Origin of the sequence: Streptomyces sp. R33, from assembly GCF_041200175.1 — a bacterium.
GTDB classification, from domain to species: domain Bacteria; phylum Actinomycetota; class Actinomycetes; order Streptomycetales; family Streptomycetaceae; genus Streptomyces; species Streptomyces katrae_B.
This window is the reverse complement of sequence record NZ_CP165727.1, coordinates 6,244,709-6,356,271: the sequence shown is the minus strand read 5'-3', so window position 1 is coordinate 6,356,271 and position 111,563 is coordinate 6,244,709. Positions and strand designations below refer to the sequence as shown.

107 protein-coding genes and 2 tRNA genes (2 of these 109 running past the window's edge) are annotated in these 111,563 nt (G+C 72.5%); 46 read left to right on the top strand and 63 right to left on the bottom strand.

Going from position 1 to position 111,563, the window contains the following annotated elements; genetic code table 11:
* Positions 1–1,027, top strand: partial view of an MFS transporter gene (locus AB5J51_RS29255; protein ID WP_136225959.1) — the 3' portion only. Its footprint begins 278 nt before the window's first position; the window shows 1,027 of its 1,305 coding nt (coding positions 279–1,305); the start codon falls outside the window, past its left edge; the stop codon is at positions 1,025–1,027.
* Here AB5J51_RS29255 and AB5J51_RS29250 read toward each other — a convergent pair.
* On the bottom strand, positions 1,017–1,379 hold the full coding sequence (locus AB5J51_RS29250) for a cupin domain-containing protein (RefSeq protein WP_369779038.1): 363 nt from the start codon (positions 1,377–1,379) through the stop codon (positions 1,017–1,019). The two genes, AB5J51_RS29255 and AB5J51_RS29250, sit on opposite strands and share 11 nt — an antisense overlap.
* 98 nt (positions 1,380–1,477) lie before the next feature.
* Positions 1,478–2,263 carry a class I SAM-dependent methyltransferase gene (locus AB5J51_RS29245; RefSeq protein ID WP_369779037.1) on the bottom strand — a complete coding sequence of 262 codons (786 nt, stop codon included), beginning with the start codon at positions 2,261–2,263 and terminating at the stop codon, positions 1,478–1,480.
* A gap of 80 nt (positions 2,264–2,343) precedes the next feature.
* Here AB5J51_RS29245 and AB5J51_RS29240 point away from each other — a divergent pair, with 80 nt between their 5' ends.
* Together AB5J51_RS29240 and AB5J51_RS29235 are read left to right on the top strand one after the other, a co-directional pair.
* Positions 2,344–3,270, top strand: a complete 927-nt coding sequence (locus AB5J51_RS29240) for a pseudouridine-5'-phosphate glycosidase (RefSeq protein WP_369779036.1) — start codon at positions 2,344–2,346, stop codon at positions 3,268–3,270.
* The gene (locus tag AB5J51_RS29235; RefSeq protein WP_369779035.1) at positions 3,267–4,166 is read left to right on the top strand and encodes a carbohydrate kinase family protein; all 900 of its coding nucleotides are present in this window, start codon (positions 3,267–3,269) and stop codon (positions 4,164–4,166) included. Before AB5J51_RS29240 ends, AB5J51_RS29235 begins: the two co-directional genes overlap by 4 nt.
* A 27-nt stretch (positions 4,167–4,193) precedes the next feature.
* Here the strand turns inward: AB5J51_RS29235 and AB5J51_RS29230 are convergent, their stop codons facing one another.
* Complete coding sequence (locus AB5J51_RS29230; protein WP_369779034.1) at positions 4,194–4,847, bottom strand: hypothetical protein; 654 nt, start codon at positions 4,845–4,847, stop codon at positions 4,194–4,196.
* A gap of 166 nt (positions 4,848–5,013) precedes the next feature.
* On the bottom strand, positions 5,014–5,667 hold the full coding sequence (locus AB5J51_RS29225; RefSeq protein WP_053785765.1) for a uridine kinase: 654 nt from the start codon (positions 5,665–5,667) through the stop codon (positions 5,014–5,016).
* Between the two features lie 91 nt (positions 5,668–5,758).
* On the opposite strand from AB5J51_RS29225, the gene AB5J51_RS29220 reads away from it, so the two are divergent.
* On the top strand, positions 5,759–7,204 hold the full coding sequence (locus AB5J51_RS29220; RefSeq protein ID WP_369779033.1) for a WGR domain-containing protein: 1,446 nt from the start codon (positions 5,759–5,761) through the stop codon (positions 7,202–7,204).
* Between the two features lie 58 nt (positions 7,205–7,262).
* Here AB5J51_RS29220 and AB5J51_RS29215 read toward each other — a convergent pair whose 3' ends face one another.
* Complete coding sequence (locus tag AB5J51_RS29215; protein ID WP_136225952.1) at positions 7,263–7,634, bottom strand: cupin domain-containing protein; 372 nt, start codon at positions 7,632–7,634, stop codon at positions 7,263–7,265.
* 152 nt (positions 7,635–7,786) lie between these two features.
* On the opposite strand from AB5J51_RS29215, the gene AB5J51_RS29210 reads away from it, so the two are divergent.
* The gene (locus AB5J51_RS29210) at positions 7,787–8,482 is read left to right on the top strand and encodes a DUF2293 domain-containing protein (protein ID WP_133898351.1); all 696 of its coding nucleotides are present in this window, start codon (positions 7,787–7,789) and stop codon (positions 8,480–8,482) included.
* A 10-nt stretch (positions 8,483–8,492) separates the two neighbouring features.
* On the opposite strand, the gene AB5J51_RS29205 is transcribed toward AB5J51_RS29210, so the two are convergent.
* The gene (locus AB5J51_RS29205; protein ID WP_369779032.1) at positions 8,493–9,155 is read right to left on the bottom strand and encodes a chaplin; all 663 of its coding nucleotides are present in this window, start codon (positions 9,153–9,155) and stop codon (positions 8,493–8,495) included.
* A gap of 163 nt (positions 9,156–9,318) precedes the next feature.
* Between AB5J51_RS29205 and AB5J51_RS29200 the strand changes: the two genes are divergently transcribed.
* Positions 9,319–9,867 carry a hypothetical protein gene (locus tag AB5J51_RS29200; protein ID WP_053785761.1) on the top strand — a complete coding sequence of 183 codons (549 nt, stop codon included), beginning with the start codon at positions 9,319–9,321 and terminating at the stop codon, positions 9,865–9,867.
* On the opposite strand, the gene AB5J51_RS29195 is transcribed toward AB5J51_RS29200, so the two are convergent.
* Together AB5J51_RS29195 and AB5J51_RS29190 are read right to left on the bottom strand one after the other, a co-directional pair.
* Positions 9,848–11,053 (bottom strand): SWIM zinc finger family protein, encoded by a 1,206-nt coding sequence (locus AB5J51_RS29195; RefSeq protein ID WP_369779031.1) that lies wholly within the window; start codon positions 11,051–11,053, stop codon positions 9,848–9,850. The genes AB5J51_RS29200 and AB5J51_RS29195 overlap by 20 nt on opposite strands.
* A 19-nt stretch (positions 11,054–11,072) precedes the next feature.
* Positions 11,073–13,946 carry a DEAD/DEAH box helicase gene (locus tag AB5J51_RS29190; RefSeq protein WP_369779030.1) on the bottom strand — a complete coding sequence of 958 codons (2,874 nt, stop codon included), beginning with the start codon at positions 13,944–13,946 and terminating at the stop codon, positions 11,073–11,075.
* A 232-nt stretch (positions 13,947–14,178) separates the two neighbouring features.
* Between AB5J51_RS29190 and AB5J51_RS29185 the strand changes: the two genes are divergently transcribed.
* Positions 14,179–14,736 carry a hypothetical protein gene (locus AB5J51_RS29185; protein WP_369779029.1) on the top strand — a complete coding sequence of 186 codons (558 nt, stop codon included), beginning with the start codon at positions 14,179–14,181 and terminating at the stop codon, positions 14,734–14,736.
* Between the two features lie 39 nt (positions 14,737–14,775).
* Positions 14,776–15,036, top strand: coding sequence for a DUF6343 family protein (locus AB5J51_RS29180; protein ID WP_369779028.1), 261 nt, complete (start codon positions 14,776–14,778; stop codon positions 15,034–15,036).
* Between the two features lie 7 nt (positions 15,037–15,043).
* Here the strand turns inward: AB5J51_RS29180 and AB5J51_RS29175 are convergent, their stop codons facing one another.
* From AB5J51_RS29175 to rpsA, 4 genes are all read right to left on the bottom strand, one after another.
* Positions 15,044–15,451, bottom strand: a complete 408-nt coding sequence (locus AB5J51_RS29175; RefSeq protein ID WP_234381995.1) for a tetratricopeptide repeat protein — start codon at positions 15,449–15,451, stop codon at positions 15,044–15,046.
* A 66-nt stretch (positions 15,452–15,517) separates the two neighbouring features.
* Positions 15,518–16,138, bottom strand: a complete 621-nt coding sequence (gene coaE / locus AB5J51_RS29170; RefSeq protein ID WP_053785757.1) for a dephospho-CoA kinase — start codon at positions 16,136–16,138, stop codon at positions 15,518–15,520.
* Between the two features lie 70 nt (positions 16,139–16,208).
* On the bottom strand, positions 16,209–17,147 hold the full coding sequence (locus tag AB5J51_RS29165; RefSeq protein ID WP_030292149.1) for a PAC2 family protein: 939 nt from the start codon (positions 17,145–17,147) through the stop codon (positions 16,209–16,211).
* 216 nt (positions 17,148–17,363) lie between these two features.
* The gene (gene rpsA / locus AB5J51_RS29160; RefSeq protein WP_030292147.1) at positions 17,364–18,872 is read right to left on the bottom strand and encodes a 30S ribosomal protein S1; all 1,509 of its coding nucleotides are present in this window, start codon (positions 18,870–18,872) and stop codon (positions 17,364–17,366) included.
* A 358-nt stretch (positions 18,873–19,230) separates the two neighbouring features.
* Here rpsA and AB5J51_RS29155 point away from each other — a divergent pair, with 358 nt between their 5' ends.
* Both AB5J51_RS29155 and hrpB read left to right on the top strand, forming a co-directional pair.
* Positions 19,231–20,079, top strand: a complete 849-nt coding sequence (locus AB5J51_RS29155) for a class I SAM-dependent methyltransferase (RefSeq protein ID WP_053785756.1) — start codon at positions 19,231–19,233, stop codon at positions 20,077–20,079.
* A 1-nt stretch (position 20,080) separates the two neighbouring features.
* Positions 20,081–22,663, top strand: coding sequence for an ATP-dependent helicase HrpB (gene hrpB, locus AB5J51_RS29150; RefSeq protein WP_369779027.1), 2,583 nt, complete (start codon positions 20,081–20,083; stop codon positions 22,661–22,663).
* On the opposite strand, the gene AB5J51_RS29145 is transcribed toward hrpB, so the two are convergent.
* From AB5J51_RS29145 to AB5J51_RS29135, 3 genes are all read right to left on the bottom strand, one after another.
* The gene (locus AB5J51_RS29145) at positions 22,647–23,654 is read right to left on the bottom strand and encodes a DUF3068 domain-containing protein (RefSeq protein ID WP_369779026.1); all 1,008 of its coding nucleotides are present in this window, start codon (positions 23,652–23,654) and stop codon (positions 22,647–22,649) included. The two genes, hrpB and AB5J51_RS29145, sit on opposite strands and share 17 nt — an antisense overlap.
* Before the next feature lie 14 nt (positions 23,655–23,668).
* The gene (locus AB5J51_RS29140; RefSeq protein ID WP_107093454.1) at positions 23,669–23,809 is read right to left on the bottom strand and encodes an SPW_0924 family protein; all 141 of its coding nucleotides are present in this window, start codon (positions 23,807–23,809) and stop codon (positions 23,669–23,671) included.
* A gap of 90 nt (positions 23,810–23,899) precedes the next feature.
* The gene (locus tag AB5J51_RS29135) at positions 23,900–25,069 is read right to left on the bottom strand and encodes a lytic transglycosylase domain-containing protein (protein WP_369779025.1); all 1,170 of its coding nucleotides are present in this window, start codon (positions 25,067–25,069) and stop codon (positions 23,900–23,902) included.
* 145 nt (positions 25,070–25,214) lie between these two features.
* On the opposite strand from AB5J51_RS29135, the gene AB5J51_RS29130 reads away from it, so the two are divergent.
* On the top strand, positions 25,215–26,072 hold the full coding sequence (locus AB5J51_RS29130; protein WP_369779024.1) for a DUF4184 family protein: 858 nt from the start codon (positions 25,215–25,217) through the stop codon (positions 26,070–26,072).
* Between the two features lie 33 nt (positions 26,073–26,105).
* Here AB5J51_RS29130 and polA read toward each other — a convergent pair whose 3' ends face one another.
* The gene (polA, locus tag AB5J51_RS29125; protein WP_053785751.1) at positions 26,106–28,826 is read right to left on the bottom strand and encodes a DNA polymerase I; all 2,721 of its coding nucleotides are present in this window, start codon (positions 28,824–28,826) and stop codon (positions 26,106–26,108) included.
* A gap of 133 nt (positions 28,827–28,959) precedes the next feature.
* On the opposite strand from polA, the gene AB5J51_RS29120 reads away from it, so the two are divergent.
* The 8 genes from AB5J51_RS29120 (at position 28,960) to AB5J51_RS29085 (ending at position 38,664) form a co-directional block, all read left to right on the top strand.
* On the top strand, positions 28,960–31,230 hold the full coding sequence (locus tag AB5J51_RS29120; RefSeq protein WP_369779023.1) for an FdhF/YdeP family oxidoreductase: 2,271 nt from the start codon (positions 28,960–28,962) through the stop codon (positions 31,228–31,230).
* A gap of 54 nt (positions 31,231–31,284) precedes the next feature.
* Entirely contained in the window at positions 31,285–31,755 is a 471-nt protein-coding gene (locus AB5J51_RS29115; protein ID WP_053785749.1) for a PaaI family thioesterase, read from the top strand.
* A gap of 324 nt (positions 31,756–32,079) precedes the next feature.
* Entirely contained in the window at positions 32,080–32,322 is a 243-nt protein-coding gene (locus AB5J51_RS29110) for a hypothetical protein (protein ID WP_234381993.1), read from the top strand.
* Positions 32,323–32,863: 541 nt separating this feature from the next.
* Positions 32,864–34,102 (top strand): branched-chain amino acid ABC transporter substrate-binding protein, encoded by a 1,239-nt coding sequence (locus AB5J51_RS29105; RefSeq protein ID WP_053785748.1) that lies wholly within the window; start codon positions 32,864–32,866, stop codon positions 34,100–34,102.
* Between the two features lie 110 nt (positions 34,103–34,212).
* Positions 34,213–35,145, top strand: coding sequence for a branched-chain amino acid ABC transporter permease (locus AB5J51_RS29100; RefSeq protein ID WP_030292127.1), 933 nt, complete (start codon positions 34,213–34,215; stop codon positions 35,143–35,145).
* Positions 35,146–35,150: 5 nt separating this feature from the next.
* Positions 35,151–36,875, top strand: coding sequence for a branched-chain amino acid ABC transporter permease (locus tag AB5J51_RS29095; protein WP_136225937.1), 1,725 nt, complete (start codon positions 35,151–35,153; stop codon positions 36,873–36,875).
* A gap of 5 nt (positions 36,876–36,880) precedes the next feature.
* A complete protein-coding gene (locus AB5J51_RS29090) occupies positions 36,881–37,951 on the top strand; it encodes an ABC transporter ATP-binding protein (RefSeq protein ID WP_369779022.1) in 1,071 nt (356 codons plus the stop codon).
* Positions 37,948–38,664 (top strand): ABC transporter ATP-binding protein, encoded by a 717-nt coding sequence (locus AB5J51_RS29085; protein ID WP_053785745.1) that lies wholly within the window; start codon positions 37,948–37,950, stop codon positions 38,662–38,664. The genes AB5J51_RS29090 and AB5J51_RS29085 overlap by 4 nt, the downstream gene beginning before the upstream one ends.
* Before the next feature lie 67 nt (positions 38,665–38,731).
* Here AB5J51_RS29085 and AB5J51_RS29080 read toward each other — a convergent pair whose 3' ends face one another.
* Positions 38,732–39,406, bottom strand: a complete 675-nt coding sequence (locus AB5J51_RS29080) for an ANTAR domain-containing response regulator (protein ID WP_051832085.1) — start codon at positions 39,404–39,406, stop codon at positions 38,732–38,734.
* A 75-nt stretch (positions 39,407–39,481) separates the two neighbouring features.
* Between AB5J51_RS29080 and AB5J51_RS29075 the strand changes: the two genes are divergently transcribed.
* A tRNA-Leu gene (locus tag AB5J51_RS29075) sits at positions 39,482–39,556 on the top strand.
* A gap of 109 nt (positions 39,557–39,665) precedes the next feature.
* The gene (locus AB5J51_RS29070) at positions 39,666–40,325 is read left to right on the top strand and encodes a helix-turn-helix domain-containing protein (protein WP_369780333.1); all 660 of its coding nucleotides are present in this window, start codon (positions 39,666–39,668) and stop codon (positions 40,323–40,325) included.
* 158 nt (positions 40,326–40,483) lie between these two features.
* Here the strand turns inward: AB5J51_RS29070 and pyk are convergent, their stop codons facing one another.
* The 3 genes from pyk to AB5J51_RS29055 form a co-directional block, all read right to left on the bottom strand.
* Positions 40,484–41,911 (bottom strand): pyruvate kinase, encoded by a 1,428-nt coding sequence (gene pyk, locus AB5J51_RS29065; protein WP_136225935.1) that lies wholly within the window; start codon positions 41,909–41,911, stop codon positions 40,484–40,486.
* A gap of 151 nt (positions 41,912–42,062) precedes the next feature.
* Positions 42,063–42,578, bottom strand: coding sequence for a GNAT family N-acetyltransferase (locus AB5J51_RS29060; RefSeq protein ID WP_369779021.1), 516 nt, complete (start codon positions 42,576–42,578; stop codon positions 42,063–42,065).
* On the bottom strand, positions 42,575–43,276 hold the full coding sequence (locus AB5J51_RS29055) for an SIMPL domain-containing protein (protein ID WP_053785741.1): 702 nt from the start codon (positions 43,274–43,276) through the stop codon (positions 42,575–42,577). Before AB5J51_RS29055 ends, AB5J51_RS29060 begins: the two co-directional genes overlap by 4 nt.
* Positions 43,277–43,424: 148 nt before the next feature.
* Between AB5J51_RS29055 and AB5J51_RS29050 the strand changes: the two genes are divergently transcribed.
* Positions 43,425–45,245 carry a bifunctional UDP-sugar hydrolase/5'-nucleotidase gene (locus tag AB5J51_RS29050; protein ID WP_369779020.1) on the top strand — a complete coding sequence of 607 codons (1,821 nt, stop codon included), beginning with the start codon at positions 43,425–43,427 and terminating at the stop codon, positions 45,243–45,245.
* A gap of 75 nt (positions 45,246–45,320) precedes the next feature.
* Here the strand turns inward: AB5J51_RS29050 and AB5J51_RS29045 are convergent, their stop codons facing one another.
* The 7 genes from AB5J51_RS29045 to AB5J51_RS29015 all read right to left on the bottom strand — a co-directional run bounded on the left by AB5J51_RS29045 (position 45,321) and on the right by AB5J51_RS29015 (position 53,922).
* Complete coding sequence (locus tag AB5J51_RS29045; RefSeq protein ID WP_136225932.1) at positions 45,321–46,481, bottom strand: ALF repeat-containing protein; 1,161 nt, start codon at positions 46,479–46,481, stop codon at positions 45,321–45,323.
* Positions 46,482–46,610: 129 nt separating this feature from the next.
* Complete coding sequence (locus AB5J51_RS29040) at positions 46,611–48,020, bottom strand: lysine N(6)-hydroxylase/L-ornithine N(5)-oxygenase family protein (protein WP_053785738.1); 1,410 nt, start codon at positions 48,018–48,020, stop codon at positions 46,611–46,613.
* Positions 48,017–49,417, bottom strand: a complete 1,401-nt coding sequence (locus AB5J51_RS29035; RefSeq protein WP_369779019.1) for an aspartate aminotransferase family protein — start codon at positions 49,415–49,417, stop codon at positions 48,017–48,019. Before AB5J51_RS29035 ends, AB5J51_RS29040 begins: the two co-directional genes overlap by 4 nt.
* A 322-nt stretch (positions 49,418–49,739) precedes the next feature.
* Positions 49,740–52,241 (bottom strand): aminopeptidase N, encoded by a 2,502-nt coding sequence (gene pepN, locus AB5J51_RS29030; RefSeq protein WP_369779018.1) that lies wholly within the window; start codon positions 52,239–52,241, stop codon positions 49,740–49,742.
* 46 nt (positions 52,242–52,287) lie between these two features.
* Positions 52,288–52,626 (bottom strand): chorismate mutase, encoded by a 339-nt coding sequence (locus AB5J51_RS29025; protein ID WP_030292092.1) that lies wholly within the window; start codon positions 52,624–52,626, stop codon positions 52,288–52,290.
* An 80-nt stretch (positions 52,627–52,706) separates the two neighbouring features.
* Positions 52,707–52,919 (bottom strand): hypothetical protein, encoded by a 213-nt coding sequence (locus AB5J51_RS29020; RefSeq protein ID WP_369779017.1) that lies wholly within the window; start codon positions 52,917–52,919, stop codon positions 52,707–52,709.
* Between the two features lie 220 nt (positions 52,920–53,139).
* Positions 53,140–53,922, bottom strand: a complete 783-nt coding sequence (locus AB5J51_RS29015; protein ID WP_199828049.1) for a serine protease — start codon at positions 53,920–53,922, stop codon at positions 53,140–53,142.
* Positions 53,923–54,056: 134 nt separating this feature from the next.
* On the opposite strand from AB5J51_RS29015, the gene AB5J51_RS29010 reads away from it, so the two are divergent.
* The gene (locus tag AB5J51_RS29010; protein WP_136224623.1) at positions 54,057–54,950 is read left to right on the top strand and encodes a hypothetical protein; all 894 of its coding nucleotides are present in this window, start codon (positions 54,057–54,059) and stop codon (positions 54,948–54,950) included.
* A gap of 200 nt (positions 54,951–55,150) precedes the next feature.
* On the opposite strand, the gene AB5J51_RS29005 is transcribed toward AB5J51_RS29010, so the two are convergent.
* Positions 55,151–56,650 (bottom strand): MFS transporter, encoded by a 1,500-nt coding sequence (locus tag AB5J51_RS29005; RefSeq protein ID WP_369779016.1) that lies wholly within the window; start codon positions 56,648–56,650, stop codon positions 55,151–55,153.
* A gap of 108 nt (positions 56,651–56,758) precedes the next feature.
* Here AB5J51_RS29005 and AB5J51_RS29000 point away from each other — a divergent pair, with 108 nt between their 5' ends.
* Complete coding sequence (locus AB5J51_RS29000) at positions 56,759–57,232, top strand: MarR family winged helix-turn-helix transcriptional regulator (RefSeq protein ID WP_053786879.1); 474 nt, start codon at positions 56,759–56,761, stop codon at positions 57,230–57,232.
* A gap of 13 nt (positions 57,233–57,245) precedes the next feature.
* On the opposite strand, the gene AB5J51_RS28995 is transcribed toward AB5J51_RS29000, so the two are convergent.
* The gene (locus tag AB5J51_RS28995; protein ID WP_053786880.1) at positions 57,246–58,154 is read right to left on the bottom strand and encodes an SDR family oxidoreductase; all 909 of its coding nucleotides are present in this window, start codon (positions 58,152–58,154) and stop codon (positions 57,246–57,248) included.
* 1 nt (position 58,155) lies between these two features.
* Positions 58,156–58,920 carry an SDR family oxidoreductase gene (locus tag AB5J51_RS28990; RefSeq protein WP_053786881.1) on the bottom strand — a complete coding sequence of 255 codons (765 nt, stop codon included), beginning with the start codon at positions 58,918–58,920 and terminating at the stop codon, positions 58,156–58,158.
* A gap of 56 nt (positions 58,921–58,976) precedes the next feature.
* Here AB5J51_RS28990 and AB5J51_RS28985 point away from each other — a divergent pair, with 56 nt between their 5' ends.
* From AB5J51_RS28985 to AB5J51_RS28965, 5 genes are read left to right on the top strand one after another with little or no spacing between them, the layout of a single operon-like run.
* A complete protein-coding gene (locus tag AB5J51_RS28985) occupies positions 58,977–59,750 on the top strand; it encodes an enoyl-CoA hydratase family protein (RefSeq protein WP_369779015.1) in 774 nt (257 codons plus the stop codon).
* Positions 59,747–60,598 (top strand): CoA transferase subunit A, encoded by an 852-nt coding sequence (locus AB5J51_RS28980; protein WP_136224619.1) that lies wholly within the window; start codon positions 59,747–59,749, stop codon positions 60,596–60,598. Before AB5J51_RS28985 ends, AB5J51_RS28980 begins: the two co-directional genes overlap by 4 nt.
* Positions 60,595–61,341 carry a CoA-transferase subunit beta gene (locus AB5J51_RS28975; protein ID WP_136224618.1) on the top strand — a complete coding sequence of 249 codons (747 nt, stop codon included), beginning with the start codon at positions 60,595–60,597 and terminating at the stop codon, positions 61,339–61,341. The genes AB5J51_RS28980 and AB5J51_RS28975 overlap by 4 nt, the downstream gene beginning before the upstream one ends.
* 22 nt (positions 61,342–61,363) lie before the next feature.
* Positions 61,364–62,494 carry an NAD(P)H-dependent flavin oxidoreductase gene (locus AB5J51_RS28970; RefSeq protein WP_369780332.1) on the top strand — a complete coding sequence of 377 codons (1,131 nt, stop codon included), beginning with the start codon at positions 61,364–61,366 and terminating at the stop codon, positions 62,492–62,494.
* A gap of 31 nt (positions 62,495–62,525) precedes the next feature.
* Complete coding sequence (locus AB5J51_RS28965; protein WP_369779014.1) at positions 62,526–63,458, top strand: tyrosine-protein phosphatase; 933 nt, start codon at positions 62,526–62,528, stop codon at positions 63,456–63,458.
* Between the two features lie 88 nt (positions 63,459–63,546).
* Here AB5J51_RS28965 and AB5J51_RS28960 read toward each other — a convergent pair whose 3' ends face one another.
* The 5 genes from AB5J51_RS28960 to AB5J51_RS28940 form a co-directional block, all read right to left on the bottom strand.
* Positions 63,547–65,226 carry a DEAD/DEAH box helicase gene (locus AB5J51_RS28960; protein ID WP_053786886.1) on the bottom strand — a complete coding sequence of 560 codons (1,680 nt, stop codon included), beginning with the start codon at positions 65,224–65,226 and terminating at the stop codon, positions 63,547–63,549.
* Between the two features lie 101 nt (positions 65,227–65,327).
* A complete protein-coding gene (locus AB5J51_RS28955; protein WP_030292052.1) occupies positions 65,328–65,534 on the bottom strand; it encodes a cold-shock protein in 207 nt (68 codons plus the stop codon).
* A 225-nt stretch (positions 65,535–65,759) separates the two neighbouring features.
* A complete protein-coding gene (locus AB5J51_RS28950; RefSeq protein WP_369779013.1) occupies positions 65,760–66,917 on the bottom strand; it encodes an acetyl-CoA C-acetyltransferase in 1,158 nt (385 codons plus the stop codon).
* Between the two features lie 19 nt (positions 66,918–66,936).
* Positions 66,937–67,584, bottom strand: a complete 648-nt coding sequence (locus AB5J51_RS28945) for a TetR/AcrR family transcriptional regulator (protein WP_136224616.1) — start codon at positions 67,582–67,584, stop codon at positions 66,937–66,939.
* A gap of 80 nt (positions 67,585–67,664) precedes the next feature.
* Positions 67,665–68,462 carry an SDR family oxidoreductase gene (locus tag AB5J51_RS28940; protein ID WP_053786889.1) on the bottom strand — a complete coding sequence of 266 codons (798 nt, stop codon included), beginning with the start codon at positions 68,460–68,462 and terminating at the stop codon, positions 67,665–67,667.
* 86 nt (positions 68,463–68,548) lie between these two features.
* Here AB5J51_RS28940 and AB5J51_RS28935 point away from each other — a divergent pair, with 86 nt between their 5' ends.
* Both AB5J51_RS28935 and AB5J51_RS28930 read left to right on the top strand, forming a co-directional pair.
* Positions 68,549–69,694 carry an acyl-CoA dehydrogenase family protein gene (locus tag AB5J51_RS28935; RefSeq protein WP_053786890.1) on the top strand — a complete coding sequence of 382 codons (1,146 nt, stop codon included), beginning with the start codon at positions 68,549–68,551 and terminating at the stop codon, positions 69,692–69,694.
* Positions 69,694–70,701: an acyl-CoA dehydrogenase family protein gene (locus AB5J51_RS28930; protein WP_369779012.1), complete on the top strand. Its 1,008-nt coding sequence runs from the start codon at positions 69,694–69,696 to the stop codon at positions 70,699–70,701. Before AB5J51_RS28935 ends, AB5J51_RS28930 begins: the two co-directional genes overlap by 1 nt.
* 34 nt (positions 70,702–70,735) lie before the next feature.
* Here the strand turns inward: AB5J51_RS28930 and AB5J51_RS28925 are convergent, their stop codons facing one another.
* The 3 genes from AB5J51_RS28925 to AB5J51_RS28915 all read right to left on the bottom strand — a co-directional run bounded on the left by AB5J51_RS28925 (position 70,736) and on the right by AB5J51_RS28915 (position 72,268).
* Positions 70,736–71,473: a class I SAM-dependent methyltransferase gene (locus tag AB5J51_RS28925; protein WP_369779011.1), complete on the bottom strand. Its 738-nt coding sequence runs from the start codon at positions 71,471–71,473 to the stop codon at positions 70,736–70,738.
* 74 nt (positions 71,474–71,547) lie between these two features.
* On the bottom strand, positions 71,548–71,898 hold the full coding sequence (locus tag AB5J51_RS28920; protein ID WP_053786893.1) for a hypothetical protein: 351 nt from the start codon (positions 71,896–71,898) through the stop codon (positions 71,548–71,550).
* Between the two features lie 49 nt (positions 71,899–71,947).
* A complete protein-coding gene (locus AB5J51_RS28915; protein ID WP_369779010.1) occupies positions 71,948–72,268 on the bottom strand; it encodes a hypothetical protein in 321 nt (106 codons plus the stop codon).
* 81 nt (positions 72,269–72,349) lie between these two features.
* On the opposite strand from AB5J51_RS28915, the gene AB5J51_RS28910 reads away from it, so the two are divergent.
* Positions 72,350–72,424 (top strand) — tRNA-Ala (locus AB5J51_RS28910).
* 3 nt (positions 72,425–72,427) lie between these two features.
* Here the strand turns inward: AB5J51_RS28910 and AB5J51_RS28905 are convergent.
* Together AB5J51_RS28905 and AB5J51_RS28900 are read right to left on the bottom strand one after the other, a co-directional pair.
* Positions 72,428–73,366 carry an alpha/beta hydrolase gene (locus AB5J51_RS28905; RefSeq protein WP_369779009.1) on the bottom strand — a complete coding sequence of 313 codons (939 nt, stop codon included), beginning with the start codon at positions 73,364–73,366 and terminating at the stop codon, positions 72,428–72,430.
* Complete coding sequence (locus AB5J51_RS28900) at positions 73,363–74,088, bottom strand: SDR family NAD(P)-dependent oxidoreductase (protein ID WP_369779008.1); 726 nt, start codon at positions 74,086–74,088, stop codon at positions 73,363–73,365. The genes AB5J51_RS28905 and AB5J51_RS28900 overlap by 4 nt, the downstream gene beginning before the upstream one ends.
* Before the next feature lie 88 nt (positions 74,089–74,176).
* Between AB5J51_RS28900 and AB5J51_RS28895 the strand changes: the two genes are divergently transcribed.
* The 3 genes from AB5J51_RS28895 (at position 74,177) to AB5J51_RS28885 (ending at position 76,134) form a co-directional block, all read left to right on the top strand.
* Entirely contained in the window at positions 74,177–74,788 is a 612-nt protein-coding gene (locus AB5J51_RS28895; RefSeq protein ID WP_369780331.1) for a PadR family transcriptional regulator, read from the top strand.
* A gap of 71 nt (positions 74,789–74,859) precedes the next feature.
* Positions 74,860–75,588 (top strand): VWA domain-containing protein, encoded by a 729-nt coding sequence (locus tag AB5J51_RS28890; RefSeq protein WP_369779007.1) that lies wholly within the window; start codon positions 74,860–74,862, stop codon positions 75,586–75,588.
* Positions 75,589–75,624: 36 nt separating this feature from the next.
* The gene (locus AB5J51_RS28885; protein WP_053786898.1) at positions 75,625–76,134 is read left to right on the top strand and encodes a pyridoxamine 5'-phosphate oxidase family protein; all 510 of its coding nucleotides are present in this window, start codon (positions 75,625–75,627) and stop codon (positions 76,132–76,134) included.
* Here the strand turns inward: AB5J51_RS28885 and AB5J51_RS28880 are convergent.
* From AB5J51_RS28880 to AB5J51_RS28865, 4 genes are all read right to left on the bottom strand, one after another.
* Positions 76,127–77,419 (bottom strand): DUF1906 domain-containing protein, encoded by a 1,293-nt coding sequence (locus tag AB5J51_RS28880; protein WP_369779006.1) that lies wholly within the window; start codon positions 77,417–77,419, stop codon positions 76,127–76,129. The genes AB5J51_RS28885 and AB5J51_RS28880 overlap by 8 nt on opposite strands.
* A gap of 416 nt (positions 77,420–77,835) precedes the next feature.
* Entirely contained in the window at positions 77,836–79,296 is a 1,461-nt protein-coding gene (locus AB5J51_RS28875) for a glutamate synthase subunit beta (protein WP_053786900.1), read from the bottom strand.
* A complete protein-coding gene (gltB, locus tag AB5J51_RS28870) occupies positions 79,289–83,830 on the bottom strand; it encodes a glutamate synthase large subunit (protein WP_199828052.1) in 4,542 nt (1,513 codons plus the stop codon). The genes AB5J51_RS28875 and gltB overlap by 8 nt, the downstream gene beginning before the upstream one ends.
* Before the next feature lie 357 nt (positions 83,831–84,187).
* Positions 84,188–84,919, bottom strand: coding sequence for a VIT1/CCC1 transporter family protein (locus tag AB5J51_RS28865; RefSeq protein WP_053786902.1), 732 nt, complete (start codon positions 84,917–84,919; stop codon positions 84,188–84,190).
* A gap of 270 nt (positions 84,920–85,189) precedes the next feature.
* Between AB5J51_RS28865 and AB5J51_RS28860 the strand changes: the two genes are divergently transcribed.
* From AB5J51_RS28860 to AB5J51_RS28830, 7 genes are all read left to right on the top strand, one after another.
* Positions 85,190–86,185 carry an ADP-ribosylglycohydrolase family protein gene (locus AB5J51_RS28860; RefSeq protein ID WP_369779005.1) on the top strand — a complete coding sequence of 332 codons (996 nt, stop codon included), beginning with the start codon at positions 85,190–85,192 and terminating at the stop codon, positions 86,183–86,185.
* Entirely contained in the window at positions 86,182–87,453 is a 1,272-nt protein-coding gene (locus tag AB5J51_RS28855) for an ADP-ribosylglycohydrolase family protein (protein ID WP_369779004.1), read from the top strand. The genes AB5J51_RS28860 and AB5J51_RS28855 overlap by 4 nt, the downstream gene beginning before the upstream one ends.
* Positions 87,454–87,460: 7 nt before the next feature.
* A complete protein-coding gene (locus AB5J51_RS28850) occupies positions 87,461–88,606 on the top strand; it encodes an ADP-ribosylglycohydrolase family protein (RefSeq protein ID WP_369779003.1) in 1,146 nt (381 codons plus the stop codon).
* Positions 88,603–90,168 carry an ADP-ribosylglycohydrolase family protein gene (locus AB5J51_RS28845; protein WP_136224604.1) on the top strand — a complete coding sequence of 522 codons (1,566 nt, stop codon included), beginning with the start codon at positions 88,603–88,605 and terminating at the stop codon, positions 90,166–90,168. Before AB5J51_RS28850 ends, AB5J51_RS28845 begins: the two co-directional genes overlap by 4 nt.
* Positions 90,165–91,160, top strand: coding sequence for a ribokinase (gene rbsK, locus AB5J51_RS28840; RefSeq protein ID WP_133898307.1), 996 nt, complete (start codon positions 90,165–90,167; stop codon positions 91,158–91,160). Before AB5J51_RS28845 ends, rbsK begins: the two co-directional genes overlap by 4 nt.
* A 107-nt stretch (positions 91,161–91,267) precedes the next feature.
* A complete protein-coding gene (locus AB5J51_RS28835; RefSeq protein WP_240805341.1) occupies positions 91,268–92,443 on the top strand; it encodes a CaiB/BaiF CoA-transferase family protein in 1,176 nt (391 codons plus the stop codon).
* Positions 92,440–93,261, top strand: a complete 822-nt coding sequence (locus AB5J51_RS28830) for a CoA ester lyase (protein ID WP_053786904.1) — start codon at positions 92,440–92,442, stop codon at positions 93,259–93,261. The genes AB5J51_RS28835 and AB5J51_RS28830 overlap by 4 nt, the downstream gene beginning before the upstream one ends.
* A gap of 72 nt (positions 93,262–93,333) precedes the next feature.
* Here AB5J51_RS28830 and lgt read toward each other — a convergent pair whose 3' ends face one another.
* The 11 genes from lgt to hisI all read right to left on the bottom strand — a co-directional run bounded on the left by lgt (position 93,334) and on the right by hisI (position 102,403).
* The gene (lgt, locus tag AB5J51_RS28825) at positions 93,334–94,326 is read right to left on the bottom strand and encodes a prolipoprotein diacylglyceryl transferase (protein ID WP_369779002.1); all 993 of its coding nucleotides are present in this window, start codon (positions 94,324–94,326) and stop codon (positions 93,334–93,336) included.
* A gap of 77 nt (positions 94,327–94,403) precedes the next feature.
* Complete coding sequence (locus AB5J51_RS28820; RefSeq protein WP_078987365.1) at positions 94,404–95,369, bottom strand: thioredoxin domain-containing protein; 966 nt, start codon at positions 95,367–95,369, stop codon at positions 94,404–94,406.
* A gap of 106 nt (positions 95,370–95,475) precedes the next feature.
* The gene (trpA, locus tag AB5J51_RS28815) at positions 95,476–96,288 is read right to left on the bottom strand and encodes a tryptophan synthase subunit alpha (protein WP_030291994.1); all 813 of its coding nucleotides are present in this window, start codon (positions 96,286–96,288) and stop codon (positions 95,476–95,478) included.
* Positions 96,285–97,538: a tryptophan synthase subunit beta gene (gene trpB, locus AB5J51_RS28810; protein WP_053786907.1), complete on the bottom strand. Its 1,254-nt coding sequence runs from the start codon at positions 97,536–97,538 to the stop codon at positions 96,285–96,287. Before trpB ends, trpA begins: the two co-directional genes overlap by 4 nt.
* A gap of 221 nt (positions 97,539–97,759) precedes the next feature.
* Entirely contained in the window at positions 97,760–97,969 is a 210-nt protein-coding gene (trpM, locus tag AB5J51_RS28805; RefSeq protein WP_030291990.1) for a tryptophan biosynthesis modulator TrpM, read from the bottom strand.
* A gap of 8 nt (positions 97,970–97,977) precedes the next feature.
* Positions 97,978–98,787 carry an indole-3-glycerol phosphate synthase TrpC gene (gene trpC, locus AB5J51_RS28800; protein ID WP_030291988.1) on the bottom strand — a complete coding sequence of 270 codons (810 nt, stop codon included), beginning with the start codon at positions 98,785–98,787 and terminating at the stop codon, positions 97,978–97,980.
* A gap of 183 nt (positions 98,788–98,970) precedes the next feature.
* Complete coding sequence (locus tag AB5J51_RS28795) at positions 98,971–99,453, bottom strand: DUF2752 domain-containing protein (protein WP_078987360.1); 483 nt, start codon at positions 99,451–99,453, stop codon at positions 98,971–98,973.
* A 70-nt stretch (positions 99,454–99,523) separates the two neighbouring features.
* Entirely contained in the window at positions 99,524–99,775 is a 252-nt protein-coding gene (locus AB5J51_RS28790) for an HGxxPAAW family protein (protein WP_053786909.1), read from the bottom strand.
* A gap of 84 nt (positions 99,776–99,859) precedes the next feature.
* A complete protein-coding gene (locus tag AB5J51_RS28785; protein WP_053786910.1) occupies positions 99,860–100,516 on the bottom strand; it encodes a TIGR02234 family membrane protein in 657 nt (218 codons plus the stop codon).
* A 14-nt stretch (positions 100,517–100,530) separates the two neighbouring features.
* Complete coding sequence (locus AB5J51_RS28780) at positions 100,531–102,021, bottom strand: anthranilate synthase component I (protein WP_053786911.1); 1,491 nt, start codon at positions 102,019–102,021, stop codon at positions 100,531–100,533.
* Positions 102,022–102,040: 19 nt separating this feature from the next.
* A complete protein-coding gene (gene hisI / locus AB5J51_RS28775; RefSeq protein ID WP_053786912.1) occupies positions 102,041–102,403 on the bottom strand; it encodes a phosphoribosyl-AMP cyclohydrolase in 363 nt (120 codons plus the stop codon).
* Between the two features lie 84 nt (positions 102,404–102,487).
* On the opposite strand from hisI, the gene AB5J51_RS28770 reads away from it, so the two are divergent.
* Positions 102,488–103,120: a TIGR03085 family metal-binding protein gene (locus AB5J51_RS28770; protein WP_053786946.1), complete on the top strand. Its 633-nt coding sequence runs from the start codon at positions 102,488–102,490 to the stop codon at positions 103,118–103,120.
* A gap of 65 nt (positions 103,121–103,185) precedes the next feature.
* On the opposite strand, the gene hisF is transcribed toward AB5J51_RS28770, so the two are convergent.
* From hisF to hisD, 8 genes are read right to left on the bottom strand one after another with little or no spacing between them, the layout of a single operon-like run.
* Positions 103,186–103,941 (bottom strand): imidazole glycerol phosphate synthase subunit HisF, encoded by a 756-nt coding sequence (hisF, locus tag AB5J51_RS28765; RefSeq protein WP_369779001.1) that lies wholly within the window; start codon positions 103,939–103,941, stop codon positions 103,186–103,188.
* Positions 103,941–104,342 (bottom strand): RidA family protein, encoded by a 402-nt coding sequence (locus AB5J51_RS28760; RefSeq protein ID WP_369779000.1) that lies wholly within the window; start codon positions 104,340–104,342, stop codon positions 103,941–103,943. The genes hisF and AB5J51_RS28760 overlap by 1 nt, the downstream gene beginning before the upstream one ends.
* The gene (gene priA / locus AB5J51_RS28755; RefSeq protein ID WP_369778999.1) at positions 104,339–105,073 is read right to left on the bottom strand and encodes a bifunctional 1-(5-phosphoribosyl)-5-((5-phosphoribosylamino)methylideneamino)imidazole-4-carboxamide isomerase/phosphoribosylanthranilate isomerase PriA; all 735 of its coding nucleotides are present in this window, start codon (positions 105,071–105,073) and stop codon (positions 104,339–104,341) included. Before priA ends, AB5J51_RS28760 begins: the two co-directional genes overlap by 4 nt.
* Complete coding sequence (gene hisH / locus AB5J51_RS28750; RefSeq protein ID WP_369778998.1) at positions 105,073–105,723, bottom strand: imidazole glycerol phosphate synthase subunit HisH; 651 nt, start codon at positions 105,721–105,723, stop codon at positions 105,073–105,075. Before hisH ends, priA begins: the two co-directional genes overlap by 1 nt.
* A complete protein-coding gene (locus AB5J51_RS28745; RefSeq protein WP_053786916.1) occupies positions 105,720–105,887 on the bottom strand; it encodes a hypothetical protein in 168 nt (55 codons plus the stop codon). Before AB5J51_RS28745 ends, hisH begins: the two co-directional genes overlap by 4 nt.
* 2 nt (positions 105,888–105,889) lie before the next feature.
* A complete protein-coding gene (gene hisB / locus AB5J51_RS28740; RefSeq protein WP_030155936.1) occupies positions 105,890–106,483 on the bottom strand; it encodes an imidazoleglycerol-phosphate dehydratase HisB in 594 nt (197 codons plus the stop codon).
* Positions 106,480–107,589, bottom strand: coding sequence for a histidinol-phosphate transaminase (locus AB5J51_RS28735; protein ID WP_369778997.1), 1,110 nt, complete (start codon positions 107,587–107,589; stop codon positions 106,480–106,482). The genes hisB and AB5J51_RS28735 overlap by 4 nt, the downstream gene beginning before the upstream one ends.
* Complete coding sequence (gene hisD, locus AB5J51_RS28730) at positions 107,586–108,908, bottom strand: histidinol dehydrogenase (RefSeq protein WP_053786918.1); 1,323 nt, start codon at positions 108,906–108,908, stop codon at positions 107,586–107,588. The genes AB5J51_RS28735 and hisD overlap by 4 nt, the downstream gene beginning before the upstream one ends.
* Before the next feature lie 125 nt (positions 108,909–109,033).
* Between hisD and AB5J51_RS28725 the strand changes: the two genes are divergently transcribed.
* From AB5J51_RS28725 to ybaK, 3 genes are all read left to right on the top strand, one after another.
* The gene (locus AB5J51_RS28725) at positions 109,034–110,632 is read left to right on the top strand and encodes an oxidoreductase (RefSeq protein WP_133898301.1); all 1,599 of its coding nucleotides are present in this window, start codon (positions 109,034–109,036) and stop codon (positions 110,630–110,632) included.
* Between the two features lie 61 nt (positions 110,633–110,693).
* Positions 110,694–111,434 carry an LON peptidase substrate-binding domain-containing protein gene (locus AB5J51_RS28720; RefSeq protein ID WP_030291956.1) on the top strand — a complete coding sequence of 247 codons (741 nt, stop codon included), beginning with the start codon at positions 110,694–110,696 and terminating at the stop codon, positions 111,432–111,434.
* Between the two features lie 28 nt (positions 111,435–111,462).
* A protein-coding gene (gene ybaK, locus AB5J51_RS28715; protein ID WP_053786920.1) for a Cys-tRNA(Pro) deacylase crosses the window boundary here: on the top strand, positions 111,463–111,563 show its 5' portion. 391 nt of this gene lie beyond the right edge of the window; only the first 101 of its 492 coding nucleotides appear in the window; it begins with the start codon at positions 111,463–111,465; its stop codon lies beyond the right edge, outside the window.

Genomic DNA, 111,563 nt, shown 5'->3' with positions numbered 1-111,563 from the left:
GGTCCTCGGGTACGGGATCGGCGCCGCCGGTGCGGCCCTGGTGGTCCTCGCCACCGCGATCAAGAGCTTCCCGCTGCTCATGCTCGGCATGGCCGCCTTCGGAGCGGCCTCCTCCGCCAACCTCCAGGCCCGGTTCGCGGCCGCCGACCTCGCCGCCCCGGACCGGCGGGCCCGGGCCGTCGCCGTCGTCGTCTGGGCGTCGACCCTCGGCGCGGTGCTCGGCCCCAACCTCTCCGCCCCGGCCAGCCGCAGCTTCGCCGGGACCTCCATACCCGAGACGGCGGGCCCCTTCGTCTGGGCCGGCGCCGTCTTCGTCCTCACCGGCGCCCTGATCGCCGTACTCCTGCGGCCGGACCCGCTGCTGACGGCCCGGGCGCTGGCCGGCCCCGAGGAGCAGACCCGCGCGGGCCGCTCGCTGCGCGCCGGGCTCGCGGCCGTCAAGGCCTCCCCGCGGGCGCGGCTTGCCCTGGTCACCGTCGCGGTGTCCCACACCACCATGGTCTCGATCATGGTGATGACCCCGGTCGACCTGGGCCACCACGGCGCCGGGCTGGAGCTCGTCGGCCTGGTGATCAGCGGCCACATCGCCGGCATGTTCGCCTTCTCGCCGGTCATGGGCTGGCTCGCCGACCGGGTCGGCCGGCTGTCGGTGATCGGCCTGGCGGCCGGGCTGCTGTCACTGGCCGCCCTGCTCGCCGGCACCGCCGGACCCCACCACGCGCAGAGCGCCGCCGGCCTGTTCCTGCTCGGCCTCGGCTGGTCCGCCGGCATGGTCTCCGGCTCGGCGCTGCTCACCGACTCGGTGCCGCAGGCCGCGCGGGCCGCCGTACAGGGTCTGAGCGACCTCACCATGAACACCTGCGCGGGCGTGGGCGGCGCGGCCGCCGGCCTGGTCATGTCCCATGCGGGCTACGGCTGGCTGAACGTGATCGGCGCGGGCCTGCTGCTGCCGATGGCGGCGCTCGCCCTGTTCACCGGGCGCCGCCATCCCGCTGCCGCCGCTGCCGCGCCTGCGGCTAGTAGCTGATGTGGTATGCCTTGCGCAGCGTCTCGTGGACGGTCCAGGTGGTCTTGTCGCCCTCCCGGAGCACGCAGGCGGAGCCGGGGCCCACCTCAAGGGTCTCCCCGCCCTCGACCTCGATGGTGGCGCGGCCGCTGACCACGACGAACAGCTCGTTGGCCTCGGTGTCGGTCACCACGCCCTCGGTGATCTGCCAGATGCCGCGCAGCTGCTTGCCGTCGGGGGACTCCCACAGCACCTTGCCCGTCACGACGGGCTCGCCGGAGAGGATCTGGCCGGGATCGAGGTCCTCGGCCTCCAGCTCGGCATCCGGTACGGATACGGCGAACGAGGCGGGGCCGTGCTCACTGGTGCTCATGCCGAGTCACCCTAATCCGGCCGTCCGGCGCTCCGCGGTGACCAGAGCGTCCAGGTTCCGCACGCCGGACAGGTCAACCTGTCCAGCCGCTCTGCGCCTCAGCCGGGCCGACGGGCGCTGAGCACCGGCTGGTGGAATCCGGTGGCCTGCGCCGGGTGCCACACCGTTTCGGCGAACCCGGTCCGGCGCGCGTGGGCCGCCGTCTCCTCTTCGGGCAACGCCCAGTACGTGGCCCTGGCCGTCCGGGTGGTCCACGTCTCGCGGCCGGGCGTACCGGACGGCAGCAGCTGGAACAGCTCCAGGTCGTACCGCTCTCCGTCCTCGTGCCACTGCCAGAGCTGGAAGCTGACGGTCCGTCCGTCCGGGCCCGTCCGCACGTGCGGGCCGTCGCTCTGCGGCCGGTCGCGCCGCAGTTCGCCGTACGGGCGGGTCGAGAGCAGCAGCAGGCCGCCCGGGCGCAGCACCCGCAGGGTTTCGGCCAGGGCGGTGCACACGTCGCCGGCCGTCAGGAGGTGCGGCAGGGCGTTGTCCGCGCACACGACCGCGTCGAAGGAGCCGTCCCGGAAGGGCAGGGCCCGCATGTCCGCGGCCGCGGTGGACAGGGCGAGCCCGCGCGCCGCCGCCTCGCGGCCGGCGCGGGCGGCCGAGGGCGGGCTCAGGTCGGTCCCGGTGACCCGGTGGCCCAGCGCCGCCAGGCCGAGGGCCTGGGTGCCGATTCCGCAGGCGTTGTCGAGGACGCGGTGCGGGCCGGGGCCCAGGCAGGCGGTGAGCAGGGCGTCCAGCGCCCGGCCCTGGCGGGCGATGCCCGCGTCCCAGTCCGCGTACAGGAGGTCGTACCGGTCGGCGAGTTCGTCGTAGAAGGCACGGGTGTCCCGGGGGTCCATGGGGGAACGCTACTCGGACAGGTTCGGAAGGCGGGCCGGGAGCGCGTTTGGGGGCGCACGTCCCGTGCCATGGATGGGACATGCACACATCACCCGAGGTCCCCGTCCTGTCCGAAGAGGTCCGCGAGGCACTCGACCGGGGCCGTCCCGTCGTGGCTCTGGAGTCGACGATCATCGCGCACGGCCTGCCCCGCCCGCGCAATCTGGCCGTGGGCACCGAACTGGAGGCGCTGGTGCGCGCCGAGGGGGCGGTTCCGGCCACGATCGCGGTCGTCGACGGGGTGGCGTACGCGGGCCTGGACAAGGCGCAGCTGGAGCGGATCGCCGGCGGCGAGGGCGTGCGCAAGCTCGGCCAGCGGGATCTGGCTCCCGCGCTCGCGGCCGGCGCGACCGGCGCGACGACGGTGTCCGCGACGGCGTTCCTGGCCGCGCGGGCCGGGTTGCGGGTCTTCGCCACGGGCGGGCTGGGCGGCGTGCACCGCGAGTACGCGCAGACCCAGGACGAGTCGGCGGATCTGCAGTTGCTGGCGCGGACGCGGATCACGGTCGTGTGCGCGGGGGTGAAGTCGATCCTGGACGTGCCGGCCACGCTGCAGAGGCTGGAGACGCTGGGGGTCGGGGTACTGGGGTACGGGACGGAACGTTTCCCCGGCTTCTACCTGGCCAGTTCCGGCGAGCCGGTGGACTGGACCGTCCACCGGCCGCAGGAGGTGGCCGCGGTGATGGCCGCTCAGGACGCCCTCGGCGGACCGGAATCGGCACTGCTGGTGGCGAATCCGGTGGCGGAGGCGGATCAGTTGGATCCGGACCTGCACGACCGGGTGCTGGCCGAGGCCCTCGAGGAGTGCCACGAGCGGGGGATCACGGGGCAGGCGGTGACCCCGTTCCTGCTGGGGTTCCTGGTACGGGCCACGGGCGGGGCCTCGCTGGAGGCCAACCTGGCGGCGGTACGGGGCAACGTGGCGCTCGGAGCCAGGATCGCGGGGGCCTGGGCGGCGCGCGCGTGACCGCGCCCGGGGCGCTGCTGGTCGTCGGGGACGTGGTGACGGACGTCGTGGCCGTGCATCCGGAGCCGCTGACCCCGGCCACGGACACGGCCGCGCGGATCCGGACCCTGCCGGGCGGCGCCGGAGCCAATGCGGCCTGCTGGGCGGCCCACGCGGGGGTGGCGGAGGTACGCCTGCTGGCGCGGGTCGGCACGGAATCCGCCCGGTGGCACGAGCAGTCGCTGCGGGACTGCGGGGTGCGGCCGCGGCTGGTGATCGATGCGGCCGAGCCGACCGGGACGGTGGTGGCGCTGGTCGGCAAGGACGCGGAGCGGACCTTCCTCACCGACAGCGGCGCCGCGCTGCGGCTGTGCCCCGAGGACTGGGCGCCGGCCCTGCTGGACGGGGCGGCCCATCTGCACCTGTCCGGCTACCTCTTCTTCGCCGACAGCAGCCGGGAACTGGCCCTCGTCGCGCTGCGGGCGGCCCGGGCCCGCGGAGTGCCGGTGAGCGTGGACCCGGCCTCGGCGGGTTTCCTGGTCGCGCTGGGTCCGCAGCGCTTCCTCGATGCCGTGGCGGGCGTCGGCGTACTGCTGCCCAACGAGGACGAGGCACGGCTGCTGGCCGGGCTGCCCGCGGCGGCGGGAGCGGCCCGGGCGGCGGCGGAGCTGAGCCGGCGGGTGCCGCTGGTGGTGGTCACCCGCGGCGCGGCGGGGGCGCTGGTGGCGGAGGCGGGCCGGGTGACCGCGGAGGTGTCGGCGGAGTCGGCGCAGGCCGTGGACTCGACGGGGGCCGGAGACGCGTTCACCGGCGGGTTCCTGGCGGCCCGGCTCGCGGGCGCGGCCCCGGTGGACGCGGCCCGGGCGGGCTGCCGGGCGGCCGCGCAGGCGGTGACCCGGCTGGGCGGGCGCCCGTAGGGAGTGCCGGGCGCCGCGTACGGGGAGCTACGAGAGGTACTCCTCCTGGCCGAGGGTGTCGATCACGCCCGCCTTGTTCACGTTGTAGTGGAACACCAGACCCTTGTTCGGGTGGGTCTCCAGCCACGAGGTGAGCTCGTGCGTGGTGATCGGCTTGTTCGCGGAGCCGGAGAGGATCGGGGCGTGGGCGCCGATCTTGGCGTCCTCGGCGATCGGGATGTAGGTCTCCTCGCCGACCGTCACGAAGGGCGTGACACCGCCCGCGACGGGGCAGCCCCAGTGGCCGTGCTTGACGATCAGGCTGTACTGGCCGCCCTCGGGGGTGTAGCGGTAGACGGCGATCTCGTCCGGCGAGACCGCCTCCTTGGAGGCGCAGGCAGGTCCGGGTGCGGGCGGCTTCGGCTTGGCCGGAGCGGTGGCGGTCGGGTCCGGCTTCTTCGAGGACGCCGCAGAGGCGGACGGAGTCGCTCCGCCCGCCGGGGTGGCGGAGGTGGCAGGTGCGGCCGACGGACTCACCGGGCTCGCACTGGGGCTCGCACCGCCGGCTCCCGCTCCCGCGTCACTGCCGTCGTCGCCGTTGCAGGCCGTGAGGGCCAGGGCCCCGCACAGCACCAGCGCGGCGCAGGCGGCGTTCCGGCGCAGCCGTCTCGGACCCTGAACCGCCGTACCGCGTCCGTCCATTGCCGTCTCCCTCTGCCAAGGCGCCACCAGGTGGCCGCCGTCGAAGCGTGGCGTCAACGTAGCGCCGGGTTCCGGCCGCGGCGACGGCCGGATCCCGTTCGTCGCAGAGCCGCGATGCCGCTGTTGCGGATCCCTGACGTCCGTGACGGTACGGGCGCCGCAGAGGTCAGCCGGTGGGGCCCGTGAGGCCGGTCCAGGCGGGGTGGCGGGGGTCGTCGGCCCGGACCACGGCGTCGGCCTGCGCCGCGGGGTCGGTCTCCGCCTCGTAGCGGGCGAAGGCGGGCAGGGTCCAGCGCGCGGACTCCTCGGTGCGGCGGGCCAGCGCCCCCGGCGAGAGCCGGATGTGCACGCTGAGGTCGAAGGGGAACCAGTGGCCCAGCAGCAGCGGGCCGTGGACGATCACGACGCCGCCCGGCGGGAGTTCGGTGTACGGGCTGCGGGTCGCCCGGTCGGTCACCGGGTCCCAGAGGTCGGGCAGCACCCGCCCGGTGCCGCCCGGGTCGGTCGGGCCGAACACCTCGCGCCAGAGGGCGGCGGTGTCGTACCAGCCGCCGAGGTAGGAGTCCACGTCCTCGCGGCCGAACTCGAAGCGGAGCGAGGCCGGGCGCAGGAAGCCCTCCGCCGGGACCACCAGGACCGGGCGGCTGCGCAGGCGCAGCTCGTCGGCGAGGTGGCCGGCGAGCACGCCGGTGCCGGCGGCGGGTGCGCCGTCGATGCCCACCCGCTGCCACGTCGCCTGCTCCGGGGACGTCCTGTGTTCGTCGAGGTGACCGGCGAGCCGCTCGGCCATCCGCTGCCATGTGATCGCTTCCAGCTGCACGGGCCCATTGTCAGTGGTGGGCCGTAGCGTTTTTCACGAGGGATCACCGGCGGGAAAGAGCCGTTGGCCCGGCCTTGGGGAGGGGTCTGACATGGCTCGCGAGACGACGTATCTGGAGCTGTCGCAGGATGGCGGCGGGGCGCACAAGTTCTACGAGGTGACCGTGGACGGCACGGCCGTCTCGGTGCGGTACGGGCGCATCGGCGCGGCCGGCCAGCTGCAGAGCTCGTCGTTCCCGAACGTCGAGAAGGCCCGGGCGGCGGCCGCCAAGAAGATCGGGGAGAAGGTCCGCAAGGGGTACGCGCCGGCGGTGGCCGGACAGCGCGCGGCCCGGGCGGTGACGCGCCGCCAGGTCACCTCCGCTCCGTCGACGGCGCGGGCCGTGGCTCCGGTGCTGTGGCGGTTCCGTACGGGTTCCTCGGCGTTCGGGATCCATGTGGACGAGGACCGCTGCTGGGTGGGCAACCAGGCGGGGGACGTGTACACGCTGAGCCACGGGGGCGAGGTGCTGGCCCGGTACTCGCTGCCGGACGGGGTGAAGTGCCTGGTGGCGGACGAGTTCTGGATATACGCGGGCTGTGACGACGGCACGGTGTACGACCTGTCGTCGAAGGTGCCGTTCGGGGCCTACGACATCGCGGCGGACGTGGACATCTTCTGGCTCGACATCCACGAGGGCGTGCTGAGCGTGTCCGACCGCAGCGGCGGGCTGACGGTCATCGACCACGAGGACGAGTTCCAGTGGTCGCGGCGGTCGTCGGGCTCGAACGCGTGGATGGTCCGGGCGGACGAGCGGGCGGTCTACCACGGGCACAGCCAGGGCGTCACCGCGTACGCGGCCGACGGCGGGGCCCAGTTGTGGCACACGCCGACCGACGGCTCGGTGCTCTTCGGCTGGCAGGAGGACCACACGGTCTACGCGGGCACGGGCCGCCACACCGTGCAGCGGCTGGCGAAGGCGACGGGCGCCGTGGAGGCCTCCTACCGGTGCGACGCCGCCGTGTACGCGTGCGCGACCTCGCCGGACGGCCGGCACGTGTTCGCCGCCGACTACGCCTCCTCGGTGTACTGCTTCGATGCCGACGGGCAGCGGCTGTGGAAGCTGGGTACCGGCGGCGGTTCGGCCCTGTCGATGCAGTACTTGGACGAGCGGCTGTACCTGGTGACCACGGACGGGTCCCTGATCTGCATGGACGCGAGCGAGGCGGCGATCCTCGCGGCCCAGCGGGGTTCGGTGCCGACGGCGGTGGACGTGAAGTCGGCGGCTGCGCTGCCGGTGTTCACCCCGGCGGCTTCCCCCGCGGCGGTGGCTACCGTCTCGGTGGCGGCGGCGCCGGCGGACGGTGTGGTGGTGGAGTGCGTCCGCCAGGGCGGCCGGATGCGGGTGCAGGTGGTGTCGGGCGGCTTCGAGCCCTCGTGGAACGTGCAGTTCCCGCGCGGGATACGGGAGCCCGGGGCCCGGTACGTGGTGGACGGGCTGCACGCGGCCTCGGGAGGCTTCTACCGCGTGCGCGGGGAGATACGCCGCCTGGTCTGAGCGGGGCGGCGGCTCCGGACGGAGCAGCGCCGGGCGGGGCGGCTCGCGGGAGGCCGGTTCACGCGAAGTCCCCTGAGCAGGAGCAGGGTGTTGCGCCGCGCGGGGCGGCAGCGGGTATGGAGAAGGCTTCGTCCTCGGCCAGCGTGGAGGTCACGTACAGCACGACGGGCACCGCGGCGAGGTTGCGGCCGAGGTGGAGGTGCTCGATGCCGGGCGGCTCGACGAAGCTGGACCCCGGCCGGTGCACGACGACCGAGTTGTCGTGCAGGATCCGGGTCAGCGTCCCGGACTTGACCAGCGCGATCAGCGGGACCCGGTGGAAGTGCCAGCCGGTGCAGCCGCCGGGTTCTATGACGACCTCCCGGCCCGCGAGGTGCCCCGCGCCGGCCGTGTCCCGCGCAAGCCGCGCCGTCGCCTGCCGTCCAGCCATGTAACCGCCTCTCCCCCATGGGCCTCACGGCCCTACCGCAGCCCCAACGCCCCACGGTAGAGGGACATCCGGACATCCGGGAAAGTTGGCGAAACCCGAACCACCATTTTCGGCAAGGTGATAAGCAGACCGGACGGCGGTATCACATCGTCATGAGCCTCGTGGTGTTCGAGTCGCTGAAGCAGATCAACTGTGCAGAGTGCCGCCAGGGGCCGCTCCGGCATCTCGTCCGCGAGGCCGGTGTGCCCCGCTGCCTGGACTGCGCCGACCTCGGGCACCTCGTCTACCTGCCGCGCGGGGATGCCGCACTCACCCGGCGGGCCCGTGAGGCCAGTTCGCTCTCCGCCGTCGTCGTTCGCTTCAACAAGCGGCGCCGCCGCTACGAGCGCCAGGGGCTCCTGGTCGAGGACCCGGCCCTGGCCCGCGCAGAGCGCGCCTGCCTCGCGGACGCCGAGGCGCGGGCCCGCCGCCGGGAGCGCGACCGGCTGCGCCGCGCGGTCGAGGACACCCGGTTCACGGCTGCGTTCGCCGCCGAGATCGTGCGGCTGTTCCCGGGGTGCCCGGCCGATCGGGCGGTGGCGATAGCCACTCATGCCTCGCTGCGCGGCAGCGGCCGGGTGGGCCGTACGGCGGCCGGCCGGGCCCTCGACGTACAGGCGGTGTCGGTGGCGGTCCGGGCGGCGGTGCGGCACACCGACACCGAGTACGACGCCCTGCTGATGGCGGGTGTCCCGCGGTTCGCGGCCCGGGCCCGGCTGGCGGCGCGGATCGACGCGATCCTGGACGGCTGGCGCACACCCCCGCCCCCCGCACCACCCCCTCCGCACGCTTCGGGCCCCGAGCCGTAGGTCCTGCGGCCTACTGGAGGCGGAAGCGGCGGTAGAGCAGGACCCCGCCCAGCAGCAGCGCCCCGCCGCCGGGCAGCAGGTAGCCGGCGGCGTCGGCCCCGGTGTGGGCGAGCGCCGGGCCGTGCTGCGGCGGCGCGGGCGGGGTGACGGGCCGCTCGACGACGGGCGGCTGCTGCTGCTCCTGCTGCGGGGGCTTACCGCCGCTGGGCTCCTCGCCGTTGACGGAGGTGTTGCCGGTGGAACTGTTGCCGACTCCGACGACGCTGACCGCGTTCCCGCTGATGTTGACCGGGACGTCGACCGGGAGCTGAATCCCGTTGCCGGACAGCAGCCCCGGCGAATCCTTTCCGCTCCCTTCGGCACGGGCTCCCCCGCCCGAGCCGGTGCCGTTCCCCGCCCGGGTCCCGGGTTTCGCGGGATGCGAGGACACGGACCCCGGATGCGCGACGCCACCGCCCCCCGCCTCGTTGGCACAGCGGTTGCCCGCGGCCGGGTTGAGCAAGCCGACCACGCTCACGGTGTTGCCGCACACGTTCACCGGGGTGTGCACCGGCAGTTGCACCAGATTCCCGGACAGCAGCCCCGGCGAGCGCTCGGCCTTCCCGCCCGCGTCCGCATCGGCGTAGGCGAACCCGCTGGCACCCGCGACCGCCAGTCCGCCTCCCGCAACCACCGCCGCGATCAAGCCATTCCGACGACTGTGACGCATCAGTTTCCCTGCCTTCCGGAGGAGTTCACGGGTGCTGCACCCGCACCGGAAACAACGCGGTAAACCCATTCGGGTTATAGAGCCGGTAGGCATTTCACTCCATCGTGTACTGGGTAATGCCTACTTCATGACCGAACGCCCGCTGCTGCTCCTCGACGTGGACGGCCCCCTCAACCCCTTCCGGTCCCGCCTCGCCGGACTGCGCGGATACACCAGTCACCGGATGCGTCCGACCGGCTGGATGTCCCACCGGCACCCTGAGTCGCGCAGCGCCCGGCGCGGGCTGCGGGTCCGCCTGCACCCGTCGCACGGCCTCCGTCTGCTGGCGCTGCCCTACGAACTCACCTGGGCCACCGCCTGGATGCACGAGGCCAACACGATGATCGCCCCGCACATCGGACTACCCGGCGACCTTCCCGTCATCGAGTGGCCGGAACTTTTCGCCGACGATCCGGACGGTCTGTTCTGGAAGACCCGCCCGCTCCTCGACTGGGCCGCGGGCCGCCCCTTCGCCTGGGTCGACGACATGATCACCCCCCGGGACCGCGCCTGGATCGCGGCCCACCACCCGGCTCCGGCGCTCCTCCTCACCATCCACGCCCGCCACGGCCTGCGCGAGCGCGACTTCACCACGTTGACGCGCTGGGCGGCGGAGGTCAGCGGCGCAGGGCGGTGAGCGGGTCGGCCGAGGGGGTGCCCGTGGGCCACCAGTCCTCGGTGTCCGGGCGGGACTCGTAGGCGTACCAGAGGCCGTCGCGGCCCAGGCGGAGCTGGCGGGTGTGCGCGGTGAGGCGGTTGCGGTCGGGGCGGAAGGCGCCCCGGGAGGCGGCCAGGAGGGCCGGGCGGGCCCGGTCGAAGGGACCGGCCGGGGGGTCCCAGGGCTCCTCGAGGGCGACGAGTGCGGGCAGGCCGCCCTGGCGCCAGGCCGCGGCGGCCCGGGCCAGGTCGGTGGTGGTGCGGCCGGTGGCGCGGGCCAGGTCCCGGTAGAGGGTGCGGGCCGCGCCGGTGAGGCCGGCCGTGTGGTGCGCGGAGGCCAGGCGGACGGCGTCCTGCCAGAGGGTGAGGCCGGCGATCGGGTCCTCGGCGGTGGTGAGCAGCGCGAGGGCGCGCGCGGCGGCGTCCGTGGCGAGCTGGTCCAGGGCCAGCGGGTCGGGGGCGGCCGGGTCGGCCGGGTAGGCGGGCGGGAGGCCCACGGCGGCGGGCGCCGCCGGCGGGGCCGGCAGCGGCGGCAGGCTGGTGCGGGCCAGCGCGGCGCGGGCCGGGACACCGGGGAAGTCCGGTGCGGCGTCGGGCTGTTCGCGGGCGGCGTGGGCGGCATTGCGGCGGGTCAGCTCGTCGAGGAGCTCCCGCTCGCCCCGGCCGCGCAGGAGCAGCAGGACGAACGGGTCCTCGTCGAGGAGGCGCGCCGCCCGGTAGCAGAGGGCCGCGGCGTGCTTGCACGGCGGACGGGCGGTGTCCGGGCAGGAGCAGCGCGGGACGAGCTCGCCCGCACCGGGCAGGACCGTCCCCGCCAGGGACTGCGGAACCTCCCGCTCCAGCAGGCCGGCGAGGGCCGCGGGGTCCGCAGCGACCGCCTCCAGGAGCTCGCTCCACTCGGCGTCCGGGAAGGGGCTCAGGGCCAGTTCCGTGCGGTACGGGCGGGCCCGGCTGCCCCGTACGTACGCCACGATCCGGCCCGGGGTGACCGTGACCGCGTCGACATGGCCCTCGGCGGCGTACGCGCGGCCCCGGGCCAGGCGGGCCGGGTCACGGGACACCTGCTCGAGCGCCGACACCCAGGCCCGGCCCCACCAGCTGGCGGCCTCCACACCGGCGGGCACGGTCTCGAAGGTGCGGCGGCGGTCGTCCCTCGCGATGATCATGCAGACCTCCACGCCGTGATCATGCGGGCCTCCGCAGGGAGACGAGGTCGGCCAGCTCGCGGTCGGTCAGCTCGGTCAGCGCCGACTCTCCCGAGCCGAGCACGGCATCGGCCAGGGCCCGCTTCGCCTCCAGCATCTCGGCGATCCGGTCCTCCACGGTGCCCTCCGCGATGATCCGGTGGACCTGGACGGGCTGCGTCTGGCCGATCCGGTAGGCGCGGTCGGTGGCCTGCTCCTCCACCGCCGGGTTCCACCAGCGGTCGAAGTGGATGACATGGCCGGCCCGTGTCAGGTTCAGCCCCGTGCCCGCCGCCTTCAAGGAGAGCAGGAAGACCGGGACTTCACCGGACTGGAAGCGGTCCACGAGCTCCTCGCGGCGCGGGACCGGGGTCCCTCCGTGCAGGAGCTGGTGGGAGATCCCCCGGGCGGCCAGGTGCCGCTCGATGATCCGGGCCATCGTCACGTACTGGGTGAAGACCAGCACCGAGCCGTCCTCCGCGAGGATCGTGTCCAGCAGCTCGTCGAGCAGGGCCAGCTTGCCCGAGCGGTGCGGGATCCGGGGCTGCTCCTCCTTCAGGTACTGCGCGGGGTGGTTGCAGATCTGCTTGAGCGAGGCCAGCAGCTTCATGATCATGCCGCGCCGCTCGATGCCCTCGCTCGCCTCGATCACGGCCATCGCCTCGTCCACCGCGGCCTGGTAGAGCGAGGCCTGCTCACGCGTGAGGGAGACCGGATGGTCCGTTTCCGTTTTCGGCGGCAGCTCGGGGGCGATCCCCGGGTCGGACTTCTTGCGCCGCAGCAGGAACGGGCGTACGAGCGCGGCCAGCCGGGCCACCGCCGCCTCGTTGCCCCCGTCCTCCTCCTGCTGGTGCTCCACCGGGCGGGCGTGCCGGGCCCGGAACGCCGTCAGCGGGCCCAGCAGCCCCGGCGTGGTCCAGTCGAGCAGCGCCCACAGCTCGGACAGGTTGTTCTCCACCGGGGTGCCGGTCAGCGCCACCCGGGCCGGTGCCGGAATCGTGCGCAGCGCCTTCGCCGTCGCCGAATGCGGGTTCTTCACGTGCTGCGCCTCGTCGGCGACGACCATGCCCCAGGGCTGCTCGGCCAGCCGGGCCGCGCTCGCCCGCATCGTCCCGTACGTGGTCAGCACGAATCCCCCGGCCAGCCCGTCGAGGCTGCGGCTGCCGCCGTGGAAGCGGCGCACCGCGACCCCGGGCGCGAACCTCTCGATCTCCCGCTGCCAGTTGCCCAGCAGCGACGCGGGGCAGACGACGAGCGTCGGCTCGGGGCGGTCCCGGTGCAGGTGCAGCGCGATCAGGGTGACGGTCTTGCCCAGTCCCATGTCGTCGGCGAGGCAGCCGCCGAGGCCGAGCGAGGTCATCAGGTCCAGCCAGGCCAGACCGCGGGCCTGGTAGTCGCGCAGGGTGGCCTTCAGCCCGACGGGCTGCGGCAGCGGGGCCAGCTCGCCGGTCAGCCGCTCCCGCAGGGCGGCCAGCGCGCCCACCGGGACCGCCGCCACCGGCTCCCCGTCCACCTCGGCCGTCCCCGTCAGTACGGTGGCCAGCGCATCCACCGGGTCCAGCAGCCCCAGCTCCCGCTTGCGCGCCTTGCGCACCAGCTCGGGATCGACCCGCACCCACTGGTCGCGCAGCCGGACCACGGGCCGGTGGGCCTGCGCCAGCACGTCCATCTCCCCCGGGGTGAGCCGGTCGCCGCCCAGCGCGAGCTCCCAGGAGAAGGCGAACAGCTGCCCGGCGTCGAAGAACGCCGTGCCGTCGGTGGCGGAGCCGGGCGCGGTGGACCGTACGACCGCGGTCGCGGACAGCGTACGGGCCAGCTCCCGCGGCCAGTGGACCAGGACCCCGGCGGCCGCGAGCCGGTTCGCGGCCCGGCCCAGCAGGTCTTCGAGCTCCGGATCGGAGAGGGCGAGGACATCGGGCACCGGCTGGTCCAGCAGCCGCAGCAGGGGCGGCCAGACCCGGGCGGCCCGGCGCAGCGCCAGTACGGCGTCGATCCGGGCGCGCGGCCCGAAGCCGGCGGCGGCCGCACCGGCCCACAGCAGCCCTGCGTCGGTGACGAGGGTGGGGTCGGCGAGGCTGTGCACCTGGACGACGGCGGCGCCCGCGCGGCGGATGCCGTCCGAGCCCGCCTCATCGGCCTCGTCCGCCTCCTGCGCGCCGTCGAAGAGGCGGAAGGAGGACAGGTCGAGCCGCAGCGAGATCCCCACCCCGGCGTCGGCGCCCGCCGCGACCTGCGCGGCCCACTCCTGTATCCCGGGCACCCGCTGCGGCTCCTGCGCGGCGAACGGCCGCCCGGCGGCCAGCGGCGCCGCCGGGGTGCGGGGCAGGCTGTCGGCGACGGCATCGAGGAACGCCCGGACCAGGGCCTCCGGATCGGGCAGCTGGAGGGGGCGGCGGCCGGGCAGCGGGGTGGCGTACCCCTCGTACGGGAGCGCGGCGGCCACCGCGCGCAGGTGACTCACGTCCTCGGCGTCGAGCGGGCCGGCCCGCCAGGCGTCGACCCCGCCGGGGGTGACGCCGGGGAGCAGCCGGCCGCGGGCGACGAGCGCGAGGGCGTGGAGGGCGGCAGTGCCCCAGGCGCGGGTGGCGGGGTGGCCGGCGGGGCTGCGGGGGGCGCGGGCGAGCAGGGGCAGCGCTTCGGTGACGGAGAAGGTGAGGGAGGGGACGGTACGGCTACGGACCCCTTGGCCGTGCGGGCGTACGACCGTGAGCGGGGCCGGTGTCCCGGCGCCGTCCGGGAGCGCGTCCCCGTCGGGCGCCCAGAAGGCGACGCGGGCCTCGCGGGGCACGGGGGCGGGGAGGAAGACGGCGGGGTGGCGCAGGAGGGGGGCGTGCGGATGCGGCTGGTGCCGTTGTGGCTGCGGCTGCCGTGTCATGGTGTCGCCTCCCCTCGCCCTCGGTGCCATCAGGTCAGACGGATCCCGTCTGCCGTCGAGTCTAGGTGCGGGCACTGACAATGCCGCTGAGCTGGGCGGATGCCGACTCCGGGGCCGCCGCGCGGGACCTCTCCCCGCCCCGGGGCCGGCTGGGGCGGACGGACTGAAAGGAGGGCGTTTCGGGGAAGGGATGACACACGGCCCTTACACATGAAATTGGGGAGAAACGACCATGCTCCAAGGCCTCGCCGCTGCCATCGCACTCGTGCTCACCGCTCCCGGATTCCTCGGCGCCGCCGATCTGCCGCCGCATGCCAACTCGCCCTGGCATGCCGGGAAGGTCACCAAGGGGCTGCCCGAGGCCGCACCCTTCTGCCTGGAAGGGGTGCTTCCGGCCAACGGCAGCTGGCACCGGCGCTTCGGCACCGACCTCGACACCGGTGCCGTGCAGATCTCCGTACGCACCTCCTCCGACTCCGCTGCCGCCCGGCTGACCCGCAGCCTGGAACGCCGGGTCGCCGCCTGCGCCGGAGACTGGCTGCGGGAGCACCCGGACGGGGAGGCGTCCTCGAAGGACTACGGCACGCTCCCCGTCGAGGAGGGCGCCCACGTCTACGGGGTGCACACCTCGGTCCCGGAGTCCGAGCCGGGCGTGCACCTCTTCGGGATCGGACGCGACGGCTCCACCGTGACCGTCGTCCAGTGGGGTCAAATGGGCGACCTGAGCGACGCCCCCGTCCCCGCCTTCAAGAAGACGACCACGACAGCCGTGAACCGCCTCGACCCCTGACCGCCCCACTGGTGGGACCATGGACCTGAGGCGATGGTCATGCGTTCCGGAAACGAGCCGGTGACCGCCCGCAGTCCGCTGCGGCTGCGGTTCTGGCTGAGCCTGTGGGGGCTGGTCTGGGCCGTCGCCGGGACGGCCGCGTTCGCGCTGGTCGGCCGTCCCGGGTGGGCGGCCGCCTGCGGCGTGCTCGCGGTGCTCGCCACCGTGGACCTGGCCGTGGTCCTCCACCACATCCGCCAGGGCCCGCACTACCAGCCGGGCCCGGACATCCCCCCGTACGAGCCTCCCCACAGCCGGTGATACGGAGCTACTCCTCGAAGCGGGCCGCCGCCAGGTAGTCCGGCCGGGGGTCCAGGGCGGCCGCCAGGCGGAAGTGCTTGCGGGCCTGTTCGGGTCGGCCGGAGCGCTCGTGCGTGCGGGCCAGCGCGAAGTGCGCGAAGGCGTTGTCCGGCTCCCGTTCCAGCACGAGCTCGAACTCCAGCGTCGCCGGACGCAGTTGGGCGGCGGCGAAGAAGGCGCGGGCGCGCAGCAGCCGGGCCGCCGTGTTCTCCGGGTGGGCGGCTATGACCGAGTCGAGCAGCTTCACGGCGCCGCGCGGATCCCGCGCGGCCAGCAGGTGCTCGGCGGCCCGGTAGTCGATGACGTGCGTCTCGGGAGACGAGCCGGACGGCGGAGGCGGCTGCGACGGCACGGGCTGGGGCGTGGTGTCGGACACGGTCTGTTCCTTCCCTCTGCAGGCGCGTTCAACGCCCCGCGCCCCGCCCGCTATTCCATGTGCACGTCAGGCACCAGCCGTATCGGCCGTCGCGGCCGCGCGCTCCTTGAGCTCCGTCCACACCTTGCGCACCTGCGGCTCCAGCGCCTCCAGCGGCCCGTCGTTGTCGATCACGAGCGTGGCCAGCGCCAGCCGCTGCTCCCGCGTGGCCTGCGCGGCCATCCGGGCCCGCGCTTCCTCCTCGGCCATCCCGCGCAGCGTGGTCAGCCGGGCCAGCTGCGTTGCGGGAGCGGCGTCCACCACGACCACGAGGTCGTACAGCGGCGCCAGGCCGTTCTCCGCGAGCAGCGGTACGTCGTGCACCACGATCGCGTCGGTTCCCGCGGCGGCTTCCAGCTCGGCCGACCGGGCTCCGACCAGCGGGTGCACGATCGCGTTGAGGGTCTGCAGCTTCGCCGGGTCGGCGAACACGATCGACCCCAGCTTCGGCCGGTCCAGCGCCCCCTCGGCGGTCAGCACGGACTCCCCGAAGGCCGCCACGACGGCCGCCAGCCCGGGCGTACCGGGCTCCACGACCTCCCGCGCGATGCGGTCGGCGTCCACGACGACCGCCCCGTACCCCGCCAGCAGCCGCGAGACCTCGCTCTTGCCGGCACCGATTCCGCCTGTCAGGCCCACCTTCAACATGCCCAGCAGACTAGACCCCGCACCCCGGCCCTCGTACAGCCCCCCGCCCCGGCCGACCGTGACGAGGAGCTCAGCCCTCGCCCTCGCGCTCGGCCAGGAACCGCTCGAACTCGCGGCCGATCTCGTCCGCCGACGGGATCTCCTGCGGCTCGGCGATCATGTTGCCCCGCGTCTCGGCGCCGGCCGCCGCGTCGTACTGGTGCTCCAGCCCCTGGACCAGGGCGACCAGCTCCTCGTCGCCCTCGCGGATCTGCCGGTCGATCTCCGTCTGCGTGCGGTGCGCCTCGGTGCGCAGCGCGTGCGCCACCGCCGGCAGGACCAGCCCGGTCGCCGCCGTGATGGCCTCCAGCACCGTCAGCGCGGCGTCCGGGTACGGGGAGCGCGCGATGTAGTGCGGTACGTGCGCGGCGACGCCCAGCACGTCGTGCCCGGCCTGGCCGAGCCGGAACTCCACCAGGGACTCCGCACTGCCCGGCACCTGCGCCTCGTCGAACGGGCTGCGGTGCCCCGGCATGAGGTCGGTCCGGTTGCCGTGCGGGGTGATCCCGACGGGCCGGGTGTGCGGGACGCCCATCGGGATGCCGTGGAAGTTGACCGAGAGCCGGACACCGAGGCGTTCGACGATCTGCCGGACGGCAACGGCGAAGCGCTCCCACTCCACGTCCGGCTCGGGGCCGGAGAGCAGCAGGAACGGCGCGCCGGTGGCGTCCTGGACGAGGCGCACCTCGAGCCGGGGCTCCTCGAACTCGGTCCAGTGGTCGCGCTGGAAGGTCAGCAGCGGGCGCCGGGCGCGGTAGTCGACCAGGCGGTCCGCGTCGAACCGGGCCACCACCTGGTGGGGCAGGGTGTCGAGCAGCCGCTCGACGATCTGTTCCCCGGCCTCGCCCGCGTCGATGTACCCCTCGAAGTGGTACAGCATGACCAGCCCGGCCGAGTCCTGGGCGAGTGCCAGGTCCGCCACTGCCAGGCCCTTGGCATCCCATTCGTACAAACCCTGTGGATCAAGCACCGCCACCACTCCTCCTCGCCGTCTTCTCAGCGAAGAACGTCCAAGACGGCTGCTCCATTCCCCAGTTGGCCCTTTCGCAGGAACCGGAACTTCACGGGGCCGAGAACTTCAGGGGACGGGGAACGTCAGGGGACCGGGAACGTGACAAGGCCCGCCCCCCTGAGGGGACGGGCCTTGCTTTCAGCTCAGCTCACACCGGGGTGTGGTGCGCTGCGATCAGCTCTGGCCGCCGGCCAGCTTCTCGCGGAGCGCGGCCAGGGCCTCGTCGGAGGCCAGGGCGCCCGAGGTCTCGTCCGACTCCGAGGAGTACGAACCACCCGAGATGCCCGCACCGGCGTTGCCACCGGCGGCCGGGGCGGCAGCGCCCTCGGCAGCGGCGGCCTCGTCGGCCTCGCGGCTCTTGATGACCTGGGCCTGGTGCTGCTCGAAGCGGACCTGCGCCTCGGCGTACTGGCGCTCCCACGTCTCGCGCTGGGTCTCGTAGCCCTCGAGCCAGTCGTTGGTCTCGGGGTCGAAGCCCTCGGGGTAGATGTAGTTGCCCTGGTCGTCGTAGGACGCGGCCATGCCGTACAGGGTCGGGTCGAACTCGACCGACGCCGGGTCGGCACCGAAGGACTCGTTGGCCTGCTTCAGCGACAGCGAGATCCGGCGACGCTCGAGGTCGATGTCGATGACCTTGACGAAGATCTCGTCGTTGACCTGGACGACCTGCTCCGGGATCTCCACGTGGCGCTCGGCCAGCTCGGAGATGTGGACCAGACCCTCGATGCCCTCGTCCACGCGGACGAACGCACCGAACGGAACCAGCTTGGTGACCTTACCCGGGACGACCTGACCGATCTGGTGGGTCCGGGCGAACTGCTGCCACGGGTCCTCCTGCGTCGCCTTCAGCGACAGGGAGACACGCTCGCGGTCCATGTCGACGTCGAGGACCTCGACGGTGACTTCCTGGCCGACCTCGACAACCTCGGACGGGTGGTCGATGTGCTTCCAGGACAGCTCGGAGACGTGGACGAGACCGTCGACGCCACCCAGGTCCACGAAGGCACCGAAGTTGACGATCGAGGAAACGACGCCGGAGCGGACCTGACCCTTCTGCAGGGTGGTGAGGAACGTCTGGCGGACCTCGGACTGGGTCTGCTCCAGCCAGGCACGGCGGGACAGGACCACGTTGTTGCGGTTCTTGTCCAGCTCGATGATCTTCGCCTCGAGCTCCTTGCCCACGTAGGGCTGGAGGTCGCGGACGCGGCGCATCTCGACGAGGGAGGCCGGCAGGAAGCCACGGAGGCCGATGTCGAGGATGAGACCACCCTTGACGACCTCGATGACGGTACCGGTGACGATGCCGTCTTCTTCCTTGATCTTCTCGATCGTGCCCCAGGCACGCTCGTACTGAGCGCGCTTCTTGGACAGGATCAGACGGCCTTCCTTGTCCTCCTTCTGGAGAACCAGGGCCTCGATCTCGTCGCCGACCTTGACGACCTCGTTCGGGTCGACGTCGTGCTTGATCGAGAGCTCACGGCTCGGGATCACGCCTTCGGTCTTGTAACCGATGTCGAGCAGGACCTCGTCCCGGTCGACCTTCACGATGACGCCGTCGACGATGTCGCCGTCGTTGAAGTACTTGATCGTCTCGTCGATCGCGGCGAGGAAGGCTTCCTCGTTACCGATGTCGTTGACCGCTACCTGCGGGGTGGTAGAGGTGGTCTCGGTGCTGCTCGTCATGTGGGAAAGGGCTCCGGTTACGGACAGAAAGTCGTAGGTACTGCTACGCCGGGAGCCCTTATCGGCATCTGCCGAAGAAGCCGGACAGCCAAGGAAGCCCATGCTCCGCCGTGAAGCGGACCGGGCCTCGAGAACCGAGGGGTCATCAACAGATGCAAGCGCAGCCTGCTAGGTCTGAGGAGCACAGGCTCGCAGCGCAACTTGTAGCATACGGGGGCAGCCGGACAGGGTCAATGCGCGAAGGCGCACACCCCGGGCGGATCGCCGCATAACCGGCACAATTCGTGGGCGGGCGGGCGCCGATGGCGCTTCCCCACCTCGTTTCGAACTCTTTCCGCAGACTACGACGACAGGCCCCATGAACCAAGAGGACTACGCCCCCGAAGAAGCGTACGAAGCCGACGGCGGCGCCGGCGACGACGCCGAGGCCACCCGGCGTGACGCCGACGATGCGGAGAGCAGCCGGGCGAGCCGGAACTGGTGGGACCGCAACGCCGACGAGTACCAGAACGAGCACGGAGCGTTCCTCGGCGACGACCGCTTCGTCTGGGGGCCGGAGGGACTGGACGAGGCGGAGGCCGCGCTGCTCGGCCCGGCGGAGTCCCTCAAGGACAAGGACGTCCTGGAGATCGGCGCCGGCGCCGCCCAGTGCTCGCGCTGGCTGGCCGCCCGGGGCGCCCGCCCGGTGGCCCTGGACCTCTCCCACCGCCAGCTCCAGCACGCGCTGCGCATCGGCGACGACATCCCCCTCGTCGAGGCCGACGCCGGCCGGCTGCCCTTCCGCGACGGCTCCTTCGACCTGGCCTGCTCCGCGTACGGGGCCGTCCCCTTCGTCGCCGACCCCGTCAACGTCATGCGCGAGGTGCACCGCGTCCTGCGCCCGGGCGGCCGCTGGGTCTTCTCCGTCACCCACCCGATCCGCTGGGCCTTCCCCGACGAGCCCGGCCCGGAGGGGCTCTCCGTCGCCGCCTCCTACTTCGACCGGACCCCGTACGTCGAGCAGGACGAGCAGGGCCGCGCCGTATACGTGGAGCACCACCGCACCCTCGGCGACCGGGTCCGCGACGTGGTGGCCGGCGGGTTCCGCCTGGTCGACCTGGTCGAGCCGGAGTGGCCCTCCTGGAACACCCAGGAGTGGGGAGGCTGGTCCCCGCTGCGCGGCAACCTGATCCCCGGCACCGCGATCTTCGTCTGCGAGCGTTACTGACGTGATCCGTACCGCCGACCTCGACGCCCTTCCCGTACGGGAGGCCGTGCCCGCGCTGGTCTCCGCGCTGGACGCCCGCGGCACGGCGGTGCTCTGCGCCCCGCCGGGCACCGGCAAGACCACGCTGGTGCCGCTGGTCCTGGCCGGGCTGGTCGGCGGCGGACCGCGGCGCCGGGTCGTCGTCGCCGAGCCCCGGCGCATCGCCGCCCGGGCGGCGGCGCGGCGGATGGCCTGGCTGCTGGGCGAGGCGGTCGGCGGACCGGTGGGCTTCACGGTGCGCGGCGAGCGGGTCGCGGGGCCGGGGACGGTGGTCGAGGTCGTGACCACCGGGGTGCTGCTGCAGCGGCTGCAGCGCGACCAGGAACTGTCCGGGGTGGACGTGGTGATCCTGGACGAGTGCCACGAGCGGCACCTCGACGCCGACACGGTCGCCGCGTTCCTCCTGGACGTACGGGAGACCCTGCGCCCGGAGCTGCGGCTGGTGGCGGCTTCGGCGACGACCGACGCGGCCGGCTGGGCGCGGGTGCTCGGCGGCGCGCCGGTGGTGGAGGCCGCGGGGGTCTCGTACCCGGTGGAGACGGTCTGGGCCCCGCCGCCACGGCCGGTGCGGCCCCCGCACGGGATGCGCGTGGACCCGGCGCAGCTGGCGCACGTGGCCTCGGTGGTGCGGCGGGCGCTCGCGGAACGCAGCGGGGACGTGCTGTGCTTCCTGCCCGGCGTCGGCGAGATCGCCCGGGTCGCGGGGCAGCTGGGCGGGGTGGACGCGGAGGTCCTCCAGATACACGGCCGCGCCCCGGCGGCGGTCCAGGACGCGGCGCTCTCCGTCGCGCAGCACCGCAGGGTGATCCTTTCCACCGCCGTGGCGGAGTCGAGCCTGACCGTGCCGGGGGTACGGGTGGTCGTCGACTCCGGGCTGGCCCGCGAGCCCCGGGTGGACCATGCGCGCGGCCTGGGCGCGCTGGCGACCGTACGGGCGTCCCGCGCGGCCGGACGCCAGCGGGCGGGCCGGGCGGGGCGCGAGGCGCCGGGGGCGGTGTACCGCTGCTGGGCGGAGGCGGAGGACGCCCGCCTGCCGGCGTTCCCGTCCCCCGAGATCCGGATCGCGGACCTGGCGCAGTTCGCGCTGCAGGCCGCGTGCTGGGGCGACCCGGACGCGACGGGCCTGGCGCTCCTGGACCCGCCGCCGGCCGGGGCGATGGCCGCGGCGCGGGAGGTGCTGGTGGCGGTGGGCGCGGTGTCCCCGGCGCACCGGGTCACCCCGCGCGGGCAGCGGATGGCCCTGCTGGGCCTGCACCCGCGCCTGGCCCGGGCCCTGCTGGACGGCTCCGCCGCGCTGGGGGCCCGCCGGGCGGCGGAGCTGGTCGCCCTGCTGAGCGAGGAGCCGCCGCGGGAGTACGGGGACGACCTGGCCGCCGCCTGGCGCCGGGCCCGCGCGGGCGGCGACGCGTACGCGGGCCGCTGGCGCACGGAGGCCGCGCGCCTGCGCCGTGCAGTACCGGAGCCTGCGGGGCCTTCCCCCACCCCGCCCGTTCCCGCAGCACCGCTCGGCGGCTCCGCTGCGGGCGGGACGGGGGGAGACTCCTTCTCCGACGATGCCGCCGCCGGGCTCGTCGCAGCGCTTGCCTTCCCCGAGCGGGTCGCCAAGGCCCGGAGCGCGGGGGCCTTTCTCATGGCCGGCGGCACCGCCGCCGAGCTCGGGGACGGGTCGCCGCTGCGCAGCGCGGGCTGGGTGGCCGTCGCCGTCGCCGACCGGGGGCCGCATTCCGCGTCCGCCCGGGTCCGGCTGGCCGCCGTCATCGACGAGGACACCGCCCGCGCAGCGGCCCGGCACCTGCTGGCCTCCGGCGAGGAGGTCCGCTGGGAGGACGGCGACCTCGTCGCCCGCACCGCGGAACGGCTCGGGGCCATCGAGCTCGCCGTGCGCCCGCTCAAGAACCCCGACCCGGACCTCGTCAGGGCCGCCCTCCTCGACGGACTGCGCAGCGAGGGCCTCGGCCTCCTGCGCTGGTCCGCGGATGCGCACGCCCTCCGGGCCCGGCTCGGCTTCCTGCACCGCACCCTCGGCGGCGGCTGGCCCGACGTCCGGGACGACGCCCTGCTGGAGCGCGCCGACGACTGGCTCGAGCCCGAGCTGTCGCGGGCCCGGCGCCGGGCCGATCTCGGGCGGATCGACGCCGGGCAGGCGCTGAACCGGCTGCTGCCCTGGGCCACCGGCGAGGCCGCCCGCCTCGACGAGCTGGCCCCGGAGCGGATCGAGGTGCCCAGCGGCTCCCGCATCCGGGTGGACTACTCCGCCGAGGAAGGGCAGGGGCACGGGCAGCCGGTCCTGGCCGTGAAGCTCCAGGAGATGTTCGGGCTGGCCGAGACCCCGAAGGTGGCCGGGGTACCCGTCCTCGTGCATCTGCTGTCCCCGGCCGGGCGGCCCGCCGCCGTGACCGCCGACCTGGCCTCGTTCTGGCAGGGCGGCTACCGCGCCGTACGCGCCGAGCTCCGCGGCCGCTACCCCAAGCACCCCTGGCCGGAGGACCCGGCCACCGCCGAGCCGACCCGGCACACCAACGCCCGGCTCAGACGACAGCAGTGAGCCTCGTCGTGAGCCCCTCCCCCTCCCCTCCGTCCGTCTCGCCGCGGCGGCCGCGGGCCTCCAGCCACAGCGCCAGCCCGAACAGTACGAGGGCGCCGGCCCCGAGGCCGATCGGGGCGTACGTGTGCAGCGCGAGGACCTTCGTACGGTTGGACTTGACCAGGTCGACGGTGTAGGCGGCGTAGTCCTCGCGCATCTTCACGTGCCCGGCGAAGACGGTGAGCCTGCCCTCGGGCGCGCCGGCCGCGATCCCGCCGCGCATCTCCTGCTCGATGATCTGCTCGGCGTTGACGGGCGCCCCGGTGACCGGGTCGACCCAGAACATGGCCTTGACCTTGTACCAGAGGCTGGTGCCGGTGCTCTGCTCGAACGTCGCCGGGTCGATGCCCTCGATCGGCATCTTCTTGGGCAGGGAGACCTTCGTCCACGGCACGGTCTGCTCGTAGTAGTAGACGTCCACCCCCCGGTACGTGCGCGGGCCGACGTAGTGGATGGGCGAGGCGGTACGGGTCTGCGCGTCGAAGTAGAGGTAGTCGCGCGGCTCGGTGAAGAACGGCCACTTGAACTCGATGCCCTCGCGCTTGACCGGGTCTCCGTCCACCGCCTCGCCGGTGGCGTGCACCGGGTCCTGGGTGTGGGCGTCGAAGATGTAGCGCTCGGGGATCTGGGAGACCATCTTCCCGTCCGGGCCCATGATGCAGGACAGCGTGTCCCAGACGACGACGTCCTTGCCGGCGCTCGCCTCGATCTCCTTTGACGCCTCGACGTTGCCCTTGAGGGTCTGGACGATGGTGACCTTGTCGACCTTCTTCGGCTGCATGCCGGCGGTGTAGTCGAGGAGGGTCGCGTCCTTCGCCTCCAGGACCATCTCCTGGTACTGGTTCGGCGGGATCTTGGCGAGCCGGGGGTACGCGTACCAGCGCAGCAGCGGTGCGAGGGCTGCGCAGAACACCGCCAGGGCAAGCAGGACGAGGCTCGCTCTGCGTCGCATGGCCGGGCCTCCTCTTACTTTCCGGGCGCGGCGGGCGCGGTGGTGAGCAGCGGCTTGGGCGAGGTCTTGCCTTCCGGCACCCCGAACGCCGTGATGGCGAACACGAGGGCCAGCGCGGCGGCCAGCCCGATGGCGGCGGCGACGAATGCGCGCATGCCGGGGCCTCCGGAATCTGATTGGGCGTCAGGGCGGAGGCACCGTAGCAATGCGGGGGCGAGATGAGAACCGTTCGGCCAAGACACCCCCTAGGGGGTCCGGGACGGGCTTCCGCTCGGGCTCGGCGTGGAGGTCGGGCTCGGCTTGGTGCTCGGCGTGGGGCTGGGCCTCGGCGACGGGGGCACGGTCGCCGTCGGACTGGGTGCCGGGGTGGGGGTCGGCTTGGGCGTCGGCTTCGGAGTGGGCGTCGGCGTGGGCGTGGGTGTGGGCGTGGGGGACGGTGTCGGCGTGGGGGACGGTGTCGGCCTCGGGCTCGGCGTCGGGGTGGGCGTCGGCTTCGGGGTGGGCGTCGGCTTCGGGGCGGGGGGCTTGGCGCCCGCCCCGTCCGGGACCTCGTGCGTTCCCTTCAGGTAGTACGTGAACCACGACTTCACCGTGCGGAGGTACTCCGCGGACTGGTTGTACGAGAGCACCGCGCGGTCCAGGTCCGCGGGGAGCCGGAGGTCCCGGGTGCCTGCGCAGAGGTAGCGGGCGGCCGCGAGCGACGCGTCGTACACGTTGTTCGGATTGCGGCGGCCGTCGCCGTCCGCGTCCTGGCCCCACGCCGCCCACGTCGACGGGATGAACTGCATCGGGCCGACCGCCCGGTCGTACCTGGCGTCCCCGTCGTACGCCCCGCCGTCCGTGTCCCGGATGTTCGCGAAGCCGTTGCCGTCGAGTACCGGGCCCAGGATCGGCCGCAGCGTGGTGCCGGCGGCGTCCACTCGCCCGCCGCCCGCCTGCCCGGACTCGACCTTGCCGATCGCCGCGAGCAGCTGCCAGCGCAGTCCGCATCCGGGGTCGGTCTCGCCCACCCTCTTCTCCGCCAGCCGGTACGCCGCCAGGACGGTCGCCGGTATCCCCTGGGAGCCCTCGCCGGCGCCCATGGCCACGGGCTCGTTGTGCGCCGCGGTTTCGGCGGCCGTCATACCCGGCTGCGCGGCAGGGGGATCCTGCGGGAGGAGGGCTGCCGGAGGCTGGGGGGCGGGCAGGGGCGGAAGTTCGGTGAAGTAGGCGGAGTCCCCGCCGGAGTCGGACGGCTGCGACGGCTGCGCGCCGTCGTCGGCGGCCGCGGATATCCGCTGCCCCGGCGGCCCTTGGGAGGCGGTCACCGCGGCGGCCACGAGCGCGCAGACCAGGGCCGCGGCCCCGCCCTTGCGCAGGTCGCGCAGCGTCCCTGCGAACCGAGTCGTCCTGCGAGCCGTCTTACGAGCCGACATGAGCCGGGTCCCCTCCCCCTCGACGTCGGCGTGACCCTATGTCAGCTCACTTCACACTGCACGGATCGTCGTCCCGATTTCACGGGTTCCCCACGTGCTCCGAACCAGTTCGGGACGCATTGGCCCGAAGTAAGGAAGAGGTGCCATGCCGTTCACCCTCAGCCATGCGGCCGCCGTCCTGCCGGCCGTCCGGCGGACGGGCCGCGCCCGTGGGCCGCTGATCGCGTCGGCGCTCGTCCTCGGGTCGTTCGCGCCCGACACCTTCTACTTCGCCGACGCCGTGGTCCCGGGCGTCTGGCCGTACGGCGCGTTCGCGCACTCGCTGCCCGGGGTGTTCACCGCGGACGCCGTGCTGACCGCCGCGCTCGTGGCGTGCTGGCTGCTGCTGCGCGAACCGCTGATCGCGCTCCTGCCGCGCCACCGTCAGGGCCGGGTGCACGCCTTCGTACGGGGTGAGGACTGGCGGGGCCGCCGGCCGGCTCCGCTCGCGCTGTGGTTCTGGCTCTCGGCGGTCGCCGGTTCGCTCACGCACGTGGTGTGGGACAGCTTCACGCACCCGCACCGATGGGGGACGGACGCGCTGCCCGCGCTCGGCGAGCGGTTCGTCCTCGGGTTCCCCCTCTATCTGTACGTGCAGTACGGGACTTCGGCGCTCGCGGCCGGAGCCTTGGTCCGGTTCACGGTGACCGCCCTGCGCCGGCTGCCCGGCTGTGCCGCCCCCGCGTCCGTGCCGGTGCTCGGGCGCGCGCAGATGCTGGGCGCGCTCGCCCTGGTCGCGCTGTGCGTGGGGGCCGGGGTGACGATGCGCGTGCTGCGGTTCTTCACGTTCTTCGACCGGATCCGCACCCCGCTCGACATCATCCCGACCGTCTGCTTCGGCGCGGGCGGCGGCCTCGCCGTGGGCCTGCTGCTGTACGGGGTCCTCGTACGGCTCCTGCAGCGGCGCGAGCAGTCCCGTACCCGTACGGACGAGGACGCGCGGACGCCCGTCCCCACCGCGTAGCGGCTTACGGGGACGGGCGTCCGGCGTACCTGCTCAGTGCGCGGCGGACTCCCAGTCGGCGCCGACGCCCACGGACACGTCCAGCGGGGCGCGGAGCTCGACGGCGGCGGCCATCTCGCGGCGCACCAGTTCCTCGACCTTCTTCCGCTCGCCGGGGGCGATCTCCAGCACGATTTCGTCGTGGACCTGGAGCAGCATCCGCGACTTCAGGCCCGCGTCGGTGATGGCCCGGTCCACGCGCAGCATGGCGACCTTGACGATGTCGGCGGCGGTGCCCTGGATCGGGGCGTTCAGCGCCATCCGCTCGGCGGCCTCACGGCGCATGCGGTTGTCGCTGTTGAGGTCGGGCAGGTACCGGCGGCGTCCGAAGACCGTCGCCGTGTACCCGGTGGCACGGGCCTCCTCGACCACGCGGCCCAGGTAGTCCCGGACCCCGCCGAACCGCTCGAAGAAGGTCTCCATCAGGCCGCGCGCCTCGGCGGGCTCGATGTTCAGCTGCTGCGACAGGCCGAAGGCGGACAGCCCGTACGCGAGCCCGTACGACATCGCCTTGATCTTGCGGCGCATCTCGGCGTCGACCTCGGAGCGCTCCACGCCGAACACCTGGGAGGCGACGGTGGTGTGCAGGTCCTCGCCGGACAGGAACGCCTCGATCAGGCCCTCGTCCTCGGAGAGGTGGGCCATGACGCGCAGCTCGATCTGGCTGTAGTCGGCGGTCATGAGGGATTCGAAGCCCTCGCCGACGACGAACCCGCGGCGGATGGCGCGGCCCTCGTCGGTGCGCACCGGCACGTTCTGCAGGTTGGGGTCCGTGGAGGACAGGCGTCCGGTCGCGGCGACGGTCTGGCTGAAGCTGGTGTGCACCCGGCCGTCGGCGGCGATCGTCTTGACGAGGCCCTCGACCGTGACGCGCAGCTTGGCCTGCTCCCGGTGGCGGAGCATGATCACCGGCAGTTCGTGGTCGGTCTGCTTGGCCAGCCAGGCCAGCGCGTCCGCGTCCGTGGTGTAGCCGGTCTTGGTCTTCTTCGTCTTCGGCAGGTCCAGCTCGCCGAAGAACACCTCCTGGAGCTGCTTGGGCGAGCCGAGGTTGAACTCGTGCCCGACCGCAGCGTGCGCCTCCTTCACCGCCTGCTGCACGGCTCCGGCGAACTGCTGCTCCATGGCCTCCAGATGGTCGCGGTCGGCGGCGATGCCGGAGCGCTCCATCCGGGCCAGCAGCTCCGAGGTCGGCAGCTCCATGTCGTGGAGCAGCTCGGCCGCGCCGACCTCGGCGAGCTTGCCGGTGAACGCGTCGCCGAGGTCGAGGACGGCGCGGGCCTGCGCCATCAGCGCCTCCGCCTCGGCCGTCTCGTCGGCGCCGAACGCCAGCTGGCCGTCGGCCGCGGCGGGCTGGAGCTCGCGGTGCAGGTATTCGTTGGACAGCACGTCCAGCGCGAAGGAGCGGCGGCCCGGCTTGACCAGGTACGCGGCGAGCGCGGTGTCCATGGTGACGCCGGCCAGGCTCCAGCCGTGCTCGGGGAAGACCCGCATCAGGCCCTTGGCGTTGTGCACCACCTTGGGCTTCGAGGCGTCGGCGGCCCAGGCCGCGAAAGCCTGCTCGTCGGCCTCGTCGAGCGCGGACGGCTCGAACCAGGCGGCGGCGCCGCCGGCCGCGGCCAGCGCGATCTCGCTGACGTTGCCCTGGCCCAGAGCCCAGCTGTCCACGGTGGAGATGCCCAGCGGCCCGCCCGCGTGGCTCGCCAGCCACGGCGCCAGCTCGCCCGCGCCCAGCACGCTCGCATCCAGCTCCACGCCGGCGGCCGGAGCCGGGGCCTCCTCCTCGGCCGCGCCCGGGTCCACCGCCAGCAGCCGCTCGCGCAGCGAGGCGTTGCGGATCTCCAGCACGTCCAGCACGCCGGTGACGGCGGAGCGGTCGTACGGGAGGCGCGCCAGGTCGGCCGCGGCCTTGGGCAGCTCGACGTCCTTGACCATCTCGGTCAGGACCCGGTTCAGCTTCACGGCCTCCAGGTGGTCCCGGAAGTTCTGCCCGGCCTTGCCCTTGACCTCCTCGGCGCGCTCGACGAGCTCCGCGAACGACCCGAACTGGGTGATCCACTTCGCGGCGGTCTTCTCGCCGACGCCCGGGATGCCGGGCAGGTTGTCGGACGGGTCGCCGCGCAGCGCCGCGAAGTCCGGGTACTGCTGCGGGGTGAGCCCGTACTTCTCCTCTACCTTCTCCGGGGTGAACCGGGTCAGCTCGGAGACGCCCTTGGTCGGGTACAGCACGGTGGTGTGCTCGGAGACGAGCTGGAAGGAGTCCCGGTCGCCGGTGACGATCAGCACCTCGAAGCCGAGGGCCTCCGCCTGCGTCGCCAGCGTGGCGATCACGTCGTCGGCCTCGAAGCCGTCGATGGCGAACCGCGGCACGTTCATCGCGTCCAGGAGCTCGCCGATCAGCTCGACCTGCCCCTTGAACTCGTCGGGGGTCTTGGAGCGGTTCGCCTTGTACTCGGGGAACTCCGTCGAGCGCCACGTCTTGCGCGAGACGTCGAAGGCCACCGCGAAATGCGTGGGGGCCTCGTCGCGCAGCGTGTTCGCCAGCATCGACGCGAAGCCGTAGATGGCGTTCGTCGGCTGCCCGGTCGCCGTCGTGAAGTTCTCCGCGGGCAGCGCGAAGAACGCCCGGTACGCCAGGGAGTGCCCGTCCATGAGCATCAGGCGGGGGCGGTCCGCTGCGGTCGGCTGGTCGGTCTTCTTCGATGCGTTCTCTGCCACGCACCCGATCCTAGGCGGCCCCGCTGACAATTCCGGCGTCGGCGATGTCCGCCGGGCGTGACAGGATCGGACGTCTACGCGAATACGCGCAGCGGCCGACGCTGCGATGCTCGACTGCTCAAAGGGGAGCGACATGGCCACCAAGCCGCCCGCAGGGGATCCCGCACAGGACGCGCCGCAGGTCGCGCCCCCCAAGCAGGCCGCGGCCGGCCTGCCCGCCATCGGGCACACCCTGCGGATCGCGCAGCAGCAGATGGGCCTCGCCCGTACCGCGCGCACCCTGCTCAAGGTCAACCAGAAGAACGGCTTCGACTGCCCGGGCTGCGCCTGGCCCGAGGGAGACGAGCGGCACACCGCCGAGTTCTGCGAGAACGGGGCGAAGGCCGTCGCCGAGGAGGCGACGCTGCGCCGGGTCACCCCGGACTTCTTCGCGGAGCACCCCGTGGCCGACCTCGCCGGGCGCTCCGGGTACTGGCTGGGCCAGCAGGGCCGCATCACCGAGCCGATGTACCTCCCCGAAGGCGCGGACCGGTACGAGGCCGTGCCCTGGGAACGGGCCTTCGAGATCATCGCCGAGGAGCTGACGGCCCTCGACTCCCCCGACGAGGCCCTCTTCTACACCTCGGGCCGCACCAGCAACGAGGCCGCGTTCCTCTTCCAGCTGTTCGCCCGCGAGTTCGGCACCAACAACCTGCCCGACTGCTCCAACATGTGCCACGAGTCCTCGGGCTCCGCACTGAACGAGACCATCGGCATCGGCAAGGGCAGCGTCTCCCTCGAGGACCTCCACCAGGCCGACCTGATCATCGTCGCCGGGCAGAACCCGGGCACCAACCACCCGCGCATGCTCTCCGCCCTGGAGAAGGCCAAGACCTCCGGCGCGAAGATCATCTCGGTGAACCCGCTGCCCGAGGCCGGCATGGAGCGGTTCAAGAACCCGCAGACCCCGGTCGGCATGCTCAGGGGAACCGCACTCAACGACCTCTTCCTGCAGATCCGCATCGGCGGCGACCAGGCCCTCTTCCGCCTCCTCAACAAGCTCGTCATCGAGATGGACGGCGCCACCGACGAGGCGTTCATCCACGAGCACACCCACGGCTACGAGGAGCTCGTGGCCGCCGCCGGGGAAGCCGACTGGGCCGAGACCCTCACCGCCACCGGCCTGACCCGCCCCGAGATCGAGCAGGCGCTGGCCATGATCCTGGCCTCGAAGCGCACCATCGTCTGCTGGGCCATGGGCCTCACCCAGCACAAGCACGCCGTCGCCACCATCCGCGAGGTCGTCAACCTCCTCCTGCTGCGCGGCAACATCGGCCGCCCCGGCGCGGGCGTCTGCCCCGTCCGCGGCCACTCCAACGTGCAGGGCGACCGCACCATGGGGATCTTCGAACGCCCCGCACCCGCGTTCCTCGACGCCCTCGACAAGGAGTTCGGCATCACCTCGCCGCGCGGCCACGGCTACGACGTGGTCCGCTCCATCCAGGCCCTGCGCGACGGCAAGGCCAAGGTCCTCTTCGCCATGGGCGGCAATTTCGTCGGCGCCACCCCCGACACCGACGTCACCGAGGCCGCGATCCGCCGCGCCTCCCTGACCGTCCACGTCTCCACCAAGCTCAACCGCTCCCACGCGGTCACCGGCCGGCGCGCGCTGATCCTGCCCACCCTCGGCCGTACCGACAAGGACGTGCAGGCCAGTGGCAAGCAGTTCGTCACCGTCGAGGACTCGATGGGCATGGTCCACGCCTCCCGCGGCAACCTCACCCCCGCCTCTGCGCACCTGCTCTCCGAGCCCGCGATCGTCGCCCGCATGGCCCGCGCGGTCCTCGGCGCCGCCTCCGCCACCCCGTGGGAGGAGTTCGAGCGGGACTACGCGGCCATCCGCGACCGGATCTCCCGGGTGATCCCCGGCTTCGAGGACTTCAACGCCCGCGCGGCCCGGCCCGAGGGCTTCCGGCTCCCGCACGCCCCGCGGGACGAGCGCCGCTTCCCCACCAAGACGGGCAAGGCCAACTTCACCGCCGCTCCCGTCGAGTACCCGAAGATCCCCGAGGGCCGGCTGCTCCTGCAGACCCTGCGCAGCCACGACCAGTACAACACCACCATCTACGGCCTCGACGACCGCTACCGCGGGATCACCGGCGGGCGCCGCGTCGTCCTGGTCAACCCCGAGGACGCGGCGGAGCTCGGGCTCGCCGACGGCACGTACACGGACCTGGTCAGCGAATGGAAGGACGGCGTCGAGCGGCGTGCGCCCGGCTTCCGCGTCGTGCACTACCCCACCGCCCGGGGCTGCGCGGCCGCGTACTACCCGGAGACCAACGTGCTGGTCCCGCTCGACTCCACCGCCGACACCAGCAACACCCCTGCGAGCAAGTCCGTCGTCGTGCGCTTCGAACCAGCCTGATAGAACGACCTCAGGACAAGATGGTTAACGATCGTTGACGAACGGAGCCCGCCCATGGGTGAGCAGCACGCTGTGAAGTTCCCGCAGGAGGTCCTCGACGAGTACTCGGCCCTGGGCATCGACCTGCCCGCGCTGTTCTCGGCCGGCCACCTCGGCGAGCGGATGGACATCCGCATCCTGGAGGCCTCGGCCGAGCGGGTCGTCGCCACCATGCCCGTCGAGGGCAACACCCAGCCGTACGGACTGCTGCACGGCGGCGCCTCGGCCGTGCTGGCCGAGACCCTCGGCTCGGTCGGCGCCATGATGCACGGCGGCATCACCAAGATCGCCGTCGGTGTCGACCTGAACTGCACCCACCACCGCGGCGTACGGTCGGGCCTGGTCACCGGCGTCGCCACCCCCGTGCACCGCGGCCGCTCCACCACCACGTACGAGATCGTGATCAGCGACGAGCAGGACCGCCGGGTGTGCACCGCCCGCCTGACCTGCCTGCTGCGCGACGCGGACCCCGCCGCCGGGGCCTGAGCCGCCCACCACGAGCCCCGCAGGCCCGGATCCCGCCCCTCCCTGGGGCCGGATCCGGGCCTGCGGCGCATGCGGGCGGCGCGGCAACCGCCCGGAATCCGCCAGTCCGGGCAGATTGCGGCGACCCCTGTTGTGTCACCTATGGTGACGGCCTACCTTCCCTTCATGGGGACTCCGCCGCCCACCACACACCGTCGCGCGGTTGCCGCCCTCCTCGCGGCGCTCGCCCTGTCCGGATGCTCCACTTCCGCCCCTTCCGCGCCACCCCAGACCCCAACTCCCGCCCCGGGCCCCTCCTCCCCGGCCCAGGTCTGCACAAGTCTGGTGTCCTACTGGGCCAAGGAGACCCTCAAGGGCACTTACTGGTCCGGTCTCGACTGGGAGCAGAAGGGCCTCTCCAACGAGCAGTACGAGATCCACGAGGAAGCGGTCGCAGCGGGCCGCGCCGAGGAACGAACTGCGGGGCAGGTCAAGGCACTTGAGCTGATCGACCAGCTCGTGGCGCGGCGCTGCGCGGAGCGGAACGGCGCCACGTGGAGCTCGGAGAACTGGCGGCCCCCGGCCTGACGGGAGTGACCGGATTCCCGTACACGCTGTCCGCGTTCCGGGCACGCATCCCCTCGGCACCGAACCGCAGGTCGCGGGCCCTTCGCATGCTCGGACAAGATCCATTCACCCGGAGTGGATCAAGGCATTCCATTACGCTCCGTAATGCCCAGGCCCTATGGAATCGCCCTTTTCTCCTGCCAAATGCCACCCGCTGGATACCCGCGGACACGCGCAGCGACATTCGACCGAATTTGATCTATGACAGGACCATGAAGCCCTCAAGCCCCTTAGGGAAACAGGGAATTCTCAGCATGTGGTCACCCCTCCACGTCACAAAAAGTCCGTTTTGTCCGCACTCCCGGCACACATTCTTGGCCTTGGCATAACAAGAGCGTCACATCCTCCTTTCCCCGCTCCCCGCGCTCGCCACCTCGGCCTAGAGTCACGGCCAGTCACCGCGCCACAGAGCGCAACCCAGCACGGCCGTGGACCTCCCAGTGCGGCCCGGCGACCAAACGGCACCTCAAATGAGGGGGCCGCGCCAGGGAAAGGAAGAATCGTGCGACACCGTTCTTTGCTCGTCCTCACCACCGTGATCACCACGGGAGCACTGACCCTCACCGCCTGCGGCTCGCGCGATGAGGCCAAGACCGGCGGGGACAAGTCCGACGGCAAGAAGACCGTCGTCGTCATCGGCGTGGACGCTCCCCTCACCGGCTCGCTCTCCGCCCTCGGCCAGGGCATCAAGAACTCCGTCGACCTCGCGGCCAAGACGGCCAACAAGAACAACGAGGTCCCGGGCATCGAGTTCAAGGTCGAGGCCCTCGACGACCAGGCCGTCCCGGCCTCCGGCCAGGCCAACGCCACCAAGCTCGTCGGCAACAAGGACGTCATCGGCGTCGTCGGCCCGCTGAACTCCGGCGTCGCCCAGCAGATGCAGGGCGTGTTCGCCTCCGCCAACCTGGCGCAGGTCTCCCCCGCCAACACCAACCCCGCGCTCAGCCAGGGCGACAACTGGGGCAAGGGCGAGTTCAAGCGCCCCTTCAAGACCTACTTCCGCACCGCCGCCACCGACGTGGTCCAGGGCAAGTTCGCCGCCCAGTACCTCTTCAAGGACGCCGGCAAGAAGAAGGTCTTCGTCGTCGACGACAAGCAGACCTACGGCGCCGGCCTCGCCGCGATCTTCGCCGACGAGTTCAAGAAGCTCGGCGGCGAGGTCGTCGGCACCGACCACGTCACCGTGAAGGAGACCGACTTCTCCTCCACCGCCGACAAGGTCAAGTCCTCCGGCGCCGACTCCGTCTACTTCGGCGGCCAGTACCCCGAGGGCGGCCTGCTCGCCGACCAGATCAAGAAGGCCGGCGCCAACATCCCGCTCATGGGCGGCGACGGCATCCAGGACCCCGCCTTCATCACCGCCTCCGGCGAGGCCAACGAGGGCGACCTCTCGACCTCCATCGGCTACCCGGTCGAGAAGCTGCCCACCGCCAAGACCTTCATCGCCGACTACCAGGCCGGCGGCTACAAGGACCCGTACGCGGCGTACGGCGGCTACTCCTACGACGCCGGCTGGTCCGTCGTCCAGGCCGTCAAGGCCGTCGTCGCCGCCAACGGCGGCAAGCTCCCCACCGACGCCCGCGCCAAGGTCGTCGAGGCCCTCGGCAAGGTGTCCTTCGAGGGCGTGACCGGCAAGGTCGCCTTCGACGAGTACGGCGACACCACCAACAAGCAGCTCACGGTCTACAAGGTCGAGGGCGGCAAGTGGATCGACGTCAAGAGCGACACCTTCAACCAGTAATCCCGTAGGACCCCGCATCACCAGCCGCACCTGAACCAAAACCACCGCGCGAGGGCGCAACAGCGCCCTCGCGCGGAGTCTTATCCGACACGCTCATCGGAGGCCCTGCGGTGCACGAACTGCCGCAACAGCTGGCCAACGGCCTTGCCCTCGGTGCCCTTTATGGCCTCATAGCCATCGGGTACACCATGGTCTACGGCATCGTCCAGCTCATCAACTTCGCCCACGGCGAGATCTTCATGATCGGCGGCTTCGGCGCGCTCACCGCCTACGCCATCCTCCCGACCGGCACCTCCCTGCTGATCGCGATACCCGTCATGATCATCGGAGGCTCCCTCGTCTCCGTCCTCGTCGCCATGGGAGCCGAACGCTTCGCGTACCGTCCCCTGCGCAGCGCTCCCCGGCTCGCCCCGCTCATCACCGCAATCGGCCTCTCGATCGCGCTCCAGCAGCTCGTCTGGCAGTTCTACCCGGACGCCAAGAAGGCCGTCAGCTTCCCCGAGTTCAAGGGCGAAGCCTTCAAGATCACCGACAGCCTGGCCATCCAGCGCGCGGACGCCTTCGTCCTGATCCTCGCCCCGCTCTGCATGCTCGCCCTCGGCGTCTTCGTCCAGAAGAGCCGCAGCGGCCGCGCCATGCAGGCCACCGCGCAGGACCCCGACACCGCGAAGCTGATGGGCATCAACACCGACCGCATCATCGTCATGGCCTTCGCCATCGGTGCCGCGTTCGCCGCCGTCGCCGCCGTCGCCTACGGCCTCGACAAGGGCCAGATCAACTTCGAGATGGGCTTCATCCTCGGCCTCAAGGCCTTCACCGCAGCCGTCCTCGGCGGCATCGGCAACATCTACGGAGCCATGGTCGGCGGCGTCGTCCTCGGCCTCGCCGAAGCCCTGTCGATCGCCTACATCGAAGACATCCCCGGCATGTCGCAGCTCGGCGGTGGAGCCTGGTCCAACGTCTGGGCGTTCGTACTCCTCATCGTCGTCCTCCTCGTGCGGCCACAAGGCCTGCTCGGTGAGCGCGTCGCGGATCGGGCGTGAGAACCATGACCAACGAAGCAACCCTCCCGCTCGAGGCCGAAGCCACCGGTGCCGTCTCCCGCACCGCACTGCTCTACACGATCATCGGCGGAAGCCTGCTGACCGTCGTCAGCGCTTTCCTCGCCTGGACCTGGACCGCCGAGTTCCCCGGTGACCTCACCTACTACGGCAGCCCGGCCCCCATCCAGTTCCTGAGCCTCGTCGGCGCCCTCCTCACCGCCGCCCACGCGCTCTCCGCGCTCGGCGTCAAGGGTCTGCGCTGGCTCACCCCCACCGGCGCCCGCAAGCCCGTGTGGATCCTCTCGCTCGGCACTCTCGCGGGCACCTGGTTCACCGTCATCGCCATCGCATGGGTCCTCGGCGGATTCGTCCACCTGGAGCCCGGCGCCTACGTCGCCCTCATCGGCTCGCTCATCCCGGCCCTCGCCGCGTACAAGCTCGCCGACGACAGCCACAAGGCGGCCCCCGCCAAGAAGCTGCCCTCCTGGGGCGAGATCCTGATCATCATCGCCGCCTTCGCCGTCGGCCTCTACGTGGTCACCTTCGGCATCGACACCGATGACAAGGAACCGCAGCTCTTCGTCACGTACCTGATCATCGTCGGCTTCGCGGCCTTCGCCCTGCTCAAGTCCGGTCTCTTCGACCGACTCGGCCTCCTCACCGCGAAGAACCGCCAGGTCACCCTCATCGGTACCGCGGCCGCCGCGATCACGTTCCCGTTCATCCAGCAGAGCGGCGACACCTACACGCTCATCGCGGTCAACATCCTGATCTTCGCGACCGTCGCCCTCGGCCTCAACGTCGTCGTCGGCCTCGCAGGCCTCCTCGACCTCGGCTACGTCGCCTTCCTCGGCGTCGGCGCCTACGCCGCCGCCCTGGTCTCCGGAAGCACCGCCTCCGCCTTCGGCATCCAGCTCCCCTTCTGGGCAGCGGTCATCGTCGGCGCCCTCGCCTCGCTCATCTTCGGCGTGGTCATCGGAGCACCCACCCTCCGCCTGCGCGGCGACTACCTCGCCATCGTCACCCTCGGCTTCGGAGAAATCTTCCGCATCGCCATGGGCAACCTCGACGGCACCTCCGGCCCCGACATCACCAACGGCCCCAACGGCATCCCCAACATCCCCCACCTCGAACTCTTCGGGTGGAACTTCGGGGAGTCGCACACGGTCGGCGGCATCGTCCTCGGCGCCTACGCCAACTACTACTTCCTGATGCTGCTCGTGATGGCACTCGTCATCCTGGTCTTCGCCCGTGCCGGCAACAGCCGCATCGGCCGCGCCTGGGTCGCCATCCGCGAAGACGAGACCGCCGCCGAAGCCATGGGCATCAACGGCTTCAAGGTCAAGCTCATCGCCTTCGCCCTCGGCGCCACCCTTGCCGGCCTCGCCGGCACCGTCCAGGCACACGTCAACAGCACGGTCGTCCCCGAGAACTACGTCTTCGCCGGGCCCGTCCCGCCGAACTCCGCGTTCCTCCTCGCCGCCGTCATCCTCGGCGGCATGGGCACCATCCGCGGCCCCATCCTCGGCGCCGCACTGCTCTTCCTGATCCCGGCGAAGCTGGCCTTCCTCCAGGACTACCAGCTCCTCGCCTTCGGCATCGCCCTCATCCTGCTCATGCGCTTCCGCCCCGAAGGCCTCATCGCCAACAAGCGCGCGCAGCTCGAGTACCACGACGACACCGCTGACCAGGCCCCCACGGACCTGGCCACCGCCAAGGCGGGGGCGTGAACACCATGACCACCACAGACACCACCACGACGACCACCGTCCTCGATGCCAGCGGCGTCACCATGCGCTTCGGCGGCCTCACCGCCGTCAAGGCCGTCGACCTCAAGGTCAACGCGGGCGAGATCGTCGGCCTCATCGGCCCCAACGGCGCCGGCAAGACCACCTTCTTCAACTGCCTCACCGGGCTGTACGTCCCCACCGAGGGAACCGTCAGCTACAAGGGCACGGTCCTGCCGCCCAAGCCCCACCTGGTCACCAGCGCCGGCATCGCCCGCACCTTCCAGAACATCCGGCTCTTCCACAACATGACGGTGCTGGAGAACGTCCTCGTCGGACGCCACACCCGCACCAAGGAAGGCCTCTGGTCCGCCCTCCTGCGCGGCCCCGGCTTCAAGAAGGCCGAAGCCGCCAGCGAGGCACGGGCGATGGAACTCCTGGAGTTCATCGGCCTCCAGAACAAGGCCCAGCACCTCGCCAAGAACCTCCCCTACGGCGAGCAGCGCAAGCTCGAAATCGCCCGCGCCCTCGCCAGCGACCCCGGCCTCATCCTCCTGGACGAGCCGACCGCCGGCATGAACCCGCAGGAGACCCGCGCCGCCGAAGAACTCATCTTCGCGATCCGGGACATGGGCATCGCCGTACTCGTCATCGAGCACGACATGCGCTTCATCTTCAACCTCTGCGACCGCGTCGCCTGCCTCGTCCAGGGCGAGAAGCTCATCGAAGGCACCGCAGCCGAGGTCCAGGGCGACGAGCGCGTCATCGCCGCCTACCTCGGCGAGCCCTTCGAAGGCGACCCGGGCGCGGCGGAGGCCGCCGAGGTCGAAGCCGCCGAGGCGAACGCGGAGGCGGAGCCGGAGGCCGAGGCCGACGCACCGGCCGAGGCCGAGGCACCGGCCGAGGCCGAAGCGGAGGCACCGGCAGCAGCCGAGGCGGAGGCGGACGCGGACGCGGACGCGGACGCCGAAGCCGAGGCGGAAGCCGACGCGGAGCCGGACGCCGAGGCCGAGGCCGACGCCGACGCGGACTCGGACAGCACCACCGGCACCACCAGCACGGACGGAGACGCCAAGTGACCGCACTGCTCGAGGTCCGAGACCTCAAGGTCGCCTACGGCAAGATCGAAGCCGTCAAGGGAATCTCCTTCGAGGTCAACGAAGGCGAAATCGTCTGCCTCGTCGGCACCAACGGCGCCGGCAAGACGACCACCCTCCGCACCCTCTCCGGACTCCTCAAGCCCGCCGGCGGCACCATCACCTTCGACGGCAAGCCGCTCGCACAGGTCCCCGCCCACAAGATCGTCTCCCTGGGCCTCGCCCACTCCCCCGAGGGACGCCACATCTTCCCCCGGCTGACGATCGCCGAAAACCTCCAACTCGGCGCCTTCCTGCGCACCGACAAGGAGGGCATCGAGAAGGACATCCAGCGCGCCTACGAGATGTTCCCCATCCTGGGCGAACGCCGCAAGCAGGCCGCCGGCACCCTCTCGGGCGGCGAGCAGCAGATGCTCGCCATGGGCCGGGCCCTCATGTCCCAGCCCAAGCTGCTCATGCTGGACGAGCCCTCCATGGGCCTCTCCCCCCTCATGATGCAGAAGATCATGGCGACCATCGCCGAACTCAAGGCCCAGGGCACCACCATCCTGCTCGTCGAGCAGAACGCCCAGGCCGCCCTCTCGCTGGCCGACCAGGCCCACGTGATGGAGATCGGCAAGATCGTGCTCTCCGGCTCCGGCCAGGAGCTCCTCCACAACGAGGACGTCCGCAAGGCGTACCTCGGCGAGGACTAGGGATCCACTCAAGCCTGAGGCCCGCCACCGTCCCCCGGTGGCGGGCCTCACGCGTACGCGCCACGCGCTACTTCGCGGCGTTCTTCTTCTCCTCGGCGTCCTCGATGACCGCCTCGGCAACCTGCTGCATGGACATGCGACGGTCCATGGAGGTCTTCTGGATCCACCGGAACGCAGCAGGCTCGGACAGCCCGTACTGCGTCTGCAGAATGCTCTTCGCACGGTCCACGAGCTTGCGCGTCTCCAGCCGCTGCGAGAGGTCCGCGACCTCCTTCTCCAGCGCCCGCAGCTCCGCGAAACGCGACACCGCCATCTCGATGGCCGGCACCACGTCGCTCTTGCTGAACGGCTTCACCAGGTACGCCATGGCCCCGGCGTCCCGCGCCCGCTCGACCAGGTCGCGCTGCGAGAACGCGGTCAGCATGAGCACGGGGGCGATGGACTCCTCCGCGATCTTCTCGGCCGCGGAGATCCCGTCCAGGACCGGCATCTTCACGTCGAGGATCACCAGGTCGGGCCGGTGCTCCCGGGCCAGCTCGACGGCGGTCTGCCCGTCCCCGGCCTCGCCGACCACGGCGTAGCCCTCCTCCTCGAGCATCTCTTTCAGATCGAGACGGATGAGCGCCTCGTCCTCGGCGATGACGACGCGGGTCGTCAGCGGCGGAACGTGCGACTGGTCGGCGTCGGGCGTGGGCGTCGACTCGTGCTCGGCGGTCACTGGAGGCTCCTCTTTGCGGGGCATAACAAACTCCCCTGAGCCTACCTAGCTACGGTAAGGTGGTCTCGCGTAGGGCTCCCCCGAGCCTTCGTTTCTTAGGCCCCAGTACTCCAACTGGTCAGAGAGGCCGCTCTCAAACAGCGGACAGTGTGGGTTCGAATCCCACCTGGGGCACTTTGCTTAGATTCCATGGTCACGTGATTACCGCGTGACCATCACTCGTTTCAGCGAAGCCTGCCGAAATGCGCCACGTGAGCGAATTGGGCGCGGCAGCGTCGACCACATGTACGACATCGCCACCCGCATGCACGCACTGGACCTGCTGGCCGACGGGCGCAGCATGAACTCCGTCAGCAAGGAAACGGGGATATCCCGGTCCGCCATCCGTGCGTGGCAGGAACGCATCGAACCTCTACCCCGCATCAACGCGGCACCGTGCTCCGGCCCGGGCCACGCGGCGTCCTACGCCTATCTTCTCGGCCTCTATCTCGGCGATGGCTGCATCAGCCCGCACCCCCGCGGCGGGCACCACTTGCGAATCGCCTGCGCCGACGCGTGGCCAGGGCTGATCGAGCTGTGCCGCGCAGCGATCACCGCCGTGCGACCCGACCACAAGGTCCACGTGCTGCAACGCCAGGGCTGCGTGGCCGTCACCAGTTACGGACGGCACTGGACCTGCCTGTTTCCGCAGCACGGGCCGGGCAAGAAGCACGAGCGGCGGATCGTCCTCGAAGGGTGGCAGCAGGAGATCCTCGACGCCCACCCGTGGGAGTTCGTCCGGGGGCTCATTCATTCCGACGGGTGTCGGATCACCAACTGGACCGTCCGGAACGGCAAGCGGTACGAGTACCCGCGGTACTTCTTCACGAACAAGTCGGCTGACATCACCAGGCTCCTGACCAGCACGCTGGATCGCCTCGGCGTCGACTGGAAGCAGCAGTAGCCGATGGGCTGGGCGGCGAGTTGGTCCTGGGGGTAGGTCTTGATCGTCGTCATGCGCATCGCCGTAGGACCTCTGGTTGAGTCGAGGTCAAGGCGTCTTGCCGCGTGGCCGCGTCGGGCGGGACGGGGCCCGACGCGGTGGGGGTGCGGCGGAGGGGGTCAGCGTACGGGGTCGCCGATGTGGTGGACGCGGACCAGGTTGGTGGATCCGGTGACGCCGGGGGGTGAGCCGGCGGTGATGACGACGGTGTCGCCGGGGACGCAGCGGCCGATGCGCAGGAGTTCTTCTTCGACTTGGGCGACCATGGCGTCGGTGGATTCGACGTGGGGGCCGAGGAAGGTTTCGACGCCCCAGGTGAGGTTGAGCTGGGAGCGGGTGGCGGGGTCGGGGGTGAAGGCGAGCAGGGGGATGGGTGAGCGGTAGCGGGAGAGTCGGCGGACGGTGTCGCCGCTCTGGGTGAAGGCGACGAGGAATTTGGCGCCGAGGAAGTCGCCCATTTCGGCGGCTGCGCGGGCGACGGCTCCGCCTTGGGTGCGGGGCTTGCTGCGTTCGGTGAGCGGGGGCAGGCCCTTGGCGAGGATGTCTTCTTCGGCGGCTTCGACGATGCGGGACATGGTCTTGACGGTCTCGACGGGGTATTTGCCGACGCTGGTTTCGCCGCTGAGCATGACGGCGTCGGTGCCGTCGATGACGGCGTTGGCGACGTCGGAGGCTTCGGCGCGGGTGGGCCGGGAGTTGTCGATCATCGAGTCGAGCATCTGGGTGGCGACGATGACGGGTTTGGCGTTGCGCTTGGCGAGTTTGACGGCGCGCTTTTGGACGATGGGGACTTGTTCGAGGGGCATTTCGACGCCGAGGTCGCCGCGGGCGACCATGATGCCGTCGAAGGCGGCGACGATGTCGTCGATGTTCTCTACGGCTTGGGGCTTTTCGATTTTGGCGATGACGGGGAGGCGGCGGCCTTCTTCGTCCATGATGCGGTGGACGTCTTCGATGTCGCGGCCGCTGCGGACGAAGGAGAGGGCGATGACGTCGGCGCCGGTGCGCAGGGCCCAGCGGAGGTCGTCGATGTCCTTCTCGCTGAGGGCGGGGACGGAGACGGCGACTCCGGGGAGGTTGAGTCCCTTGTGGTCGGAGACCATGCCGCCTTCGATGACGAGGGTCTGGACGCGGGGGCCGTCGACGCCGGTGACTTCGAGGGTGACGCGGCCGTCGTCGACGAGGATGCGTTCGCCGGTGGTGACGTCGGTGGCGAGGCCTTTGTAGGTGGTGCCGCAGGTGTGGCGGTCGCCTTCGAGGTCTTCGACGGTGATGGTGAATTCGTCGCCGCGTTCAAGGAGTACGGGGCCTTCGGCGAATCGGCCGAGGCGGATCTTCGGGCCTTGAAGGTCGGCGAGGATGCCGACGCTGCGGCCGGTTTCGTCGGAGGCTTTGCGTACGCGCTGGTAGCGCTCCTCGTGTTCGGCGTAGGTGCCGTGGCTGAGGTTGAGGCGGGCGATGTCCATTCCGGCTTCGACCAGGGCTTTGATCTGGTCGTATGAGTCGGTGGCGGGGCCCAGGGTACATACGATTTTTGCTCGGCGCATGGGGCGAGCGTATGCCCCTACCAGGCAGTAGGAAATTGGATCCGGGTGTCCACTCAACAACCGTTGGGCAAAAGGTTGTTGACAATTGTTGAATGTGCGCGGGGGTGCTCTGATGAGCACCCCCGGGGGGTGTCGTCGGTGCGCTTTTTGATCAGTTCCGGGGGGCGAGCGGGCGTTCGTGGCGGATGCCGGGGCGGCCGTCGACGGTGGTGGTCTCGACCTGGGTGAATCCGTTGCGCCGCAGGACGGTCAGGGACGCCGGGTTGTCGAGGGTGGTGACGGCGGTGAGGCGGGTGAGCCCGTACGTGCTGCCCGCGAGGCGGCAGATTTCGGCGACGGCGGCGGTGGCCGCGCCGCGGCCGACGGCGTGTTCGCCGATGCGGTAGCCGAGTTCGGCGCTGCCGTCCTCGATGTCGATGAGGTTGACGCGGCCGGTCAGGGTGCCGTGGCGGGTGATGAGGACGTGGAAGTGGGACAGGCCGGTGTCCTGTTCGGCGAGCAGGGCGCGGTGGCGGTGGGCGAATTCGGTGAAGTAGGCGTCGCCGCGGTCGGGGACGGTCCGTGCGAAGTACGCGCGGTTTTCCCGTTCGAAGTCGAGGAGGGCGGGGGCGTGGTCGGGGCGGAGTCGCTCCAGGGTCCATGCGCCGGTCGGGGCGGCGGCGTTCACAGTCGGGGAGGGGTCATGGTGAAGCGGGCGTTGACCTGGGCGTAGACGGTTTGGCGCTGGGGTTCGAGGTCGAGGGGCGGGGCTGTTTCTTCGGTGGTGCTGAAGGCCATGGTGCGCATGCCGCTGCCCGAGGCGGCCGGCTGGAAGTTGACGGCGTTTTCGGCGCCGAGGTCGGCGAGTTCGACGAGGGCGGAGAGGTCGGCGCCGAGGGCGGAGGCGTATTCGCGGGCGCGTTGGACGGCTTCGAGTACGGCTTGGCGGCGGGCTTCGCCGTGGGCGGGTGAGGTGGGGCGCAGGGCCCACCAGGGGCCGTCGACGCTGGTGAGTTCGAGGTCGGCGAGGCGGGTGGTGAGTTCGCCGAGGGCGGTGAAGTCGGCGAGTTCGGCGGTGATGTGGACGCGGCCGTGGTAGGCGCGGATGCGTTCGGCGCGGCCGTGGCGGGTGAGTTCGGGGTTGATGGAGAAGGCGCCGGTTTCGAGTTTTTCGACGGCGTCGCCGTAGCTTTTGACCAGGTCGAGGACGGTGTTGTTGCGGCGGGTGAGGTCTTGGAGGGCGGTGCGTCGGTCGGTGCCACGGGCGCTGACGGTGATGCCGATGCGGGCGATTTCGGGGTCGACTTCGAGGCGGGCTTCGCCGCGGACGGCGACGCGGGGGGTTTCGGGGGTTCCGTAGGGCTGGTGCGGTGCGTCCTGGGTCATGGTTTCCACTGTCGCACTGTCGGCCGGGCGGGTCGGTGGTCATCGGATCGAAACCTGATGGGGGTGTTGCCGGTTGTTACCGATCGGTCAGAATCTACGCGCGTTGTTTCACGCTTCGAGATCTGTTCGCCTCACAAGGGGAGATGGCATGGCGTTCGACCGTAGGACGTTTCTGGGTACTTCGGCCGCGACGGGTGCGGCTGTTGCGCTGGCGGGGGCTGCGGGTGCTCCGGCCGCCGCGGCCGAGGTGGCCCCCGGGGCCGCCGGGGCCGGGGGCGCGGGGAAGTCGCGTACGTACTCGTTCACGGTGATGGGGACGACGGACCTGCACGGGAACGTCTTCAACTGGGACTACTTCACCGACAAGGAGTTCGACGACAAGGCGCACAACGACGTCGGCCTGGCGAAGATCTCGACGCTCGTGGACCAGGTGCGGGCGGAGAAGGGGCGTTGCAACACGCTGCTGATCGATGCGGGTGACACGATCCAGGGCACGCAGCTGTCGTACTACTACGCGAAGGTGGATCCGATCACCGCGCGGCGCGGTCCGGTGCACCCGATGGCGCAGGCGATGAATGCGATCGGCTACGACGCGGCGGCGCTGGGGAACCACGAGTTCAATTACGGCATACCGGTGCTGCGCAAGTTCGAGGAGCAGTGTGATTTCCCGCTGCTGGGGGCGAACGCACTGGATGCGAAGACGCTGCGGCCGGCGTTCGCGCCGTACAGCATGCACCGGCTGCGGACTCCGCACGGGCGGGATGTGAAGGTGGCGGTGATGGGGCTGACGAACCCGGGGATCGCGATCTGGGACAAGGCGAACGTGCAGGGGAAGATGACGTTCCCGGGGCTGGAGGAGCAGGCGGCGAAGTACGTCCCGAAGCTGCGGTCGATGGGTGCGGACGTGGTGATCGTGTCGGCGCACTCGGGTTCGAGCGGTACGTCTTCGTACGGTGACCAGTTGCCGTACGTCGAGAACGCGGCGGGTCTGGTGGCGGAGCAGGTGCCGGGGATCGACGCGATCCTGGTGGGGCACGCGCACACGGAGATCCCGGAGTACCGGGTGAAGAACAAGGCGACCGGCAAGGACGTGGTGCTGTCGGAGCCGCTGAAGTGGGGGCAGCGTCTGACGCTGTTCGACTTCGAGCTGACGTGGTCGAAGGGCTGCTGGTCGGTGGCGAAGGTGTCGGCGCGCGTGCTGAACTCGAACACGGTCGCCGAGGACCCGAAGATGACCCGGCTGCTGTCGGACGAGCACCGCAAGGTCGTGGCGTACGTGAACCAGGTGATCGGTACGTCCACGCAGTCGATGTCTTCGGCGGAGGGGCCGGTCAAGGACGTCGCGATCATCGATCTGATCAACCGTGTGCAGGCGGACACGGTGAAGGGGGCGCTGGCGGGTACGCAGTGGGCGGCGCTGCCGGTGCTGTCGCAGGCGTCGTGCTTCTCGCGTACGGCGTCGATTCCGGCCGGGCAGGTGACGATCAGGGATGCGGCGGGGCTGTACCCGTTCGAGAACACGATGGAGGCGCGGCTGCTGACGGGGGCGCAGCTGAAGGACTACCTGGAGTACTCGGCGCGATACTACGTGCAGACGGCGCCGGGTGCTCCGGTGGACCCGGCGAAGCTGACGAACTCCGAGAGCATCCCGGACTACAACTACGACGCGGTGTACGGGCTGGCGTACGACATCGACATCGCGCAGCCGGTGGGTTCGCGGATCTCGGGGCTGTCGTTCCAGGGGAAGGCGGTGGATCCGGCTGCGGAGTTCGTGCTGGCGGTGAACAACTACCGGGCGTCGGGTGGCGGGAACTTCCCGCACGTGCCGCGGGCGAAGCAGCTGTGGGCGAATTCGGAGGAGATCCGTAACACGATCATCCAGTGGGTGAAGGCGAAGGGGACGATCGACCCGGCGCAGTTCGCGTCGGTGGACTGGCGGCTGACCCGGGCCGGGACTCCGGTGTTCTAGTCCGGACGGGGTGGCCGGACGGGGTGGCCGGCCGTGGTGTGCGGCGGCCGGCCACCCTTGGTGGTGCGGGTCCGGTCAGCCTTCCGCGCCGGCGCGGCGCATCCGGGCGGCGAGCAGCAGTCCGGCGCCGGCGATGAGCGCGGTGCCCGCGCCGCCTGCGATCAGGGTCGTGTTGTCTCCCGCGCCCGTGGTGGCGAGGGGTGCGCCGTTGTGGCCCTGGGCGGTGGTGGCCGTGTTGCCGGTGGTCGCGGCGCCGGTACCGGAGCCCGTGCCGGAGCCGTTGCCCTGTTCCTGGCCGTCCTTGCCGGGGGCGGGCTTGTCCTTGGCCGCCTTGTCCTTGGCCGCCTGGTCCTTGGCGCGGGCCTCGTGCTGGCCCGTCTTGAGGAACTCGGTCCGGTCGGCGGCGGTGCCCGCGAGCGCGGCGCGGCCCGCCTTGACGAGTTCCGGACCGCCGCCGTCGATGATCTTGGCGATGGCGACGCGGTTGTCCTGGTCGCGCAGCTCGTACTGGGTCACTTCCAGGAAGTGGCGCAGCTCGGCCGGGGTGGGCGATCCGCTCATGAGCTTGCTGATCGCCTCGCTGAGGATCGGGCCGTCCCAGCTTTCGTCGATCCGGGCCAGTTCGACCAGGTCGTCGGAGGCCTGGGCGAGGAAACGGCCGGTCTTAAGGAACTCCGCGCGGTCGGCGGGGGTGCCCCGCAGTGCCTTCTTGCCGGCTTCCTTCACGGCGGGGCCGCCGGTGCCGATCAGCCGGGAGATCTCGACCTTGTTGTCGTCGTCGCGCAGCTCGTGCTGGGTCACGTCGTAGAAGTGGCGCAGCTTTTCGATGTCGTTTCCGCTGCTGAGGACCTTGTTGATGCCCTCCTTCAGGCCGGGGCCCGCGTGGGCGAGGAGACGGAGGATGGCGATGCGGTAGTCGTCGATACGGATCTTGTGCTGGTCGACTTCGATGAACTTCCGCATGGCCTGTGGGCCGTCGGCGATGGCCTTGCGGCCGGCTTCCTTCATGAACTCGCTGGCCATCGGGTGGGCGATGATCGCGAGGATGGTCTTGCGGTCCTCTTCGGCCTGGTCGGGCGCGGGCTGGTCGGGCGCGGGCTGGTCCGGCATGGTCGGTGCCGGCTGGTGGCCTGCGGCCGGGGCGTCGGGGCCGGCGGCGAACGCCGGCGACGCGATGAGGACGGCCGGAGCAAGGGCAGCGGTGGTGACCGCTGCGGCGATCCGGGAAAACTTCACAGACAAAACCCCCTGGAAACGTTTCTTCGCCAGAAGAGACGTTCGGCCTGTGCGGATAGTTGTACGGGTAATGTTCCCGCCCCTCGAGGCGTGCGGGGGCGGGGCTCGATCACCGGACGGCAGGACCTCTCAGGGGTGGTCGACGAGGGGGCGGAGTTCGCCCGCAGGGCGGGGGCGGGTGTGCTCCCGCTGTTCGAGGCCGAAGGTGGTGAAGGCGGTGCGGGCGGGCTGGGGGTAGGGCTCCTTGCCGGTGAGGGTGTTGAGGATGGCGGCGCTGCGCCAGGCGGCGAGGCCGAGGTCGGGGGCTCCGACGCCGTGGGTGTGCCGTTCGCCGTTCTGGACGAAGACGCTGCCGGTGACGGAGGGGTCGAGGAGCATGCGGTGGCGTTCGTCGATGCGGGGGCGGCCGGAGGAGTCCTTGCGCAGGTAGGGGTCGAGTCCTGCGAGGAGGCTGGTGAGGGGGCGTTCCTTGTAGCCGGTGGCGAGGACGACGGCGTCGGTGGTGAGGCGGGAGCGGGTGCCCTGCTGGGTGTGTTCGAGGTGGAGTTCGACCTTGGTGGTGGCGACGCGGCCGGCGGTGCGGACGCTGACTCCGGGGGTGAGGACGGCGTCGGGCCAGCCGCCGTGGAGGGTGCGGCGGTAGAGCTCTTCGTGGATGGCGGTGATGGTGGTGGCGTCGATGCCCTTGTGGAGTTGCCATTGGGCGGGGACGAGCTGGTCGCGTACGGGTTCGGGCAGGGCGTGGAAGTAGCGGGTGTAGTCGGGGGTGAAGTGTTCGAGGCCGAGCTTGGAGTACTCCATGGGGGCGAAGGAGGGGGTGCGGGCGAGCCAGGTGAGGCGTTCGCGGCCGGCGGGGCGGGAACGGAGCAGGTCGAGGAAGACCTCGGCTCCGGACTGGCCTGATCCGATGACGGTGACGTGGTCGGCGCCGAGGATGCGCAGGCGGTTGTCGAGGTAGTCGGCGGAGTGGATGACGGGGACGGTGGGGGCTTCGGCGAGGGGGCGCAGGGGTTCGGGGACGTAGGGGGCGGTGCCGATGCCGAGGGCGAGGTTGCGGGTGTAGGTGCGGCCGAGGGCTTCGGCTTCGCCGTCGGTGTCGAGCTGGGTGTGGTCGACTTCGAAGAGGTCGCGTTCGGGGTTCCAGCGGACGGCGTCGACCTGGTGGCCGAAGTGGAGTCCGGGCAGGCGGCCTGCGACCCAGCGGCAGTAGGCGTCGTATTCGGCGCGCTGGATGTGGAACTGCTCGGCGAAGTAGAAGGGGAAGAGCCGTTCCTTGTGCCGGAGGTAGTTGAGGAAGGTCCAGGGGCTGGTGGGGTCGGCGAGGGTGACGAGGTCGGCGAGGAAGGGGACCTGGAGGGTGGTGCCGTCGATGAGGAGTCCGGGGTGCCAGCGGAAGTCGTGGCACTGGTCGTAGAAGGCGGTGGCGAGTTCGCCTGCGCCTTGGTGGGGGAGGCCGTGGGCGAGGGCGGCGAGGGACAGGTTGAAGGGGCCGATGCCGATTCCGACGAGGTCGTGGGGTGCATCGAGCTGGGCGGTCATCGGTGGGTGCTGCCTTCCAGGAGGGTGATGAGGGTGTCCAGGTCCCGCGCTGTGGTGTGGGGGTTGAGCAGGGTGGCTTTGAGCCAGAGGCGGCCGTCGGCGGTGGCGCGGCCGAGTACGGCGTGGCCGCCGAGGAGGAGGGTGCGGCGCAGGGCGGCGAGGTGGGTGTCGTCGGTGTGGGTGGGGCGGAAGAGAACGGTGCTGATGGTGGGGGGTGCGTGGAGTTCGAAGCGGGGGTGTGCGTCGAGGAGGCGGGCGAGGTGGTGGGCGAGTTCGCAGGTGCGGTCGATGAGGTGGGCGAGGCCGTCGCGGCCCAGTGAGCGCAGGGTGGCGGCGATCTTGAGGGCGTCGGGGCGGCGGGTGGTGCGCAGGGAGCGGCCGAGGAGGTCGGGGAGGCCGGCTTCGGTGTCGTCGGTGGCGTTGAGGTAGTCGGCCTGGTGGGCGAGGGGGGCCAGCAGGGCGGTGTCGGGGACCGCGAGGAGGCCTGCGGCGACGGGTTGCCAGCCGAGTTTGTGCAGGTCGATGGTGATCGACCGGGCGCGTTGCAAGCCGGTGAGGGCGGGGCGGTGGCGGGGGCTGAGGGCGAGCAGTCCCCCGTACGCGGCGTCGATGTGGAGGTCGGCGCCGTACTGGGCGCACCGGTCGGCGATGGGGTCGAGGGGGTCGATGAGGCCGGCGTCGGTGGTGCCGGCGGTGGCGGTGACGAGGACGGGCCCGGGGGTGGCGGCGAGGGCTTCGGCGAGGCGGGCGGGGTCGAGGGTGCCGGCGGGGGTGGGGAGGGCGCGGGCGGGCGGCAGGCCGAGGAGCCACGCGGCGCGGGGGACGGAATGGTGGGCGTTGGCTCCGTGGAGGACGGTCAGGCCGGGTCCGTGGCGTTCGCGGGCGAGGAGCAGGGCGAGTTGGTTGGCTTCGGTGCCGCCGGTGGTGACGAGGGCGTCGGGGTGGGGGGTGTCGAAGAACTCGGCGGCGAGGGTGCGGGTGAGGAGGGCTTCGATCGCGGAGGCGGCGGGCGCCTGGTCCCAGGAGTCGAGGGAGGGGTTGAGGGCGGAGGCGGCGAGGTCGGCGGCGGCTGCGACGGCGAGGGGCGGGCCGTGGAGGTGGGCCGCGCACAGGGGGTCGGCGGGGTCGGCGGCGCCGGCGGCGAGGGTGTGCACGAGGGTCCGGAGCGCCTCGTGATCGCCGTGGCCCTTTTCGGGGAGTACGTCGCCCAGTGCGGCGGCGACGCGGGCCGCAAGGGCGTCGGGGCCGCCGGCCGGAATCGGCCCGCCGCGCTCCTGGGCTCCGGTGTGGAGGGCTTCGAGGACGGTGTCGAGGAGGGGCCGCAGGGCTTCGGCGCCGGGGCGGCCGCCGGCGAGCGCGTGCGGTGGGGGCGGCGGGGTGCCGGGCGGCGCGGTCATGCGGTGTCCTCACGGGAACGGGGTCTGCGGCAGGGTGCCGGCCCAGTCGTGGGGTGCCTGGCGCCGGGCGCTGCTGCGGTGACAGCCGGGTGGCCCGACGTGTACAACGATCAGACCCGAATGGGGTAACCGCCGGGGTTTGTCCGAACGTTGGTGTCCGCGGGGCGACGGCGGGCCCGCGGCCCGGGAACGGGGCCGGGGAACGAGGCCGGGGAACGAGGCCGGGGAACGAGGCCGGGAACGGGGCCGGGAATGCCTCCGGCCGCCGCCCCCGGCCGGTGTCGGCGGGGGCGGCGGCCGGGGAAGCGGCGCGCCGGGGGTGTCAGGAGGCGCGGACGCGGAGGGCGCGGGACAGGTCGTCGAGCTGGTCGACGAGCTTGCGGCGCAGTGCGGGGACGATGGACGGGTCGGCGAGGGCGGTGTGGCCGGCTTCGAGGTTGTCCTCGTCCACGGCGTGGCCGGGGAAGGCGTAGCGGCCGGCGGCTTCGGCGATGGCGGGGCCGCGGCGGGCGCCGAGGGCGATGGCGTCGGTGTAGAAGCGGGGGACGTAGTCCCGTACGAGGTCGGCCTGTTCGGGCTGCCAGAAGCCCTGGGCGGTGGCGCTGAAGAGGTAGTTGGAGAGGGAGTCGTCGTGGAAGAGGCGCTCCCAGGCGGCGGCCTTGGCCTCGGCGGTCGGGAGTGCGGCGCGGCAGCGGGCGGCGCCTTCCTCGCCGGTGGCGCTGGGGTCGGCTGCGAGGGCGGCGTCGATCTCGCGCTCGCCGACGGCGCCGAGGACGGACAGCCGGGCGAGGATGCGCCAGCGCAGTTCGGGGTCGAGTTCGGGGCCGCCGGGCACGGTGTCGTCCTCGAGCCAGGCGGCGAGGGTGTCGGGCTGGGTGGCGGCGTCGATGAGCGCGCGTACGGCCGCGAGCCGCAGCCCGGGGTCGGAGCCGTCCTCGGTGCGGCGCAGCAGGCCGCGGGCGGTGAGGGTGAGGGTGGCGAGGGCCTCGGCGCGGTGTTCGGGGGCGAGGTAGCGGTCGGCGATGTGGTGGCGGGCGAAGGCGAGGACGCCCTGGACGACGGCCAGGTCGGCTTCCTCGGGCAGGTGTGCGCCGGCGGTGGCCAGGTAGGCGGCGGGTTCGAGTTCGCCGTCGCGGACCATGTCGCGCAGGGAGTTCCAGACGACGGCCCGGGTGAGGGGGCCGGGGATGGCGGACAGCTTGCGCAGGGCGGTTTCGAGGGAGGTGTCGTCGAGGCGGACCTTGGCGTAGCTGAGGTCGCCGTCGTTGAGGAGGAGGAGGGCCGGGCGGGGGCCGCTGACGGAGACGATCTCGTCGGAGGGGACGTCGATGGTGAGGAGTTCGCGCGGCTCGAGGGTGTTGTCGGGGTCGCGGTCGTAGAGGCCGACGGCGATGTGGTGGGGGCGGGTGCCGTGGTGGTCGACGGTGAGGGTCCAGCCGCCGTGGCTCTCCTCGATGTGGGGGGTGAGGGTGTCGATGCCGGTGGTGCGCAGCCAGATGTCGGCCCAGGCGTGGACGTCGCGGTCGGTGTGGGCGGCGAGGGATTCGACGAAGTCGGCGAGTGAGGCGTTGGCGAACCTGTGGCGGGTGAAGTGGGTGTTGATGCCGGCGAGGAAGTCCTTTTCGCCGAGCCAGGCGACGAGTTGGCGCAGCGCGGAGGCGCCCTTGGCGTAGGAGATGCCGTCGAAGTTGAGGAGGGCGCTGGCGGTGTCGGGTACCGCGTCGGGGTCGGGGGCGACGGGGTGGGTGGTGGGCCGCTGGTCGGCGTCGTAGCCCCAGGATTTGCGGTTGACGCCGAATTCGGTCCAGGTGCCGGTGAAGCGGGTGGCTTCGGTGAGGGTCTGGTAGCCCATGTACTCGGCGAACGACTCGTTCAGCCAGATGTCGTCCCACCAGCGCAGGGTGACGAGGTCGCCGAACCACATGTGGGCCATCTCGTGGGCGATGACCATGGCGCGGGTCTGGCGTTCGGTGTCGGTGACGGCGGAGCGGAAGACGAATTCGTCGCGGAAGGTGACCAGGCCGGGGTTTTCCATGGCGCCGGCGTTGAACTCGGGGACGAAGGCCTGGTCGTAGGAGTCGAAGGGGTAGGGCTCGGAGAACTTCTCGTGGTAGCGGTCGTAGCAGTCGGTGGTGACGGACAGGATTTCCTCGGCGTCGGCGTCGAGGTGGGGGGCGAGGGACTGCCGGCAGTGGATGCCGAAGGGGAGTCCGGCGTGTTCGGTGCGGATGCTGTGCCAGGGGCCGGCGGCGACGGCGGCGAGGTAGGTGGAGATGACGGGGGTGGGGGCGGACTTCCAGATGCCGGCGCCGTCCGTGTCGCGGTTGCCGGTGCGCTCGGTGATGCCGTTGGCGAGGACGGTCCAGTGGGCGGGGGCGGTGACGGTGAACTCGAAGACGGCCTTGAGGTCGGGCTGGTCGAAGGCCGGGAAGACGCGCTGGATGTCGTCCATGAACATCTGGGTGTAGACGTACGCCTCGCCGTCCGCGGGGTCGGTGAAGCGGTGGAGGCCTTCGCCGGTGCGGGAGTAGCGCATGCGGGTGGCGATGCGCAGCTCGTGGGGGCCTTCGCCGAGGCCGATGAGGGGGAGGCGGTTGTCGGCGAGGGTGTCCGGGTCGAGGGGGCTGCCGTCGAGTTCGGCGGAGTGCAGTTCGTCCGGTTTCAGCTCCACGAAGGTGTCCGCGGCGGTGCGGGCGGTGAACCGGATGACGGTCGTGGACTCGAAGGTGTCGTCGCCGCCGGTGAGGTCGAGGGTGACGGCGTAGTGGTGGACGTCGAGGAGCTGTGCTCGGAGCTGCGCTTCGTTGCGCGTCAGTGCGGACATGGGGCCCATGCTGCCCGAAGGGTGGGCCCCGGTCGTCTGCTCCGGCCTACTCTTCGCCCGCAGCGATCGTCTCGTGGTGGCGGATGACCTCGGCGATGATGAAGTTGAGGAGCTTCTCGGCGAACGCGGGGTCGAGTTTGGCGTTCTCTGCGAGCTCGCGGAGCCGGGCGATCTGGCTGGCCTCGCGGGTCGGGTCGGCCGGGGGCAGCTGGTGCTTGGCCTTGAGGTGGCCGACCTGCTGGGTGCACTTGAAACGCTCGGCGAGCATGTGGACGACGGCGGCGTCGATGTTGTCGATGCTGTCGCGCAGGCGGGCCAGCTCGGCGGTGACGTTCTCGTCGATTGCGCCGGTCGCGGCGGCTTCGTCGGGGGCGCTGTTGTTCATGGTTCCCGAGAATACGTGGCGTTCGCGTGTGGTTCCCGGGCGAGTCGGTCCGTGAGACGGACGGGTCCGGTGTCGGCCGGTCAGAGGGGGAGTACGGCTGTGACCAGCCGGCCTCCTCCGGGAGCCGCGCCGGCGGTGAGGGTGGCGGGTGAGACGAGGGAGGCTCCGACGGCCGCCGCGCGGGCCGCCTCAACCAGCATCGCGGGGCTGGCGTCTTTCAGGAGGAAGCCGGATGCTCCTGCGTGGAGCGCGGCGTGGACGTACTCGTCGAGGTCGGAGGTGGTGACGATCACGATGCGCGGACCGTCCCGGCCTGCGAGCCGCCGGGTGACCCCGAGGCCGCTCTCCCGTGGGACCGGCGGGCGCGCGGGCCCGCGAGCGGGCGGCGCCGGGGCGGCGGTGCCCCGGCCGCGTGCCGCTCCGGCCGGCCTTGCGGACGTACGGTGCGCCGCGCCCCGCCCTTCCGGCCCGGGTGTACCGGGTGTACTCGGCCGGAAGGACGGGGCAGGGGGCTCAGAGGGTCGCGGCCGCGTTCTTGATGGCCGTGGCGAAGGTGGAGACCTCGGTGTAGACGCCGGGGAAGTTGGGCCGGGCACAGCCCTCGCCCCAGCTGACTATGCCGACCTGGATCCAGGCGTTGTTGTTGTCGCGGCGGAACATGGGGCCGCCGGAGTCGCCCTGACAGGTGTCGACGCCGCCCTGGGGCAGCCCGGCGCAGATCTCCTCGCTGGGGACGAGGTCGTTGCCGTACGAGCTCTGGCAGCTGGCGTCGGAGACGAACGGCACGGTGGCCTTCATCAGGTAGCGCTGCTGGCCGCCGCCTTCGCGGGTGGCGCCCCAGCCGGCGACGGTGAAGGTTCCGTTGTCGAAGGCCTTGGTGTCGGCGATCTTGAGGGTGGGCAGGTTGATGGGCTTGGCGAGCTTGATGAGGGCCCAGTCCTTGCCCTTGCCGTTGTAGCCGGGGGCCTGGAGGACCTTGGTGGATTTGACCTTGATGGCGCTGGAGCTGTTGAGGTCGACGACTCCGGCGGTGGCGGTGATGGAGGTGTTGTTGCCGGAGCCGCTGACGCAGTGGGCTGCGGTGAGCACGATCTGCTGGGTGTAGAGGGCGCCGCCGCAGCCCATGGAGAGGCGGACCATGAAGGGGAACTCGCCCTGGGCGGCGCGGGTGCCGCCGACGACGGGGGCCTGGGAGGCGCTGGCGGCGGCGGGCTGGAGGCTGACGGCGGCGAGGGCGACGGCGCCGACGGCGAGGGTGCGCTTGATGAGTGCGGCAAGGGTGGACAAGGTCAACACACTGCCTTTCGTGGGGGGTTGGGCCGTGCACGTCATCGGGTGAATGACACGTACATGTCACACCCGCCTCTCACCGGACATCAAGAACGCATTTTCGGACAACCTGCGGGACGCTGTGCGGCGCGGAGAGCGCCATGACGCGCATCAGCCGGTCCGGCAGCCCCGTCGAGCACGGATTCCCCCGTCTCGACACCGTCCGCGCCGCGATCACCGCACTGTTCCGGCGGCTCTCCTACGAGGGGATCCGGGCCTACGACACGAGCTTCGCGCCCGCCGACGCCGCCTTCACCGCCGACGACGACCTCCACCTCGGCGCGCACCGCGTCGCCTCCGCGATCGTGCGCGCGCTGCGTCTGCCCGATGCCCGGATGGTGGTCTGCTTCCGGGCGATGGAGGAGGCCGCCACCGTGGAACTGGCCTCGGGGCCCGAGTACTTCATCGAGGTCAACGACCGCTTCCGCACCCACCGCCGCGATCTGGCCGCCGCCCTGGCCCACGAGGTCACGCACGTCCTGCTGCACCGGCTTGACCTGCGCTTCCCCACCACCGCCGACAACGAGGTCCTCACCGACACCGCCGCCGCCTACCTCGGCGTCGGCTGGCTGCTCCTCGACGCCTACCGCGAGGACGAGCTCACCCACCAGAAGCTCGGCTACCTCACCCCCGAGGAGTTCGGCTATGTCCTCGCCCGGCGCGCCCTCCTGCCCGGCGGGGGCGAGGACCCGTCCACCTGGTTCACCAGCCCCCAGGCGTACGAGGCGTACGTGCGCGGCCGCGAGCTCGCCGGGCGGGAGCTGCGCCGGGCCCCCCTCGCCGCCGCGGACCGGGCGCAGCGGCGCCGCTACGCCCGGGACCGGCGGGCGGGCTCCGCCGCTCCGGGGGCCTCGTACGTCTTCGAGGAGCACCCGGCGGGGACGCGGGTCAGCTTCCCGTGCCCGGTGTGCGGGCAGCGGTTGCGGCTGCCGGTGCGCGGGCCGGTGCGCGCCCGCTGCGGGCTGTGCCGCACGGTGCTGGACTGCGACACCTGACCGCAGCCGGGGCCCGGCGAACGCGGCGCGGACGAGGGCCAAGATGTCGGCTGAGAGCGGTTCAAGTCATGGCCGGGGTGGGTAGTCCTATCCCATCGCACGAGTGAAGGATCCGGCCCCGACCCCCCCGCCAGGGGGCCGGGGCCGTTCCCTGTGCCGGACCCGTCCGGGCCTTCGCTCCGCCGCTCCCCCGGCAGCGGTTACGCCGGGACCGGTTCGGCGTCCGAGGGCGCCGGTGCGGGGGACACCGCCGTGCGCGGCAGGGCCAGGCAGAGTACGGCGCTGAGCAGGAATCCGGCGGTCACCCAGGGCATGGCGGTGGTCAGTGCGTGCGTGGGGCCACCGTCGGCGAGGGCGTCGAAGAAGACGCTGCCGATGACGGCCGCGCCCAGGGCTCCGCCGAACTGCTGGGCGGTGGAGAAGATTCCGGAGGCTCCGCCCGCGATGTCGGCGGGGACGGCGGACAGGACGACGTTGACCAGCGGTACGACCAGGAAGCCGAGTCCGGCGCCTGCGACGAGCAGGCCGGGGACGAGCGGCCAGGCCCCGGTGTGCGCGGCGGTGGAGGCGGAGACGGCGTACCAGACCCCGGCGAAGCCGCCTGCCATGAGCAGCGCGCCGGCAGCGAGCACGAGGCGGCCGAAGCGGACGGCGAGGGTGTCGGCGACGGGGGCGGTCAGGAAGCCGCCGACGGAGAAGGCGACGGTGAGCACGCCGGCCTGCATCGGGGTGTAGCCCTCGCCGCCCTGCAGCCAGATCGCGAAGACCAGGAAGAAGCCCTGCATGCCGACGGCGAAGAGCAGTTGGACGGCGAGGCCGACGGAGAAGGCGGGGAGCCGGAAGGCGCGGGCGGGCAGCAGCGGTACGGTCGCCGTCCCGCGCCGGCGGGCTTCGAGGACACCGAGGCCGATGACGGCGAGGACCCCGGCGGCCAGGCACAGCCAGCCCCACAGCGGCCAGCCGCCCGCCTCGCCCTGGACGAGCGGCAGCACGACGGCGATCAGGGCGCCGGCGAGGACCAGGCTGCCGGCCAGGTCGGGGCGGCCGGCGCCGCGTTCGCGGGTGGCGGGGACCAGGACGGCTCCGCCCACGCTGGCGGCCAGGGCGACGGGCACGTTGACGAGGAAGATGGACCGCCAGCCCCAGCCGAACAGGTCGGCGTCGGTGAGCAGGCCGCCGAGCAGCAGTCCGACGGCGGAGGCGAAGCCGGCGACGGCCCCGTACATCCCGAAGACGGCGCCGCGCTCCTTGCCCTGGAACAGGGTGCGGAAGGAGCCGAGCACCTGGGGCATCAGCAGGGCGGCCATGACGCCCTGCACGGCGCGGGCGGCGATCAGCTGGCCGGGGCTCTGGGCGATGCCGCAGCCGAGGCTGGCGAGCCCGAAGCCGGCGGTCCCGGCGAGGAAGAGGGCCTTGCGGCCGTACCGGTCGCCGAGGTGCCCGGAGACGATCAGGGTGGCGGCGAAGCCGAGGAGGTAGGCGGAGACGAGCCACTGCAGGGCGCTCTGCGAGGCGTGCAGGTCGCGGCCGATGGAGGGGATGGCGACGTTGACGATGGTCACGTCGAGCAGGTCCATGAGCGCGGCGACCATCATGACGACGGCGGCGGCCCAGCGGCGTGGATGGGGTGCCGAAGGCACGGACGCGGGCACGGGCGCGGGCGCGTGCGCCGGCGGGGGGACGGGCGAGGGCGAGGGCATGGCGGGCTCCAAAGTATTTCGTTCGGACGAACGAAAGATTGACACGGAGGCGCGCGTGATCGCAACTCTTTCGTTCGCCCGAACTAAACACTTGGTACGGTGGATGCCATGAACGACGAGACGGACCCCCGCCGGGAAGCGGTACTGGCCGAGCTGAACCGCACGGGCCGCGAGACGAGCGCGGCGACCGTGGTGTTCCACGAGGCGGCCGCCGCCAAGCAGGGGCTCAGCGCCACCGAGACGAAGACCCTGGACCTGCTCATGCGGCGCGGCCCGCTCACGGCGAAGGAGCTGTCCCAGCACTCGGGACTGGCCCCGGCCTCGGTGACGGGCCTGGTCGACCGGCTGGAGCGCAAGGGCTGTGTCCGCCGGGTCAAGCACCCGACGGACAAGCGGCGGGTCCTGGTGGAGGCGCTGCCGGAGCGGCTGGCCGAGATCCGGCCGGTGTTCGAGGACTGGGCCCGTGAGGTCGCGGAGCTGTGCGAGGAGTTCACGACGGCGGAGCTGGAGACGGTGATCCGCTTCCTGCAGGGCTCCAACGCCCGCCAACTGCGCGCGGCGGCCCGCCTGTCGGAGTCCTGACCCGGCGCCCCGGCTACTCGGCTCCGTAGACCGGGTGCGGGGGCTCGGATTCCGCGAGGAGTTTCGTCGCCGTCTCCCCCGCCTCGGCCGGGGTCCAGCGGGCCCCGCGGTCCGCCGTCGGGCCGGGACGCCAGCCCTCCATCACCGTGATCCGGCCGCCCTCCGCCTCGAAGACCCGGCCCGTGACCCCCGCCGAGGCGTCCGAGCCCAGCCACACCACCAGCGGCGACACGTTCTCCGGGGCCATCGCGTCGAAGGCGCCCTCTCCCGGCGCCGCCATCGTCTCGGCGAACGTCTGCTCCGTCATCCGCGTCCGCGCCGCCGGGGCGATCGCGTTGACCTGGACCCCGTACCGGCCCATCTCCGCCGCCGCGACCAGCGTCATGCCGAGGATTCCGGCCTTGGCCGCGCTGTAGTTGCCCTGCCCGACCGAGCCCAGCAACCCCGCCCCCGAGGAGGTGTTGACGACCCGCGCCGCCACCGGACGGCCCGCCTTCGCCTCGGCCCGCCAGTGCGCCGCGGCGTACTTCAGCGGCAGGAAGTGCCCCTTCAGGTGCACCCGCATCACCGCGTCCCAGTCCGCCTCCTCCAGGTTCACCAGCATCCGGTCCCGCAGGAACCCGGCGTTGTTGACCAGCGTGTCCAGCCGGCCGAACGCCGACAGGGCCGCCCCGACCAGCGAGGACGCGCCCTCGGGCGACGCGATGTCCTTGCCGTGCGCCACCGCCTCGCCGCCCAGTGCCCGGATCTCCGCGACCACCTGCCCGGCCGGACTGTCCTCCCCCGGCTGCCCGTCGAGTCCCACGCCCAGGTCGTTGACGACGACCTTCGCCCCCTCCGCCGCGAAGGCCAGTGCGTGGGCCCGGCCCAGCCCCCGCCCCGCGCCCGTCACGATGACCACACGACCCTCGGCAAGTCCCATCTCAACTCTCCTTGTTGACCGTTGCCGCATCCAGAAATGCCGGGCGCTCCCCGCCCCCGTGCACGAGCAGGCTCGCCCCGCTGACGTACCCCGCCCGGCCGGAGGCCAGAAACACCGCCGCCGCCCCGACGTCCGCGGGCTCCGCCAGCCTGCCGAGCGGGACCGTCGCGCCCACGGCCGCGATCCCCGCCTCGTCCCCGTAGTGCAGGTGCGCGAGCTCGGTCCGCACCATGCCCAGCACGAGCGAGTTCACCCGTACCTCGGGCGCCCATTCCACGGCCATGGACCGGGCCAGGCTCTCCAGCCCCGCCTTCGCCGCCCCGTACGCGGCCGTCCCGGGCGAGGGCCGGGTCCCGCTGACGCTGCCGATCATCACCACCGAGCCGTGCGCCTCGCGCAGCAGCGGGTACGCCGCCAGCGAGGCCGTCATCGGCGCCACCAGGTTCAGCTCGACGACCCGCGCGTGCCGCTGCGCCCCGCCCTCCCCCAGCAGCCGGTACGGGGTTCCGCCCGCGTTGTTCACCAGACAGTCGAGCCGCCCGTACCGGCGCCCGAGCGCATCGAAGAACTCCTGTACGGCGGCCGGATCGCGCAGGTCCAGCGCGGTGAACGAGGCGGTGCGCCCGCCCGCGCACACCGCTTCGGGCGGCGGGCGGCGCGCGCAGACGACGACCTGCGCGCCCGCCTCGAGGAACGACCGGGCGATGCCGGCGCCGACGCCGCGGGTTCCGCCGGTGACGACGACAACCCTCCCGTCGAGCTCCATGGGCTGCTACCTTCCTCACCTAACAAATGTTTGGTGGAAAGGTAGCTGATCCTCTCATGGGTGTCTCCACCTCAAGCCCCGGCAAGGGCATCGCACTGGTCACCGTCGACTTCCCACCCGTCAACGCGCTTCCCGTGCAGGGCTGGTACGACCTCGCCGGCGCCCTGCGCGCGGCCGGCCGCGACCCGGAGACCCGGTGCGTCGTGCTCGCCGCCGAGGGCCGCGGCTTCAACGCCGGCGTCGACATCAAGGAGATGCAGCGCGACGCCGGCCACGCCGCGCTCATCGGCGCGAACCGCGGCTGCTACGAGGCCTTCGCCGCCGTCTACGAGTGCGAGGTGCCGGTCGTCGCGGCCGTCCACGGCTTCTGCCTGGGCGGCGGCATCGGCCTCGTCGGCAACGCCGACGCGATCGTGGCGAGCGAGGACGCGACCTTCGGGCTGCCGGAGCTCGACCGGGGCGCCCTCGGCGCCGCCACCCACCTGGCCCGCCTGGTCCCCCAGCACCTGATGCGCGCCCTCTACTACACCTCGCGCACCGCCACCGCCGCCGAACTGCACGCGCACGGCTCGGTGTGGCGGGTGGTGCCGCGTGCGGAGCTGCGGGCGGCGGCCCTCGAACTCGCCGCCGAGATCGCCCGGAAGGACGGCTACCTGATCCGGCTGGCCAAGGCCGCCATCAACGGCATCGACCCCGTCGACGTACGGCGCAGCTACCGCTTCGAGCAGGGGTTCACCTTCGAGGCCAACCTCAGCGGGGTCGCCGACCGGGTCCGCGACACCTTCGGAGAGCCCGCAGAGGGAGAGCTTGCAGGGAAGGAGCGCTCATGACCGACAAGACGATGACCCCCGAAGAGGTGGTCGGGCAGCTGCGCAGCGGGATGACCCTGGGCATCGGCGGCTGGGGGTCGCGGCGCAAGCCCATGGCCCTGGTGCGGGCACTGCTCCGTTCCGAGATCACCGATCTCACCGTGATCTCGTACGGCGGCCCCGACGTCGGCCTGCTCGCGGCAGCCGGCCGGATCCGCAGGCTCGTCGCGCCCTTCGCCACCCTCGACACCATCCCGCTGGAGCCGCATTTCCGGGCGGCCCGCGAGAGCGGCGCCTTCACCCTCACCGAGCTCGACGAGGCCATGTTCATGTGGGGCCTGCACGCCGCCGCGAACCGGCTCCCCTTCCTCCCCGTCCGCGCCGGCCTCGGATCCGACGTCATGCGGGTCAACCCCGAGCTGCGCACCGTCACCTCCCCCTACGCCGACGGCGAGGAGCTCGTCGCCGTCCCCGCCCTGCGCATGGACGCCGCGCTGGTCCACCTCAACCGCGCCGACCGCCTCGGCAACGGCCAGTACCTGGGTCCGGACCCGTACTTCGACGACCTGTTCTGCGAGGCCGCCGACGCCGCGTACCTCTCCTGCGAACTGCTCGTGGAGACCGCCGAGCTCTCCAAGGCCGGCCCCCCGCAGTCCCTGCTGGTCAGCCGGCACTCCGTCACGGGCGTCGTCGAGACCCCGAACGGGGCGCACTTCACCTCCTGCGTCCCCGACCACGGGCGCGACGAGGCCTTCCAGAAGCTGTACGCGACCACCCCCTGGCCGGAGTTCTCCGCCCGCTTCCTGTCCGGCGGCAGCGAGCACGCCTACCAGTCGGCCGTCCAGGCCTGGCACGAGGAGCAGAAGTGAGCACAGCGACGGCCGCCTCCCGGGCGGAGTACTGCGTGATCGCCTGCGCCGAGGCCTGGCGCGGCAACGGCGAGGTGCTCGCCAGCCCGATGGGCCTGATCCCGTCGTTCGGGGCCCGGCTGGCGAAGCGGACCTTCTCCCCCGACCTGCTCCTGACCGACGGGGAGGCCCTGCTCGTCGGCCTCGGCGGCGAGGCCGAGGGCTGGCTCCCGTACCGCCGCCACCTCACGATGGTCACCGGCGGGCGGCGGCACGTGATGATGGGCGCCAGCCAGATCGACCGGTTCGGCAACCAGAACATCTCCTGCATCGGCGACTGGGCCCGGCCGGCCCGCCAGCTCCTCGGGGTGCGCGGAGCGCCGGTCAACACCCTGAACAATCCGGTGAGTTACTGGGTGCCGAAGCATTCCCCGCGGGTGTTCGTCGAGCGCGTCGACATGGTGAGCGGGGTGGGCTACGACCGGGCGGAGGCGGCCGGGGTGACCCGCTTCCACCGGCTCCCGCGGGTGGTCAGCGATCTCGGCGTCTTCGATTTCGCCGGCCCGGACCACTCGATGCGCCTGGCCTCGCTCCATCCGGGCGTCACCGTCGAACAGGTCCGGGCGGCCACCGGGTTCGACCTGGCGGTCGACTCCGCAGACGGCGAGGTCCCGTACACGCGGGAGCCGACCGCCGACGAGCTGCGGCTGATCCGCGAGGTGATCGACCCGAAGGGGCTGCGCGACCGGGAAGTGCGGGTCTGAGGCGATGGCGATGTCGATGTCGATGCGGACGCCGTTCACGGAACTGGTCGGTGTCGAGCACCCGATCGTGCAGACGGGCATGGGCTGGGTGGCCGGGCCCCGGCTGGTCTCGGGCGCCGCCAACGCGGGCGCCCTCGGCATCCTGGCCTCGGCCACGATGACCGTGGACGAGCTGCGTGCGGCGGTCCGCGAGGTCAGGTCCCGTACGGAGGCCCCGTTCGGGGTCAACCTCCGCGCGGACGCGGGGGACGCCGCCGAGCGCGTCCGGCTGATCATCGACGAGGGCGTACGGGTCGCCTCGTTCGCGCTCGCGCCGTCGAAGGAGCTGATTGCACAGCTCAAGGACGCGGGTGTGGTCGTGATCCCGTCGATCGGGGCCCGGCGGCACGCCGAGAAGGTCGCGGCGTGGGGGGCCGACGCGGTGATCGTGCAGGGCGGCGAGGGCGGCGGGCACACCGGGGACGTGGCCACGACGGTACTGCTGCCCCAGGTGGTCGATGCGGTGGACATCCCGGTGGTCGCGGCAGGCGGCTTCCACGACGGCCGCGGGCTGGTCGCCGCGCTGTCGTACGGGGCTGCGGGCATCGCCATGGGCACCCGCTTCCTGCTGACCTCGGACTCCACCGTCCCGGACGCGGTCAAGGCCCGGTACCTCGCGGCAGGCGTCAAGGACGTCACCGTGACGACGGCCGTGGACGGGCTGCCGCACCGGATGCTGCGCACCGAGCTGGTCGCGTCCCTCGAGCGGGCGGGCCGTACCCGGGCGCTGGCCCGGGCGGTCCGGCACGCGGCCGCCTTCCGCAGGCTCTCCGGGCTGTCCTGGCCGCAGATGGTGCGCGACGGCCTCGCGATGAAACACGGCAAGGACCTGTCCTGGAGCCAGGTCCTGCTCGCCGCGAACACCCCCATGCTCCTCAAGGCGTCCATGGTCGAGGGCCGTACGGACCTCGGCGTCATGGCATCGGGCCAGGTCGCGGGGGTGATCGAGGATCTGCCGTCCTGTGCGGAGCTCGTCGCCCGCGTCATGGCCGAGGCACACACCGTGCTGGCACGGCTGGAACGCCTGCACGGCGAACGTGCGCACTCACCACGTCCGCACCCGCACCCGCACCCGCACCCGCACCCGCTCGACGCCCTGCCACCACCAGGGTGATCCCCCTTCTCCTCCTCAGGAGTCGCCACCGATGAGCCGTGCCCGAATCCGCCTGGTGACCGCGGTGCTCGCTTCCGCTCTCGCCCTCGGCACCCTGCCCGCCGCCTCCGCCGCCTCTGCCGCGCCGGCGGCGGGCGCCACCGCCGCCGGCCGGTACCACCAGCAGGCGGAAACGATTCGCCAGATCCCCCTCCAGGGCGCGGTCAACGTCCGCGACCTGGGCGGCTACCGCACCTGGACCGGCGGTCAGGTCCGCCAGGGCCTGGTCTACCGCTCCGACGCGCTCAGCAAGCTGACGCAAGGAGACATCACCACCGTCTCCGGTCTCGGCCTCACGAAGGTCGTCGATTTCCGCATCCCCATGGAGCTCCGGTACGACGGCGCCGACCGGCTGCCCGCGGGGCTCACCGCCACCTCCCGCCCCGTCAGCGACCTCGGCCTGTACGGGACGCTCGTCGGCGCGATCTCCAGCGGCGACCCCGCCACGCAGGAGCAGATGCTCGGAGGCGGCCGCGCCGAGGCCTACATGCGCGACATCTACCGCACCTTCGTGACCAGCCCCGAGAACCGGGCGCAGTTCGCGGCGACGGTACGGGAGATCGCGGACGGCGGCCAGGACCCGCTCCTGTACCACTGCACCTCGGGCAAGGACCGGACGGGCTGGATGAGTTACGTCCTGCTGCGCGCCCTGGCCGTCCCCGAGGAGACGGCCGAGCGCGACTACCTCGCGTCGAACACGTTCCGCGCCGCGTACGACGCGCAGGTGCGGGCGGGCCTGAAGCAGTCCGGGCGGATGCAGAACCCGGACCTGCTGATCCCGCTCCAGGAGGTCCGCCAGGACTACCTGGACGCGGCGACCGCACAACTGGCCGCCGACTACGGCAGCTTCTACGGCTACCTCACGGACGGCCTCGGCCTGGACCTGCGGACGCTCGCGAAACTCCAGACGAAGCTGGTCCGCTAGCTCGGCAGCCGGGGCATCGGCCGGACAGCAGTACGCCGGGCGGCGCACCTCGCGCCGCCCGGCGTACGGGACTTCTCGTCAACGGGTGTCAGGAGCTGGTGCGCCCCGCCGCGGGACGCCCGCCGCCCGAGCGGCGACGCGCGCCGGCCGGAGCACCGCCGGAGCGGGAACCGCCCTGGCCGCCGCCACCCTGACCGCGTGCGGCGCCCTGGCCGCCCTGGCCGCGGGCGCCGGTCTGGCCGCCACCGCCCTGGCCTGCGCCGGAGCGGGCCCGACGCGAACGGCCCTCGCCGCCGCCGGCCGGCGCAGCGCCGCCCTGCGCGGCGGAGGACCCGCCGGAGCGGCGGCGCGGGTTCGCGGAACGGCCGCTGCCGCCGCCCTGGCCGCCGGAGCGCCGGCCCGCCGGGGCCGGCTGCTGCGGCACCTCGAGGACCACGGGGATGCCCGAGGGCTCCTTGGCGCCGGTGAGCCGGGACAGCTCCTCGTCGGAGGACTTGATCTGCGCGGTGCGCGGGGAGATCCCGGCGTCCGACATCAGGCGGGACATGTCCCGCTTCTGGTCGGGGAGCACCAGGGTGACCACGCTGCCGGACTCGCCGGCGCGGGCGGTACGGCCGCCACGGTGCAGGTAGTCCTTGTGGTCGGTCGGCGGGTCGATGTTGACGACCAGGTCGAGGTCGTCGATGTGGATGCCGCGCGCGGCCACGTTCGTGGCGATCAGCGCGGTGACCTCGCCGGTCTTGAACCAGTCCAGGGTCCGGTTGCGCTGCGGCTGCGAGCGGCCGCCGTGCAGGCCGGAAGCGCGGACGCCGTCCGCCAGGAGCTTCTTGACCATGCGGTCGACACCGCGCTTGGTGTCCACGAACATGATCACCCGGCCGTCGCGAGCGGCTATGCGCGTGGCCACGGCCTTCTTGTCGGTCTCGTCCATGACGTACAGGACGTGGTGCTCCATCGTGCTGACCGCGCCGGCGGACGGGTCGACGGAGAAGGCGACCGGGTCGTGCAGGAACATCTTGACGAGCTTGTCGATGTTCTTGTCGAGGGTCGCCGAGAACAGCATGGTCTGGCCCTCGGGCTCGACCTGCTTGAGCAGTGCGGTGACCTGCGGCATGAAGCCCATGTCGGTCATCTGGTCGGCCTCGTCGAGGACCGTGATCGCGACCTGCGAGAGGTCGGCGTCACCGCGGTCGATGAGGTCCTTCAGGCGGCCGGGAGTGGCGACGAGCACCTCGGCGCCGCGGCGCAGCGCGCCCGACTGCCGGTTGATCGACATGCCGCCGACGACGGTCGCGATGCGCAGGTTGACGGCCGTGGCGTACGGGGCCAGGGCGTCGGTCACCTGCTGCGCGAGCTCACGGGTCGGTACGAGGACCAGCGCGAGCGGCTGCTTCGGCTGTGCGCGGCGGCCGGTGGTACGGGCCAGCAGCGCCAGGCCGAAGGCCAGCGTCTTGCCGGAGCCGGTACGGCCGCGGCCGAGCAGGTCACGGCCGGCGAGCGAGTTCGGCAGCGTCGCGGACTGGATCGGGAACGGCTCGGTGACGCCCTGGGCGGCGAGGGTCTTCAGCAGCGCCTCGGGCATGCCCATGTCCTCGAACGCGGCCACCGGCGGCAGGGCCGGGGTCAGAGGTTCGGGCATGGTGAATTCTTGGGGCCGGGCGACGGGGGCGGACTTCTGCCGTCCCGCGCCAGCCTTCGGACGTCCCTGTGCCGCACCTCGACCCCGGGTGGGGCGGCGGCTGGGTCGTGCGGAGCTGGAGCTGGTCATGCGAGAAAGCCCTCCTGAAACCGGCAGGTAAAACAAAGGTCGAAACAGCAGACAAGCCGGGGCCCGCACCTCGCGGTGCGGACCCCGGCATGCTGAAGTACTTAGTTGGCGGGGAGGATGTTCTCCGCCTGGGGGCCCTTCTGGCCCTGGGTCACGTCGAACGAGACGCGCTGACCCTCGGTGAGCTCACGGAAGCCCTGGGTGGCGATGTTCGAGTAGTGGGCGAACACGTCCGGACCGCCACCGTCCTGCTCGATGAAGCCGAAGCCCTTTTCCGAGTTGAACCACTTCACGGTGCCAAGTGCCATTTTGAATCTCCTGAATAGGCGGCAAAGGGCCCCATCCGGAGAGTCCGGCAAAACAATAAAAGCGCCTGAGGAACATTCCCGTCAGGCGCACATAAAGTTCATGGGTACCACAACTGCAACGCTGCTAAAGCTAGCACACCTCGGCGCGGGCATCCCAGCCCCTTCCGCGGGCGACCTGCGCGGGACCGGGGGCGGACCCCCCGGCCACGGCGCCGGGGCCGTGCGCTACAGCCGCTCGATGATGGTGACGTTGGCCTGGCCGCCGCCCTCGCACATGGTCTGCAGCCCGTAGCGGCCCCCCGTCCGCTCCAGCTCGTGGAGCAGCGTGGTCATCAGTTTCACTCCCGTGGCGCCCAGCGGATGGCCCAACGCGATGGCCCCGCCGTTGACGTTCACCCGTTCGGGGTCGGCGCCGGTCTCCTTCAGCCAGGCCAGGACGACCGGGGCGAACGCCTCGTTGATCTCCACGAGGTCGATGTCGTCCAGCGACATGCCGGTCTTCTTCAGCGCGTGCGCCGTCGCCGGGATCGGCGCCGACAGCATCCGGATGGGGTCCTCGCCGCGTACGGACAGGTGGTGGATGCGGGCCCGCGGCCGCAGGCCGTGTTCGGCGACGGCCCGCTCGGAGGCGATCAGCATCGCCGCCGCGCCGTCCGAGACCTGCGAGGAGACGGCCGCCGTGATCGTGCCGCCCTCGGCCACCGGCCGCAGGCCCGCCATCTTCTCCAGGGTGGTGTCCCGGCGCGGGCCCTCGTCGGCCCGGACGTCCCCGTACGCGACGGTCTCGCGCTCGAAGCGGCCCTCGTCGATCGCGCGCAGGGCCCGCTGGTGGGACCGCAGCGCGAATGCCTCCATGGCGCGGCGCGTGATGCCCCACTTCTGCGCGATCAGCTCGGCGCCGTGGAACTGGTTCACCGGCGCGTCCCCGTACCGGGCCCGCCAGCCCTCGCTGCCCGCGTACGGGCCCTCCGTGAGGCCGAGCGGCTGCGCCGCCTGCCGGGACGCGAAGGCGATCGGGATCATCGACATGTTCTGGGTCCCGCCGGCCACGACCAGGTCCTGGGTCCCGGAGAGCACGCCCTGCGCCGCGAAGTGGACGGCCTGCTGCGAGGAGCCGCACTGGCGGTCCACCGTGACGCCCGGCACTTCCTCTGGCAGCCCCGCCGCCAGCCATGCGGTGCGGGCGATGTCCCCGGCCTGCGGGCCCACCGTGTCCAGGCAGCCGAAGACCACGTCCTCGACGGCGGCCGGGTCCACCCCGGACCGCTCGACCAGCGCCTTCAGGACGTGCGCGCCCAGGTCGGCCGGGTGGACCGCGGACAGGCCCCCTTTACGCCGCCCCACGGGCGTGCGTACCGCTTCGACTATGTAGGCCTCGGGCATCGGGACTCCTCGGATCGGGTTACGTACGCACGGCGATCCCGTCCAGCACCATCGAGAGGTACTGGCGGGCGATCTCCTCGGGGCTGTGCTGTCCTCCCGGCCGGTACCAGGACGCCGCCACCCACACCGTGTCGCGCACGAAGCGGTAGGTGAGGCGGATGTCGAGGTCGGCGCGGAAGACCTGGGCGGCGACCCCGCGCTCCAGCGTCCCCAGCCAGGCCTTCTCGAACTTCTGCTGCGAGTCGGACAGGTAGTGGAAGCGGGGCTGCACGCAGAGGGCGCGGGACTCCTTCTGGTAGATCGCGACGGCGGCGCGGTGCCGGTCGATCTCCCGGAAGGACTCGGTGACGAGGGCCTCGATGGTCTCCCTCGGGCCGAGGCCGGCGGCGAGGACGGTGTCGTAGCCCTGCCAGAGCTCGTTCAGGAAGGCCGAGAGGATCTCGTCGAGCATCGATTCCTTGGAATCGAAGTGGTAGTAGAGGCTGCCGGCGAGCATGCCGGCGGCGTCGGCGATCTTGCGGACGGTGGTGGCGTTGTAGCCCTGCGCGGCGAAGACCTCGGCGGCGGTGTCGAGGAGCTCGCGGCGGCGCTCGGGCGTGGCCGTCACCTGGGGCTTCTTCTTGGGTGTCGGCCGGGTCGGCTGGTTCGTCGGTCGGTTCGTTGGCACGGGCCCATTCTGGGCCAGGGGGTGCCTTGCCGGTCGGGCCGGATCAGCGAGCGGCGGCCGGCGCGTGCGAAGGGCATCCCCTAGGCGCGCTGGCTGCTGACCGAGACGGTCTCGCCGGTCATGTACGACGAGTAGCCGCTGGCCAGGAAGACGATGACGTTGGCGACCTCCCACGGCTCGGCGTAGCGGCCGAAGGCCTCGCGGGCCGTCAGCTCGCGCAGCAGTTCCTCGCTGGTGACCTTCGCCAGGTGCGGGTGCATGGCCAGGCTCGGGGCGACCGCGTTGATCCGGACGCCGAACTCGGCCGCTTCCAGTGCCGCGCAGCGGGTCAGCGCCATCACGCCGGCTTTGGCGGCGGCGTAGTGGGCCTGGCCGCTCTGGGCGCGCCAGCCGACGACGGAGGCGTTGTTGACGATGACCCCGCCCCGCCGGGAGGCCTTCAGTGACTGCAGGGCGGCGCGGGTGCAGCGGAAGGTGCCGTTCAGGGTGACGTCGAGGACCTTCCCCCACTGTTCGTCGGTCATGTCGACGAGGGCGGCGGTGCCGCCGAGGCCGGCGTTGTTGACGACGACGTCGAGGCGGCCGTGGGCCCGCTCGGCGAGCGCGAACAGGGCCCGGACCTGGCCCTCGTCGGTGACGTCGCAGGGGAGGGAGGCGACGCGGTCGGCGCCGAACTCGGCGGCGAGGGCGTCCTCGGTCTCCTTCAGGCGGCGGGCGTGCGCGTCGCCGATGACGATGCGGGCGCCCTCCTCCAGGAAGCGGCGGGCGGTGGCCCCGCCGATCCCGGCGCCGGCGGCGGCGGTGACGACGGCGGTGCGGCCCTGGAGCAGCCCGTGACCCGGCACGTAGCCGGGGGTGTTGGGGGTGTTCAGGCTCATGGCCGTACGTTAACCTACCAAACACTTGTTAGGGAACACTGCTGGCGGAACGCGTACACAGGCCCTGCGACGGAGGCGAACGGCTGATGGACCTGACCCACGCACCGGAGGTGGAGGCCTTCCGGGCCGAGGCACGCGCCTGGCTCGCCGGCCACGTCCCGGATTCCCCCCTCCCCTCCCTGGAGACGGCGGAGGGCTTCGCGGCGCACCGGGAGTGGGAGGCGCAGCTGTACGCGGACCGCTGGTCGGCGGTGTCCTGGCCCGAGGAGTACGGCGGCCGCGGCGTGGACATCGAGCGGTGGCTGGTCTTCGAGGAGGAGTACTGGGCGGCGGGGGCGCCCGGCCGGGTCTCCCAGAACGGCATCAGCCTCCTCGCACCGACCCTCTTCGACCACGGGACGCCCGAGCAGAGGGCGCGGGTGCTGCCGCCGATGGCGAGCGGCGAGGTGATCTGGGCGCAGGCCTGGTCGGAGCCGGAGTCGGGCTCCGACCTGGCCTCGCTGACGTCGCGGGCCGTGCGCACCGGGGGCGGCTGGCTGCTGTCGGGGCAGAAGACCTGGTCCTCGCGGGCGGCGTTCGCGGACCGGGCGTTCGGCATCTTCCGTACGGACCCGGGGGCCGCGAAACCGCACCAGGGGCTGACGTACCTGATGTTCGACCTGCGCGCGCCGGGGATGACGGTACGGCCCATCGGCCGGCTGGACGGGAAGCCCGCCTTCGCGGAGCTCTTCCTCGACGAGGTCTTCGTACCGGACACGGACGTGATCGGGGAGCCGGGGCAGGGCTGGCGGATCGCGATGTCGACGACGGGCAACGAGCGCGGGCTGACGCTGCGTTCGCCGGGGCGCTTCCTCGCGGCGGCGGACCGGCTGGCCGGGCTGTGGCGGGCGGCCGGGGATCCGGCGGACACCGCGCTGCGGAACCGGGTGGCGGACGCGGCGGTCGGGGCGCGCGCGTACGAGCTGTTCACCTGGGCCGCGGCCTCGCGGTTCGCGGCGGGCGAGCGGATCGGCGCCGAGTCCAGCCTGAACAAGGTGTTCTGGTCGCAGTACGACATCGCCCTGCACGAGACGGCGCTGGACCTGCTGGGCGCGGACGCGGAGCTGGCGGAGGGCGCGTGGGCGGAGCCCTGGGTCTTCTCGCTGGCCGGGCCGATCTACGCGGGCACGAACGAGATCCAGCGCGACATCATCGCCGAGCGCCTGCTCGGCCTCCCGAAGGGCCGCCGCTGATGCGCTTCCTGCCGACTGCGGAACAGTCGGACTTCGCCCGTACGCTGCACGGCCTGCTCGGCGCCTCGGACGTGCCGGCGGCCGTACGGGCGTGGGGTTCCGGGGACCACGGGCCGGGGCGGGCGGTGTGGTCCCGGCTCGCGGGGACGGGCCTGTTCGCGCTGGCGGCGGACGAGGCGTATGACGGGGTGGGGCTGCTGCCGGTGGAGCTGGCCCTCGGCTTCGTGGAGCTGGGCCGGGCGGGGATGCCGGGCCCGGTGGTGGAGACGGCCGCGGCGGCCGTGCTCCTGTCGGCGCTCGGGGCGGCCGGGGAGGAGGGGCCGGCGAAGCGCTTCCTGCCGGGGCTGGTGGCGGGCGAGGCCCTGGCCACGCTGACGCTGCCGGGCGGGGGACCGTACGTACTGGACGCGGATGCGGCGACGTACTGCTTCACGGTGTCGGCGGCGGGCGAGCTCCGGATGGCGGGCGGCACCGGGGCGGGCGGGGCCGGGGATCTGCTGAGGTCCACGGACCCGGCGCGCCGGCTGTCCCGGCCGGCGGCGGAGGGGGAGCTGCTGGCCGCCGGGCCCCGGGTCTCGGCGGCGGCGGCGACGGCCCTGGGCTGGGCGCGGCTGCTGACGGCGGCGCAGTGCCTGGGGGTGGGCGAGGCCCTGCTGGCGAGCACGGTGCAGTACGTGAAGCAGCGCACGCAGTTCGGCACGCCGATCGGCGGCTTCCAGGCGGTGAAGCACCGGCTGGCGGACACGCTGCTGGCCCTGGAGTTCGCGCGGCCACTGGTGTGGGCGGCGGCGCTGGGCCTGGCGCCGTGGGAGGTCGCGGCGGCGAAGCTGGCCGCGGGCGAGGCGGCGTACGCGGCGGCCATGACGGCGCTGCAGCTCCACGGGGCCGTCGGCTACACGGAGGAGCTCGACCTCTCCCTGTGGCTGCGCAAGGCGCGGCCGCTGCGCGACGCGTGGGGCTCGCCGTCGGTGTGCCGGACGGCGGTGCTCCGGGAACGCGACGGGTGACGAAGGCGGTGCTCACTCACGAGGACGACCGGTCTCACACGAGGGCCACGCTGAGGCTGACGACGTAGTGCTCCTCGACCGTCCCGTCGGGGAACAGCGGGGTCAGCCGGACCCGCTCGGCCTCGAGGAACTCCCGGGTGCCGTCGGGGCCGAGCATCAGGAACGCGGAGTGGCTGGCGTGGTTGGCGAGGTGGACGTCGAGCGGGATCCGGCGCGACCAGCGCACTTCGCGGGAGGTGAACGCCGGCTCGGCCGGCAGAGCCCGGAAGGTGACGCCGCCGGCGTCGAACAGGGCCCGGATCCGTTCGTCCTGCTCGGCGATCCAGGGGACGGCGGTGTCCAGGTCGTTCCACCAGAGCGCGAGCGCGCCGCCGGGGCGCAGCACGCGGCGTGCCTCGGGTACGGAGCGGGCGGGGTCGGTCCAGTGCCAGGCCTGGGCGTACGTGAGGAAGTCGAACCCGGCGGTGACGAGCGGCAGCCGGTCGCCGTCCCCGCGCACGAGCGGGATCCCCGGGTTCGCGCGCCGGAACTCGGCGGCCATGCCGTCGCCCGGCTCGACGGCGACGACGTCCGCACCGCGGGCGTGCAGCAGCCCGGTGGCGATCCCGGTCCCGGCCCCCACGTCGGCCACCCTGGCCCCCCGCAGCCCCCGCCCGGCCAGCGCCTCGAGGGCGTCGAACAGCTCCCCGGGATACCCGGGCCGGTTCGCCGCGTACAGCGCGGCGGCGGTGTCGAAGGACCGGGCACGGGCGCGGGGCGGCGTGGACGTCATACGGCCATTGTTTTCGATCTCCGACCGCTGGGCCAGGCCTTTCCCCCTGCTCGGCGGAGCCTGCGGCCGCCGCCTCAGCGGAACTCGCGGACGACCTCGATCCGGCCCACGATGTGCGCGTTGAACTCGTCCAGCTCCTCGGCCGGCACCCACAGCTCCAGGATCGTCTCCCCGCCCGCCTGCTGTACGGGGTACCGGGCCAGGAACTCGGTGTCGACCTCGAAGCGCGTCACGAAGCCCACGCCGCTGTGCTTGACGTTCCAGTCGCGGGCGATGCGGATCGCGTAGTCCTCGTTCAGGACGGGATAGAAGATCGGCTGCTCGGGCAGTCGCGGCGGCCAGGCCCGCCAGTCGAGCGCGCGGACGAGGTCGAGCTCCACCGGGCCGGTGGGGCGCCAGAGGGTGGTCGTGTCGGTCGTGGACATGGGGTCGACGGTAGACACCGCGCAGCCGCTCTGGCCAGCAGGTTTCGGTTCAGGCGACGCGACGGCGGCGGAGGGAGTACCGGATCAGGACCAGCGTCTGGACGGCCAGGAGGATCGCGGCCCCGGTGCCGGCCGTGGGGACGGCGTCCGGCGAGGCCCAGGCCCGGCTGCCCAGCTCGGCGATGCCGACCGCGGCCAGCGCGGCCAGGAAGCGGGGTACGAACTCGGCCTCGGTGCCGTGCAGTACGCCCGAGCCAACGACGAACACGGCCAGCAGCACCGGGATCCAGGGGGCGCCCGGCTCGCGCAGCAGCAGTGCGGCGCCGAACTCCACGGCCAGGACGAGCACGTTGCGGAGCAACATCGACATGAGCACATCATGCCGCGCTTCGTCGTCGCGGGATATCCGCGTGCGCCCCCGCCGGGCCCTGGCCTAAGATCCACCGCAAGGGCGGGGTCGTAGCACAGAGGTAGTGCGCCTACACAGCATGGAGGAGGACGCCGGTTCGAATCCGGCCGCCCCGCCCCCTTACCCGCCGGCTCGCAGCCAGGATGCCGCAGCAGCCAGGGCCGCCCGCCCGGCCGGCAGCGGCAGGCCCAGGAACCCGTGGAAGACCCCCGGGTACACGTGGACCGCGCAGTCCACCCCCGCCGCACCCAGCCGGCGCGCGTACGCCAGGCCCTCGTCGCGCAGCGGGTCGCAGTCGGCCAGCACCAGCAGCGTGCGCGGGAGTCCCGACAGCTCGCGGGCCCGCAGCGGCGAGACGTGCGGATGCGCGGGATCGCCGCCGTACTGCTCCCAGTACCAGGCCATGTGGGCCGCGGTGTGGAAGTGGCCTTCCCCGTACGGCGACACCGACGCGGACTCCATCGCCGCGTCCAGCGGCGGATAGACCAGCAGCTGGCCCGCCACCAGCCCGGGCGCCCGCAGCGCCGTCACCGCTGCCAGGTTGCCCCCGCTGGAGTCCCCCGCCACCACCACCCGGCCCGGATCGCAGCCCAGCGCGAGGGCCTGCGCCCGCGCCCACAGCAGCACCGTCAGGGCGTCGTCCGGCGCCGCCGGCCAGGGGTGTTCCGGGGCGAGGCGGTAGTCGGCCGAGACCACCACCGCGCCCGAACCCGCGGTCAGCGACCGGCACACCGGGTCGTGCGTGTCGAGCCCGCACATCACCCAGCCGCCGCCGTGGAACCAGACCACCAGAGGGCGGCCCGCCGAGCCCGGCGCGGGGTCGTAGATGCGGACCGGGACACCCGAGGCGTCGGTGTCCCGCACCGAGGCCACCTCCGGGCCCGCCGGCCGGCCGCCCGCGGCCGCCGCCCGCAGGGCCGCCACGTCCCCCGGCCCCGGGAACGCCGCCGCCATCGCCTCGCACAGCGCCCGGGCCGCGGGGGAAAGGGAGTCGCCCGCCGCACCGGCACTCGTCGCACCCGCAGTCGTCGCACCGGCACTCGTCCCGCCGTCGGTCATCGCGCCGTCATCCCCCCGTCCACCGCGAACTCCGTGCCCGTCACGTACGAGGACGCGTCCGAGCAGAGGAACAGCACCAGCTCCCCCACCTCCTCCGGCCGCCCCACCCGCCCCAGTGGCACGTGCGACCAGTCCTGCCCGGAGACCTCGGAGATCATCGGCGTGTCGATCGCCCCCGGATGCACCGAGTTGACCCGGATCCGGTCCCCCGCCAGGTCCAGCGCCGCCGAGCGGGTCAGCCCGCGCAACCCGAACTTGCTTGACCCGTACGCCGCGTGGCCCGGGATCCCGACCAGCCCGGCCGTCGAGGAGATGTTCACGATCGAGCCGCCCCCGGCCGCCCGCAGCACCGGCGCCACCGCCTGGATCCCCAGGAACGGCCCCAGCAGGTTCACCCGCAGCAGCGCCTCGAACTCCTCGGGCCGCTGCCGCTCCACGTGGGCCGTGCGCCACACCGCCGCGTTGTTGACCAGCGCCGAGACCGTGCCGAAGGCGCGTACGGCCTCCCGTACGACCTCCGCCCAGCTGTCCGCCCCGGCCACGTCGTGCCGTACGTACAGCCCCTGGTCCCCGAGCGAGGCCGCGACCGCCCGGCCCTCCTCCTCCCGTATGTCCGTGACGACCACCCGCGAGCCGGCATCCGCGCACAGCCGGGCCTCCGCCGCGCCCTGCCCGCGTCCGGCGCCCGTGATGACGACGACCTTCCCGTCCAGCGAGATCACCCGTCAGCCCCCTCCATACTCCTAATAGGAATACTTCTAGCAGGCATGCCCAACGGGAGGAAGGGGTGCCGCGGAGACCGGTCGTAGACTGCGGTGCGTGGCAGACGAGACGAACAAGCACCCGCTCCCGGCGACCAGTTGGGCGGTGCTCGGGCTGCTCTCCTTCGGAGAGGAGCTCTCCGGCTACGACCTGAAGAAGTGGTCGGACCGGTCGCTGCGCTTCTTCTACTGGAGCCCTTCCTTCAGCCAGATCTACAGCGAGCTCAAGCGCCTGGAGAAGGCCGGCTACGCCTCCTCCCGACTCGTCGCCCAGGAGACCGGCACCCGCGACAAGCGGGTGTACCGGATCACCGACGAGGGCATGGCGGCCGTACGGGCCTGGGCCCGCGAGGCCCCGGTCGACCCGCCCGTCCTCAAGCACGGGCCGATGCTGCGGCTGTGGCTGGGCCACCTGCTGGAGCCCGCCCAGATGCGTGAAGTCCTGCTCCATCACCAGGAGTTCGCGGAGCAGATGCGGCTGCGGGCGGTGGCCGACGGGGAAAGCGCGCAGGAGCAGCCCGCCTGGGCCTACCCGGCGCTCGCCCTCAAGTGGGCCGAGCGGTACCACGCCTCCGAACGGGACCTCGCAGCCGCCATGCTCGACGACATCGCGGCCCTGGAGCCCGGCGACACCCGCGCGGAGGCGGACGGGCGCGCGTAGCCGCGGGTGCGCCGCGGCCCGCTGCCGCACGCCGGGGTTGCGCCGCCGCGGGCTGACGTACCCTCGGCCCCATGACGGGCAGCGCGATCGACCTCCGCAAGATGGAAGCCACCGCTCCGGCGCTCGTGAGCCTCTACAAGAGCGCGGGTGTCTCGCTGCGCAAGCACGGCCTGGAGGGCGGACGCGCCTCGGTGTACCTGGTCCTGGACTACTCGGGGTCGATGCGCCCGTACTACCACGACGGCACCGTGCAGGCGCTCGCCGACCGGGTGCTGGGCCTGTCCGCGCACCTGGACGACGACGGCCGCGTGCCGGTGGTGTTCTTCTCCACGGAGGTCGACGCGGTGGAGGAGATCCCGCTCGCCGGGCACCGGGGCCGGATCGCGGAGATCGCCTCCCGCCTCGGCCACATGGGCAGGACGGCGTACCACGCGGCGATGGACGCGGTGATCGACCACTATCTGGATTCGGGGTCGGCGAAACCCGCTCTGGTCGTCTTCCAGACGGACGGCGGCCCGATCAACAAGGCGGCGGCGGAGCGGTACCTGTGCAAGGCGGCACGGCTCCCGCTGTTCTGGCAGTTCGTCGGCTTCGGCGAGACGCGCAGTACGCAGTTCGACTTCCTGCGCCGGCTGGACGAACTGCCCGTGCCCGCCCGGCGGGTGGTGGACAACGCGGGCTATTTCCACGCGGGGCCGGACCCGCGCGAGGTACCGGATTCCGTCCTGTTCGACCGGCTGGTCATGGAGTTCCCTTCCTGGCTGGCGTCGGCCCGCGCGGCGGGCATCGTGCGCGCCTGAGCGACGGCTGTCGGTGCCAGGCGCTTTGATGGACGTATGACGACGAACAACTGGGCAGCGTTCGAGAAGCAGGAACCGGAATTCGCTGCGGCCGTCCAGGCCCGCTTCGCGCAGTACCCGCACCACGTCCTCGGCACGCTCCGCAAGGACGGTTCCCCGCGGCTGACCGGGCTGAATGTCGACATCCGCGGCGGCGAGCTGTGGCTCGGCATGATGCCGGGCTCGATGAAGGCCAGGGACCTGCAGCGCGACCCGCGCTTCGCGCTGCACACCAACCCCGGCGAGGGCGAGACGATGCCGGACGGGGACGTACGGATCTCCGGGCGCGCGATCGAGCTCGTGGACCCGCCGGAACTGCACCGGTACGCGGAGGAGACGGACACCCCGCACCCGTTCCACCTCTTCCACGCGGACCTGACGGAGGTGGTGCACATCGCCGTCGAGGGGGACGACCTGGTGGTGCGCTCGTGGACCCCGGGCCATCCCCTGCGCACCATCCGCCGCGGCAACGACGACGAGCCCCCGCGCGAGGAGCCGGCTAACTGAGCAGCAGCGGCCTGGCCTGAACGGGATCGGCGAGCCCGCCGGGGTCGATGTCGATCCAGCTGCGGTCGATGTTGATCGTCACCCCGTCGTAGGTGTCGTTGTGGTCGCCGCGGTACTGGTGGGCGCGGCGGCGGCCGGCCCACTGGTGCGTGCCGGCGGGCAGGCCGACATCGGCGTCGGAGACGGTGGCCTTGGCGTTCCAGGAGGCGATCCACAGCACGTCGGGCATGGCCCACGGGGCCTGGTCGTGGTGGTCGCTGAGCGCCTTGCCCCCGGAGCTCGCCGAGACGTAGGCGCCGGCGCGGTAGCCGAGCTCGTGCAGCCGGACCGTCCAGGCGGTGAGGTAGGCGATGACCGGCGGGTCCCAGGTGGTGCGGTCCGTGTAGTGCTCGAGGTCGTTGTAGAGCACGGTGCCGTCGGCCAGGCCCAGGGCCCGGGCCGCCTGGACGGCGCCCTCGGCGGCCTCGGTGCCCTCCTGGTCCGCCTCGGAGGGGTCGGTGGACAGGCCGGTGCCGGAGCCGCGCCAAGGCTGCGGGCCGACCCAGAGCGGCATCAGGTGCCAGCCCGCCTCGGCCTGCTTGCGGACCCAGCCGGCGGTGAGCTGCGGCTGGGCGCAGGCCCGGGCCCGGCCGCCGATGTAGATGCCGACGGCGCCGAAGGGGGATGCGGACCGCCAGCCGTCCATGGCGCGCTGGGTCGGGGCGGTGCAGGCGTCGAAGCCGGCTCCGGTGAAGGGCGCCTGGGCGGTGACGGCCTTCGGGCCGGCGACGACCGACGCCGGCTGGGCCGAGGTGCCGCGGTCCCCGGGGGCGGCGCCGTCCCCGGTGCCGGCCCGTGCGAGCAGCTCTCGTACGGCGTCGGGCGCTTCCCCGTACGAGAGGGTGGCCATCACCCCGGACCGCCGCAGGGCGTACCGCACCTCATGGCTGTCCCCCGCCGCCTCGGGGATCCCGTCGGAGCCCTCGACCCGCAGGGTCGGGATGTCGGCCCGCGCCGGGGCCCCGTCGAGCGGCTCCAGGTGCAGGGTGTCGGCCCGGCTCCGAACGGCCCGCCCACTGCATTCGGCCTGGCTGCCGGCGTGCCCGAGGTACAGGGTCGGCAGATCCAGCCGCAGACAGGCGTCGGGATCCCGCTGCAGGTCGACGACCCGCCAGTCCCCGGGGAGAGCGAGCCGGAGCCCGCGGTACTCGACGGTCCGGCCGTCGGCGTCCGCGGCGGAGGGCTGGACGGGAATCAGCAGGGCGGCGCCGAGCAGGCCGCTCAGCAGGGTTCGGATGGGAGCCATGATCCAGATGGGTACCAGACTCCGACCCCCGTGAACTGTGCACGCCGTGAGCACAGTTGGCCCGTCCGGCCCAGTCCGGCCCCGTCGGGCCCGTCGGCATGCGTCACCTGCACGAGTGAAGCGGGCTCGGCCCGTCACCACGGGCGCCGGGCCCGCTGCCGCAGGCGAGTGGGGCGGTACGAGTTCACGCCCGAGGCCTGACCGCGAACGCCACAGCGCCCGTCATCCCTGGTCGGGGACATGACGGGCGCTGTGTCAGAGTTCCGCACGTCATTGTGCGGACCGTATGAGGGGTCCTCCCCGCGGGGAGGGGCCTTGCCAGGACACGGGCCGCACACCGCCGGTCGGAGGCCGGCGCAGCCGGGCGAAGCCCGGGAGGCCGCCTGCGGCCGAGCGGTGCGAGCTCGGCGAGGGGATCAGACCATCAGGGAGCGGTCCGTCGGCTTGACCGGGTACGGGAGGGCGCTGCTGCCGGTCAGGTAGCGGTCCACGCCCCGGGCCGCCGAGCGGCCCTCCGCGATCGCCCAGACGATCAGGGACTGGCCGCGGCCGGCGTCGCCGGCCACGAAGACGCCGTCGACGTTGGTCGCGTACGAGGCGTCGCGGGCGACGTTGCCGCGCTCGTCCAGCTCCAGGCCGAACTGGGACACCAGGCCGTTGGCCTGGTCCGTGCCGGTGAAGCCCATCGCCAGGGTGACCAGCTGGGCCGGGAGGACCCGCTCGGTGCCGGGCTTCTGGACCAGCTTGCCGTCTTCGAAGGCGACCTCGACCAGGTGCAGGGCCTGGACGTTGCCGTCCTCGTCGCCCTCGAAGTGGGTCGTGGAGACGGAGTAGATCCGCTCGCCGCCCTCCTCGTGCGCCGAGGTGACCTTGTAGAGCATCGGGAACGTCGGCCAGGGCTGCCCCGTGGGACGGTCCTCGGACGGCTTGGGCATGATCTCCAGCTGCGTGACCGAGGCCGCGCCCTGGCGGTGGGCGGTGCCCACGCAGTCCGCGCCCGTGTCGCCGCCGCCGATGACGACCACGTGCTTGCCCTCGGCCGTGATGGGGGGCGCCATGAAGTCGCCCTCCTGGACCTTGTTCGCGAGGGGGAGGTATTCCATCGCGAAGTGGATGCCCTTGAGGTCACGGCCCGGGACCGGCAGGTCGCGGGAGACCGTGGCGCCGGCCGCGACCACGACCGCGTCGAACCGCTTGCGCAGGTCGGTCGCGGACAGGTCGCGGCCGATCTCGATGCCGGTACGGAACTTGGTGCCCTCCGCGCGCATCTGCTCGATGCGGCGGTTGATGTGCACCTTCTCCATCTTGAACTCGGGGATGCCGTACCGCAGCAGGCCGCCGATGCGGTCCGCGCGCTCGTACACCACCACGGTGTGGCCCGCCCGGGTCAGCTGCTGGGCCGCGGCCAGACCGGCCGGGCCCGAGCCGATGACGGCCGCCGTCTTGCCGGACAGCCGCTCCGGCGGCTGCGGGGTCACGTTGCCGTTGTCCCACGCCTTGTCGATGATCGAGACTTCGACGTTCTTGATCGTGACGGCCGGCTGGTTGATACCGAGCACGCACGCCGACTCGCACGGAGCGGGGCACAGGCGGCCCGTGAACTCCGGGAAGTTGTTCGTGGCGTGCAGGCGCTCGGAGGCCGCCGACCAGTCCTCGCGGTACGCGAAGTCGTTCCACTCCGGGATCAGGTTCCCGAGCGGGCACCCGTTGTGGCAGAACGGGATGCCGCAGTCCATGCAGCGGCCGGCCTGCTTGCTGATGATCGGGAGCAGCGAGCCCGGGACGTAGACCTCGTTCCAGTCCTTCAGCCGCTCGGCGACCGGACGGGAACAGGCGGTCTCGCGCCCGGTGGTGAGGAAGCCCTTCGGGTCAGCCATTGGTCGCCGCCTCCATCATCTTCTCCGTGGTCTCGGACTCCGAGAGTCCGGCCAGCTCAGCGGCGTCCTTGGCGGCGAGCACTGCCTTGTACGTGGTCGGGATGATCTTGCTGAAGCGGTCCGCGGAGACGGACCAGTCAGCCAGGAGCTTCGCGGCCACGGTCGAGCCGGTCTCCTCCTCGTGGCGGCGCACCACATCGTGCAGCCACTGCTTGTCGGCGTCGGAGAGGGCTTCCACCGCGCCCGTGTTGCCGACGTTGACGTTGTTGATGTCGAGGTCGATGACGTACGCGACGCCGCCCGACATGCCGGCCGCGAAGTTGCGGCCCGTCTCGCCGAGGACGACGGCGCTGCCGCCGGTCATGTACTCGCAGCCGTGGTCGCCCACACCCTCCGAGACGACCAGGGCACCGGAGTTGCGGACGCAGAAGCGCTCGCCGGTGCGGCCGCGGAGGAACATCTCGCCGCCGGTGGCGCCGTAGCCGATGGTGTTGCCGGCGATGGTCGAGTACTCGGCGAGGTGGTCGGCGCCACGGTCCGGGCGGACCACGACCCGGCCGCCCGACAGGCCCTTGCCGACGTAGTCGTTGGCGTCGCCCTCCAGGCGCAGCGTCACACCGCGCGGCAGGAAGGCGCCGAACGACTGGCCGGCCGAGCCGGTGAAGGTCAGGTCGATGGTGTTGTCGGGCAGGCCCGCACCGCCGAACTTCTTGGTGACCTTGTGTCCGAGCATGGTGCCGACGGTCCGGTTGATGTTCCGGATGGCGATCTGGGCGCGGACCGGCTGGGCCGCCTCGGCGGACTCGGCGTTCAGCGCGTCGGCCGCGAGCTCGATCAGCTCGTTGTCGAGGGCCTTCTCCAGGCCGTGGTCCTGCTCGATCAGGGCGTGGCGGACCGCGCCCTCGGGCAGCGCCGGCACGTGGAAGAGGGGCTCGAGGTCGAGGCCCTGCGCCTTCCAGTGCGTGACGGCCTTGCTGGTGTCGAGGAGCTCGGCGTGGCCGACGGCCTCCTCGATCGTACGGAAGCCCAGCTCGGCGAGGATCTCGCGGACCTCCTCCGCGATGAACTCGAAGAAGTTGACGACGAACTCGGGCTTGCCGGAGAACCGGTCGCGCAGGACCGGGTTCTGCGTGGCGATGCCGACCGGGCAGGTGTCCAGGTGGCAGACGCGCATCATGACGCAGCCGGAGACGACGAGCGGCGCGGTCGCGAAACCGAACTCCTCGGCGCCGAGCAGCGCGGCGATGACGACGTCGCGGCCGGTCTTGAGCTGTCCGTCCGTCTGGACGACGATGCGGTCGCGCAGCCCGTTGAGCAGCAGGGTCTGCTGGGTCTCGGCGAGGCCGAGCTCCCAGGGACCGCCCGCGTGCTTGAGCGAGGTCAGCGGGGAGGCGCCCGTACCGCCGTCGTGGCCGGAGATGAGGACGACGTCCGCGTGGGCCTTGGAGACACCGGCGGCGACGGTGCCGACACCGACCTCCGACACCAGCTTCACGTGGATGCGTGCAGCCGGGTTGGCGTTCTTGAGGTCGTGGATCAGCTGAGCCAGGTCCTCGATGGAGTAGATGTCGTGGTGCGGCGGCGGGGAGATCAGGCCGACGCCCGGGGTGGAGTGACGGGTCTTGGCGACCCACGGGTAGACCTTGTGGCCGGGCAGCTGGCCGCCCTCGCCGGGCTTGGCTCCCTGCGCCATCTTGATCTGGATGTCGTCCGCGTTGACCAGGTACTCGCTCGTCACACCGAAGCGGCCGGAGGCGACCTGCTTGATCGACGAACGCCGCGCCGGGTCGTACAGGCGGTCCGGGTCCTCGCCGCCCTCACCGGTGTTGGACTTGCCGCCCAGCTGGTTCATGGCGATGGCGAGGGTCTCGTGCGCCTCGCGCGAGATGGATCCGTACGACATGGCGCCGGTGGAGAAGCGCTTGACGATGTCGGCGACCGACTCGACCTCGTCGATGGAGATCGAGGGCCGGTCCTCCGTCTTGAAGCCGAAGAGCCCGCGGAGCGTCATCAGCCGCTCGGACTGCTCGTTCACCCGGTCCGTGTACTTCTTGAAGATGTCGTACCGGCGGTTGCGGGTGGCGTGCTGGAGGCGGAAGACCGTCTCCGGGTCGAACAGGTGCGGCTCGCCCTCGCGGCGCCACTGGTACTCGCCGCCGATCTCCAGCGCGCGGTGCGTGGCCGCGATGCCGGAGGCCGGGTACGCCTTGGCGTGGCGCGCGGCCACCTCCTTGGCGATGACGTCCAGGCCGGCGCCGCCGATCTTGGTGGCGGTGCCCTGGAAGTACGCGGCGACGAACTCCTCGTTCAGGCCGACGGCCTCGAAGACCTGGGCGCCGCGGTAGGAGGCGACGGTGGAGATGCCCATCTTGGACATGACCTTCAGGACGCCCTTGCCGAGCGCGTAGATCAGGTTCTTGATGGCCTGCTCCGGCTCCAGGCCGGACAGGAACGTACCGGCGCGCAGCAGGTCCTCGACGGACTCCATGGCGAGGTACGGGTTCACGGCCGCGGCGCCGTAGCCGATGAGCAGGGCGACGTGGTGGACCTCGCGGACGTCGCCGGCCTCGACCAGCAGGCCCACCTGGGTGCGCTGCTTCGTGGCGATGAGGTGGTGGTGCACGGCGGAGGTGAGCAGCAGCGACGGGATCGGTGCGTGCTCGGCGTCCGAGTGGCGGTCCGAGAGGACGATCAGGTGGGCGCCGTTCGCGATGGCCGCGTCGACCTCGCCGCGGATCTCCTCGAGGCGGGCGGCCAGGGCCTCGCCGCCGCCGGAGACCCGGTAGAGGCCGGAGAGGGTGGCGGCCTTCATGCCCGGCATGTCGCCGTCGGCGTTGACGTGGATGAGCTTGGCCAGCTCGTCGTTGTCGATCACCGGGAAGGGCAGGGTGACGCTGCGGCAGGACGCGGCGGTCGGCTCCAGCAGGTTGCCCTGCGGGCCCAGCGAGGACAGCAGCGAGGTGACGAGCTCCTCGCGGATGGCGTCCAGCGGCGGGTTGGTGACCTGCGCGAAGAGCTGCGTGAAGTAGTCGAAGAGCAGCCGGGGGCGCTCGGACAGGGCTGCGATCGGGGAGTCCGTGCCCATGGAGCCGAGCGGCTCGCCGCCGGTACGGGCCATCGGCGCGAGGATGACGCGCAGCTCTTCCTCGGTGTAGCCGAAGGTCTGCTGGCGGCGGGTGACCGAGGCGTGGGTGTGCACGATGTGCTCGCGCTCGGGCAGGTCCGTCAGCTCGATCTCGCCGGTCTCGAGCCATTCGGCGTACGGGGCGGCGCCGGCCAGCTCGGCCTTGATCTCGTCGTCCTCGATGATCCGCTTCTGGGCGGTGTCGACGAGGAACATCTTGCCGGGCTGCAGGCGGCCCTTGCGGACGACCTTGGCCGGGTCGATGTCGAGCACGCCGACCTCGGAGCCGAGGACGACGAGGCCGTCGTCGGTGACCCAGTAGCGGCCGGGGCGCAGACCGTTGCGGTCGAGGACCGCGCCGACCTGGGTGCCGTCGGTGAAGGTGACGCAGGCCGGGCCGTCCCAGGGCTCCATCAGCGTGGAGTGGTACTGGTAGAACGCGCGGCGGGCCGGGTCCATGGAGGTGTGGTTCTCCCACGCCTCCGGGATCATCATCAGCACGCTGTGCGGCAGCGAGCGGCCGCCGAGGTGCAGGAGCTCCAGGACCTCGTCGAAGGAGGCCGAGTCGGAGGCGTCCGGGGTGCAGATCGGGAAGATCCGCTCCAGCGCGCCGTCACCGAAGACGTCGGAGGCCAGCTGGGACTCGCGGGCCGTCATCCAGTTCCGGTTGCCCTTGACCGTGTTGATCTCGCCGTTGTGCGCGACGAAGCGGTACGGGTGGGCCAGCGGCCAGGACGGGAAGGTGTTGGTCGAGAACCGGGAGTGGACCAGGGCCAGCGTCGAGGCGAAGCGGCGGTCGGAGAGGTCCGGGAAGAAGGGCTCGAGCTGGCCGGTGGTCAGCATGCCCTTGTAGACGATGGTGCGGGCGGAGAGCGACGGGAAGTAGACCCCGGCCTCGCGCTCGGCGCGCTTGCGCAGCACGAAGGCCTTGCGGTCCAGCTCGATGCCGGTGCTGCCGTTGCTGACGAACAGCTGCGAGAAGGCCGGCATGGTGGCGCGGGCGCCGTTGCCGAGCAGGTCCGGGGTGACCGGGACCTCGCGCCAGCCGAGAACCGTCAGGTTCTCCTCGGCGGCGATGGCCTCGATCTGCTCCACGGCGACGGCCTGTGCGGTGCCGTCGGCGGGGAGGAAGGCGATGCCGACGGCGTACGCGCCGGCCTCGGGGAGCTCGAATCCGGCTACCTCGCGCAGGAACGCGTCCGGGACCTGGGAGAGGATTCCGGCGCCGTCGCCCGAGTCCGGCTCGGATCCGGTGGCACCACGGTGCTCGAGGTTCCGCAATACGGTCAGCGCCTGCTCGACCAGCGTGTGGCTGGCCTCGCCGCTGAGGTTGGCCACAAAGCCGACGCCGCAGGCGTCGTGCTCGTTGCGCGGGTCGTACATGCCCTGCTGGGCGGGGCGACCGTCCATGGGCGACCAGGCGGTGGTGCTGAGGCCGGTCGCGGAGTGCGTGGATGCGGAACGCATCGGCTCTCCCGTCGTCGTCGTGGCATAAGTGCGTGCCGAGGGACGACGTTGGCCCTCTGCGAAATTTCGTGCAGGTTACATGATGACGGCAATCCCGAGAAGCGGATATGGCGTTTCACCATGCGGACACTGCACGCAGCAGAAAGTGCAGTTCTGGAGACGTTCAGACGTTGGCAGCGGGCGGGCATCATTGCCCGGCGCGCGGCGCCCTGGTCTGATGCCCGGCGGACACGGAACCGAAACCGCCGGGTAACGGACTACTTATGTCATGGGCTGCATAGTGTCTCACTACTTGCGCGGTCAGCCTACGGCTCCGCCGATCCAGGTTCCCAGGACGTACGTCACACCCGCGGCCGCGCCGCCCAGCAGCAGCTGCCTCAGACCGCTGTACCACCAGGCCCGCGCGGTGACCCGGGAGACGATCGCACCGCAGGCGAAGAGCCCGGCCAGCGCGACCAGCACCGCGGGCCACAGGGAGGTGGCACCGAGCAGGTACGGCAGTACGGGCAGCAGCGCACCCAGCGCGAAGGAGCCGAAGGACGAGACCGCGGCGACCATCGGCGAGGGCAGGTCCTCGGGGTCGATCCCGAGCTCCTCGCGGGCATGGATCTCCAGCGCCTGCTCAGGGTCGCGGGACAGCTGCATGGCGACCTCGCGGGCGAGCGCCGGTTCGACGCCGCGCGAGACGTACAGCTCGGCCAGCTCCTCCATCTCGTCGATGGGGTGCTTGCGCAACTGCTGGCGTTCTATGTCGAGTTCGGCGAGGACGAGCTCGCGCTGCGAGGCGACGGAGGTGTACTCGCCGGCCGCCATCGAGAAGGCTCCGGCCGCGAGGCCCGCCAGCCCGGTGATCACGACGGTCTGCGGGGCGACGGCGCCGCCGGCCACGCCGGTCATCAGCGCGAGGTTGGAGACGAGCCCGTCCATGGCGCCGAACACGGCCGGCCGCAGCCATCCGCCGTTGACGTCGCGGTGGGTGTGGTTGTCGCGGTGCGCGGTGTGCAGCGGTGCTTCGATGTCGATGATGGACATGGCGGATTCCTCCCCTTTGTGCGAGCGGGCACGCGGAACCACGCCCTGCGCGACGCGCAGGGACCCACTCCCCTGGAACACCTCGAAACTACGCACGATTTCTGCCGCCCGCCAGCAAGGAAGGCCGTACTTACCTGGGGTTTCGCGGATCGGCGACCGGGTGACGGGGGCCGGGGCGGGGTGTTTCGCGGCGAGCGACAAACCACATGTCATGGCACAAATCCCCCAAGGGCTCATGATGAGCCCCATCCAAGTGGGAGAGGCGCCGCCATGGAGCTGATGAAGCAGATTGCATGCAATCCGCAGGTCCTCCTCGAACGGGCCAGGGGCGCTCTTCTGGGCCTCGCGGCGGGTGACGCGCTCGGGGCCCCCGCCGAGAACATGAAGCCCTCGGAGATCCGGGCGAAATGGGGCCGCATCGAGGGCTTCGTGTCGGAGGACCCGGCGGGCACCGACGACACCGAGTACGCGATCTTCTCGGGGCTGCTGCTGGCCCGCCACGGGTCGGCGCTGACCGTCTCCCACGTCGAGCGGGCCTGGCACCACTGGATCGCCGACCTCGACGAGGGGCCGTTCCGCGGGGCCGGCTTCAGCGAGCGCGGCACCCTGGAGAACCTCCGCCGGGGACTCGCGGCCCCCATCTCCGCTCAGCACCGCCACGCCTGGTCGGACGGCCTGGCGATGCGGGCGGCGCCCTTCGGGGTGTTCGCGGCGGGCCGCCCGGCGGAAGCGGCGCGGCTCGTCGCGATCGACGGCTCGGTCAGCCACGACGGCGAGGGCATCTACGGCGGTCAGGCGGTGGCGGCGGGCGTCGCCGCGGCGATGGCGGGCGGCTCGCCCGCCTCCGTCATCTCGGCGGCCCTCTCGGTCATCCCCTCCGACTCCTGGACGGCCCGCTCGCTGCGCCGGGCCGTGACGGCCGCCCCGCGCGGGGAACGGGCGGTGCGCTCCGCGGTGGTGATCGGCGGCTACCCGTGGACGGACCTGGCCCCGGAGGCGGTGGGCCTGGCGTTCGGTGCCTTCGCCGCGTGCGGCGGCGACTTCCCTTCGTCGGTCCTGACGGCGGTGAACATGGGCCGCGACGCCGACACGACGGCGGCGGTGGCGGGCGCCCTCGCCGGCGCGATGTCCGGCCTCGCCGCGATCCCGGCCGCCTGGGCGGCGGCGATCGGCCCGGTCCGGGGCAGCTGCCTCCCCTCGATGCGGGGCTACCACGTCCTGGACATCGCGGACCTCCTCACCCCGGAATCCGAGACCTCCCGATGAGGCCGGAGTCCGCCCCGGCCGCGGTGGCGGGGACCGGAGCCGCCCGGGTGGCGGTATCGGCCGAGGGGCCCGACGCCGGGCCGGCCGCCGAGGTGAGCACCGGCCCCGCAGGGGCCGCGCAGGTCCGCACCCACCGGCCCCCCGCAGGGGCCCGGCGGATCGAGGGGTTGCTGCTCGGGCTCGCCGCGGGCGATGCCGCCGGGTGGCCGGCCGCCCGGCACCGGGCCAGCCGCATGCCCGAGTGGACCCGCCGCCTCACCCGCGAGCTCGACACCTTCGCCGAGCAGAACCAGACCACCACCCTCCCCGTGCCCATCGCCCTGAACCAGCCCCCGGAACCCCTGCGCCTGGGCCCCTCCGACGACGCCGAATGGGCCGCCTTCGCCGCCGAGTCCGTGCTCACCGCGGCCGGCGTGCTGCTCAGCGACCTCAGCCGGTCCCGCCGGATGCGGGCCGCCATCGACCTCGCCTGGAACGCCCTGGCCAGCGAGATCGCCGCGGCCGCCGAGCGCGCCCCCGAGGTGGAGTCGGCCGTGCTGCCGCTGCGCGCCCGCATCTCCGTGCGCGCGGGCCTCGGCAACCTCGCCGCCGGCCTGCGCCCGCCCGCCACCGGCCACGACAACCCGCACTACTTCGACGACGCCGCCTGCATCCGCGCCTGCGTCCTCGCCGTCGTCCACCCCGGGGATCCGGCCGCCGCCGCGGACCTCGCCGAGTTCGACGCCCGCTACACCCAGGACGGGGACGGGGTCCACGGCGCCCGCGCCATGGCCGCCGCCCTGGCGGCCGCCCTCGCCGGCGCGGACACCGACGCCGCCGTCGACGCCGCCCTCGGCCAGCTCCCCGAGGCCACCGAGATCGGCCGCAACGCCCGTCACGCCGTCAAGCTCGCCCGTACCCACAGCGACGGGGGCGGCGCCTTCGCCATCGTCCCCACCCTCGAGCACGAGATCGTGGACCACGTCTACAGCTACGGCATCGCCGCCGCCGAGACCGTCCCGGTGGCCCTCGCCCTCGCCACCGCCGCCCGGGGCCGGGCCGCCGAGGCCGTCCCGGCCGCCGCCTGCCTGTCCCGCGTCGCGGACTCCGCCCCCGCCCTCGCCGGCGCGCTCACCGGCGCCCTCGGCGGCGGCGACTCGATCCCCGCCGCCTGGCGCGAAGCCTGCCGCACCCTGTCGGGCTGCGCCCTCCCCCGCCTCGCCGGCACCGATCTCGTCGAACTCGCCGCGCTGCTCGATCGTACGGAACTCACCTCACCCAAGGGATGATTCGGACATGACGCTCACTCTCGAAGACCGGGCAGCCGGCTGCCTCGTCGGAGCCGCCGTCGGCGACGCGCTCGGCGGTCCGGTGGAGGGCTGGCCCCCGGACCGGATCGTGGAACGGCACGGCGGCCGCGTGCACGGCATCGTCGGACCGTGGCACGAGGACTGGCGCACGGCCCGCCCCATCGCGCCGTACCACAAGGGCGACGGCCACGTCACCGACGACACCCTCATGACGCACGCGCTGGTTCGGGTCTACGAGGCCGTACGGGACCACCTCGACGCGTACGCGATCGCCGACCACCTGGTCCCGGACCTGATGACCAACCCGCGCTGGATCCCCGAACTCGAAGCCGAGGCCCTGCCGCTCCAGCGGATCTTCCTGGCCGAGAAGTGGATCGTGACCCGGCTGCACTACGCCCACGCGGACCCGCGCGAGGCGGGCAACGGCAACATCGTCAACTGCGGTGCGGCGATGTACATGGCGCCGGTCGGCATCGTCAACGCCGGCCATCCGGCGGGCGCGTACGCGGAGGCGCTGGAGATCGCCGGGACGCACCAGTCCTCGTACGGGCGGGAGGCCGCGGGCGTCTTCGCGGCGGCGGTCGCGGCGGCGTGCGTGCCCGGGGCGACGGCCTCCTCGGTGGTGGACACGGCCCTGGCGCTGGCCAAGGACGGCACGCGGGCCGCCATCGCGGCGGTGTGCGAAGTCGCTGCGCAGCACCGGGACTTCGAGTCGGCCCTGGCCCCCCTCCGGGCGGCGGTTGCCCCGTACGACTCGGTGGGCCCGGACTACCGCTCCCCCTCGCTCGGCGCCCGCCGCCCGTCCCGCCTCCACTCGATCGAGGAGCTCCCGATCGCGCTCGGCATGCTGGTCGTCGCCGACGGTGCGTACGAGGGCTCGGTGCTCGGAGCCGTCAACTACGGCCGGGACTGCGACTCCATCGCCACGATGGCGGGGGCGATCGCCGGAGCCCTGTCCGGTGCCTCGGCGGTCCCGCCGGCCTGGGCCAAACAGGTCGCCGAGGCCAGCCGGCTCGACCTGCACGCCCCGGCGTCGGCCCTGGCCGCGGTGGCCCGCGAGGTCTTCGCCCTGGACCACGCCCGCCGCCGGGCCCACGAGTCGGCCTTCACCTCGATCGCCGCCCCGCGATGACCGGCACCCCGCCGTGCGATCCCCCTGCCGCCGGCCCCGCGCCGCTCCCGGCCCAGGGCGGCGGTTCGGCCGGGGCCGTACGGCTCACGTGGGTGCAGCCGGAGGACCTGGTCGGGCACGAGCTGCGGCAGGCCGCCGAGGACGGCAGGGACGCCGAGCCCCTGCACCGCGCCTGGCTGGCGGCCGGCGGCCACCCGGCGCCCGGCCGGGCCGGCGCCTCCCCCGCCCCGGCCCCGCCGGAGCTCCGCGCCCTCGCTTCCCGGCTCCTGACCGAACTCGCCGCCCTCCCCTCCCCGTCGGCCCGGGACGAACCGACCCCGTGGCCCGCCATCACCGCCACCTGGGCCGTGCCGCCGCCGGGCCGGGAGCCCGGGCACCCTTCCCCCACCCCGCCCTTGGGCCCCCGGCCCGCCGACCCGGCCCTCGCTGCGCGGCGCGCTGAAGGCTCGCCCCCGGCTTCGGATATGGACGGGCCGGCTCGGGAACCCGGCCACCGGGTCGACCCCCGGCTGCGGGAGCGGCTCGAGCGGGCCTGGACGGGCCGGGCCGTGGGGTGCGTGCTCGGGAAGCCCGTGGAGAAGCTGCCGCTGGAGGGGATCCGGGCGCTGGCCCGGGCCGCAGGGAACTGGCCCCTGGACGACTGGTTCACCGAACGCGGCGTTCCCGCGGAGCTGCTGGCCGCCCACCCCTGGAACCGTCGCTCCGCCGCCACCTCCCTCGCCGAGAACATCGACGGCGCCCCCGAGGACGACGACCTCAACTACCCGCTCCTGAACCTGATCCTGCTGCGCCGCTACGGCAGGGGCTTCACCACCGCCGACGTCGCCCGCCTCTGGCTCGACGAACTCCCCGCCGGCCGGACCTTCACCGCCGAGCGCCTCGCGTACCGGAACCTGCTGCTCGGGCTCGAGCCCCCGGCCACCGCCACCCACCACAACCCGTTCCGCGAGTGGATCGGCGGCCTCATCCGGGCCGACGTGCACGGCTGGACCAACCCCGGCGACCCGGCCGCCGCCGCGGCCCAGGCCCACCGGGACGCCGTCCTCACCCACACCGGCAACGGCGTCTACGCCGCCCTCTTCGCCGCCGCCGCCATCGCCGAGGCCGCCGGCGGCCGGGCCGACGTCCACACCGCGCTCCGGGCCGGACTGGCCGTCGTACCGCCCCGCTCACGGCTCGCCGAGGCCGTCCGCCACGCCGTCGACACGGCCACCCGGCACGCCGACGCCGACTTCGACCGCGTCGTGGACCGGCTGCACGCCCGGTACGGGCACTACCACTGGGTCCACGCCGTCCCCAACACCGCCCTGATCGCCGCCGCCCTCACCCACGCCGACGGGGACTTCACCCGCTCCGTCTGCCGCGCCGTGTCCGGCGGCTGGGACACCGACTCCAACGGCGCGACCGCCGGCTCCCTCGCCGCACTCGTCGACCCGGACGGCGTCCCGCACCGCTGGTCCGCCCCCCTCAAGAACCGCCTCGCCACCACCGTCCCCGGCTTCGACGGCATCGGCTTCGACACCCTCGCCCAGCTCACCGCACAGGAGGCAGCCCGCCCATGACGGCCATCGCCGTGCTCGGCAGTACCAACATGGACCTCGTCGCCTACGTCCCCAAGGCCCCCCGCCTCGGGGAGACCGTCACCGGCCGCGGGTTCCGCACCGTCCCCGGCGGCAAGGGCGCCAACCAGGCCGTCGCCGCCGCCCGCTGCGGCGGGGAGGTGGTGATGATCGGCGCGGTCGGGGCCGACGGGTTCGGCGTACGCCTGCGCTCCGCGCTCGCCGCGGCCGGGGTGGAGACGGCGGCCCTGCGCACCGTCGAGGGCGCCAGCGGCACCGCCCACATCACCGTCGACGACGAGGGCGGCAACAGCATCATCGTCATCCCCGGCGCCAACGCCCACGTCACCGGCCTCGAGGCGGGTGACGACTCCCGTATCGGCGCCGCCGACTCGCTCCTGCTCCAGCTCGAACTCCCGCTGTCCGCCGTGCTCGCCGGCGCGCTCGCAGCCCGCGCCCACGGCGTCCGTACGGTCCTCACCCCGGCCCCCGCCCAGCCGCTGCCCGCGGAACTCCTCGCCGCGACCGACCTGCTGGTCCCCAACGAACACGAGGCCGCCGCCCTGACCGGCCTCACCGACCCGTACCAGGCCGCCGAGGCCCTGCTCCACGAGGTCCCGGAGGTCGTCATCACCCTCGGCGCGGCCGGGTCCCTGTACGCCGCCCGCGGTCGCGAGCCGCTGACCGTGCCCGCGCCCCGGGTCCGGGCGGTGGACACCACCGCCGCCGGGGACACCTTCGTCGGCGCGCTCGCCGTGGCCCTCGGCGAGCACCGGCCCATGCCGGAGGCGCTGCGCTGGGCGTCGGCGGCGGCGGCGCTCTCGGTCCAGCGCCCAGGAGCCCAGGACTCGATGCCGACCCGCGCCGAGACGGACGCCGCCGCCCTGGCCGGGCCTCCCACCGGTCCCGCACCGGCACCCGGGACCGCTGCCCCGCCACCGCCCGGGGGCGGCTCCGGTCCGCGGGACGGCAGCGGCGCCGGAGCCGCGTCGTGACCTCCGGGACCGGCGCGGGCCGAGGGGCCCGGCCCCAGGACGGGCCCGTCGCGGGGGCGCCCCCCGAGCGGTCCGCGGCCGCGCACTCGGGCGGCCCTCCCGGGCCCCTGCAGGGGCTGCGCGTCCTCGACCTCGCCACGCTCTTCGCGGGGCCGCTCGCCGCCACCCTGCTCGGGGACTTCGGCGCCGACGTCGTCAAGGTCGAGCACCCGCGGCGCCCCGACCCCTCGCGCGGCCACGGCCCCGCCAAGGACGGCGTCGGCCTGTGGTGGAAGCTGCTCGGCCGGAACAAGCGGACGATGACCCTCGACCTGTCCGCGCCCGGCGGGCGCGACACCCTGCTGCGGCTGGCCGCCTCCGCCGACGTGGTCATCGAGAACTTCCGTCCCGGAACCCTCGAGAAGTGGGGCCTGGGCTGGCCCGAGCTGTCCGCCGCCAACCCGCGGCTGATCCTGACCCGCGTCACGGCCTTCGGCCAGCAGGGCCCGTACGCCCACCGGCCCGGCTTCGGCACCCTCGCCGAGGCGATGAGCGGCTTCGCCGCGATCACCGGGGAGCCGGACGGCCCGCCGACCCTGCCGCCCTTCGGCCTCGCGGACTCGATCGCCGCGCTGACCACGGCGTACGCGGTGATGACCGCGCTCGCCGGCCGCGAGCGCACCGGCCACGGGCAGGTGGTGGACCTGGCCATCATCGAGCCGATCCTCACCGTGCTGGGCCCGCACCCGCTCTGGTACGACCAGCTCGGCTACGTCCAGCCGCGCACCGGCAACCGTTCCACCAACAACGCCCCGCGGAACACCTACCGCAGTGCGGACGGGCGCTGGCTGGCGGTCTCGACCTCGGCGCAGTCCATCGCTGAGCGCGTCATGCGGCTCGTCGGCCGTCCCGAGCTGATCGCCGAGCCCTGGTTCGCGACCGGCTCGGGCCGGGCCGCCCACGCGCCCGTCCTCGACGAAGCCGTCGGCGGCTGGATCGGGCGCCACAAGGCCGACGACGTGGTCGCCGCCTTCGAGGAGGCCGAGGCCGCCGTGGCCCGGGTCTACGACGTACGGGACGTCATGGCCGATCCGCAGTTCGCGGCCCTGGACACCGTCACCGAGGTCGAGGACCCCGAACTCGGCCCGCTCCGGATGCAGAACGTCCTGTTCCGGCTGTCCGGGACCCCCGGCGGGATCCGCTGGGCGGGCCGCCCGCACGGCGCGGACACCGAAGCCGTACTCACCGAACTCGGACTGTCCGAGGCCGAGATCAGCGCACTCCGGATGGAGGGGGCCCTGTGATCCTGACCTGGCTCTACGTACCGGGCGACCGCCCGGAGGTGGTCGCCAAGGCCCTGCGCTCCGGGGCCGACGCCGTCATCGTCGACCTCGAGGACGCGGTGTCGGCCTCCCGCAAGGAGTACGCCCGCGCCGCCACCGCGGAACGGCTGGCCGAGCGCCCTGCGGTCCCGGTCCTCGTCCGCGTCAACGCCCTGGACTCCCCCTGGGCCGGCGCCGACCTCAGCGCCCTGACCGGGCTGCACGGCCTCGCGGGGCTGCGGCTGCCGAAGATCTCGGCCCCGGAGCAGATCGCCGCGGTCGCCGACCGCACCGGCGGGGTGGCCCTGCACGCCATGCTGGAGTCGGCGCTGGGCGTGGAGCGCGCGTACGAGATCGCCCGCGCGCACCCCGCCCTGCGCGGGCTCTCCCTCGGCGAGGCGGACCTGCGCGCCGATCTGGGCATCAGCGCGGAGGCGGGGCTGGACTGGCCGCGCTCCCGGGTGGTGGTCGCGGCGCGGGCGGCGGGGCTGGCCCCGCCCGCACAGTCGGTCTTCCCCGACATCCGGGACCTGGAGGCGCTGGCCGTCTCCTGCGCGCGCGGCCGGGCACTGGGCTTCCTGGGCCGGGCGGCGATCCACCCGCGCCAGCTGCCGGTGATCGAGCGGGCGTACCTGCCCGCCCCGGAGGAGGTCACCGCCGCCGAGGAGATCGTCGCGGCCGCCCGCCGCACCCCGGGCGCGGTGGCCCTGCCGGACGGCCGCTTCGTCGACCCGGCGGTCCTGGCGGGCGCGGAACGGGTCGTCGCGCTGGCCCGCCGGGAATCGCCCGTCCTGTCCTGACCTGCCATGCGCAACGGGAGGGGCGCCGCGCGGTGTGCGCGGCGCCCCTCCCGTGTGATCCGGACGAGCCGGTCAGAGCTTCTTGGCGGCCTTCGGAGCCTCGGCGCCGGGCTTCGGCCCGGAGTCCTCGGCCTCGGCCTCGGCAGTGGCCGGGGCGTCCGCGCCGGCGTCCACCGCCGCGTCCTCGGTTTCGCCGGCCTTGGCCTCGTCCGCGGTGTCGGCCTTGGTCTCCGGGTCGGACGCCGCGGGTCCGCGGTCCGGCTCCACGACCTCCTCGCGGCCCGGCCGCAGCTTCGCCGACAGCACGAGGTAGACCACGGCCAGGACGAAGACCACGATCGAGGTCCACACGTTCAGCCGGAGGCCCAGGATGTGGTGCGCCTCATCCACCCGCATGTACTCGATCCAGCCGCGGCCCACGCAGTACGCGGCGACGTACAGGGCGAAGGCCCGGCCGTGGCCCAGCCTGAAGCGGCGGTCGGTCCAGATCACGAGCGCGGCGACGCCCAGGCACCACAGCGACTCGTACAGGAAGGTCGGGTGGTAGGTACCGGCGACCCGGTTGGGGCCCTCGCTGATCTTGACGGCCCAGGGCAGGTCGGTGGCCCGCCCGTACAGCTCCTGGTTGAACCAGTTGCCCCAGCGGCCGCAGGCCTGGGCCAGCGCGATACCGGGGGCCAGGGCGTCGGCCCAGGCCGGCAGCGGGATGCCGCGCAAGCGGCAGCCGATCCAGGCGCCCACCGCTCCCAGCGCGATGGCCCCCCAGATGCCGAGGCCGCCCTCCCAGATCTTGAAGGCGTCGACCCAGTTGCGGCCCTCGCCGAAGTACAGCTGGTAGTCGGTGATCACGTGGTACAGGCGCCCGCCGATCAGGCCGAACGGCACGGCCCACACCGCGATGTCCGCGACCGTGCCCGGCTTTCCGCCGCGCGCGATCCACCGCTTGTTGCCGAGCCAGACGGCGACGAAGACGCCGATGATGATGCAGAACGCGTAGCCGCGCAGCGGGATCGGTCCGAGATGGATCACGCCGGTCGACGGGCTGGGGATATAGGCAAGGTTCATGGCAGTGCCGACGCTACCCTGCCGGGCGGTGCGGACCGCAACCCGCCCGGCAACCTGGCGCCAAATCGAGACGGGACTCAGGGGGTGTCCGCGGCCCCCTTCGCGACCCCGGCCGAGCCGGCCCGCGACCCCGTCGAGGTGGACGAGGACTTGGCCGCAGCCGACGAGGAGGCCGACGGCGACGCGGACGCACCCTTCGCCCCCTTCGCCGAGGGGCTCGGCGAGGCGGACGGCGAGGGGCTCGCGCCGCCGGCGCCCTTCGCAGCGGCCTCCACCTGCTCCTTGAGCTTCTGCGGGGTGATCGGGTTGGCCTGGTCGGCGAAGAGGTCCTTGCCGTTCAGCAGCACGGTCGGGGTGCCCTTGAACTTCCCGGCGCGGAAGGCCTCGAAGGACTTGTTCACCCAGCTGTTGTGCGTCCCGTCCTCGACGCACTTGCGGAACTCGGGGGTGTCCAGCCCGTCGACCTTGCCGGCCAGCTCCAGCAGCTTGGCGTTGTTCCCGTAGGCGTCGTCGACCTCCTGCGGCTGGTTCTCGAACAGGACGTCGTGGTACGCCGCGAACTTCCCGGCGTCCTGCGCGCAGGCCGCGGCGTTCGCGCCCTTCAGCGAGCCGCTGCCGCCCATGTTCCCGTCGATCAGGGTGACGATGTGGTAGTCGACCTTGAGCAGCCCCTTGGCCTCCAGGTCGTGGATCGTGTCCCGGTAGTTGGTCTCGAAGGACTTGCACGCCGGGCAGCGGAAGTCCTCCCACACCGTCAGCGTGGACTTGGCCTCGGGCTTGCCCGTCTGGATGGCGAGCGCGTCCTTCCCGGTGGCCCCGGAGGGGGCGGTCACCGGGCCTCCCCCGGCGGACCCGCCACTGTCGGTGTTGGCCGCGATCAGGCCGACGACGGCCGCCAGGCCGAGGACGCCCACCACGGCCGACGCCACGATGAGGGTTCGCCGCCGCTTTTCCCTCTTCTTCTCGCGCTCACGCTCCGCCTGGAGCCGCTCGCGGGCCGATCGTTTCGCTTCGCGGTTCGCACCGTCGTTCTTCTCGCTCACGTTCGGCCAAACGAAGCGGGGAGGCACTCGCGTGCCTCCCCGCTCCCACTTCCACCCGATCGGACTACAGAACCCGATCAAGGGTTCGCGCCGCGAATCGAACGCGTCAGCTCCTGCGTACGCCTTCCGCGAGCTCGCCCGCCAGCGCCCGTACGGCGGCCAGCCCGGCCGGCAGGTCCGGCGCGTCCAGCAGCAGCTTCACGAACGCCGAGCCGACGATCACCCCGTCGGCGAAGCCCGCGACCTCCTTCGCCTGCACGGCGTTGGAGACGCCGAGGCCCACGCACACGGGCAGCTCGGTGGTCGCGCGGGTACGGCGGACCAGCTCCTGGGCCTCGTGGCCGACCGACTCGCGGGTGCCGGTGACGCCCATCAGCGAGGCGGCGTAGACGAAGCCGGAACCGGCGGCCGTGATGGTCGCCAGGCGCTCGTCCTTGCTGCTCGGAGCGACGACGAAGACGGTCGCCAGACCGTGCTTGTCGGCGTGCTCACGCCACAGCGCGGACTCCTGGACCGGCAGGTCGGGCAGGATGCAGCCCGCGCCGCCCGCCGCGGCCAGCTCGGTGGCGAACCGCTCGACGCCGTAGCGGTCGATCGGGTTCCAGTACGTCATGACCAGCACCGGGGCCCCGGTCGCCGCGTGCGCCTCGCGCACGGTGCGCAGCACGTCGGCGATCTTGACGCCGCCGCGCAGGGCGATGTCGTCGGCGGTCTGGATGATCGCGCCGTCCAGGACCGGGTCGCTGTGCGGGAGGCCGACCTCGACCACGTCCGCGCCGCCCGCGATGACGGCCTTGACGGCCTCGATGCCGCCGTCGACGGTCGGGAAGCCGGCGGGGAGGTAGGCGACGAGGGCCGCGCGGTCCTCGGACTTGGCCTTCGCGAGCGTGGCCGAGAGGAGTTCGATGTTGCCGCTCACTTGGTCTCCCCCTCGGAGGCGTCGGTGTCGTAAAGGTCGAAGTAGCGCGCCGCCGTGTCCATGTCCTTGTCGCCGCGGCCGGACAGGTTGACCACGATCAGCCCGTCCTTGCCCAGCTCCTTGCCCAGGTCGAGGGCGCCGGCGAGGGCGTGCGCCGACTCGATCGCCGGGATGATGCCCTCGGTGCGGGAGAGCAGGCGCAGGGCCTGCATCGCGGCGTCGTCGGTGACCGCGCGGTACTCGCCGCGGCCCGAGTCCTTGAGGAAGGAGTGCTCGGGGCCGATGCCCGGGTAGTCCAGACCGGCCGAGATGGAGTACGGCTCGGTGATCTGGCCCTCCTCGTCCTGGAGGACGTACGAGCGGGAGCCGTGCAGGATGCCGGGCTCGCCGGCGGTCAGCGTGGCCGCGTGCTCGCCGGTCTCGACGCCGTGCCCGGCGGGCTCGAAGCCGACGAGCCGGACGCCGGTGTCCGGGATGAAGGCGTGGAAGAGGCCGATGGCGTTGGAGCCGCCGCCGACGCAGGCCGCGACGGCGTCGGGCAGCCGGCCGGCGCGCTCCAGGATCTGGCGGCGGGCCTCGACCCCGATGACCCGGTGGAAGTCGCGGACCATGGCCGGGAAGGGGTGCGGGCCGGCGACGGTGCCGAAGAGGTAGTGGGTGCGGTCCACATTGGCGACCCAGTCGCGGAACGCCTCGTTGATGGCGTCCTTGAGCGTCCGGGAGCCGGACTTCACCGCGATGACCTCGGCGCCCAGCATCCGCATCCGGGCCACGTTCAGGGCCTGGCGCTGGGTGTCGATCTCGCCCATGTAGATGGTGCACTCGAGGCCGAAGAGCGCGCAGGCGGTGGCGGTGGCAACGCCGTGCTGGCCGGCTCCGGTCTCGGCGATGACGCGGGTCTTGCCCATGCGCTTGGTGAGCAGCGCCTGGCCCAGCACGTTGTTGATCTTGTGCGAGCCGGTGTGGTTGAGGTCCTCGCGCTTGAGGAAGATCCGCGCGCCGCCGGCGTGCTCGGCGAACCGCGGCACCTCGGTGAGGGCGCTGGGCCGGCCGGTGTAGTTGACCATGAGGTCGTTGAGCTCGGCCGCGAAGGCCGGGTCCCCCTTGGCCTTCTCGTACTCGACGGCGACCTCGTCCACGGCGGCGACGAGCGCCTCCGGGATGAACTTGCCGCCGAAGTCGCCGAAGTAGCCCTCGGCGTTGGGGACGTGACCCTCCGGGTCCGGAATGAAGAACGAGCTGCTGGACATGCCCAGTACTCCTACGGGTGCGATGGGATGGATGCACCGTATTGCGCTGCGGGCCCGCCGCACGCGCACCCCGCTGCGGGGGTGGGGATGCCTGCGGACCCGGCCGTCCGCGCCCGGAGCCGGCGGCTCGGGGCGACGGGCCGTGAACGAGCACCGCGCGGGGCGGTACGCAGGCTCCGTCGTGCGACGGCGTCAGGCGTACCGGACCGGGACGGCCCTCGTTACAGCGCGCCTGTGGTGCGCCATCGCATGCCGTTGACCTGACCGGGCTCGGAGCCGATCACGTACCTGACCCGGCGCCCGTGCACCCGCCGGGCCGGGGCACGGCAGCCGCGGGGGCGGCAGCCGCGCGCCAGGGGCGCGTGCGCCGTCGGCACACCGGCCGGGCCTGAGCCGGGCCGGGTGCGGACGGAGGGGCGGTCGGGGGCCATGGGACGGGTCAGCTCCGTCCGTGGCGCAGGGCGGGGTGGGCCCCGGCGGCGACGAGGTCGGCCACGGCCGACTTCGGGTCGCGTCCGGTGACCAGGGACTCCCCGACGAGGACGGCGTCGGCGCCCTCGTTGGCGTAGGCGATCAGGTCGTGCGGCCCGCGGATGCCGGACTCGGCAACCTTGACGATGTGGGCCGGGATCTCGCCGACGACGCGCTCGAAGGTGGAGCGGTCGACCTTGAGGTCCTTGAGGTTGCGGGCATTGACGCCGATGATCTTGGCGCCGGCCGCAACCGCGCGCTCGACCTCGTCCTCGTCGTGGACCTCGACGAGCGGGGTGAGCCCGATGGACTCGGCCCGCTCGATGAGGGAGACGAGGGCCTCCTGCTCCAGGGCCGCGACGATCAGCAGCGCGAGGTCGGCGCCGTAGGCGCGGGCCTCCCACAGCTGGTACGCCGTGACGATGAAGTCCTTGCGCAGGATCGGGATGTCCACGCGCGCGCGGACGGCCTCCAGGTCGGCCAGCGAGCCGCCGAAACGGCGCTGCTCGGTGAGGACGGAGATGACCGCCGCACCGCCCGCCTCGTAGTCGGCGGCGAGTCCGGCGGGATCCGCGATCGCGGCCAGCGCACCCTTGGAGGGGCTGGAGCGCTTGACCTCGCAGATCACCTTGACGCCGTCGCCGCGCAGGGCCGCGACGCCGTCCTTGGCCTGGGGCGCCTTGGCGGCACGCTCCTTGAGCTCGTCGAGGCTCACGCGGGCCTGCCGTTCGGCAAGGTCTTCGCGGACCCCTTCGATGATCTCGTCGAGCACACTCACGCGAGCGGCCCCCTTCCGGGTCGATGACGGTCGGCCGCCTTGCAGACACGTACAACTGCAAGGTCAGCAATCAAATGGTATCCGCAGGAGGCCTTGCGCTCCGCACGCGGTTGACGGCGTCCCAGTCACTGGACATTCGGAATCCGGGATTCATATGGACCCCGGGCAGGCCCGGTACGGGCCTCAGGGGGCCAGGGCGGATCCGAACGGCAGGTTTCGGACCACCACGAAAACGAGCGCGAGCACCCCGATGGCCCACCAGTACGGCCGCCGCAGGGCGAAGCGCGGGGCGAGGCCGCCGCGCCAGGCGCGAACCAGCCACAGGACCATGAAGCCTGCGAAGACGAAGTAGCCGACGACGGCCAGGGCATTCGCCCCGAAAGCAGTGATCAGATCGCCGTGCGCGAACGCGTGCGCACTGCGCAGCCCGCCGCATCCGGGGCACAGAATTCCGGTCAGCCGAAAGAGCGGGCAGACCGGATAGTGGCCCGGTTCATTGGGATCCACGGCCCCCACGTACGCAAAGGCCAGCGCCGCCGAGGCCAGCGTGAGCGCCGGCCCGGCCAGCCGCCGCGCCCGGCTCTGCGGCGGCGCGGGCGCGGGCCGGGGCCCGGGCACGTCCACGGTGCTGTGAGAGGCGTCCACGCGCTGATTCTCTCCGCTCATGACAAAAGGCGCAGCCCGACGGGGCCGCGCCTTTCGAAGGTGTCCACCGGTACTCGGACCTCGGCGGCACTCAGACCTTGGCAGCGGCCTTGTTCGCGGCGATGACCACGGCCAGGTCGTCGTGGGCGGCCTTCGGCGCGCCCATGCCCGCGGCCTTCATCGCCAGGCCCACCACACCGCCGAGCGCGACGACGACGAGCCCGGCCCAGAACCCGAGCGGGTTCGCGATGACCATGAACGCGCCGGAGATGCAGAAACCGATGAAAGCGATGATGACACCGGTCCAGGCGGCCGGGGTGTGTCCGTGGTTAGTGCCCGCCATGAGTTGCTCCTCGTTTGCTCTGTCGCACGTGCTGTGATGTCGAATGCTCGGTGCCCATTGTCCCGCACGGGGCGCGGTGCACGGTCAGCGGGTCGGGTCCTCACCGCGGTCCAGGGCCTTCCACAGGTCCTCGGGCCGGTCGGGGTCCACCGCCGCCGCCTTGCGGGCCCGGGGGCTGCCGTCCCGCTCGTAGCGGCCGCCCATCGCCGGCCAGCTGCGCCCGAAGCGCAGGGCCAGCAGTCCGGCGACCAGGATCAGGGCCGCACCGGCGGCCGTGATGTACGGCCAGGCCGTGTGCGACAGCGCCCCCACCTGCGCCGCGGTGTCCGCGGTCGTACGGGCCGCCTGCGCGTCCAGCGCCTGCCGGTCGTCGGCGGCCAGCACCGCGGAGAGGGCCGCGCCCAGGCCGCTCAGCGCCAGCAGCCCGGAGACCAGCAGCCGGCTCCTGCCCCGCACGGCGAACACGGCCACCAGGGCCGCGAGGCCCACGATGGCCAGGGCCGCCGGGAGCCCGGTCACGGCCCGCCCGTCCGCGGTCAGCGGCAGCGAGCCACCCCCCACGGCAGCGGTGCCCCGGGCCCAGACGCGGCCGGAGGCGAGCAGGACGACGGTCGCACCGAGCGCGCCGAGCAGCAGGGCGACGGCCACGCTGCGGCGGCCGCCGCGACTGTCCGGGGCGTCTGCTCCGGTGGGGGCGTCGGTGTCGTTTCGGGGTGGGGGTACGGCACTCACGTACCCCACTATCCCCTACGCCGTCACGAGCCGTTCAGCCGGTTCGCCGCTCCCACCGCGCGCAGGACGGCGGCCGCCTTGTTGCGGCACTCGTTGTCCTCCAGCTCGGGCACCGAGTCCGCGACGACTCCCGCGCCGGCCTGGACGTACGCCGTGCCGTCGCGCAGCAGCGCGGTGCGGATGGCGATGGCCGTGTCGGAGTCCCCGGCGAAGTCGAGGTAGCCGACGCAGCCGCCGTACAGGCCGCGGCGGGAGGGTTCGAGCTCCTCGATGATCTGCATGGCGCGCGGCTTGGGAGCGCCCGAGAGGGTACCGGCCGGGAAGCAGGCGGTGAGCACGTCGAAGGCGGTCCTGCCCTCGGCGACGCGGCCGGTGACGGTGGAGACGATGTGCATGACGTGCGAGTACCGCTCGATCGACATGAAGTCGACGACCTCGACCGATCCCGGCTCACAGACGCGGCCCAGGTCGTTGCGGCCCAGGTCGACGAGCATCAGGTGCTCGGCGCGCTCCTTGGGGTCGGCCATCAGCTCCTCGGCGAGCGCCTGGTCCTCCTGCGGGGTGGCCCCGCGGTGGCGGGTGCCGGCGATCGGGTGGACCATGGCCCGCCCGTCCTCGACCTTGACCAGGGCCTCCGGGCTGGACCCGACGACGTCGAAGCCGTTCTCGAAGCGGAACAGGTACATGTACGGGGACGGGTTGGTGGCCCGCAGCACCCGGTAGACGTCCAGCGCGGAGGCGGCGCAGGGGGTCTCGAACCGCTGCGAGGGCACCACCTGGAAGGCCTCGCCGGCCCGGATGCGCTCCTTGATGTCCTCGACGGCGTCCTGGTACTTCTGCCCGCCCCACAGCGCGGAGAACTCCGGCAGTTCGGAGGCGGGCAGCGGCGTGGGGGTGTACGGGGCCGGCCGCGCGAGGTCGGCCTCCATCGCGTCGAGCCGGGCCACCGCGTCCGCGTACGCCTCGTCCACGCCGGTGTCGAGGTCGTTGTGGTTGATGGCGTTGGCGATGAGCTGGACCGTGCCGTCCCAGTGGTCCATGACCGCCAGGTCGGAGGTGAGCAGCATGGTCAGCTCGGGCAGCTGGAGGTCGTCGGCGGTGTGCTCGCCGATGCGCTCCAGGCGGCGCACGATGTCGTAGCCGAGGTAGCCGACCATGCCGCCGGTGAAGGGCGGCATCCCGCCCGCGAGGTCGCGGGGCGTGTGCAGGGTCTGGACGGTGGCCCGCAGGGCCTCGAGCGGGTCGCCGTCGGTGGGGACGCCGACGGGCGGGGTGCCGATCCAGTGCGCCCGGCCGTCGCGGACGGTGAGCGTGGCGTCGCTGCGGACGCCGACGAACGAGTAGCGGGACCAGGAGCGGCCGTTCTCGGCGGACTCCAGGAGGAAGGTGCCCGGGCGTTCGGCGGCCAGCTTGCGGTAGAGCCCGACCGGGGTGTCGCCGTCGGCCAGCAGCTTGCGGCTCACGGGGATGACGCGGCGGTCCGCCGCGAGCTTGCGGAACGTCTCAAGATCCATGGCTTGGGACCCTACCTACCTATTCGGCCAGCGGAAGGACATCGGCGTCGAAGCACGTGCGGGCGCCCGTGTGGCAGGCGGCGCCGACCTGGTCGACCTTGACGAGGAGGGTGTCGGCGTCGCAGTCGAGGGCGACGGACTTCACGTGCTGGAAGTGGCCGGACGTGTCCCCCTTCACCCAGTACTCCTGGCGGCTGCGGGACCAGTACGTGCAGCGGCCGGTGGTCAGGGTGCGGTGCAGGGCCTCGTCGTCCATCCAGCCGAGCATGAGCACCTCACCGGTGTCGTACTGCTGGGCGATGGCCGGAACCAGGCCGTCTGCGGAGCGCTTGAGCCGGGCGGCGATGGCGGGATCGAGGGAGGACGTACTCATGGGGGCCATTGTGCCGCGCCCGGGCGGTCGTGACGGATCACCGTCCGCCTGATGAGCGGGCACGGGCCGGGTTCCGGCCGTAGGCTGGCCCCCATGTCTACCCATGCGAAGCGTGAACGCCTGCTGCTGGCGGACCTGTTGGAGGCGGCCGGGCCCGAGGCGCCGACGCTGTGCGACGGCTGGCGGGCCAGGGAGCTGGCGGCGCACGTGGTGGTCCGGGAGCGTCGCCCGGACGCGGCGGGCGGCCTGCTGCTGAACGTCCTGAAGGACCGGCTGGACAAGGCGATGGCCGAGTACGCGGCCAAGCCGTACGAGGAACTGATCCAGCTGATCCGCACCGGCCCGCCGAAGATGTCGCTGTACGCGCTGAAGCAGATCGACGAGGCGGCGAACGCGGTGGAGTTCTACGTCCACGCGGAGGACGTGCGCCGCGCCCAGCCGGACTGGTCGCCGCGCCAGCTGGACCCGGTGTTCTCGGACGCCCTGTGGTCCCGCCTGGAGAAGCTGGCCCGGCTGACGGGCCGCCGCTCCCCGGTGGGCCTGGTGCTGCGCCGCCCGAACGGCCAGACGGCAGTCGCCCACAAGGGCACCCCGGTGGTGACGGTCACCGGCGAACCGGGCGAACTGACCCTCTTCTGCTTCGGCCGCCAGGACGCTGCCGCTGTGGAACTGGACGGCCCTGCGGAGGCCATCGCCAAGCTGACGACGGCCAAGCTGGGCATTTAGCCCCCGCGGGGCTGGGATCTGCCGCTGAGCGGCAGATCCCAGCCCCGCCGGCGTGTGGGCGCGCGTCAGCGGACCGGGTGGCCCGCCTCCCTCAAGGTGGCCTTGACCTCGGAGATCCGCAGGTCACCGAAGTGGAACACCGAAGCCGCGAGCACCGCATCGGCACCGGCCGCGATCGCCGGAGCGAAGTGCTCCAGCCTCCCCGCGCCGCCCGAGGCGATCACCGGGACGGTCACGTACTTGCGCACGGACGCGATCATCTCGGTGTCGTACCCGTCCTTCGTGCCGTCCGCGTCCATCGAGTTCAGCAGGATCTCCCCGGCGCCCAGCTCCGCCGCCCGGTGCGCCCACTCGACGGCGTCCATGCCGGTCCCCTGGCGGCCGCCGTGCGTGGTGACCTCGAAGGAACCGGTCGGCGTGCGGCGGGCGTCGACGGACAGGACGAGCACCTGCCGCCCGAAGCGCTCCGCGATCTCCTGGATCAGCTCGGGCCGCGCGATGGCGGCGGTGTTCACGCCCACCTTGTCCGCACCGGCCCGCAGCAGCTTGTCCACGTCCTCCGCGGTGCGGACGCCGCCGCCCACGGTCAGCGGGATGAAGACCTGCTCGGCGGTCCGCCGCACCACGTCGTACGTGGTCTCACGGTTCCCGGACGACGCGGTGATGTCGAGGAAGGTCAGCTCGTCGGCGCCCTCGGCGTCGTACAGCTTGGCCATCTCCACCGGGTCACCCGCGTCGCGCAGGTTCTGGAAGTTGACGCCCTTGACGACGCGGCCGTTGTCCACGTCCAGGCAGGGAATCACTCGTACGGCGAGCGACATCAGGACTCCCCTCGGAAGGCTTCGACCTCGACCTCGACGACCAGGCTGGGGTCGATGAAGCCGGAGACGATGATCATGGAGGCGGCGGGGCGGACGGAGTCGAAGAGCTCCTTGTGGGCGCGGCCCACCTCGTCCACATCCCTCGCATGGGTGATGTACATCCGGGTCCGGACCACGTGCTCCGAACCCAGGCCGACCTGCTTCAGCGCGTCGATCGCGACGCGGAAGGAATTGACGGTCTGCTCGTACGGACCGCCGGCCACGATCTTGCCGTCGACGACGGAGGTGCAGCCGGAGACGAGCACGAGCCCGTTCGGCAGCTCCACGGCGCGGGAGTACCCCACGGCCTCCTCCCACGGGCCGCCCGACGAGATGCGGCGGACCTCACCGGCGCCGCTCATGAGCCGGACACCACCCGGAGGGCCTCTTCCAGGGTGAAGGCCTTGGCGTACAGGGCCTTGCCCACGATCGCGCCCTCGACGCCCAGCGGCACCAGCTCGGACAGCGCCCGCAGGTCGTCCAGCGAGGAGATCCCGCCGGAGGCCACGACCGGCCGGTCGGTGGCGGCGCAGACGTTCCTCAGCAGCTCCAGGTTGGGGCCGGTCAGCGTGCCGTCCTTGCCGATGTCGGTGACGACGTAGCGGGCGCAGCCCTCGGAGTCCAGGCGGGCGAGGGTCTCGTAGAGGTCCCCGCCCTCGCTGGTCCAGCCGCGGCCCTTGAGGGTGGTGCCGCGTACGTCGAGGCCGATGGCGATCTTGTCGCCGTGCTCGGCGATGGCCTTGGCGGCCCACTCGGGGGTCTCCAGGGCGGCCGTGCCGAGGTTGACGCGGGTGCAGCCGGTGGCGAGGGCGGCGGCGAGCGAGGCGTCGTCGCGGATGCCGCCGGACAGCTCGACCTTGATGTCCATGGCGCCGGTGATCTCCGCGACCAGGGCGCGGTTGTCGCCGGTGCCGAAGGCGGCGTCCAGGTCGACGAGGTGCAGCCATTCGGCGCCCGAGGCCTGCCAGGCGAGGGCCGCGTCGAGCGGGGAGCCGTAGGAGGTCTCGCTGCCGGACACCCCGTGCACGAGGCGGACGGCCTGCCCGTCGCGGACGTCGACCGCGGGGAGGAGTTCCAGCTTGTTGGCGGGCATCAAAGGGTCTCGATCCAGTTGGTGAGGAGCTGGGCTCCGGCGTCGCCGGACTTCTCGGGGTGGAACTGGGTGGCCCACAGGGCCCCGTTCTCCACCGCCGCGACGAACGGCTCGCCGTGGGTGGCCCAGGTGACCTTGGGGGCGCGGATCACCGGGTTGGTGACCTCCAGGCTCCAGTCGCGCACCGCGTACGAGTGCACGAAGTAGAACCGGGCGTCGTCGTCCAGGCCCTTGAAGGCCTGGCTGTCGGCCGGGGCGTCCACGGTGTTCCAGCCCATGTGGGGCACGATCGGGGCGCGCAGCGGCTCGACGGAGCCGGGCCACTCGTCGAGGCCCTCCGTCTCCACGCCGTGCTCGATGCCGCGTTCGAAGAGGATCTGCATGCCGACGCAGATGCCCATGACCGGGCGCCCGCCGGAGAGCCGGCGGCCGATGATCCAGTCGCCGCGGACGTCCTTGAGGCCCTGCATGCAGGCGGAGAAGGCGCCGACACCGGGGACGAGGAGTCCGTCGGCGTCCATCGCCTTGTCGTAGTCACGGGTGATCTCGACGTCCGCACCGATGCGCGCCAGCGCACGCTCGGCGGAACGGACGTTCCCGAAGCCGTAGTCGAAGACCACGACCGTCTTGGTCGGACGGGCTGCGCTCATTCCCAAATTCCTCGGATCCGCAGGACTCCGGCGGCGAGGCACATCGCGGAGCCGATGGCGAGCAGGATGATGACCGACTTGGGCATCTGCTGCTTCTGGAAGGAGTAGACGCCTCCGGCCAGGAACAGGCCGAAGACGATCAGGATGGTGTTGAGGCCGTTCACGGCTAGAGGGCGCCCTTCGTGGAGGGCAGGATTCCGGCGGCGCGCGGGTCGAACTCGGCCGCGTAGCGCAGGGCGCGCGCGAGGGCCTTGAACTGGCACTCCACGATGTGGTGGGCGTTGCGGCCGTACGGGACGTGGATGTGCAGGGCGATCTGGGCCTGCGCGACGAACGACTCGAAGATGTGCCGGGTCATCGTCGTGTCGTACTCGCCGATCATCGGCGCCATGTTCTCGGGCTCGGTGTGCACGAGGTACGGGCGGCCGGACAGGTCGACGGTCACCTGGGCGAGGGACTCGTCGAGCGGCACGGTGCAGTTGCCGAAGCGGTAGATGCCGACCTTGTCGCCGAGGGCCTGCTTGAAGGCGGCGCCGAGCGCGAGCGCGGTGTCCTCGATGGTGTGGTGGCTGTCGATGTGCAGGTCGCCGTCCGTCTTGACCGTGAGGTCGAAGAGGCCGTGGCGGCCGAGCTGGTCGAGCATGTGGTCGTAGAAGCCCACGCCCGTCGAGACGTCGACCTTGCCGGTGCCGTCGAGGTTTATCTCGACGAGGACCGAGGTCTCCTTCGTGGTCCGTTCGACCCGTCCGATGCGGCTCATGCGTGCTGCTCCTTCTTCAGTGCGCGAACCGCTTCCAGGAACGCGTCGTTCTCGGCCGGGGTGCCGGCGGTGACCCGCAGCCAGCCCGGTACGCCGTTGTCACGGACCAGGACACCCTGGTCGAGGATCTGCTGCCAGGCGGTGTGCGCGTCCTGGAACTTCCCGAACTGGATGAAGTTCGCGTCGGACGCGGTGACCTCGTAGCCGATGGCCTGCAGTTCGACGACCAGCCGGTCCCGCTCGGCCTTGAGCTGCTCGACGTAGCCGAGCAGGGTGTCGGTGTGCTCCAGGGCGGCCAGCGCGGTCGCCTGGGTGACGGCCGACAGGTGGTACGGCAGGCGTACGAGCTGGACGGCGTCGACCACGGCCGGGTGGGCGGCCAGGTAGCCCAGGCGCAGACCGGCGGCGCCGAAGGCCTTGGACATGGTCCGGGAGACCACCAGGTTCGGGCGGCCCTCGATCAGCGGCAGGAGCGAGTCCCGGTGGCTGAACTCGACGTACGCCTCGTCCACGACGACCACGGACGGCTTGGCCGCCTGCGCGGCCTCGTACAGGGCGAGGACCGTCTCCGCCTCGACCGCGGTACCCGTGGGGTTGTTGGGCGAGGTGATGAAGACGACGTCGGGCGCGTTCTCGGCAATGGCCTGCTCGGCCGCCGCCACGTCGATCGTGAAGTCCTCGCGGCGCGGGCCGGAGATCCAGCCGGTACCGGTGCCGCGGGAGATCAGCGCGTGCATCGAGTACGAGGGCTCGAAGCCGATCGCGGTGCGGCCGGGCCCGCCGAAGGTCTGCAGCAGCTGCTGGATGACCTCGTTGGAGCCGTTGGCGGCCCATACGTTCTCCCGCGCGACCGGGTGCTTGCCCGTACGGGTGAGGTAGGCGGCCAGCTCGGTCCGCAGCTCCACCGCGTCCCGGTCGGGGTAGCGGTTGAGGGTGCGGGCGGCGTCGGCGACGCGCTCGGCGATGCGCCGTACGAGCGGTTCGGGCAGCTCGTACGGGTTCTCGTTGGTGTTCAGCTGGACGGGCACGTCGAGCTGCGGGGCGCCGTACGGGGTCTTGCCGCGCAGCTCGTCCCGGATGGGGAGGTCGTCGATTCCGAAGCTCACTGGGTGGGCACCTTCCAACCGAAGCGGGCCTTGAGGGCCGCGCCGTGCGCGGGCAGGTCCTCGGCCTCGGCCAGCGTCACCACGTGGTGGGTGACCTCGGCGAGGGCGTCGCGCGTGTAGTCGACGATGTGGATGCCGCGCAGGAAGGACTGCACGGACAGGCCGGAGGAGTGGCAGGCGCAGCCGCCGGTGGGCAGCACGTGGTTCGACCCGGCGCAGTAGTCGCCGAGCGAGACCGGGGCCCACGGGCCGACGAAGATCGCGCCGGCGTTCCGGACGCGGGCGGCCCAGGCGGCGGCGTCGGCGGTCTGGATCTCCAGGTGCTCGGCGCCGTACGCGTCGACGACCTTGAGGCCGTCCTCCAGGCTGTCGACCAGCACGATCGCGGACTGCTTGCCCGCGAGGGCGGGCTTGATCCGGTCCTCGACGTGCTTGGTGGCCGCGACCTGCGGCTCCAGCTCCCGCTCGACGGCGGCCGCGAGCTCCTCGGAGTCCGTGACGAGCACGGCGGCGGCCAGCGGGTCGTGCTCGGCCTGGCTGATCAGGTCGGCGGCGACGTGCACCGGGTCGGCCGTGGAGTCCGCGAGGACCGCGATCTCCGTCGGGCCGGCCTCGGTGTCGATGCCGATCCGGCCGGTGAAGTAGCGCTTGGCGGCGGCGACCCAGATGTTGCCGGGGCCGGTCACCATGTTGACGGGGAGGCAGTCCTCGGTGCCGTACGCGAACATCGCGACGGCCACCGCGCCGCCGGCCGCGTACACCTCGTCCACGCCGAGCAGCGCGCACGCGGCGAGGATCGTCGGGTGCGGCAGGCCGCCGAACTCCCTCTGCGGCGGGGACGCGAGCGCGATCGACTCGACGCCCGCCTCCTGCGCCGGGACGACGTTCATGACGACGGAGGACGGGTACACGGAACGGCCGCCGGGCGCGTACAGGCCCACGCGCTCGACCGGAACCCACTTCTCGGTCACGGTGCCGCCGGGGACCACCTGGGTGGTGTGCTCGGTGCGGCGCTGCTCGCGGTGCACGATCCGGGCGCGCCGGATGGACTCCTCGAGGGCGGCGCGGACGGCCGGGTCGAGCTCGTCGAGCGCGCTCTTGAGCGCCTCGGCGGGGACCCTGACCTGCGAGAGCTCCACCCCGTCGAACTTCTGCGCGTACTCGATCAGCGCCGCCGTGCCACGATGATGGACGTCCTCGCAGATGGGCCGCACCTTCTCCAGGGCAGCTTCTACGTCGAACTCGGCACGGGGCAGCAGATCGCGCAGGGCGCCGCCCTCGGGGAGGGCGTCACCGCGCAGGTCGATACGAGAGATCACCTCCCAATTCTCTCAGACCGCCTCCCGCCACCGTCCGCCTGTATCACTGGCTGATACACGCCCCGGTTGTCACCGCAGCCCACTAGCGTTCCCCGTACACGTATGCACAGCGGAGGGGGGCCGCCATGGCGGAGGCACGGCCGGGCGAGGAGCCCGCGGATCTCAGCGGTCCCGAACGCCGTATGTGGCAGGCGTACCGGACGGGCAGCGTGTGCGATCTCAGCGCCCGCGCCGCCGACGAGGACGATCCGCACAGCGACCGGGTCTGGGGCGCCGGGCGCAGCGTCCGTGCCCAGGTGGTGGCGCTGCTGCTGCTCCACGGGCCGCCGCCGGTGCCGGGCCGGGTGGCCTCGCTGAAACTGCGCGGCGTACGGATCACCGGGCGCCTCGACCTGTCCGGTGGCACGGTGCAGCCGTACGTCGAACTCCAGTCCTGCCGTTTCGACAGCGAGATCCAGCTGTCCGAGACCCGGTTCGTCACCCTGCGCCTGGTCAACTGCGCGATACCCCGGCTGGACGCCTCCCGGCTGCACACCGAGGGCGATCTGCACCTGCCGCGCTGCCGGGTGGCCCGCGGGATCCGGCTGACCGACGCGCAGATCGGCACCGACCTGCTGATCAGCCAGGCCGTGGTGCAGCGGGACAACAAGGGCCGGGCCATCGCCGCGGACGGGATGTCGGTCGCGCAGGACTTCCAGGGCGAGCTGCTGGAGACGTACGGGGAGGTGAGTCTGCGCGGCGCGAAGGTCGGCGTGTCGATGAACCTGCGTGGGGCGCGGCTGCGCAATCCGTACGGGCGGCGCGCGCTGAACGCGCCGCAGCTGACCGTCGAGCGGACCCTGTACCTGACGTCGATCGCCCTGGATTACGTCCTCGGCGACTCCGGTTCCTCCACTCCCCCGTACGGGCTCGGCCAGACCCCGGCGCGCGGGCAGCGGGCCCAGCGCTTCGAGTGCCGGGGCGGGCTGCGCCTGGACGACGGCCGCTTCGGCGACGCGGTCGACTTCTACGGTGCCCGGTTCACGCTGACCGACGAGCAGGAGGTGTCGCTGCGCCGGATCCAGACGCCTGAGCTGCGGTTCGTCGGGGAGCGGCCGGAGCGGGGGCGGGTGGTGCTGTCGGGGGCGAAGGTGGTCAAGCTGGTCGACACCTCCACCAGCTGGCCCGGCCAGGGCGGCGTGTCGATCGAGGGGTTCGCGTACGAGAACCTCGCGCCCCGCGGCCACTTCCCGCTGGCGCGCCGGCTGGAGTGGGTGGCGGCGGCCACTGCGGAGTACTCGCCGGAGCCGTACGAGCGGCTGGCGACCGTGCTGCGCGCCAGCGGCGAGGACGCGGACGCCCGCGAGGTGCTGCTCGCCAAGCAGCGGCGGCGCCGGGCCACCCTGCCGCCGGCGCTGAAGGCGTGGGGGTACCTCCAGGACTGGACGGTGGCGTACGGGTACCGGCCGGGCCGGGCCGCGCTGTGGATGGCGGTGCTGTGGGCGGCGGGCGCACTGCTCTTCTCCCGGCACGAGCCGCCGCCGATCAAGGCGGACGAGCACCCGAAGTGGGAGGCGGCGCTGTACGCGCTGGACCTGCTGCTCCCGGTCATCGATCTCGGCCAGGAGGGCCAGTGGAAGGTGGAGGGCGGCTGGCAGTGGGGCTCGGCGGCCCTGGTCCTGCTGGGCTGGATCCTTGCGACGACGGTGGCCGCGGGAGCTTCGCGTCTGCTGAGGCGGGGATGAGGGGTGGGCCGGGAACAACTGAGGTGACAGGCCCTGGCCTGCGGCCACTACCCTGTGCCTCGTGACCACCGTTCGCCTGCCCCTCTTCCCCCTGAACTCGGTGCTGTTCCCGGGACTCGTCCTCCCGCTGAACGTCTTCGAAGAGCGTTATCGCGCCATGATGCGGGAGCTGCTGAAGACGGGCGACGACGAACCGCGCCGCTTCGCGGTCGTCGCGATCCGCGACGGCCGGGAGGTCGCGCCGACCGCGCCCGGCCTGCCGGACCAGACGGCCCTGCCCGAGCGCGGCCCGACGGCGGGCTTCGGCCCGGACCCGATCCAGGCCTTCCACCGGGTGGGCTGCATCGCGGACGCGGCGACGATCCGGGAGCGGGAGGACGGCAGCTTCGAGGTCCTCGCGACCGGTACGACGCGGGTGCGCCTGCTGTCGGTGGACTCCTCGGGCCCGTACCTGGTCGCGGAGCTGGAGGAGCTCCCGGAGGACGGGGGCGACGGCGCCGGCGCGCTGGCGGAGGGGGTCCTGCGGGCCTTCCGGAACTACCAGAAGCGGCTGGCCGGGGCGCGGGAGCGGTCGCTGTCCTCGCCCGCGGACCTGCCGGACGAGCCGTCGGTGGTCTCGTACCTGGTGGCGGCGGCGGCCGTACTGGACATTCCGGCGAAGCAGCGGCTGCTGCAGGCGCCGGACACGGCGACGCGGCTCGCGGAGGAGCTGAAGCTGCTGCGGGCGGAGACGGCTGTCATCCGCCACCTCCCGTCGCTCCCGGCGGTGGACCTGACGCGCGCGCCGACGAGCCCGAACTGACGGCGCCCGAACCGATGGCGAAGGACTGATGGCGAAGAAGAAAGCCCCTGCGGGTACTCCGGCGATCGCGGCCCTGACCTCTGCCCGGGCGGAGTTCACGGTGCACGCGTACGAGCACGACCCGGCGCA

Coding starts and splice junctions, on each gene's coding strand:
- AB5J51_RS29180 (WP_369779028.1), top strand. CDS start 14,776: ATGCGTTCCGGAAACGAGCCGGTGACCGCCCGCAGTCCGCTGCGGCTG.
- hisI (WP_053786912.1), bottom strand. CDS start 102,403: ATGGCCCCCATGAGTACGTCCTCCCTCGATCCCGCCATCGCCGCCCGG.
- gltB (WP_199828052.1), bottom strand. CDS start 83,830: ATGGACGGTCGCCCCGCCCAGCAGGGCATGTACGACCCGCGCAACGAG.
- pepN (WP_369779018.1), bottom strand. CDS start 52,241: ATGTCCGCACTGACGCGCAACGAAGCGCAGCTCCGAGCACAGCTCCTC.
- AB5J51_RS29145 (WP_369779026.1), bottom strand. CDS start 23,654: ATGCGACGCAGAGCGAGCCTCGTCCTGCTTGCCCTGGCGGTGTTCTGC.
- AB5J51_RS28925 (WP_369779011.1), bottom strand. CDS start 71,473: ATGACGTCCACGCCGCCCCGCGCCCGTGCCCGGTCCTTCGACACCGCC.
- lgt (WP_369779002.1), bottom strand. CDS start 94,326: ATGAACCTTGCCTATATCCCCAGCCCGTCGACCGGCGTGATCCATCTC.
- AB5J51_RS29185 (WP_369779029.1), top strand. CDS start 14,179: ATGCTCCAAGGCCTCGCCGCTGCCATCGCACTCGTGCTCACCGCTCCC.
- AB5J51_RS28940 (WP_053786889.1), bottom strand. CDS start 68,462: ATGAGCCTGAACACCCCCAACACCCCCGGCTACGTGCCGGGTCACGGG.
- AB5J51_RS28760 (WP_369779000.1), bottom strand. CDS start 104,342: ATGAGCGGCGCCGGTGAGGTCCGCCGCATCTCGTCGGGCGGCCCGTGG.
- AB5J51_RS29130 (WP_369779024.1), top strand. CDS start 25,215: ATGCCGTTCACCCTCAGCCATGCGGCCGCCGTCCTGCCGGCCGTCCGG.
- AB5J51_RS28985 (WP_369779015.1), top strand. CDS start 58,977: ATGGGTGTCTCCACCTCAAGCCCCGGCAAGGGCATCGCACTGGTCACC.
- AB5J51_RS29055 (WP_053785741.1), bottom strand. CDS start 43,276: ATGACCCAGGACGCACCGCACCAGCCCTACGGAACCCCCGAAACCCCC.
- hisH (WP_369778998.1), bottom strand. CDS start 105,723: ATGAGCGCAGCCCGTCCGACCAAGACGGTCGTGGTCTTCGACTACGGC.
- AB5J51_RS29120 (WP_369779023.1), top strand. CDS start 28,960: ATGGCCACCAAGCCGCCCGCAGGGGATCCCGCACAGGACGCGCCGCAG.
- AB5J51_RS29070 (WP_369780333.1), top strand. CDS start 39,666: ATGTACGACATCGCCACCCGCATGCACGCACTGGACCTGCTGGCCGAC.
- AB5J51_RS28790 (WP_053786909.1), bottom strand. CDS start 99,775: ATGGCGGGCACTAACCACGGACACACCCCGGCCGCCTGGACCGGTGTC.
- priA (WP_369778999.1), bottom strand. CDS start 105,073: ATGCCCGCCAACAAGCTGGAACTCCTCCCCGCGGTCGACGTCCGCGAC.
- AB5J51_RS28905 (WP_369779009.1), bottom strand. CDS start 73,366: ATGACCGACGGCGGGACGAGTGCCGGTGCGACGACTGCGGGTGCGACG.
- AB5J51_RS29245 (WP_369779037.1), bottom strand. CDS start 2,263: ATGGACCCCCGGGACACCCGTGCCTTCTACGACGAACTCGCCGACCGG.
- AB5J51_RS29095 (WP_136225937.1), top strand. CDS start 35,151: ATGACCAACGAAGCAACCCTCCCGCTCGAGGCCGAAGCCACCGGTGCC.
- AB5J51_RS29040 (WP_053785738.1), bottom strand. CDS start 48,020: ATGACCGCCCAGCTCGATGCACCCCACGACCTCGTCGGAATCGGCATC.
- AB5J51_RS28860 (WP_369779005.1), top strand. CDS start 85,190: ATGGAGCTGATGAAGCAGATTGCATGCAATCCGCAGGTCCTCCTCGAA.
- AB5J51_RS29250 (WP_369779038.1), bottom strand. CDS start 1,379: ATGAGCACCAGTGAGCACGGCCCCGCCTCGTTCGCCGTATCCGTACCG.
- AB5J51_RS29155 (WP_053785756.1), top strand. CDS start 19,231: ATGAACCAAGAGGACTACGCCCCCGAAGAAGCGTACGAAGCCGACGGC.
- AB5J51_RS29025 (WP_030292092.1), bottom strand. CDS start 52,626: ATGAACAACAGCGCCCCCGACGAAGCCGCCGCGACCGGCGCAATCGAC.
- hisB (WP_030155936.1), bottom strand. CDS start 106,483: ATGAGCCGCATCGGACGGGTCGAACGGACCACGAAGGAGACCTCGGTC.
- pyk (WP_136225935.1), bottom strand. CDS start 41,911: ATGCGCCGAGCAAAAATCGTATGTACCCTGGGCCCCGCCACCGACTCA.
- AB5J51_RS28965 (WP_369779014.1), top strand. CDS start 62,526: ATGAGCCGTGCCCGAATCCGCCTGGTGACCGCGGTGCTCGCTTCCGCT.
- AB5J51_RS28890 (WP_369779007.1), top strand. CDS start 74,860: ATGACGGGCAGCGCGATCGACCTCCGCAAGATGGAAGCCACCGCTCCG.
- AB5J51_RS29035 (WP_369779019.1), bottom strand. CDS start 49,417: ATGACCGCGCCGCCCGGCACCCCGCCGCCCCCACCGCACGCGCTCGCC.
- AB5J51_RS28930 (WP_369779012.1), top strand. CDS start 69,694: ATGCGCTTCCTGCCGACTGCGGAACAGTCGGACTTCGCCCGTACGCTG.
- AB5J51_RS28780 (WP_053786911.1), bottom strand. CDS start 102,021: ATGGATCTTGAGACGTTCCGCAAGCTCGCGGCGGACCGCCGCGTCATC.
- AB5J51_RS29195 (WP_369779031.1), bottom strand. CDS start 11,053: ATGATCATCGCGAGGGACGACCGCCGCCGCACCTTCGAGACCGTGCCC.
- AB5J51_RS28885 (WP_053786898.1), top strand. CDS start 75,625: ATGACGACGAACAACTGGGCAGCGTTCGAGAAGCAGGAACCGGAATTC.
- AB5J51_RS28875 (WP_053786900.1), bottom strand. CDS start 79,296: ATGGCTGACCCGAAGGGCTTCCTCACCACCGGGCGCGAGACCGCCTGT.
- AB5J51_RS29080 (WP_051832085.1), bottom strand. CDS start 39,406: ATGCCCCGCAAAGAGGAGCCTCCAGTGACCGCCGAGCACGAGTCGACG.
- AB5J51_RS29210 (WP_133898351.1), top strand. CDS start 7,787: ATGAGCCTCGTGGTGTTCGAGTCGCTGAAGCAGATCAACTGTGCAGAG.
- rpsA (WP_030292147.1), bottom strand. CDS start 18,872: ATGACGAGCAGCACCGAGACCACCTCTACCACCCCGCAGGTAGCGGTC.
- AB5J51_RS28880 (WP_369779006.1), bottom strand. CDS start 77,419: ATGGCTCCCATCCGAACCCTGCTGAGCGGCCTGCTCGGCGCCGCCCTG.
- AB5J51_RS29220 (WP_369779033.1), top strand. CDS start 5,759: ATGGCTCGCGAGACGACGTATCTGGAGCTGTCGCAGGATGGCGGCGGG.
- AB5J51_RS29190 (WP_369779030.1), bottom strand. CDS start 13,946: ATGACACGGCAGCCGCAGCCACAACGGCACCAGCCGCATCCGCACGCC.
- AB5J51_RS28935 (WP_053786890.1), top strand. CDS start 68,549: ATGGACCTGACCCACGCACCGGAGGTGGAGGCCTTCCGGGCCGAGGCA.
- AB5J51_RS29010 (WP_136224623.1), top strand. CDS start 54,057: ATGACGCGCATCAGCCGGTCCGGCAGCCCCGTCGAGCACGGATTCCCC.
- AB5J51_RS28770 (WP_053786946.1), top strand. CDS start 102,488: ATGTCTACCCATGCGAAGCGTGAACGCCTGCTGCTGGCGGACCTGTTG.
- AB5J51_RS28865 (WP_053786902.1), bottom strand. CDS start 84,919: ATGTCCATCATCGACATCGAAGCACCGCTGCACACCGCGCACCGCGAC.
- AB5J51_RS28955 (WP_030292052.1), bottom strand. CDS start 65,534: ATGGCACTTGGCACCGTGAAGTGGTTCAACTCGGAAAAGGGCTTCGGC.
- rbsK (WP_133898307.1), top strand. CDS start 90,165: ATGACGGCCATCGCCGTGCTCGGCAGTACCAACATGGACCTCGTCGCC.
- AB5J51_RS28950 (WP_369779013.1), bottom strand. CDS start 66,917: ATGCCCGAGGCCTACATAGTCGAAGCGGTACGCACGCCCGTGGGGCGG.
- AB5J51_RS28990 (WP_053786881.1), bottom strand. CDS start 58,920: ATGGAGCTCGACGGGAGGGTTGTCGTCGTCACCGGCGGAACCCGCGGC.
- hisF (WP_369779001.1), bottom strand. CDS start 103,941: ATGTCGCTCGCCGTACGAGTGATTCCCTGCCTGGACGTGGACAACGGC.
- AB5J51_RS29005 (WP_369779016.1), bottom strand. CDS start 56,650: ATGCCCTCGCCCTCGCCCGTCCCCCCGCCGGCGCACGCGCCCGCGCCC.
- AB5J51_RS28995 (WP_053786880.1), bottom strand. CDS start 58,154: ATGGGACTTGCCGAGGGTCGTGTGGTCATCGTGACGGGCGCGGGGCGG.
- AB5J51_RS28920 (WP_053786893.1), bottom strand. CDS start 71,898: ATGTCCACGACCGACACGACCACCCTCTGGCGCCCCACCGGCCCGGTG.
- AB5J51_RS29090 (WP_369779022.1), top strand. CDS start 36,881: ATGACCACCACAGACACCACCACGACGACCACCGTCCTCGATGCCAGC.
- trpB (WP_053786907.1), bottom strand. CDS start 97,538: ATGTCCAGCAGCTCGTTCTTCATTCCGGACCCGGAGGGTCACGTCCCC.
- AB5J51_RS29240 (WP_369779036.1), top strand. CDS start 2,344: ATGCACACATCACCCGAGGTCCCCGTCCTGTCCGAAGAGGTCCGCGAG.
- AB5J51_RS29115 (WP_053785749.1), top strand. CDS start 31,285: ATGGGTGAGCAGCACGCTGTGAAGTTCCCGCAGGAGGTCCTCGACGAG.
- AB5J51_RS29230 (WP_369779034.1), bottom strand. CDS start 4,847: ATGGACGGACGCGGTACGGCGGTTCAGGGTCCGAGACGGCTGCGCCGG.
- AB5J51_RS28725 (WP_133898301.1), top strand. CDS start 109,034: ATGGCGGAGGCACGGCCGGGCGAGGAGCCCGCGGATCTCAGCGGTCCC.
- AB5J51_RS28960 (WP_053786886.1), bottom strand. CDS start 65,226: ATGACCAGCTCCAGCTCCGCACGACCCAGCCGCCGCCCCACCCGGGGT.
- AB5J51_RS29000 (WP_053786879.1), top strand. CDS start 56,759: ATGAACGACGAGACGGACCCCCGCCGGGAAGCGGTACTGGCCGAGCTG.
- AB5J51_RS29050 (WP_369779020.1), top strand. CDS start 43,425: ATGGCGTTCGACCGTAGGACGTTTCTGGGTACTTCGGCCGCGACGGGT.
- AB5J51_RS29200 (WP_053785761.1), top strand. CDS start 9,319: ATGACCGAACGCCCGCTGCTGCTCCTCGACGTGGACGGCCCCCTCAAC.
- AB5J51_RS28850 (WP_369779003.1), top strand. CDS start 87,461: ATGACGCTCACTCTCGAAGACCGGGCAGCCGGCTGCCTCGTCGGAGCC.
- AB5J51_RS29215 (WP_136225952.1), bottom strand. CDS start 7,634: ATGGCTGGACGGCAGGCGACGGCGCGGCTTGCGCGGGACACGGCCGGC.
- coaE (WP_053785757.1), bottom strand. CDS start 16,138: ATGTTGAAGGTGGGCCTGACAGGCGGAATCGGTGCCGGCAAGAGCGAG.
- AB5J51_RS28980 (WP_136224619.1), top strand. CDS start 59,747: ATGACCGACAAGACGATGACCCCCGAAGAGGTGGTCGGGCAGCTGCGC.
- AB5J51_RS28795 (WP_078987360.1), bottom strand. CDS start 99,453: ATGAGCGGAGAGAATCAGCGCGTGGACGCCTCTCACAGCACCGTGGAC.
- AB5J51_RS28855 (WP_369779004.1), top strand. CDS start 86,182: ATGAGGCCGGAGTCCGCCCCGGCCGCGGTGGCGGGGACCGGAGCCGCC.
- AB5J51_RS28915 (WP_369779010.1), bottom strand. CDS start 72,268: ATGTCGATGTTGCTCCGCAACGTGCTCGTCCTGGCCGTGGAGTTCGGC.
- AB5J51_RS28845 (WP_136224604.1), top strand. CDS start 88,603: ATGACCGGCACCCCGCCGTGCGATCCCCCTGCCGCCGGCCCCGCGCCG.
- AB5J51_RS29135 (WP_369779025.1), bottom strand. CDS start 25,069: ATGTCGGCTCGTAAGACGGCTCGCAGGACGACTCGGTTCGCAGGGACG.
- AB5J51_RS29140 (WP_107093454.1), bottom strand. CDS start 23,809: ATGCGCGCATTCGTCGCCGCCGCCATCGGGCTGGCCGCCGCGCTGGCC.
- AB5J51_RS28970 (WP_369780332.1), top strand. CDS start 61,364: ATGCGGACGCCGTTCACGGAACTGGTCGGTGTCGAGCACCCGATCGTG.
- trpM (WP_030291990.1), bottom strand. CDS start 97,969: ATGGCCCCCGACCGCCCCTCCGTCCGCACCCGGCCCGGCTCAGGCCCG.